The organism is Streptosporangium vulgare (genome assembly GCF_042428775.1).
GTDB classification, from domain to species: domain Bacteria; phylum Actinomycetota; class Actinomycetes; order Streptosporangiales; family Streptosporangiaceae; genus Streptosporangium; species Streptosporangium vulgare.
Window position 1 is genome coordinate 1 of the sequence record NZ_JBHMBS010000007.1, and the last position, 115,077, is coordinate 115,077.

Below are 115,077 nucleotides of genomic sequence, written 5' to 3' on the forward strand. Positions count from 1 at the left end.
TCCCGGTAGACGACCGGGTTGATAGGCTGGAAGTGGAAGCGCAGTAATGTGTGGAGCTGACCAGTACTAATAGGCCGAGGACTTGACCACAAAGCAATTTGCTCGCGTCCACTAGGCAATTCTGAGACAACAAACAATGGTTTGTGTGTTTCATAGGGTTACGGCGGTTATGGCGAAGGGGAAACACCCGGTTACATTCCGAACCCGGAAGTTAAGCTCTTCAGCGCCGATGGTACTGCACCGGGGACGGTGTGGGAGAGTAGGTCACCGCCGGACAATCTTTTGAGGGCCCCCACCTTTCGGTGGGGGCCTTCGTGTTTTCCGGGGAGTTTCCCCTCAAGGATTTCCCGGAGGGTTTCCCGGGGGCTTCGCGCGCTCTTTCCAGAGCTCTTCCCGGTCCTTCCTGGCTTGTTCTGGCTCGTTTTGGAGGCCGGCCTTTTCGGAGCATCCCCCGGAGGGGCATCTGAGGTTTCCCGGTTCCTGGGGTTTCTCGATCTCCTCAAGATCTCCCTGGATGTTTGGCCTTTCGAGGCTCCTCGCCTTCCGGAGGTTCCCGAGGTCCGGGCCTCTTGATTTCGGGGTCTCCGGTTTTCGGGGATTTCCAGGGAAGGGCCTCCACCGCAGGTGGAGGCCCTTCCCGCGTTGTGAGGATGTTCTCTGGGTGATCTTCGGCTCTGTCTGGGCTCTTGTGGCAACGCGGCGATCGCCGGGTCAGATGGCTTCATGTTTCTCTCGAGAACCGCCCACAAAGGATCCACCGCCATGGTCATGATCATTTGTTGGCGCCGAGGGAAGGGCGTGTGGACTTTCAGGGGCTTGCTAGGCTGGAGAGGCCGGGCCACCCCACCTGCGGGTGGCCTTCGTCGCGCCAGACCACGATAGGGCGGGGCAGCGATAGCGAACGGGGCGCACCCCGCGGCCGGAGACCGCCCGCACAGCGAATCGTCCCATCCGATCGAAGAGACGGGACGCGCTCGCAGAGTGAGCCAACGAATGGACCAGAAGTGAACAGTGACAACGGGCCTGAGGGCGCCGGTCGACGCGAAGAGGGCGAAAACCGCGGATCCGGTGGCCAGGGAGGCCACCGCAGCGATCGCGCAGGTGGTGACAGGGGACGTCCGGGCGACGGTCCCCGATATGGTGAGCGCCGAGAGGGGCGCCCAAGCGGTTCTTACGGCTCTCGTGATCGTGGCGACCGGCCGTCCTACAACCGTGACGACCGTGGTTCCGGCCGCCCCGCCTTCAACCGTGACGACCGCCCGGGGGGCGGGCAGAGGTCCTCAGGGCCGCGTGGCGAGGGTCAGCGCTCTTACGGTGACCGTGACCAGTCCCGCGGTGGTTCCTACGGAGCCCGTGACCGTGGGGACCGGCCGTCCTACAACCGTGACGACCGTGGTTCCGGCCGCCCCCCGTCCAATCGCGATGACCGTCCGGGCGGGGGGCGTCCGCCCTTCAACCGTGATGACCGTCCCGGTGGCGGGTATCGCGGTGATCGTCCTTCGTTCAACCGTGACAGTCGTGGTGGGGATCGTCCGCCGTTCAATCGTGATGATCGTGGTTCCGGCCGTCCTCCCTTCAACCGCGATGATCGCCCCTCGTCCAACCGCGATGACCGTGGTGGTGAGCGTCGTTCGTACGGGGATCGTGACCAGTCGCGTGGTCAGTATGGTTCGCGTCCCGACAGTGGCGAGCGCAGGCCGTTCAACCGTGACGACCGTCCCGGTGGGGGGCGTCCGCCCTTCAACCGTGATGACCGTCCCGGTGGCGGGTATCGCGGTGATCGTCCTTCGTTCAACCGTGACAGTCGTGGTGGGGATCGTCCGCCGTTCAATCGTGATGATCGTGGTTCCGGCCGTCCTCCCTTCAACCGCGATGATCGCCCCTCGTCCAACCGCGATGACCGTGGTGGTGAGCGTCGTTCGTACGGGGATCGTGACCAGTCGCGTGGTCAGTATGGTTCGCGTCCCGACAGTGGCGAGCGCAGGCCGTTCAACCGTGACGACCGTCCCGGCGGGGGGCGTCCGCCCTTCAACCGCGATGACCGTCCCGGTGGCGGCTACCGTGGTGATCGGCCCGGCTACAACCGTGACGATCGTGGTGGGGACCGTCCGCCGTTCAACCGCGATGACCGTCCCGGTGGGGGGCGTCCGCCCTTCAACCGTGATGACCGTCCGGGTGGCGGGTATCGCGGTGATCGTCCTTCGTTCAACCGTGACAGTCGTGGTGGGGATCGTCCGCCGTTCAATCGTGATGATCGTGGTTCCGGCCGTCCTCCCTTCAACCGCGATGATCGCCCCTCGTCCAACCGCGATGATCGTGGTGGTGAGCGTCGTTCGTACGGGGACCGCGACCAGACCCGTAGTCGTTATGGCTCACGCCCGGATGGTGAGCGCAGGCCGTTCAACCGTGACGACCGTCCGGGCGGTGGCTACCGTGGTGATCGTCCTTCGTTCAACCGTGACGATCGTGGTGGGGACCGTCCGTCGTTCAACCGCGATGACCGTGGTGAGCGCAGGCCGTTCAACCGCGATGACCGTCCGGGCGGGGGGCGTCCGCCCTTCAACCGCGACGACCGTCCCGGTGGAGGGCGTCCCTTCGAGAGCCGCGACCGCGACGGTGAGGGGTCCCGTACCCGCTATGGCCGGGATGACCGGTCCGGCGGCCGCGACGAGGCTCCCAGCAGCCAGCGTGAGGAGCTGCCGGAGCTCGCCCCGGACATCACCGCGGAGGAGCTCGACAAGGAGATCCGCGAGGAGCTGCGCTCCCTTCCGCTCGACCTCGCGGATCTGATCTCCCGCCACCTGGTGGCGGCCGAGAGGGCTCTCGGTGAGGACGACGCGGAGCGGGCGTACGAGCACACGAAGGTCGCTCGTCGCTTCGCGGCCAGGATCGGGGTGATCCGCGAGGCCGTCGGCATCGCGGCCTACCGGGCCGGCCACTTCTCAGAGGCGCTCAGTGATCTGCGCGCGGCTCGCCGGATGACGGGTTCCGACTCGTTCCTGCCGATCATGGCGGACTGCGAGCGTGGCCTTGGTCGTCCCGAGCGCGCCCTTGACCTGGTCCGCTCCAAGGAGGCCGAGCGGCTCGACCGCGTTGGCAAGATCGAACTCGCCATCGTGGAGTCCGGCGCCCGGAGGGATCTCGGCCAGAACGACGCCGCGGTCATCACCCTCCAGCGCCTTCCCGAGCTGCGTGACACCCGTCCCCAGCCCTGGTCGGCCCGTCTCGCCTTCGCCTACGCCGACGCGCTGTCGGTGGCGGGTCACGAGGGGCCGGCCACCGAGTGGTTCGGCCGGGCGATGGCCTTCGACGAGGATGGCGAGACCGACGCGGCCGAGCGTTACGCGGAGCTGACGGGCGCCCTCATCGAGGATCTCGAAGAGGACGACGACGAGGACGGGGAAGTCATCGATGACGACACCCGCTCTCAGGGCGGCGCCGATGACGAGATCGACACCGACGACGTCCTCCACATCGACGATGACGCCGACATCGACGACGTCGCGGATCTGGACGCCGAGATCGAGGCCGAAGACGATCTCTTCGACGAAGAGTTCAGCGGGAGCCGGGCCGCTGACGCTCCGGGCAACGGCTTCTCCGGCGAAGAGGAGTCTTCCGAGAGGGCCTCTTCCGAGAAGATCTCCGAGAACGAGACGGTCGACGCCGAGCGGAAGGCGGAGGAGAAGCCCGGCAAGGTGGAGCGCGCCGTCGGCCCGGCCTTCATCGAGCCTGACTTCGGCGACATCCTCAGCGACGCCCCTGATGCCGGCTCCGACGGAGACGACGACCTGGACGAGGATCCGGACGGGGACGACGAGCAGGGCCTTGGCCGGGGCAAGACCGAGAAGAAGTAGTTCCCGAGGACCTTCAGCACATTCCGGGTGTGCGGAGCCGTGCACCCGGAATGTGGAAGGCGTCTCCAGGGTGATCCTGGGCCTCGCGTCCTCACGGCTGGACCCGGTCCAGCCAGTGCAGGATGCCGGCCACATTGGACGGGGCGCCGCTCAGCAGTTCGAACTGCTCGGCGGTCGCCTCGTCCGCGTTCAGGGCCGCGTAGCGCTCGCGGGTGCGCTCCCTGACCATGGCGGCGGCGTGATCCAGGTCCATGCCCTCCGTGCGGGCCTGACGGGTCATATCGACCCAGACGCGAAGCTCCTCGGCGGAACGTCCCAGGATCTCCTCCACATCCGCGACCGGTCCGTAGTGACTGAAGAGCAGTCTTTGCGGACCCAGTGCCTTGAACAGGGCGATCGAGTCCAGCGCGGTTCGCAGGTCGAAGTCCGGCGGGGGCGTGGCGGGGCGCAGATCGCCCGTTTCGGGAAGGTAGACCCCGGCCGCGTCGCCGACGTAGAGGTCTCCGGTGCCGGAGTCGATCAGCCCCACATGGTGTCTGGCATGCCCTGGTGAGTAATGGCTGTTCAGGGTGCGTCCGTTGCCGAGGTCGATCGTGTCGGTGTCGCCGAGCGCGCGGATCCGCGAGGCTTCCGTGGGGGAGAGCTCGCCGAACAGGGTGTCCAGCTTGTCGCCCCAGACCATCCGCGCGCTGGCCATCAGCCTGGATGGGTCGGCGAGATGCCGGGCACCCTTCTCGTGAACCACGATCTCCGCATCCGGGTAGAAACCGGCGATGTCGCCGACCCCGCCCGCGTGATCCAGGTGGATGTGCGTGACGACGACCGTGGCGAGGTCTCCCGGGCCGACGCCCAGCGAGGTCAGGGCGTCGCGCACCACCGGAGCGGAGGTGGAGGTGCCGGTCTCGACCAGGCAGGGACGGTCTCCGAGGATCAGGTATCCGGCCGTGATGCTCGAATATCCGGCCATCCTCGTGTCGATCTCATAGACGTCCCCGCCGAGGGCGGTGATGTTTTCCACAGGCCACCTCATAACTGGAACCGGCGTCCACAGAACAGTATTCGGCCATTCCTGCGCGGCTCACATCGTAGAGAGTCGTCCTCGACCGGCAGGATCGAGGAGGATCGCATGGATCGTAACGAGGTCATTCTCGTGGGACGCCTACCTGAGGCGGCCCACATCAGGTCGTTGCCGAGCGGGAGCAGGCTCGGCACCTGGCGCCTGATCGTTCGGCGGCGGCACCGCGGGCGTGGCGCCCGGGTCGACACGATTCCGTGTGCCTCGTTCGAGCTTGAGGTGATCGAGGCCGTGGCCGGCTGGCTGCCCGACGACATCGTCGAGGTGACGGGTTCGCTGCGTCGTCGCTGGTGGGGGAGTGAGGGGGCGAAATCGTCCGGATACGAGGTCGAGGTGTGTTCGGCGAGACGTCTCGAGCGCAGGGTGACCACCATCCTGACCGGCGACGAGGGAGTTCCGGTGCCCGCCCCGCCCCGGCCGGTGCGCTCACTTCTGCACGCGGGGCAGGAGGACACCGAGCAGGGAGATACCGGGGAGGGGGATGTCGGGCAGGGAGATGCTGTGCAGGAGAGCCCCGGGCAGGGGAGCATTGAGCGGGGCGCGGAGCCGTGGCTCCCCCCGGGCAAGCCTGACCTCATCTCAGCCGGGCCGGCTCTCGCTCCGACCAGATCGGACGTCACTTCGGCCGGAGAAACGGATCCCGCCCCAGTCGGACCGGTTTCCGTCGCGTCCGGACCGGTTTCCGTCCCTGTCGGAGTGAGATCCGGTCTGGCCGGACCGGATCTCGTCGGGCTGGATTCCGCCCTGGTCACGCCGGGTCTCGTTCCGGCCGGGCTGGATTCGGGTCCGGTCGGGCAGGGGCTCACTCCGACCGGGCGGGGTGCTGCCCCGGCGGGGCCTGAGGCTCCCGCCCCGGCTCCATCGGACATCGCTCCGGAAGGTGTGCCGGTGTTGGTTCCGCGAGCCGCGGAGGCGTCGATTTCGGGCCGTTCGCGGGTGCCTCACCTCACGACGCGTGCGGACGCGGTCTCCGGGGCGGGCGCGTGACCGGTGTCCTTCTTCGTGTGCATCCGATGTCCCGGGATCCCGGAGTTTCGTGGGGATCCGGTGCCCTCTCAGGATTCGGGCTCTCCCAACTCTCAGGGGCCGGGCTTCTCGGAGGGCGGGTTGTCCGTGGGCGATGTCCGCCCCGGGGTGAGCAGGCGCAGGACCAGGCCGGTCCTGGGCTTGGGGCCGAAGGAGGTGGATTTGCGAGGAACCCGTTCTCCCTGGGCCGCGACCGCGAGCACATCGTCGACGGCGAGCGGGCGCAACAGCACCGCGGTTCCACCGGAGGCCCGTGCGAGCCGTACGGCGGCCTCCGGGTCGTGGTGGACGATGCGCACCGACAGCTCGTCGTCCCGCATCCCCCAGACCTTCGGCAGGAGAAACTCCGCGAGGATGGAGGTGTTCAGCGCTCGCCATCTGGCCGAGCGTTCGGACGGCATGGCGCGTTCGAGCTGATCGGGGTCAGGGTCGGTGAGAAGGTGGGTGAGCCCGCCGGAGGAGAGCAGGTAGGCCGGTCCGCTGGTCTCGTCCAGCGCGGCCAGGCCTTCGGTCAGGTCCGTGTGCTCCTGCACCCGCCACGAGCCCCTGGCCTTGGCCAGCGCCTCCTCGAGCGGCAACTCGGGAATGACCCGGTGGATGGCCTTCAGATCCGGTGGATAGGCGCTGGAGTCCACCAGGAGCGCGAGGCCGAAATCCCACGGCTCGGGTTCCGCGGAGCTCAGTGGCGTCACCGATTCCGTGGGTGCGGTGAGGGCCATGGGCGCGGTGGACACCGCTGGTGTCACCGGTTCCACCGCTGTCAGAGGGCTCTTCTGTGTCAGCGGTGCCACAGGTCTCATGGCACCCACGGGTTCCGCCGGTGTCACGGCACCTGGGGGCTCCGCCGATATCACGGGTGCGGTCTCCGCCGGTGTCACCCCGTCCGTGGTCTCCACCCGCCCCAGGAGAGTCCCTGTCACACCTGCTGCGTCTGCGGAGGCTGCCGCGTCGGTCGTGGCCGTCGCACCGCCTGTGGAGGCACGGTGTTGCCGCTGGAGCGCGAGGTAGGTGGCGTAACGATGGTGCCCGTCGGCGATGAGGGCCTGGCGGGGGCGGAGATCGGCGTCGATGGAGGCGAGCTCCCCGGCGTCGGTGACGGCCCACAGCCGGTGCCTGACCTCGTCTTCGGTCTTCGCCTCCGCCAAGGGGGGCCGGGACTCGGCGATGCGGTCGACGAGGCGGGTGGTGGCGCCGCCCGCGCCGTCGTAGAGCAGGAAGATGGGTTCGAGGTTGGCTTCTGTGGTGCTCATCAGCGCCAGCCGGTCGGCGACCGGTCCGGGCATCACGTTCTCGTGAGGCAGGACGATGTGCAGTTCCGGGCCGGCCAGGCCCACGTCGCCGATGATCCCGCGCTGCAGGACTCCAGGCCCCGACTGCTCGTAGACGTAGACGGCGGGCGTCTCGTCGGCGGCCAGCACCCCGGAGGAGAGCCATTGGTGAAGCGTTTCCCGCGCCTCGGCGTATCTGTGCTGGTCGGTGCCAGGAAGGATCAAGCGCACCACGTTGTTGGGGTGGGTGTCGAGCAGCCTTCGCACGCCGGCCTCGTCGATGAGGTCGTAAGGCGGTGAGGTGACCCCGGCCAGATCGTTGACCGTGAACCGTACGCCGCGAAACGGGCGTAGCACCAGCCCGCCGGGTATCGGCAGTTCAGGATTCGCCATAGAGGGCATGCTGCCATAAAGGCCTGAAACGGCCGGGGGTCGCTTCAAGTCTGTGGTGCCCGGTCCGTCAGGGAATCGGCCAGATCTGTCGTCTGTCGATGAAGGAGGCCTCACATAATGGTCCAAGGACGTGGCGGTCCGTCTGATTCCCCCAGCCCCGAGACGGGCGCTCCGGCCGGGGACGTCTACGAATGGTTCCAACGAGGGATGAGACTGCTGGGTGAGGGCAGTCCGGCGGCGGCGGCAGCGTTGCTGGAGCGGGCGGCCGACGCGGAGCCGGAGTCGCGGAGCATCCGGGAGGCTCTCGCCAGGGCGCAGTTCAACTCCCGGCAGTACGCCGACGCCGCCGACAGTTTCCGCTGGATCATCGATGCCAACCCCGCTGAGGACTACGCGTATTTCGGGCTCGGGCTCGCCCTCTGGCGTACCGGGGACATGGAGGGGGCTCAGGAGCCGCTGGCCATCGCCGTCGCGATGCGACCCGACCTGCGGCACTACGTTTCCGCGCTGAAGAGCGTTCGCGCCACGTTGCGCGCTCGCAGGATGTGATCCAGAGGGGTACGCCACCGTGACCCCGTGACCCCGTGACCCCGTGTTCGCGTGTTCGCGGGACGCGGTTCATGTGATCTGCGCGGGCTGTCAGCGCGGTCGTGGGCGTCTGTCGTATGTGAGGCGTATGTGATCTGTGTGATGAGGCCGCCGGTGTGGCCGTAGGCGCGCATGTCCGCCGTATGTGATCCGTGTGGGGCCGCCGGTGTGGTGGTCAGGTGTCTGTTGTGCGTGGTTCGTGTGGGGCTTCCGGCGTGGCCGGTAGGCGTCCGGCGTGGACGAACCCATGGCGGTCTTCCATGTCGGCCTGCCGCACATCGGCCTGCCGATAGGGCCGATAGATGCTTGTCGGATGTGATCTGGGCGGGTTCGCCGGGTGTGATCCAGGCCGCTCTGTCGCATGGACCCGTGCGGATGGTGGAACGCGGTGATGAAATGGGCCGGTGGACACGAATACGCTGATCGACCCGTACGACACTCTTCTCCTTGACCTCGACGGGGTGGTGTATCTCGGGCGCGACGCCGTACCGGCGGCTCCCGAGGCCCTGGGCCGGGCGGCGGAGCGTGGTGTGCGCCTCGCCTACGTCACCAACAACGCCTCGCGCACCCCCGCCGCCATCGCCCAGCACCTGCGTGCGCTGGGCGCTCCGGCGAACCCCGAGGATGTCGTGACCTCCGCCCAGGCCGCCGCGCGGCTCGTGGCCGAGCGGGTCGAACCGGGCGCCGCGGTGCTGGTGGTCGGCGGGATGGGGCTGCGCTCCGCGCTGCGCGCCCACGGGCTGCGTCCGGTCAGCACCGCCCTGGACGCCCCGGTCGCGGTCGTCCAGGGCATCGCTCCCGATCTCTCCTACGGGCTGCTGGCCGAGGGAACGCTCGCCGTGAGGGAGGGGGCGCTCTTCGTCGCCGCCAACGCCGACGCGACCATGCCGACCGGCAGGGGCGAGCTGCCCGGCAACGGCGCGATGATCAGGGTCATCGCCACGGCGACCGGTGTGGAGCCGATCGTCGCGGGAAAGCCCGAGCCGCCCCTGCACCGGGAGTCGATGCTCCGTACCGGGTCGCGGAGACCCCTGGTGGTCGGCGACCGGCTCGACACCGACATCGAGGGGGCGAACAACGCGGGGGTGGACAGCCTGCTGGTCCTGACCGGGGTGGCGAGCCCGCTCGACGTGCTGACCGCCGTTCCACGGCACCGGCCCACCTACGTCGCCGGTGATCTGTCCGACCTGCACCGGCCCTACCCCGAGGTGCGGCGGAGCGGGAACGGATGGACCTGTGAGGGATGGACGGCCCGCTGGGAGGATGGCGCGCTCACCCTCGAAGGCGAGGGCGAGCCGCTCGACGGGCTCCGCGCCGCGTCCGCCGCGACCTGGGAGGCTGTGGGCGAGGACGGGGCGGACGAGGACATGGTGAAGGCGGCACTCGACTTCGTGCTCCCGCCGCGTACCCCGCGCTCCGGCTGAAGGCTGGAACGGCCGCCCGGACCCTCGCTCCCGGGGCGCGTGGGTCCCGGGCGATGCCGCGCGATGACCGGGAGGCGGTGGCCGGACCGGCCGTCGGCGGCTTCGGGGACTCTCCTCCCGCGTGTCCCGACTTCCGCGTGATCCCGCCCGAGGGCGGGATCCTCAGAGAAGCTTGCGCAGGCGGAGAAGGTCACCGAAGCTGGCGTCGACCTTGACCCGCCCGCTGAAGACGGCCCGTCCCATGTCGAGCTCCCCGTTGACCAGGGAGACGAGATCGTCGCTGCCGATGGTCAGTTTCACCTCGGCCTGTCTGCCGTCGTTCGCGGGCAGATCCTCGAAGGGGCCGAGGCCGCCGTGGTGGATGTGGCCGTAGAAGGTGACGCCGAGATCCTTGACGTGGCAGCTGATGCTGCGCTCGACCACGTGCTTGGCGCGGCTTTCCTGGTCAACCTCGTCGAACTGCTCGCCGAGTTTGCGCAGTGCCACCCGGCACTCGTCGACGGTCGCCATCGCGTGGCGCTCCCTTCTCTCCCTGACCGATCCGGATCCCTTTCAGGTACGGACGGTAGCGTTCCACATGGGTACGGCATGCAATCCGGCGCGGGGGGTGCCGGAGAAAGAGGCGTCTGCCATGTCGTCAGAACATCACGTGGGTACGCGCCGGCGGTCGCCGACCTTAATGGGATGACAACGAGCGAGCCCCCCGTGATAGTTCACGGTTTACCCATTTTTAGAGAACCCCTTCCCTTCTGGCCCACGCCGGGCGGGCCCGTGTCGGATCGCTCTGTGCGGGACCGGCCGACGCCGGGAGGGGGCGGGTTCCCCGGGCGGGCGCCGGGAGGGGCATGGAGGCGGCGAGACCGCGGGCACGGTGCGGGCACGGTGCGGGCACGGTGCGGGCACGGTGCGGGCACGGTGCGGGCACGGTATGGGCGGAAAAGGCGGAAGGACCCGCCGGGACGACGAGGGGCGCGGGTTCCGATACGGTCGGGGAATCCACGGGCGCGGAGCCGGCGAGCGTCGTGCTCGTGCGGCGGCGGCCGTGTCCGTACGGAGGACGGGCCGCCGAGACGGTCACGAGGGCCGAGGCGGCCAGGAGCGGTTCCGGAGGGGGCGCATGACGGACCTGCTGGAGGAGACGGACGAGACGGGCGACGAGCGGGTGGACGCCGCGCTGGGCGGGCTGACCCGCCTAGGCACCCTGCCCGTCTCGGCGCACGCGGACGTCTTCGAGGAGGTGTTCGGCGGCCTGGACCAGGCGCTCGCCTCGGTGAACGACGTCTCGGGGCGGGAGCGGGAGCCGGAACCGGTGGACGGCACCCCGGAGCGGCGCCCGTGAGCCGGCGGACACGCCTCGACAGCGAGCTCGTCCGCCGGAAGCTGGCGCGGTCCCGGGAGCAGGCGGCCCAGCTCATCGAGGCCGGCCGGGTCAGCGTCGGCGGCCAGGTGGCCGCCAAGCCCGCGACCCAGGTCGACACGGCTTCGGCGATCGTGGTCGCGGAGGCGGCGGAGGGGCCCGACTACGTCTCCCGGGGCGCGCACAAGCTCCTCGGCGCGCTGGAGGCCTTCGGTCCCCTCGGCCTCACCGTGGAGGGGCGTCGCTGCCTCGACGCGGGTGCCTCGACCGGGGGCTTCACCGACGTGCTGCTGCGCGCCGGGGCGGCCCACGTGCTGGCCGTCGACGTCGGGTACGGCCAGCTCGCGTGGTCGCTGCGGACCGACGACAGGGTCACGGTCATGGAGCGGGTCAACGTCAGGGACCTGAAACCCGACATGGTCGGCGAGGCCCCCACGCTGATCGTCGGTGATCTCTCCTTCATCTCCCTGCGTCTGGTGCTGCCGGCCCTGGCCCTGTGCGCCGCCGGGCGGGCCGACTTCGCGATGCTGGTCAAACCCCAGTTCGAGGTCGGCAGGGAGCGGGTCGGCGCGGGCGGGGTCGTCCGTGACCCGGAGCTTCGCGCCGGAGCGGTGCGGGACGTGGCCGAAGCCGCCCGAACCCTCGGCCTGAGCGTGCGAGGGGTCACCGCGAGCCCGCTGCCGGGCCCGTCGGGAAACGTCGAGTACGTCATCTGGCTGGGCAAGGGAGAGGGCGCTCCACCGGTCCCCGACCTTGACGCGGAGATCGAGCGGGCGGTGGCGGAGGGCCCCCGGTAGGTCTCGTAGGCCCCTCACCCGCCGAGGCCCCGGGCACCCCGCTTCCCGGCCTCCCCGCCCTCCAATTCGCCACCGGTCGCCCGCCAGGAGAAATCCCTTGAGGTCCCACAGCAGCTCCACAGGCGTTTCATCGCTCCGCAGGTCCGGTGGGGGCACCGCCGGGCACACTCGTAGTGGCCCGGCCGCAGCCACCGCCGGGCACGGTACCGAAACGCGCGGCGCCGCGCCGCGTCTCCTTCCCCGCCCCGGGGCGGGGATCTCCACGCTCAAGGAGAGTCGATGACTGCCAAGCGCACCGTGCTGGTCACCGCGCACACCGGGCGGGAGGCGGCCGTCGACAGCGCCCGGATGGTGATCCAGCGGTTCGTGGACGCAGGGCTGACCGTACGCGTTCTGAGTGCCGAGGCCGACGAGATCGCCTGCGCGGGAGCCGACGTGGTACCCGCGGGTTCGGCGGCGGTCGACGCCGCCGAGATGATGATCGTGCTCGGCGGGGACGGCAGCCTCCTGAGGGCCGCCGAGCTCGCCCGCCCGGCCGGGGTGCCGCTGCTGGGGGTGAACCTCGGCCACGTGGGATTTTTGGCCGAGGCCGAGGTGGAGGACCTGGCGGACGCGGTCGACAGCGTGGTCGACGGCCGCTACGACGTCGAGGAGCGGATGACCATCGAGGTCACCGCCCGCCTCAACGGCAAGCTGCTGGCCGACAGCTGGGCGCTGAACGAGGCCACCGTCGAGAAGAGCGAGCGGATGCTGGAGGTGGTCGCCGAGATCGACGGGCGCCCGCTGTCGCGCTGGGGATGCGACGGGGTGATCTGCGCCACGCCGACCGGTTCGACCGCGTACGCCTTCTCCGCCGGGGGCCCGGTCGTGTGGCCCGAGGTGGAGGCCCTGCTGCTGGTGCCCATCAGCGCCCACGCCCTGTTCGCCCGGCCTCTGGTGGTCTCTCCCCGCTCCAAGCTGGCGCTGGAGATCCAGACGGAGACGGCGGGCGCGGTGCTGTGGTGCGACGGCCGCCGCAGGTTCGACCTGCCCGCCGGGGCGAGGGTGGAGCTCAGACGGGCCGAGCTGCCGGTGAGGCTCGCGCGGCTGCACGGCGTGGAGGACACCGGGGCGCCGTTCACCGACAGGCTGGTCGCCAAGTTCGATCTCCCTGTACAGGGGTGGCGTGGCCGTGTGAGGCCCTAGTTCGTCCGGGCGGGCGACGCCTCGAGCGCGTAGGATCGTGCCCGCGCACCGCACTGATGTTCGGTGAATTCGATGTGACGGGAGGGACCAGTGCGACCTAGAGTCGAGGAGGTCCGCATCCAGGGGCTCGGCGTGATCGACGAGGCCGTCCTGGAGCTGGCGCCGGGATTCACCGTGGTCACGGGCGAGACGGGCGCTGGTAAGACCATGGTGGTGACCGGTCTGGGGTTGCTGTTCGGCGGCCGCGCCGATCCCGCCCGGGTCCGCCCCGGCTCCGGCAAGACGACCATCGAGGGCACGCTGATCGTCGACCCCGCGGGACGGGTCGCCCAGCAGGTGCAGGACGTGGGCGGCGTGGTCGAGGACGGCGAGCTGATCATCTCGCGGACGGTCTCCGTCGAGGGGCGCAGCCGCGCCTGGCTGGGCGGGCGCACCGTTCCCGTCGGCACCCTCACCTACCTGGCCGAGGACCTGGTGGCCGTGCACGGCCAGATGGACCAGCAGCGGCTGCTGCAGCCGGGCCGCCAGCGGGCCGCCCTCGACCGCTACGCCGGCGAGGAGCTGGTCAAGCCGCTGCGCGCCTACGAGCAGGCCTACAAACGGCACAGGAAGGTCGCGGAGCAGCTGGCCGAGCTGACCACCAGGGCCAGGGAGCGGGCCCAGGAGGCCGACCAGCTCAGGTTCGGGCTCGGCGAGGTCGAGAAGGCCGACCCCAAGGCCGGCGAGGAGATCGAGCTGCGCGAGGAGGAGGAGCGGCTCTCCCACGCCGACTCCCTCAGGGGGGCCGCCGAGACGGCGCACCGGGCGCTGCTCGGCGACCCGCTGTCCGGCGAGCAGGCCATGCCGGACGCCATCGCGCTGATCGGCGAGGCCCGCGCGGCCGTCGAGGCGGTGCGCGACTTCGACCCCGCGCTCGCCGGGATCGCCGACCGGCTCGCGGAGGCGGGCTATCTGATCTCCGACGTCGCCACCGAGCTGGCCGCGTACTTCGAGTCGGTCGACGCCGACCCGGGCCGGCTCGCGGTCGTGCAGGAGCGGCGGGCCGTGCTCACCCACGTCATCCGCAGGTACGGCCAGGACACCGCGGAGGTGCTCGCCTGGGCCGCGCGGGCCGCGGCCCGGGTGGCGGAGCTCGACGGCGACGACGACCGCATCGGCGAGCTCACCCGCGAGCACGAGGAGATCACCGAGCGCCTCACCGAGCTGGCCGCCGAGCTGACCCGGGTCAGGACGGCGGCCGCGGAGCGGTTCGGGCGGGCCGTGACCGAGGAGCTCACCGCGCTGGCCATGCCGCACGCCAGGGTGGTGGTCACCATCGCCGCCGCCCCCGAGTTCGGCCCGCAGGGCGTCGACGAGGTCGAGCTGCGCATGGCGCCGCACCCGGCCTCACCGCTCCTGCCGCTGAACAAGGGCGCCTCCGGCGGTGAGCTGAGCCGGGTGATGCTCGCCATCGAGGTGGTGTTCGCCGGTGCCGACCCGGTCCCGACGTTCGTCTTCGACGAGGTCGACGCGGGCGTGGGCGGCAAGGCCGCGGTGGAGATCGGCCGCAGGCTGGCACGGCTGGCCCGCACCTCCCAGGTGATCGTCGTCACCCACCTTCCGCAGGTCGCGGCCTTCGCCGACCAGCATCTCGTCGTGGAGAAGGCCGACGACGGGAGCGTGGTGCGCAGCGGCGTGATCGCCCTCGACAAGGACGGCAGGGCGCGCGAGCTCTCCCGCATGCTCGCCGGGCTGGAGGACTCCGAGCTGGGCCGCGCGCACGCCGAGGAGCTGCTGTCGATCGCCGCCGCCGACAAGGCGTGACGGGACGGCGGAGACAGCCCGAATGGGCCGGATAAAGAAGTGACGGGGCCTGTGACGGGTTGAAAGAGTAATTCGCATGTTCCGGGGGAGTAGGGGCGGGGGTTTCGGGTGACGGATCTGACACGCTGCCGGCTGTTTGGCTCTCCTGGTCGTTCCCTCTGGCAGGATGGTCGTGATGAAGGTGCCGATTGACGGGCTGAAAGACAGGCTCACCGGGTACCTCCGCCGCAGGAAGGTCACCGACCTTCCCGGGGTGACGGCAGTGGCGAGAATCGATCGGCGGACCAAGAGGCTGACCAAGCGCCTCAGGGCCGGGGAAATCGCGATTATCGATCACGTTGACGTTGACCGGGTGAGCGCGGAGGCGCTTGTCGCGTGCGGCGCGGCGGGTGTCGTCAACGTCGCCGCCGGCATCAGCGGCCGCTATCCCAACCTGGGCCCGCAGATCATCGTCGACGCCGGGGTGCCGTTCGTCGACAACGCCACCCCCGAGCTGTTCGAGCGGATCAAGGACGGCGACCTGGTCAGGCTCCACGAGGGCGTCATCCACCTCGACGACGAGGTGGTCGGCAAGGGCGACGTGCAGACGGCCGAGTCCGTCGAGGCCGCGATGAGCGAGGCGCGGGCCGGGCTGACGGTGCAGATCGAGGCGTTCGCGGCCAACACCATGGAGTACGTCCGCCGCGAGCGCGACCTCCTCATCGACGGGATCGGCGTCCCCGACGTCCGGACCGTCATGGAGGGCAGGCACGTCCTCATCGTGGTGCGCGGTTACCACTACAAGGAGGACATCGCCGCCCTCCGCCCCTACATCCGCGAGTACCGCCCGGTCATGATCGGCGTGGACGGCGGCGCGGACGCGCTGCTGGAGGCCGGATACCTGCCCGACATCATCGTCGGGGACTTCGACTCGGTCTCCACCAAGGCGCTCACCACCGGCGCCGAGCTGGTCGTGCACGCCTACCGCGACGGCAGGGCGCCGGGTCTGGAGCGGGTCCAGCAGCTGGGCCGCACCGCGGTGCTCTTCCCCGCGATCGGCACCAGCGAGGACATCGCGATGCTGCTCGCCGACGACAAGGGCGCCGACCTCATCGTCGCCGTCGGCACCCACGCGACCCTGGTGGAGTTCCTCGACAAGGGCCGCTCCGGCATGGCCAGTACCTTCCTCACCCGCCTGCGGGTGGGCAGCAAGCTCATCGACGCGAAAGGCGTCAGCCGGCTCTACCGCAGCCGGATCTCCACACCGTCCCTGCTCCTGCTCGTCGCCACCACGCTGATCACCATGGGGGTGGCGATCGTCGTCTCCCCGGTGGGCAAGATCTGGCTGGACAGCATGCGCGACGTCTGGAGCGGCTTCATCTTCTGGCTGGTCGGACTCTTCTCGTGATCGATTTCCGCTATCACCTCGTCTCCATCGTCGCGATCTTCCTCGCGCTGTCGGTCGGCATCGTGCTGGGCACCACCCTGCTCGAAGACCCCGTCATCAAGGCGAGCGAGCTGGCCGTCAACCAGTTCCGCGAGGGCAACAACGAGCTCCGCGACCAGGTCGAGGCCCTGCAGAAGCGCGAGGCCGCCAACGACGCCTTCGTGACCTCCGACACCCCCCGGCTGGTCGGGGACGCGCTCGCCGGCGAGAGCATCGTGATCGTCGAGGCCCCGGGCAGCACGACGAGCGTGCGCGAGGCGGCGCAGCAGGTGATCGAGGAGGCCGGGGCGACCGTGACCGGCCGGATCACCCTCACCGAGCGATACACCGATCCCGCCCAGGCGGGCTTCGTCGACAAGCTGGCCGTCGGCGCCAAGGCCCCCGAGACCGTCTTCTCCGTCGAGGACACGGCGTACGACAAGGCGGCCGAGGTGCTCGCCGGCGCGATCCTGACCAGTGACTCCAGCCAGGTGGGCAAGGAGCACCCGGCCGGGGCCGGCATCCTCGACGCCTTCCAGCGCGGCGGCCTGCTCACCGTCACCGACGAACCCGCCAAGCGCGCGGAGGCGGCCCTGGTGATCGCCCCGGCGGAGGCGTACACCGGGGAGACCGCGGGCGAGCAGGCGGGCGCGCTCGTGACGCTGGCGGTCGGCCTGGACGACGCGGGCCAGGGCACCGTGCTGGTCGGCACGCAGACCTCGGCCGCGACCGGCGGGGTGATCGCCGCGCTCCGCGAGGACGCGGCCCTCACCGAGAAGGTCTCCAGCGTCGACACCGCCGATATGCCCGCGGGACGGGTCGTGGTGGTCTACGCTCTCCGAGAGCAACTCACCGGGCTGGCCGGCCAGTACGGCATCGGCCCCGGCGTCTCCGGCATCGAGCCCAGCGCGACGCCGACCCCCACGCCCACGGCCGCCCCCACGGCCGCCACGGCCACCTCCGGAGGATGACCCGATGGCTCGTCGCGCTTTTCCCCGCGCCCTCGCGGGTGCCCTCGCCGGCGCGTTCCTCGGCGCGGTCGCCGCGCGTGCCGCCTACGCCGCCTTCACCCGCAGGCCCCCGGTCGGCGACGCGGAGACCTGGGCCCGGACGAACCACCGGGGCGAGCCGATCACCCTGCTGGAGGGGCCGGCGTTCGTCGCCGGCGCCGGGGCCGCCGCGGCCGTGATCCCCGGGCTGCCCGGCCGGGTCCGGGCGGCGGCGCTGCTGGCGGTGGCTGGCGGCGGTGGCCTCGGAGCCTACGACGACCTGTACGGCGCGACCTCGTCCAAGGGGTTCAAGGGGCATCTGAGCGCGCTGGCCAAGGGCGAGGTCACCAGCGGGGCCGTGAAGATCCTCGGCATCGGCGTGACCGGTCTCGCCGCCGCCGTCACCTCCTCGAACTCCTTCGACGGCCCCCGCGCCTCTTTTGACGTCATCGTCAACGGCGGGCTGATCGCCGGGAGCGCGAACCTGGCCAACCTCTTCGACCTGCGGCCGGGGCGTGCCATCAAGGTGGGCCTGCTCGCCGGGGCGCCCCTGCTCGCCGCGGGACTGCTCAAGGGCGACCCGGTCCCGGCCGCCGTGGTCGCGCTCCCCATGGGGGCCGCCGCCGCGCTGCTGCCCGAGGACCTCGGCGAGCGGGCGATGCTCGGCGACGCGGGGGCCAACGCGCTGGGCGCGCTCCTCGGCCTCGCCGCCTCCGTCACCCTGGGCCGTCCCGGGCGGCTCGCCGTGCTCGGCACCGTGGTCGCGCTGACCGCGGCCTCGGAGAAGATCAGCTTCACCAAGGTGATCGCGGGCAATCCCCTCCTGCACCGCGTCGACATGCTCGGACGTCGCCCTGTGGAGCAGGCACCCACCCCCCGATGAGCACGAGGATCGCGCGGGGGGTCGCGGGAGCGGCACTCCTCATCGGAGTCGTGACCGTCCTGGCCAGGCTCGTCGGGTTCGGCCGCTATCTCGTCCAGTCGCAGAGCGTCGGCAACAGCTGCCTGGGCACCGCCTACAACACCGCCAACTACGTGCCCAACATCGTCTTCGAGCTGGTCGCGGGCGGGGTGCTGGCCGGGATGGTGGTGCCGGTGCTGGCCTCGGCGGCCTCCAGGTCCGGCGACGACCCCGAGGCCAGGGCGGAGGTGAGCAGGACCACCTCGGCACTGCTCACCTGGGCGATGATCGTCCTGGTGCCGCTGACGCTGCTCATCGTCGCGTTCGCCGGGCCGATCGTCGCGCTGCTCATGGGCGATCCGCACGGATGCGGTGTGGCCGGCGTCGTCGAGGCCGGCACCGGCATGCTCGTCGTCTTCGCCCCTCGGATGATCTTCTTCGGGCTCGCCGTGGTGCTGTACGGGGTGCTCCAGGCCCACCGGCGGTTCATGGGCCCGGCCCTGGCGCCGCTGGTCTCCAGCCTGCTCATCGTCGCCTCCAACCTGCTGTTCGAGGCGGTCAACGAGGACGCCGCCAGGGACCTGTCGAAGCTCAGCGGCGCCGGGCAGCTGTCGCTCTCCCTCGGCGCGACCGTCGCCGCCGCCGCGATGGTGCTCACCGTCGTCGGCCCGGTGTCCCGGCTCGGGCTCCGGCTGCGGCCCACGCTGACGTTCCCGCCGGGCGTCGCGGCCAAGGCGCGAAGGCTCGCCACCGCGGGGCTCGCCGTGCTGGTCGCGCAGCAGGTCGCGCTGATCGTCGTCATCCGCCTGGCCAACGGCCTGGGCGGCGAGGGCGCGATCGCCGCCTACACCTACGCCTGGGCGCTGTACCAGCTGCCGTACGCGGTGCTCGTGATGCCGATCGCCACCAGCTCGTTCCCGGTGCTGTCCACCCGGGCGGCCGAGGGGGACACCCCGGGTTTCGACGCCCTGACCGCCTCCACCACCCGGGCCGTGCTGCTGGTGACGGGGCTCGCGGCCGGGGTGATGGCGGCGGTCGCCGTACCGGTGTCCCGGGTGTTCCTCGCCGGGACCGCGGGTGGCGATCCCGCCGAGATGGCCGCGGGTGTCGCGCTGTTCGCGCCGGGTCTGGTCGGGTACGCGCTCATGCTGCACCTCGCCCGCATCCTGTACGCCTGCGGGCGGGGCCGGTCGGCGGCCGCCGCCTCGGTGGCCGGATGGGCCGTCGCGCTGCTGGCCCAGATCGTGCTCGCCCACACCGCGGGGAATCCGGCCGAGGTGGTCGGGCGGATCGCGCTGGGCAGCACCGTCGGCATGACCGTCGGCGGGCTGCTGCTGGCCGGCGCGGTGCTCCGGGCCAGGGGGGCGGCCGCGCTGGCGGGGACGCCGCGTACCCTCCTGGCGACCCTGACCGGAGGCGCCGCGGCCTGGGGCGCGGGGCTGGCCCTGGTCGGCGCCTTCGGTGCGGTGGCCACCTGGGCGTCCGTGGCGGTCGGGCTCGCCGCCGGGGCCGCCGGGGTGGCCGTGTTCGCGGCCGTGGCGGTGATGATCGACAGGGAGGACGCCCAGGCGCTGCTGGCAAGGCTTCGCCGGGGTCCCGCGAGGGAGGAGAGCCGTTCCGATGGCTGACCAGGGGACGCGCGTGGCGCTCGTGCTGGGGACGAGCGCGGGAGGGGTCGGCCGGCACGTGGCCATGCTGGCCGGGGGGCTGGTACGCGGCGGCCACCGGGTGGTCGTGGCGGGCCCGCCGAGCACGGAGCGCGCCTTCGGCTTCGCCGCCCTCGGCGCGCGCTTCGCGCCCGTGCCGATCTCCGACCGGCCCCGCCCGCTCGCCGACCTGCGGGCGGTCCTGGCGCTCCGGACGCTGCGGGGGGCGCACGTCGTGCACGCCCACGGGCTGCGGGCCGGCGCCCTGGCGGCGATCGCGCTGGCCGGGACCGGGACCGGCCTGGTGGTGACCCTGCACAACGCCGCCACCGCGGGCGGTGCCGTCGGTGCCGTCTACGCTCTCCTGGAACGGATCGTGGCCCGCCGCGCCGACCGGATCCTGGTCGTCTCCCCCGACCTGGGGGAGCGGATGACCCGCCTGGGGGCCGGGCAGGTCGAGGCCGCCGTCGTTCCCGCGCCCTCGCTGCCCCCGTCGGGGCGCGACCCCGGCGACGTGCGGCGAGAACTCGGCACGGGTGACCGGGTGATCTTCCTGACGGTCGCGAGACTCGCCCAGCAGAAGGGGCTGGAGACCCTGCTCGACGTCGCGAAGGAGCTGCGGGGGGCCCGCGGCGCGGAACCCGGGATGGGTCCCGCGCCGGGGGCGGCGGCGGGTTCGGTGGCGGCGGGGCCCGCGCCGGGCCCGGGTGAGCGGGCGCCCGAGGCGGTGTTCCTGGTGGCGGGGGAGGGACCGTTGCGGGGGGAGCTGCAGGAGCGGATCGACCGGGAGAACCTGCCGGTACGGCTGCTCGGGGACCGTTCCGATGTGGGGGACCTGCTCGGGGTGGCGAGGGCGCTGGTGGTGCCGAGCCGCTGGGAGGGGCAGCCGCTCACCGTGCAGGAGGCCCTGCGGGCGGGCACCGCGGTCGTCGCCACCGCCGTGGGGGGCATCCCGGCGATGGTGGGCGAGGCCGGGCTGCTGGTGCCGTACGGGGACATCGGCGCGATGCGTGACGCGGTCGCGAGGGTGCTCGCCGACGAGGGGCTCGCCGGGGAGCTGGCCGGGGCCGCGGCGCGGCGGGGGCGCGGGCTGCCGGGCGAACCGGAGGCGCTCGAAGCGGTGCTCGCGGTCTACGCCGGGCTTTCCTGAGCGGGTCGCGCGCCTTCCTGAGCGAGTCGCAGGCCTCCCCGAGCGAGCCGGGCGTTTTTCCGGGCGAGCCTGCCGGGCCTTCCCGGGGAGCCCCGGTGGTGCCGTGGCTTTCCACCGGGCCTCACGAGCCTGGAGAGGGTGAAGAGGCCGGTGACGGGCGGTTCCCGAGCCCGGTGCGGGCGCTTTCCGAGCGTGGTGGAACAAGCGGGGGCGTCGCGATGTTGGATTAGGCGCCGCCATGCCGGACGCCTATACTGGCGTGGTTAGGGGGGGAGTATCCCTTCGCGACAGTCTCGTCATCACGGTGTTGCCTCGCTCCACGAGGCCCCCGGGGCTGTCGGTCCGCGTTGTCGACCCGTTTCACGTCGACCTGGTTTCACGCGGGCGGGAGAGACCTCCGGCAGTCTGTCGTGCGCGCCGCCGGAGGTTTATCAGTTGTGAATGTTCCTGTCTGGGCATGGTTCGCCGTCATCGGCGGGCTCCTCGTCGTCCTCGCCTTCGACCTGTGGATAGTCGACAGGGGCGAGCCCCGGGAGTTCTCCCTGAAGCAGGCGGGGTTCTGGGTCGGCTTCTACGTCACCCTCGCGGTGCTCTTCGGCATCGGGCTGTGGGTCTTCGCGGGCCCCACCCCCGCGGGCCAGTTCATCGCCGGGTATCTCACCGAGTACAGCCTGAGTATCGACAACCTCTTCGTTTTCTACATCATCATGACCCGCTTCGCGGTGCCGAAGATGTACCAGCACAAGGTGCTGCTCATCGGCATCCTGATGGCACTGGTCATGCGCGGCATCTTCATCGCGATCGGCGCCGCGGCCCTGTCGAACTTCGGCTGGCTGTTCTACGTCTTCGGCCTCTTCCTGATCTACACGGCGGTCCAGCTCGTCCGCCAGTTCGGCCAGGAGGAGCACCTGGAGGAGAACGCGGTGCTGCGCTGGGCGCGGAGGGTGCTGCCGCACACCGACGACTACGTGGGTTCCAAGATCATGGTCAAGGTCGACGGCAGGCGCCTGGTCACCCCGCTGCTGATCGTCATGATCGCCATCGGCACCACCGACCTGCTGTTCGCGCTCGACTCGATTCCGGCGATCTTCGGTCTGACGACCGACGCCTTCATCGTCTTCACCGCGAACGCGTTCGCCCTGATGGGCCTGCGTCAGCTGTACTTCCTGCTGGGCGGCCTGCTCCAGAAGCTGGTCTACCTCAGCTTCGGTCTCGCGTTCATCCTCGGTTTCATCGGGGTTAAGCTGATCCTCGAGGCTCTGCACTCCAGCGGTGTCTCCTGGGCCCCCGCGGTGCCGATCTGGTTGTCGTTGTCGGTCATCGTCGTCACGATGATCGTCACTACCGTGGTCAGCTTGATCAAGGTCCGGCGTGACAACCGCGCGGGCAAGGAAAACACCACCCCGGCGAGTGTCGAGCAGGGCTAGCGAATCGGCGTGTGAGGCGCTTTGCTTGTCTCATTGCGCCTTATAAGGGCTAAGAGATGGGTAACATCCTGCCCCAGAGCGGGTAGACATACCGGTCTAATGCCGCAAGACATCACAAAGGTTCCCTGTGTCCCACGATTCAGCAAGCCACAGGCCAGGTCCGCTGGGCCTGGCACGTGGCGTCTCCCCGTGGTTGCTCCCGACCGTGGCCGCCGCCGCCGTGACCTCCCTGCTCAGCCGTCGTGACCGGCGCTGGGCGCTGGCGGCGGTCCCGCTGACCGCGCTCACCGGCGGGATGCTCTGGTTCTTCCGCGACCCGGATCGCACTCCGGGCACCGGGCGGATCCTGTCGCCCGCGGACGGCGTGGTGCAGAGCATCGACCCGTGGCCGGACGGCCGCACCCGGGTCGCGATCTTCATGAGCCCACTCGACGTGCACGTCAACCGGGCGCCGCTCGCCGGTACGGTCACCTCGATGGAGCACGTGTCCGGCGGTTACCTGCCCGCGTTCAACAAGGACAGCGACACCAACGAGCGGGTCGTCTGGCACCTGGACACCGCGCTCGGCGACATCGAGCTCGTCCAGATCGCCGGCGCGGTCGCGCGCCGCATCGTGCCCTACGTGGCCGAGGGGGCGAAGGTCGCCAGGGCCGAGCGGATCGGCCTGATCAGGCTCGGCTCGCGGGTCGACGTCTACCTTCCCGAGGGGATCGCCCCGGCCGTCTCCGTGGGCCAGAAGACGGTCGCGGGGGTGACGGGACTTGACCACGGCTGACGCGAGCTGGCCGATGGACGAGACGGACGACGAGCCACGAGGGCCCGTCGGCAAGGCGTTCCGCCTGTCGGCCGCGGACTCCCTCTCCCTCGGCAACGCCCTCTGCGGCTTCCTCGCGGTCTGCGTGCTCGCCTGGTCGGCCATCAGCGCGCTGCAGCAGGACAAGCCCTTCGCGGCCGACCCCCGGTTCTTCGGCACCGCCGTGGTGCTCCTGCTGATCGGCGCCACCTGCGACCTGTTCGACGGCCTGGTGGCCCGCAAGTTCCGTGCCTCGGCCATGGGCGCCGAGCTGGACAACCTCGCCGATGTGATCAGCTTCGGCTTCGCGCCCGCCTTCATGGTGGTCATCTGGGCGGGGTTCAACCAGCAGATCCCCTTTCTGCTGGTGATGGCCGCGGCGTCGTCGATGCTGCTGGCCGGGGTCGTCCGGCTCGCGCGCTTCGCCTGCGTGAAGACCAAGAGCGGCGACTTCATGGGGCTGCCGATCCCGATGGGCGCGATGACGGTGGTCTCGGTCGTGCTGCTGTTCCCCCCGTCGATCTGGACGATCCTGCCCGTCTTCGGGGTGGCGTACCTCATGGTGAGCCGGATCGAATACCCCAAGCCCAAGGGCAACCTGGCCGCCGCCGTGCTCGCCTGGATGATGATCAACGTCGCCTGCCTCACCATCTGGGTCGCGGGCCTGGCCGGTGGCGACACGCTGATCAAGGTCGGGGCGGTCATGCAGATGACGATCGTGGCGGCCATCCCGCTGCGGGTCCTGATGTTCAAGCGGGAGAAGCGCAAGGAGCAGCGCAGGGCGTCCGCCGGGGTCGGCTGACCGCTCACGGGCGCGCTCACGCCGGTCTCTTCCCGGGACACCTCTCCCAGGGCCCAGGGCATGGCGGATGGTCGCGGACACGCCATGCCCGGACCCGTTCTCGTTCCGGAATGCCCCGGCATGCTTCCCATGTCCGGCGCGGCTGCGTTCAATTGCCTCATGGCAGCTGAGCCGCACGAGCACACCCGCACCTATTTCCTCGGCATCCTCGCCCGCGAGCTGGAGCTGAGGGGCATGAGCGTGACGCTCAGGCGGAGCCCGCCGGCGCTGCGGGTCAGCGATCCCGAGGCGGCGATGTTCAACGAGACCCTCGACTGCGTCCCGCTGGCCGAGGGCTGGTTCTACCGCTGGTCCTGGGGCGACCTGGTCGAGCGGGTGGAGGATCCGGCCAAGGCCGCGGACCGGATCCTCCGGGTCTTCGGCGGCTGACGCCCGCCCCCTCCCGCCGGAGACCGTGCGCTCCGGGGTCTCTCCGAAGGCCGTCGCCCTCCGGGCGGCGGGCTCCCGCCGCCCGGAGGGGTGTCACCAGCCGCGCTCGCGCCACTCGGGCAGCGAGGGGCGCTCGGCGCCGAGCGTGGTGTCCTTGCCGTGGCCCGGGTAGACCCAGGTGTCGTCCGGCAGCCGGTCGAAGATCCGCTCCGACACGTCGGCGAAGAGCTGGGCGAACCGCTCGGGATCCTTGTTGGTGTTGCCGACGCCGCCGGGGAAGAGCGAGTCGCCGGTGAACAGGTGGCCCGGGTAGTACAGGGCGATCGAGCCGGGGGTGTGCCCGCGCAGGTGGATCACCTCTAGGCTGACCACGCCGACGGTGACCCCGTCGCCGTGCTCGACCTCCAGGTCCACCGGCACCGGCAGCGCCCCCGCGTCGAGCGGGTGGGCGACCACCGAGGCACCGGTCGCCCTGGCGACCTCCTCCAGGGCCTGCCAGTGGTCGCCGTGCTGGTGGGTGGTGACGATCTTGCTGATCGGCTGGTCGCCGATGAGTTCGAGCAGCCGGTCGGGCTCGGCGGCCGCGTCGATGAGCACGCCGTCACCGGTCTGGGTGCACCGGATCAGGTAGGCGTTGTTGTCGAACGGGCCGACGGCCAGCTTGGCGATCGTGAGGGCGGGCAGCTCGCGCAGGTCGGCGGGGCCGCCGACCTGAACATCACCGGTGTACGTCACGGATTCTCCTCGGACGGGGTCGCGGGAGGGTGAGGCGGTGCGCGCCCCGCCCTCGTCCTCTCATCATTCCGCCCGCCGGGCAGGGCGGGGCATAAGGGGGGTGTTCACATCGTTGAAACCGTGGGCCACCTGCCGGGTCTGGGTGAAGGCCGTAGTCTGGAGAGGGCGGGAAAACGACTCCGGACGCCGGTCCGGAAAATTGTCGGCCCCTCTCGCTAGTCTTCCCGCGACTGCTTCCAACCCTCTACCAACGACGTCGGGACTGCTGTGGCTGACCGCCTCATCGTGCGTGGTGCACGTGAACACAACCTCAAGGACGTCTCGCTGGAGTTGCCGCGAGACTCTCTGATCGTCTTCACCGGACTGTCCGGTTCGGGCAAGTCCAGTCTGGCCTTCGACACGATCTTCGCCGAAGGTCAGCGCCGGTATGTCGAATCGCTGTCGGCGTACGCGCGGCAGTTCCTCGGGCAGATGGACAAGCCCGATGTCGACTTCATCGAGGGGCTCTCGCCCGCGGTGTCGATCGACCAGAAGTCCACGAGCCGCAACCCCCGTTCCACCGTCGGCACGATCACCGAGGTGTACGACTACCTGCGGCTGCTCTGGGCGCGGATCGGCAAGCCGCACTGCCCGCAGTGCGGGCGGGCGATCGCCAGGCAGAGCCCCGAGCAGATCGTCGACCGGGTGATGGAGCTGGAGGAGGGCACCCGCTTCCAGGTGCTCGCCCCGGTGGTCCGCGGCCGCAAGGGCGAGTACGCCGAGCTGTTCACCCAGCTCCAGGCGAAGGGCTTCGCCCGCGCCCGCGTCGACGGCACCGTGGTCCGGCTGGACGAGCCGCCGACGTTGAAGAAGCAGGAGAAGCACGACATCGAGGTGATCGTCGACCGCCTGGCCGTGAAGGAGGGCGCGAGCAGCCGCCTGACCGGCTCGGTGGAGACCGCCCTGGGCCTGTCGGGCGGGACGATCACCCTGGAGTTCGTCGACCTGCCCGAGGACGACCCCAACCGCGAGCGCTTCTACTCCGAGCACCTCCACTGCCCCTACGACGACCTGTCGTTCGAGGAGCTGGAGCCCCGCTCGTTCTCGTTCAACTCGCCCTTCGGCGCCTGCCCGGAGTGCACGGGCCTGGGCGTCCGGATGGAGGTCGACCCCGACCTGGTCGTGCCCGACCCGGAGAGGCCGCTGGGCGAGGGCGCGCTCTCCCCGTGGGCCGGCGGCCACACCAGCGACTACTTCGTACGCCTGGTCGAGGCACTCGGCCTGACCATGGGGTTCGGTCTCGACACCCCGTGGGAGCGGCTCCCCAAGAAGGCGCAGAAGGCCCTGCTGTACGGCCACGACGAGCAGGTCCACGTCCGCTACAGCAACCGCTACGGCCGCCAGCGCTCCTACTACACCACCTTCGAGGGGGTCATCCCCTGGGTGCAGCGCCGCCACGGCGAGTCCGACAGCGACGGCATGCGCGAGAAGTACGAAGGCTACATGCGGGAGATCCCGTGCCCGGCCTGCAAGGGGGCCAGGCTCAAGCCGGTCTCGCTCGCCGTCACGGTCGACGACCGCTCGATCGCCGAGGTCTCGTCGATGTCGATCGGCGACTGCGCGGCGTTCCTGGCGGGCTTGAGGCTGTCCGACCGCGACATGCAGATCGCCGAGCGGGTGGTCAAGGAGATCAACGCCCGGATGGGCTTCCTGCTCGACGTGGGTCTCGACTACCTGACCATGGACCGGGCCTCCGGCACCCTCGCCGGTGGCGAGGCGCAGCGCATCCGGCTCGCCACCCAGATCGGCTCCGGCCTGGTCGGGGTGCTGTACGTGCTGGACGAGCCCTCCATCGGCCTGCACCAGCGCGACAACCAGCGGCTGCTGGAGACCCTGATCAGGTTGCGTGACATGGGCAACACGCTCATCGTGGTCGAGCACGACGAGGACACCATCGCCGCCGCCGACTGGGTGGTCGACATCGGCCCCGGGGCGGGCGAGCACGGCGGCCAGGTCGTCGTCTCCGGCACCGTGGCCGACCTGCTCGCCTCGGAAGACTCGATGACCGGCGCCTACCTGTCCGGCCGCAAGACGATCGCGATCCCCGCCGCCCGCCGCAAGCGCGACAAGAAGCGGCAGATCACCGTGAAGGGTGCCCGCGAGCACAACCTCAAGGGCGTCGACGTGGAGTTCCCGCTGGGGCTGCTGACCGCGGTCACCGGGGTCTCGGGGTCCGGCAAGTCCACCCTGGTCAACGACATCCTCTACAACGCGCTGGCCAAGGAGCTGAACGGCGCGCGCACCGTCCCCGGCCGCCACGCGCGGGTCAACGGGATGGACCTGGTCGACAAGGTCGTGCACGTCGACCAGTCGGCGATCGGCCGCACCCCCCGGTCCAACCCGGCGACCTACACCGGCGTCTTCGACAAGGTCCGCGACCTGTTCGCGCAGACCACCGAGGCCAAGGTCCGCGGTTACCAGAAGGGCCGGTTCAGCTTCAACGTCAAGGGCGGCCGGTGCGAGGCCTGCTCGGGAGACGGCACCCTCAAGATCGAGATGAACTTCCTGCCGGACGTCTACGTGCCCTGTGAGGTCTGTCACGGGGCGCGCTACAACCGGGAGACCCTGGAGGTCCACTACAAGGGCAAGACGATCTCCGAGGTGCTCGACATGCCGATCGAGGAGGCCCTGGGCTTCTTCGACTCCATCCCGGCCATCAAGCGCTACCTGAAGACGCTCAACGACGTCGGCCTGGGCTACGTCAGGCTCGGCCAGCCCGCCACGACCCTGTCCGGCGGCGAGGCCCAGCGCGTCAAGCTCGCCTCCGAGCTGCAGCGACGCTCCACCGGCCGGACGATCTACGTGCTCGACGAGCCCACCACCGGCCTGCACTTCGAGGACATCCGCAGGTTGCTCGGCGTCCTGGGCAAGCTCGTCGACGGCGGCAACACGGTCATCGTCATCGAGCACAACCTCGACGTGATCAAGACCGCCGACTGGCTGATCGACATGGGCCCCGAGGGTGGCTCCCGGGGCGGCAGCGTGCTCGCCGTCGGCACGCCCGAGGAGGTCGCCCTGGTCGACGAGAGCCACACCGGCCGCTTCCTGCGCAAGATCCTCGGCAGCTGAAGGCCGGTTGAAGGCCGGGTTCGGGACCGGGCTCCCGCGTCAATACCCTTGACGCGGGAGCCTGTCTCTGACGGGGATGACGTTGCGAGAAGGGCCGCGATGAGCATGGAGCACACTTCCGCCGCGCCCGCGCGCAGGCGGGTGATCGCCGCCGCGGGGGCCGTGGCGTGCGGGGCGGCGCTGGCCGGGTGCGGCGGGGAGTCCGCCGCCGCCATCGTGCCGCCGGGGATCAAGGGGAAGGTCATCGCGAGGACCGCCGACATCCCGGTGGGCGGCGGCAAGGTGATCACCAAGTGGAAGATCGTGATCACCCAGCCGTCCTCGGGGGTGTTCAGGGCGTTCGGTGCGAGCTGCCCGCACCGGGGGTGCGCGGTCGGCAGGGTCGGCGACGGCGTCATCCGCTGCCCCTGCCACGGCAGCGAGTTCGCCGCCGACTCCGGCAGGTGCCTCAAGGGGCCCGCGGAGGCGCCGCTGGTCCAGTACGCGCTGAAGGTCGAGGGCGACGGGATCATCATGCTCTGACGGTTCGCGCTCCTTCTCTTCGAAGGAGAGCCCCTTCTTTTCGAAGGGGATGCGGCCTCCTCCCCCGAGGGAGGTGCGGCCTCGCCGGGCTCGAAGCCCGCTGTGAGGGTTTCCAGGGGATTCTCCGGATGGCCCGGAAAGAGGGCCGAGGAGGTAATTCTTCACAGTCTCCTGACATGACGTACGGCATGCTGAACCGTCATCGGGGTGCCAGCCGTACCTGAAGATGATGATCCTGGAGGATATTCATGACTGAGACGACACGTCGTACGGTGATATTGAGCGCGGGCGGGGCCGGGATGGCCGCGGTGCTGACCGCGTGCGCGGGGTACGGGGAGCCCGCGGCGGAGGGCGGGGACACGTCCTCGACCGTCTCCTCGCAGGCGCCGGAGGCGGCCGAGACGACCGCGGGTGCCGAGGGGGGCGGCTCCGGGGCGAACGCCCTGGCCAAGACCGCGGACATCCCCGAGGGGGGCGGCAAGGTCTTCAAGGACGAGAAGATCGTGGTCGTCCAGCCGACCGCGGGCGAGTTCAAGGCGTTCAGCTCCGTCTGCACCCACCAGGGGTGCGACGTCGACAAGATCGCGGACGGCACCATCGACTGCCCGTGCCACGGCAGCAAGTTCAAGATCACTGATGGTTCCGTGGCGAACGGCCCGGCCACCGAGCCGCTGGAGGAGAAGTCGATCAAGGTGGACGGCGACTCCATCGTCCTCGCCTGAACCCGGCCGCGGGCCCGCCGCCGGGAGGAACGTCCCGGCGGGGGCCGGGTGCCGCGCGGCGGCCCCCGTACGGTCCGGGTCGCCTCGCGGGGCGACGGCCGTCACGTGAGGCCGTGGCCCGGTCCCGGGCGCAGGGCCGGGCCGCCGGGCCGGTTCCCCTCGCGGCCCGGGGGCGACGCCGCGAGGAGAACCGGGCGGGAAGGGTACGAGGCGGCCGGGCCGGAAGGGAGCCGGGCGAAGGCCGCGAGGGGGCCGGGCGAAGGCCGAGTGGGAAACCACGGGGGAAACCGGGCGGGAAGTGTGCGAGGGGCGCCGCGCCGGAAGGCCACGAGAAGAGCCGGGCGGGAAGGTCACCGGGAAATCTGTAAGGAAACCTGTCGGTCGGGGCCGATAGTCTTTCCTTGTGGCGAGATCTGTGGGTGGTCCGGTGAGTTTCCGGCCGAAGCCGGGGTCCATCCCCGAGTCCCCGGGCGTCTACCGGTTCAAGGACGCCGAGGGCCGGGTCATCTACGTCGGCAAGGCCAAGAGCCTGCGCCAGCGGCTCAACTCCTACTTCGCCGACTTCGCGGGCCTGCATCCGCGCACCCAGACCATGCTCACGACGGCCGTGGGCGTCGACTGGACGGTCGTCGGCACCGAGGTCGAGGCGCTCCAGCTCGAATACTCCTGGATCAAGGAGTACGACCCCCGGTTCAACGTCAAATACCGCGACGACAAGTCCTACCCCTACCTCGCGGTCACCATGGGGGAGGAGTTCCCCCGGGTCCAGGTGCTGCGCGGCGCCAAGCGCAGGGGCATCCGCTACTTCGGCCCCTACTCCCACGCCTGGGCGATCAGGGAGACGGTCGACCTGCTGCTGCGGGTCTTCCCGATCAGGAGCTGCTCGGGCGGGGTGTTCAAGCGGGCCGCGCAGATCGGCCGCCCCTGCCTGCTGGGCTACATCGACAAGTGCTCCGCCCCCTGCGTCGGCCGGGTCACCGCGGAGGAGCACCGGGAGCTGGCCGACGACTTCTGCGAGTTCATGGCGGGCAACACCGGCCGGTTCGTCAAGCGGCTGGAGCGCGAGATGCGCGAGGCCGCCGTCGCGCAGGAGTACGAACGGGCCGCCAGGCTGCGCGACGACGTCCAGGCGCTGCAGCGGGCGATGGAGAAGCAGGCCGTCGTCCTCGGCGACAACACCGACTGCGACGTGATCGCCCTGGCGGAGGACCCGCTGGAGGCCGCCGTCCAGGTGTTCTACGTCCGCGGCGGGCGGATCAGGGGCCAGCGCGGCTGGGTGGTCGACAAGGTCGACGAGGTCGAGCCGGGCGAGCTGGTCGAGCAGTTCCTGCTGCAGATGTACGGCGACGCGGCGGCCGAGGCGCTGCCCAGGGAGGTGCTGGTGCCCGTCCTGCCCCCCGACGCCGAGGCGGTCACCGAGCTGCTCGGCGAGCACCGCGGGGCACGGGTGGAGATCAGGGTCCCCCAGCGCGGCGACAAGAGGTCGCTGATGGAGACCGTCGAGCGCAACGCCGTCGAGTCCCTGAAGCAGCACAAGCTGAGGCGGGCCAGCGACCTGACCGCGCGCAGCAGGGCGCTGCAGGAGGTCGCCGACGCCCTCGACCTCGACCAGGTGCCGCTGCGCATCGAGTGCTACGACGTCTCCCACATCCAGGGCACCGACGTGGTGGCCTCCATGGTGGTGTTCGAGGACGGCCTGGCCCGCAAGAGCGAGTACCGCAGGTTCTCCGTGCGCTCCACCGAGGGCGACGTCGCCTCCATCCACGAGGTGATCTCCCGCCGGTTCAAGCGCTACCTGGAGGAGCGCTCCACCGTCGGGGAGCTCGACGCGGTCCCCGAGACCGATCCGGCCAGAGAAGCCGGAGAAGCCGGAGAAGCCGCCGGAGGGCCTGACGAGGATCTGCGGACGCCGGGCATCGACCCCGAGAGCGGCAGGCCGCGCAAGTTCGCCTACCCGCCCAACCTGGTCGTCGTCGACGGCGGTCCCGCGCAGGCCGCGGCGGCCCGCAGGGCGCTCGACGAGCTGGGCGTGGACGACGTGGCGGTGTGCGGCCTGGCCAAGCGGCTGGAGGAGGTCTGGCTGCCCGGCGAGGACCTGCCGGTGATCCTCGCCCGCTCCAGCGAGGCCCTTTACCTCCTCCAGCGGGTACGCGACGAGGCTCACCGCTTCGCCATCACCTACCATCGATCCAAACGGTCGAAGAGCGTCAAGGAAAGCGCTCTGGACGAGGTCCCCGGTCTCGGCCCGGCCCGCAGGCAGGCGTTGATCAAGCATTTCGGATCGGTGAAACGGCTGCGGGAGGCGACCGCGGCACAGATCTGCGAGGTTCCCGGGATCGGCCCCTCGACGGCCGAGACGATCGTGTCGGCCTTGAAGGGGCAGAACCCATGAGCGAAAGAGAGCCCGCGTTCGTCCTCGTCACCGGAATGTCGGGGGCGGGGCGGAGCACCGCCGCCAAGGCCCTGGAGGACCTGGGGTGGTTCGTCATCGACAACCTGCCGCCCGGGCTGCTGTTCGCCATGGCCGAGGAGGCGGGCCGGGTCAAGCTGGCCGCCGACAAGGTGGCCGCGGTGGTCGACGTGCGCAGCCTGGCCTTCACCAGCGACCTCAACAGCGCGATCGAGGAGCTGGAGGGGCGCGGCGTCGCCGTGCGCGTGGTCTTCCTGGAGGCGAGTGACGAGGAGCTGGTCCGCCGGTTCGAGAACGTCCGCCGCCCGCACCCGCTGCAGAGCGACGGCCGCCTGGTCGACGGGATCGCCCGCGAGCGCGGCATCCTGCGCGAGGTCCGGGCCAACGCCGATCTGGTGATCGACACCTCCAACCTCAACGTCCACGAGCTCCGAGGGAAGATCGTCGCCTTCTTCGGCGGCGAGGACCGCCCCGGCCTGCGGGTCAACGTCGTCTCCTTCGGCTACAAGTACGGCCTGCCCGTCGACGCCGACCTCGTCGTCGACTGCCGGTTCCTGCCCAATCCCCACTGGGTCCCCGAACTTCGCCCCATGAACGGACTGGACGCCCCCGTACGGGAGTACGTTCTCAACCAAGCGGGTGCGAAGGAACTCCTCGACGCCTACGAGGAGGTGTTCGCCATCATCGCCTCCGGCTACACCCGTGAGGGCAAGAGCTACGCCACGCTCGCCGTCGGCTGCACCGGCGGCAAGCATCGCAGCGTCGCCATGGCCGAGCAGATCGGTGGCCGGCTGCGCGATAGGGGTGGCATGGAGGTGCAGGTGAGCCATCGGGATGTGGGCCGGGAGTGAACGAAGGTCTCAAGATCGTCGCGCTGGGTGGAGGGCACGGGCTGTACGCCTCGCTGTCGGCGTTGCGGAGGGTCACCTCCGAGCTGACGGCGGTGGTCACCGTCGCCGACGACGGGGGGTCGAGCGGCCGTCTCCGTCGTGAGCTCGGCGTGCTTCCCCCGGGAGACCTGAGGATGGCCCTGGCCGCCCTGTGCGGTGACGACGAGTGGGGGCGCACCTGGAGCGAGGTCGTCCAGCACCGCTTCCGCAGTGACGGCGACCTGCACGGCCACACCATCGGCAACCTGCTGATCGTGGCGCTGTGGGAGCGGCTCGGCGACACGGTCTCCGGGCTCGACTGGCTCGGACGGCTGCTCGGCGCGCACGGGCGGGTGCTGCCGATGTCCTCGGTGCCGCTCGACATCGCCGCCGAGGTCGAGCTGGACGGCGAGGTGAGCACGGTACGCGGCCAGGTGGCCTGCGCCCTCACCCCCGGCAGGGTCCGGGCGATCTCGCTGCTCCCCGAGGACCCGCCGGCGTGCCCCGAGGCCGTCCAGGCGGTCCTCGACGCCGACTGGGTGGTGTTCGGCCCCGGTTCCTGGTTCACCAGCGTGCTGCCCCACCTGAAGGTGCCCGAGCTGGCCGAGGCGCTGCACACCACCCACGCGCGCCGCCTGGTCGCCCTGAACCTCGCCCCGCAGCCGGGGGAGACCGACGGCTTCTCCCCCCAGAAGCATCTGGAGGTGCTGCGCCAGCACGCGCCCTCCCTGGAGATCGACGTCGTCGTCGCCGACACCGGGGTGATCGAGGACCGCGACGAGCTGGAGAAGGCCGCGGCCGACCTCGGCGGCCGGCTCGTCCTCGCCTCCGTGGCGGACGCGGACGGCTCCCCGCGACACGATGCACAACGTCTTGCCTCCGTCCTGGACGAGATTTTCCGTGAGAAGCGTTGATCCTGGTCAGCGGTGCTCAGGAGTGCGAGAAACTTCTGTGAGCCCGATTTATCTCGGGCCGCATGGGGTCTGTATGGGGGAGGACGAACGCGCATGGCGATGACAGGTGTGGTCAAGGACGAGCTGAGCAGGCTTCCGGTCCTGAAGCCTTGCTGCCGTAAGGCCGAGGTGTCGACGCTGCTGCGGTTCGCGAGCGGGTTGCATCTGGTGAGCGGCCGGATCGTGATCGAGGCCGAGCTTGACACCAACGTCACCGCCCGGCGGCTGATCAAGGACATCGGTGAGGTTTTCGGGCACAAGGCGGAGGTGCTCGTCCTGGCCCCGGCCGGATTGCGCAAGGGTTCTCGTTACCTCGTGCGGGTCTACCGCGACGGGGAGGCGCTCGCCCGCCAGACCGGTCTGATCGACAACCACGGGCGCCCGGTCCGCGGCCTGCCCCGCCAGGTCGTCGCGGGGGCGACCTGCGACGCCGAGGCGGCCTGGCGAGGGGCGTTCCTGGCGCACGGCTCGCTCACCGAGCCGGGACGTTCGATGTCGCTGGAGGTCACCTGCCCCGGGCCGGAGGCGGCGCTCGCGCTGGTCGGGTCCGCCCGGCGGCTGAAGATCCACGCCAAGGCCCGCGAGGTGCGAGGCGTCGACCGGGTGGTGGTCCGCGACGGCGACGCCATCGGCGCGCTGCTCACCAGGCTGGGCGCCCACGACAGCGTGCTGGCCTGGGAGGAGCGGCGGATGCGCCGCGAGGTCCGCGCGACGGCCAACCGGCTGGCCAACTTCGACGACGCCAACCTGCGCCGTTCGGCCCGCGCCGCGGTCGCCGCGGGGGCCAGGGTCCAGCGGGCCCTGGAGATCCTCGGGGAGGAGGCCCCCGAGCATCTGGTGATCGCCGGCCGCCTGCGGGTGGAGCACAAGCAGGCGTCCCTGGAGGAGCTCGGCCAGCTCGCGGACCCGCCCCTGACCAAGGACGCCATCGCCGGCCGGATCCGCCGCCTGCTGGCCATGGCCGACAAGCGCGCCCAGGACATCGGCATCCCCAACACCGAGGCCAATCTCACCGTCGACATGCTGGCCCCGTAGGCCTTCTCCCCGACTGCGGCTTCCGGACCGCGCTCCCGGACCGCGGCTTCCGGACCGTGCGGGGGAGGCCCGTCGCTCGGAGCCGCCTCGCCCGGAGCTGTCCCGCTCGGACCCGCTTCGCTCGCAGCAGCCTTGCTCAGGGCTGCTTTCTGGGCTCGAAGTAGTTCACCCGGTCGGCCTCGTCCGGCTGCGGGACGGACGAGGCGGCGCGGGCGTCGTGGGCCGCGCGGGCGGCCTTGACGCGCCTGTTCACGAAGCCGAAGCCCGCGTAGGCGGCCACCACCCAGAACAGCAGCGACATGGGGTCGCTCCTGATCGCGTCGGGGAAGGCGTCGAGGACCTGGGCGGCAGCCGGGCCGTAGTCCTCACCGGACAATCGCACCCAGACGATGACGGCCCCGGCGATCTGGCCGAGCGCGGCTCCGGCGAGGGAGAGGAAGGCGGCCAGCGGTGGCAGCACCGGGCTGGTCGGCCGCACCGCGATCATGGCGAGACCGACCAGCAGGCCGACGCCGATGGCGGCGAATCCGATCTCGTACCCGCTGAAGGCGATGAGCGCGCCGTAGGCCGCGGCGCCGGCGACGGTGGCCAGCAGTCCGGTGACAATGCCTGGTAGGAGCCCGTTCCCCAGGTGTGGATCGTTCTCTGTCATGGCAGTTCCTCTTGGGGTTGGAGGTGGTTACGGTGACGAGTCGGGCACTTTACTTGAATGGTGCGATACCTGTTCGTGGGTTAGCGAATAACGGAGCACCCCCTCAAGTGGTCTAGGCCAATTTGGGTCCGATAAGGTTCGTGGTTGAGGTTTCAGCCCGCCCCAAGTCGCCGATCCCGAGAGACCGGCGCATCGACGTACGAGGAGATCGGCACCGTGACCATCCGCGTAGGCGTCAACGGATTCGGCCGCATCGGCCGCAACTTCTGGCGCGCGGTCGCTGCCAGCGGCAAGGACATCGAGATCGTCGCGGTCAACGACCTGACCGACAACGCCACGCTCGCCCACCTGCTGAAGTACGACAGCATCCTCGGCCGCCTGCCGTACGAGGTGAAGAGCACCGCCGACGAGATCATCGTGGACGGCAAGACGATCAAGGCGTTCGCCGAGCGCGACCCCGCCAAGCTGCCCTGGGGCGACCTGGGCGTGGACGTCGTCGTCGAGTCCACCGGCTTCTTCACCGACGCCAACAAGGCCCGTGTGCACGCCGAGAACGGCGCAAAGAAGGTCATCATCTCGGCCCCGGCCAAGAACGAGGACGTCACCGTCGTGATGGGCGTCAACCACGACAAGTACGACCCGGCCAGCCACACGGTCATCTCCAACGCCTCCTGCACCACCAACTGCCTGGCGCCGATGGCCAAGGTCCTCAACGACACCTTCGGTATCGAGAAGGGTCTGATGACCACGATCCACGCCTACACGCAGGACCAGAACCTGCAGGACGCCCCGCACAGCGACCTGCGCCGCGCCCGCGCCGCCGCGATCAACATCGTGCCGACCTCGACCGGCGCCGCCAAGGCCATCGGCCTGGTGCTGCCCGAGCTCAAGGGCAAGCTCGACGGCTTCGCGCTGCGCGTGCCGATCCCCACGGGCTCGGCCACCGACCTCACCGTCGAGGTCGGCCGCGAGACCACCGTCGAGGAGGTCAACGCCGCGCTCAAGGCCGCGGCCGAGGGCGAGCTCAAGGGCTACCTCACCTACAACGAGGACCCGATCGTCTCCTCCGACATCGTGACCGACCCGGCGTCCTGCATCTTCGACGCGCCCCTCACCAAGGTGATCGGCAACCAGGTCAAGGTCGTCGGCTGGTACGACAACGAGTGGGGTTACTCCAACCGTCTCGTCGACCTCATCGAGCTGGTCGGCGCCGACCTCTGATGAAGGACATCTCCGAGTTCGACGTGGAGGGTCGGCGCGTCCTGGTGCGCGCCGACCTCAACGTCCCCCTGGAGGGGGACGTCATCACCGACGACGGCCGCATCCGCGCCTCGGTGCCGACGATCAAGGAGCTCGCGGGCCGGGGTGCCCGCGTGGTCGTCGTCGCGCACCTGGGACGCCCCAAGGGCAAGCCGAACCCGGAATACTCCCTCGCCCCCGTCGCCAAGCGGCTGGGTGAGCTCCTGGGCGCCGACGTCGCCTTCGCGACCGACGTGGTCGGCACCTCCGCCGAGGAGGTCGTGGGGGCACTCCAGGACGGCCAGGTGGCCCTCCTGGAGAACCTGCGCTTCGAAGCGGGCGAGGAGTCCAAGGACGACGCGGAGCGGGCCGCCCTCGCCGCCAAGCTGGCCGCCTTCGCCGACGTCTACGTGGGCGACGGCTTCGGCGCGGTGCACCGCAAGCACGCCAGCGTCTACGACGTGCCCGGCCTGCTGCCGCACGCCGCCGGCCGGCTGGTCCTGGCCGAGGTCGAGGTGCTCAGGAAGCTGACCGACGAGACCGAGCGGCCGTACGTCGTGGTGCTCGGCGGCGCCAAGGTCTCCGACAAGCTCGGCGTCATCGGCAACCTGCTCACCAAGGTCGACCGGCTCCTCATCGGCGGCGGCATGGCCTACACCTTCCTGAAGGCTCAGGGCTACGAGGTCGGTAAGTCGCTGCTCCAGGAGGACCAGCTCGACAAGGTGCGCGGCTTCCTAGACGAGGCGGCCAAGCGCGACGTGGAGATCGTCCTCCCGGTCGACGTCCTGGCGGCCGTCGAGTTCGCCGAGGACGCCGAGTACGAGGTGGTCGACGCCACCGCGATCCCGGCCGACCGCGAGGGGCTCGACATCGGCCCGCGCACCCGCGAGCTGTTCGCGGGCAAGCTGGCCGACGCCAGGACGGTGTTCTGGAACGGCCCGATGGGCGTCTTCGAGTTCGAGGCCTTCTCCGGCGGAACTCGCGCGGTCGCCGAGGCGTTGATCGCCTCGCAGGCCTTCACGGTCGTCGGCGGGGGAGACTCGGCCGCCGCCGTGCGCAGGCTCGGCCTGGCCGAGGACGGCTTCTCGCACATCTCCACCGGTGGCGGGGCCAGCCTCGAATACCTGGAGGGCAAGACCCTCCCCGGACTCGTGGCGCTGGAGCGGTAGAAGTGAACCCACGCGGTGAGCGGAGTGGCCGGTCGACGACCGATGCCGTCCGCGTAGTCAACAGGGAGTGGTGAGCGAACGATGAGCACACCTCGTAAGCCGCTCATGGCCGGCAACTGGAAGATGAACCTCAACCACCTTGAGGCCATCGCGCACACCCAGAAGCTCGCCTTCGCGCTGAACGACAAGGACTTCGACCGGGTCGAGGTGGCCGTGCTGCCGCCGTTCACCGACCTGCGCAGCGTGCAGACCCTGGTCGACGGCGACAAGCTGCGGATCGTCTACGGCGCGCAGGACCTGTCGCAGTACGACGGCGGCGCCTACACCGGCGAGATCTCCGGGGCCATGCTCGCCAAGATCGGCTGCACCTTCGTGCTCGCCGGTCACTCCGAGCGCCGCCAGTACCACCGCGAGGACGACGACGTCGTCAACGCCAAGGTGCAGGCGGCCTACCGGCACTCGCTCACCCCCATCCTGTGCGTGGGGGAGGGCCTTGAGGTGCGCCGGGCCGGTGGCCAGGTGGCCCACAGCGTCGCCCAGCTCGACGGCGCGCTCCGCAAGGTCGGCGCCGAGCAGGCCGCGTCCATCGTGCTCGCCTACGAGCCGGTGTGGGCGATCGGCACCGGCGAGGTGGCCACCCCGGACGACGCGCAGGAGGTCTGCGGGGCACTCCGGTCACGACTCGCCGAGCTGTACGACGCCGAAGTGGCCGCCGGTGTCCGTATCCTTTACGGTGGGTCGGTCAAGTCTGACAACATCGCGGGCATCATGGCGCAGCCTGATGTCGACGGTGCCCTGATCGGTGGCGCGAGCCTCGACCCCGGGGAGTTCGTCAAGATCTGCCGTTTTGGCGAATTGTCGAGTTAACTGAGCCATTCGGTGGGTGCGACTTGACAGCACGTCATACCCTCTTAGAGCAAGTTTGAATCGTCACGCCTTCGGCGTACACACCGGTCGTGCCCGGACGCGGGTCACGCGCACATAGGGAACAGGTCAACGGTGACAATCGGAATCTCCATCGCCCTCATCCTGTCGAGCTTGCTGATGATGCTGCTCGTCCTGCTCCACAAGGGCAAGGGCGGTGGTCTCTCGGATCTGTTCGGTGGCGGTTTCTCGTCGTCGTTCGGAGGCTCCTCCGTGGTGGAGCGCAACCTTGACAGGCTCACCGTCATCACCGGTGTCGTCTGGTTCGTCTGCATCATCGCACTGGGCCTGCTTCTGCGGCCCTGACCCGGCTTCGACAGGCGTGACAGTGGTTCAGTCCCCGCATCCCCAAGCGGCGGGGCCATCGAGCAAGGAGTTCATCCGTGGGTAGTGGCAACGCGATCCGTGGCAGCCGTGTCGGTGCCGGCCCGATGGGGGAGGCGGAGCGCGGCGAGGCGGCCCCCCGTGTTCGGGTGCCTTTCTGGTGCGCGAACATGCATGAGACGCGCCCCAGTTTCGCCAGCGACGCGGCCGTTCCCGAGTTCTGGGACTGCCCCCGGTGTGGCCTCCCCGCCGGTCAGGACGAGGCGAACCCGCCCGCGCCGCCGCGCAACGAGCCTTACAAGACGCACCTCGCGTACGTGAAGGAACGCCGCAGCGACAAGGACGGCGCGCAGATCCTGGCCGAGGCCCTGGAGCGGCTGCGCTCCTCCTCGCGCCCGATCTACTAGCCGGGTCCACGCCGCACGGTCGGCGGGCCCGCACGCACGCCTGAAAGGCCCTCGTGGGAGATCCTCACGGGGGCCTTTCGCGTGCCGCGGCCCGCGACTCGCCGGGAGTCGCGGGGCGGCGCCGCGCGCCCGCGGGACGGACCTGACCAAGGCGCGTCGCTGTGCGCCCGCCTTGGCTAGGGCCTGTTGGGCATGTCAGGCCTGTGCGGCATGTCGGGCCTGTGCGGCATGTCCTGCCTGTTGGACGTGTCGCCCATGTGGGAGAGGTCTCTCCTCTGCGCCATGCCGGACATTTTCTTGGAGCCCATCGCCACGGCCCCCAGTCCGAGCAGGAGGATGATGATGCCGGTGACGACGTTGTTCCAGATGCTCCCCCTTGTCGCGGAGCCGGTGATCCAGGGAGCCACGATGGTCCAGATGCCGATGACCGGCGCGACCCAGCTGATCCCGTACGTCCGGCCGTAGGCGGACGCGAAGGCGAGGGCCAGGGCGGCGACCGCGATGCCGGTGACGAGGTTGCTCACGGCGAGCCTGGACAGGCCGTTGAAGCCGACCACCCAGGGTGAGATCGCCAGATACAGGCCCGCCAGGAGGCCGAGTCCCTCGATGGCCTGGGCTACCGAACTGGAGCCCGCTCGTTCGTACCTTTCCCGCATCTCTATGAGATCGGGGTGATGTTCCAGACTGGTGGGTCTCGTCATGCCCCATTCCCCCTTGCCGCTCTTCGGTAAATCTCGATTTCCCGCCAAAGCGGATTTGTGCTGATATACCCGACATAAGCTCCAACCAGCCCAAAAAGGGACAAGTTTGGCTAATGACATCGCCGGGACACGGGCTCCGATGGTCTACCCGAGCAGGTCCGCCCCGTCGTGACCTCCCGTGGAACAGGGGAAACGTCCGCCGCGAACGGCGTGATCACCGTGACGGCGCCCAGGGCGCCCGGGGTGGCGCCGGACGTCCTGGGTACGGCATGAGGCACACCCCTCGCGCCGACACGGGGAGCCGGGGGAGAGCGAGGTTGCCCGGAGGTGACCTTATGGACGAGAAGACGGGAACGCACGACCATCCGAGGAGCGCACTGAACCTGCGGCTCCTCCTGGCGACCTTCGGCCTAGTGGTGTGCACGGCTCTGGCCGTGCTGTCGGCGTGGGCCGGGATCACCGCGCTCGCCGTGAGCATGGCCGTGCTGGCGGCCGTCGCCGTGGTGGACCTCGTGGTGATCGGGATCAGGATCGCCCGCAGACGCCGGCGCGGCGAGCGGCACACCCTCTTCGAGTAGGGACCGCTTTCGAGCTGGAGGCCCTTTCGAGTGGAAGGCCGCGCGGACGGGCGTGTGGTCGTGGTCGGCGGCTCGTCTCGCCGGTCCGCGCGGCTGATCTGGACCACACCGCCGGCCATCTCCGGCCCGTGTCCGACCTCGACCGGTTCACGTGACGCGGAAGCTCGGTTCACGTGACGCGGAAGCCTGGTTCCGTGGCGCGGAGGTCCTGCCGTCCGCGGGGCCGACGGTTCCCGCCGCGGCCTGGACATCCGTTCGATCTCGCGGATCCGCACCGGTTCGCGGGCGGGGGCCCTGATCATCCGTACGGAATGTCAGGAAGATCCGTAATATATGGATCTTCCTGACACGTATGTGATGTGGGGGTCACCAGTGAAGACAAGCAAGAGCGGGGTCACGCGACGGAGACTTCTCCAGGCGGGCGTCGGAGCCGTGCCCGCGCTCGCCCTGGGGACGGGGCCCACGTGGGCGGCGACGAGGGAGCCGCTCGTCAGCGGGGTCGTCCCCGCGGCGCTGAAGAGCTTCGACGACATGATGAAGAAGTACATCGCGGAGCGCGAGATCGGCTGCGCGCAACTCGCGGTCGCGCGGAAGGGCAAGATCCTGCTGGCGCGCGGGTACGGGACGTACTCGGTGCGCAACGCCCAGAACGTCCCGATCCTCGCGCGCGTGCAGCCGACCTCGCTGTTCCGCGTCGCCAGCCTGAGCAAGCACATCACCTCCGCCGCGATCATGCGGCTGGTCCAGGACGGCAAGCTCAGCCTCTCGGCCCCGGTCACCACGCTGCTCGGGCTCTCGGCGGCGGCCGACCCCAGGCTGGCCCAAGTGACCGTGCTGAGGCTCATGCAGCACCTGGGCGGCTGGGACACCGCGGTCTCCAAGGACCGGCTCTGGATGGACCACACGATCTCCGCCGCGCTCGACGTGCCGCTGCCGATCGGCCACGCCGACATCATCCGCTACTCCACGGCCCGCCCCCTCGACTTCGATCCCGGCTCCAAGATGGTCTACTGCAACTACGGCTACGCGCTGCTCGGGCGGATCGTCGAGAAGGTCTCCGGCACGAGCTACGAGTCGTACGTCAAGCAGAAACTCCTCGCGCCCGCCGGGGTCACCAGGATGCGGCTCGGCCGCAGTTTGCGGGCGGAGTCGCCCACGGGTGAGGTGAACTACGTCTCGAAGTTCACCAGCAAATCCGTCGTGGACGCCTCCGGCACCGTCGTGCCGTACCCCTACGGCGGTTTCAACATGCCCAACCAGGACGCCAACGGCGGCTGGACCGCCTCGGCGGTCGACATGGTGAAGTTCGCGATGGTCTACGACGCCGCCGGTCCGGTCCTGAACGCCACCTCGATCGCGAAGCTGTTCGCGAAGCCGGAGACCGGCGTCACCTCCGGCGGGTCCTGGTACGGCGGCGGCTGGTGGGTCCGGACCTCGGGCAGTGGCATCAACACCTGGCACTCGGGCTCGATGCCCGGCACGTTCACCTACCTGGCCCGGCTGAGCGGCGGGATCTCCTACTGCGCCACGTTCAACCGCCGCGAGGAGGAAGGGTCGCCCGACTTCGACGTGATCGACCCGCTCCTCAGCCAGACGGCGCGCGCGGTGACCTCCTGGCCGACGGCCGACCTCACCTCGAAGTATTTCTGAGCCCGGGTTTCGGGGCCCTCCCGGAGGTTCCGGTCCGGTGTCCCGCCGGCGAGGAGCCCGTCTCACCTCGATCGGTCGTCCAGGGCGTAGGACAGGTAGCGGTCGGCGGAGCGGCGCACGGCCTCGGCGCCGTCGGTGCGCACGACCCGCTTCCACCAGCCGCCGTAGACGCGTTCGAAGGAGTACGGCTCCAGCAGCGACAGGGCGCGGCGGACCATGCCGGGACGCTCGGGGATGAGGTTGGGGTAGCTGTACATGAAGCTCACCCAGCGACGGTCCTGGACCACCTGGAGGATGTCGCCGGAGAACAGGGCGCCCCGGCCCTCCTCGGCGTCGCGCCAGTGCATGACCTGGCCGCCGTCGAAGTGGACGCCCGCGTTGATCAGCGTCAGCCCCTCGCGGATCTCGTGGGTGTCGCCCTCCCAGAACACGACGGAGTCGTCGGGGCGGGCCACCCAGGCGCGGTCGGCCGCGTGGAGGTGGATCGGTGCGTCGAAGGCGTGCGCCCACTCGACCATCGAGCCGTAGAAGTGCGGGTGGCTGATCGCGATGGCGTCGATCCCGCCGAGCTCGGTGACCTGCCTGACCAGCTCGTCGTCGAGGTGGGTGACCATGTCCCACAGCACGTTGCCGCCGGGGGTGCGGACCAGCAGCGCCCGCTGTCCGATGGCGGTGGCGGGGTCGGTGCCGACCCCGACCACCCCGGTGCCCTCCTCGGCGACCAGCGACCGGTGCCCGGTCGCGCGCAGCTCGTCCAGGGAGGTCCAGCGCTGCCCCTCCCAGCCGACGTACTGCCGCTCGTCCTCGCAGATCGGGCAGTCGTCGCGGGGGGCGGCGTACTGGACCCCGCAGGTGACGCAGATGGGGAGATCGTTCACGGAGGCTCCTCGGGTCGCGTTCGTCTCCCACCCTAAGATCGCCGTGCCCGCTGGGGGCGGCGAGGGGCGTGAGGACGCCGGGACCGCCAACCGCGCCCCTGCCGGGTTTCCCGGCCCGGAGCGGTTCCGGACGACGCGGGTAGATCCGGATGGTCACGGCTCCCGGAGGAGACGGGCCGAGCGGCGGCCCAGGTGCAGCAGCGGCGGGCAGGTCAGACGGGTGCCCCAGCGGGTGGGGAGGGCGAAGGCGACGGCCTTGGCCGGGGCGTCGGTGGTGAAGGTCGTCGTGGGGTAGGCGCGGCAGTGCCCCCGGGAGAGCTCCCGGACCAGCATCAGGCCACGGCCGCTCTCCGCGAGCGGGTCCGGCGCGGCCTGCGGCCGGGTCTGGTCGAGGACCGCGGGGATCCAGCCCAGGTCGGGATCCCCGTCGACGAGCTCGCACCACGCGGGGACACCCGCCAGGCTGAACACGCGGATCTCGTACGGCGGACGGGCGTGCCGCTCGCAGTTGGCGGCGAGCTCGGCCGCGACCGCCTCGGTGTCGGCGACATCGTCGCCGGGAAGACCCTCTGCCAGCAGCACCTCACGTACGACGGCACGGGCACGGCGGGAGGCCGAGCCCGGACACAGGACGGCCACCAGCATGCTGACCTCGCCGAGAGCCTCCTCCGGGGCTCCCACGCTGGTCACGGTGATCCCCTCACGGGGGACGCCCGGAGGGTCCGCCGGGTCATGGAAGGTTGGCCGCATGTGCGCGCTCCCTTGCTGTCGGTGACTGTTCCAGCAGGAAACGTGATGGGCCGGGCGGCGGCCAGGTTCGAGGGCGGGCGTTGCGTTGCCCCGCGCGGGGTGTGCGGGAGAGTCGTCGCTGCCGCACGTCATTCGGATCATCCTGTCGGCTGGTCGTTTCCTGGTCGTTTCCGTCGGCGGGTGAGCCGCGCGAGCCGCGTTCGTTGACAATGGGTTAATGATTCGTCGCTCCGGGTGATGGAGGTTGTCGTGGGTGGTCTCGTAGGTGGTGAGGGACGTCCGGAGCTGGTGCGGGCTCGCCGGCGGATGGGCATGAGCCAGGACGCGATCGCGGCGGCGCTGTGGGTGTCGGCGACGACGTGGAGCCGGTGGGAGCGGGGACGTCAGGAGATCCGGCCGGTCTACCGGGCGCGGATGGCCGAGGTGTTCGGGGTGGACCCGGCCGAGGTCGAACGGTGGATCGAGGGCACCGCCCCGGTCGATACGGAAGCCTGGCTGATCCCGGACTTCAGCGACCTGTCCCTCGGGGCTACCGTCGAGGCGGCCGGACGACTGTGGAGGTGCGACGTGGACCCGGAACGACGACACGTGCTGGCCGCGCTGCCGTTCGTCCCCGCGGCGCTGGGCGGATGGCTGTCGGAGTGGAGCTACGGCGCTCCGAACGCCTCGGCGGCCCACCAGGGGGCGGGGGCGGCGGTGGGGCTGTCGGACGTCCGGCGCATCGTCGAGGCGCGCCAGGCGTTCGGGGAGATGGATCACCGTTTCGGGGCGGGGATGATACGCCCGGCGGTCGTGGACTACCTGCACAGCACGGTGGCTCCGATGCTACGTGGCCGTTATGACGACAAGGTCGGGGCCGCGCTGATGACGGCGGCGGCGGGTATGACTCTCCAGGCGGGATGGACCGCCTTCGACATGGGGCGCCACGGACAGGCCCAGCACTATTTCGGTCAGGCGCTCACGCTGGCGAAGGCCGGTGACGACGCACTGACAGGAGCCTGGGTCTTGACGACCATGACGATCCAGGCGATCTACCTGGGGCAGCCCGCATGGGCGGTGCGGCTGGCGCGAGCCGCCGTGGAAGCGGCTCACCGGGGACAGGCCCCACCGCGTGTCATGGCCTGGTTGCTGAGCAGGGAGGCTTGGGCGACGGCCCTGCAGGCGAGCATGAGCGACAGTGGTGACAGCCACGCCACCAAACGGGTCGAGCAGTTGCTCGGAGAGGTCGAGCGGGTCTACGCCGGTGGCACCACCGACCGTGATCCGGCGTGGACCGCCTGGTTCGAACCGACCGAGCCCGTCGCGGAGGCGGGCATCTGCTGGTCCCTCATCGGCGAACACCGGCGAGGCGCTGACTGTGCTGAGGCGGTGCTGCGTGAGTACGATCAGCGTCGCACCCGTTCGGCCCAGCTCAGCAGGATGAGCGCTGCCGAGGCGTATCTCGGGATGGGTGAGCTGGAGCAGGCCGTCGACTCGGCGCGGGCGACGATCCCCACGGCCAGATCGCTGACCTCGTCCCGGCTGGTCGAGCGCATCAGGAAGTTCTCCGACCGTCTCGAACCGTACGGGACGACCGTTCAAGTCCGGGAGTTCCGCTCCTACCTGGACAGCGAACTCGCCTCCAGGGAATGAGCTTTGATCTCCGTGAGCATCGCTGCCTGGAGTTTCCAAGGCGTCCAGGAGACTCGGAACCTCCGCCAGCCCCGGACCGTTTCACGCACCCCATGGTCGCCGTGCGCCGTGTTCGGTGTGAATTCCGAAGGCGTCACGCACCCTCTCAACGGTCACGTCGAGGAGGGGCGGCCGTCCGAGTCCTGAGCGCCACCGAACGCCCGTCCGGCGGCATCGTCACAGTTGAACGACCGCCGGGCGGGCGTCGACCGGGCCATAGGCCATGATGCGACGCAGGGCGGCCCGGAGCCGGTCGATCGCCTCGTCGTCGACGTCGAGGACCGCTTCGATCTCGGGGTCGTCGAGACCCAGCTCTTCCAAAGCCCGCGGAGCGACAACGACGCGAAGCACCTTGTCGCGAAGGGTGATCTCACTGACGGCCCCGTACGCGGTCGCCTGGCCGGTGATGACCAGACAGTGGCTGTCCATCTCCGACTCCTCGACGTCTTCCTCTTCGTCCTCGAACAGGCCGCACTGGAAGATCAGCTCCGTGCCGTCGCCATCGTCGCTTTCGGCGACACCCGCGGCCAGGTACTCCAGATCGCGGTCTTCCGCCACTCCCGCCACCCGGGCCGTGAACCGAACAGTCATGCCGCGAACTGTAACCGGCCGGGGCGACAATCCCGGCGTATCACTCACTGCTGGGAGGGGTCAGCGGCGGTAGACCTCCTGGCCGTCGATGAAGGTCATCGCGACCTTGGTGCGCCAGATGTCGGCGGCGGGCTCGGTGAAGGGGTCGCGGTCCAGGACGACGAGGTCGGCGCGGTTGCCGGGGACGATGGTGCCCGCGTCGTCGTCGTGGTTGATCCGGGCCGAGCCCGCGGTGTAGGCGGTCAGGGCGGTGGCGAGGGTGAGGCTCTGGCCGGGCAGGAACGGGGTCTGCGCCGTCGGGTAGCCCGCGTGTATCGAGCCGCCGGGTTCGGTGCGGTTGACGGCCACGTGCATGCCCTGGATCGGGTCGGCGTCGGAGACCGGCCAGTCGCTGCCCGCGCAGAACAGGGTGCCGTTGCGCTGCAGGTCGGCGAAGGGGTACTGCCAGGCGGAGCGCTCCTCACCCAGGAAGGGGAGGGTGAGCTCGTCCATCTGGGCGTGGTGGGTGGCCCACAAAGGCTGCAGGTTGGCGGTCACGCCGAGTTTGGCGAAGCGCGGCAGGTCGGAGGGCTCGACGATCTGCAGGTGCGCGATGTGGTGCCGGTTGGCCGGGTCGGTCCCCTCGAAGCTGTCCAGCGCCTCGCGGACGGCCCGCTCGCCGATGGCGTGGAAGTGCACCTGGAAGCCGTGCCGGTCCAGCTCGGCGACGCACTCCCTCAGCAGCGCGGGGTCGACGTACGACAGGCCGGTGCCGCCGCAGCGGCAGTAGGGCTCGATCACCGCGGCGGTGAAGTTCTCGGTGATGCCGTCCTGCATGATCTTCACCGAGCCGGCCCGGAACCGCTCCAGGCCCTCGGCCGAGCGGCGCCGTTCCAGCAGCTCGGGGATCTGCTCGGCGCCGCGCGCCCGGTCCCACCACAGCGCGCCCACGACGCGGGCCCGCAGCGCGCCGGAGGCCGCCGCCGAGACGTACGTGGGCAACTGGTCGTCGTAGCCCGCGTAGGAGCCGACGATGGCGTCCTGCCAGCCGGTGACGCCGAGGGAGAACAGGTGGTTCTGGGCCTCCATCAGCGCGTCGTACAGGTCACTCGCCGTGGGACGGGGGGTGAGCAGGCCGACCAGGTCCATCGCGCCCTCGTGCAGCACGCCGCTCGGCGTGCCGTCGGCGTCGCGCTCGATCCTGCCGTCGGCGGGGTCGGGGGTGTCACGGGTGATCCCGGCCAGCTCCAGGGCCCGGCTGTTCACCCACGCGGCGTGGTGGTCGCGCTGGATCAGGTAGACCGGGCGGTCGACGACGTCGAGCTGGGAGCGGTGCGGCAGGCCGCCGGGGAAGGCCGACATGTCCCAGCCGCCGCCGTCGATCCACTCGTGGCCCGGGTGGGAGGCGGCGTAGGCGGTGATCCGCTCCAGATACCTCGGCAGGCCGTAGATCCCGGACAGGTCGCACCTGGCCCGCTCCAGGCCCGCCTGCACCGGGTGGAGGTGCGCGTCGGTGAACCCGGGGGTGAGCAGCCCGCCGTCCAGGTCGACGGTCTCGTGGCCGGGGGCGGCCAGGCCCGCGACGTCGGACTCCGCGCCCACGGCGGCGATACGGCCGTCCCTGACCAGTACCGCCTCGGCGAAGGCGTCGGCGGCGAGGAAGACCCTGCCGCCTCGGAAGAGCAGGTCGCTCACTGTTGCACCATCCTTCTGTCGGTGGCCCGGATGCCGCTGCCGCCCCGGGGTGCCGCTTGATCACTTACACTGCACGCTCGACCGGCCGAGGTCCAGCGCGAGTTTCTCCCGGGGTCCACCGGGGTCCACCGGCGTCCGGCGTCGGACACGCGGCTGCGGTGCCTCCGGGGTCGTCCGGGCCTGTTTCCCCGGCGCTCAGCGGCCGGTGATGGAGTCGGCGACGCGGGCCAGCACCGAGGTGCGGCCGAGCCCGGCCTTCTCCCTGGCGTCGGCCCGGCGGTAGAGGTCGTACATGGTGTGCACGCCGATCCACCGCAGCGGCTCCACCTCCCAGCCCCGCACCTTGCGGTCCACCCAGGGCAGGGAGGCGAGCTCGGTGTCCTCGCGCAGGATCAGGTCGCGCAGGGTACGGCCGGCGAGGTTGGTCGTGGTCACCCCGTGGCCGGTGTAGCCGCCCGCCCAGCCGATGCCGGTGGTGTGGTCGACGTGCACGGTGGCGCACCAGTCGCGGGGCACGCCGAGCACGCCCGACCAGGCGTGCGCCACGCGGGAGGCCCGCAGCGCGGGGAACATCCCGGTCAGCAGCTCCCAGAGCGCCTCGATCGTCCACTCGTGGGTGTGGCCCCGGTCGTCCACCCGGGAGCCGTACAGGTAGGGCTTGCCGCGCCCGCCGAACGCGATCCGGCCGTCGGCGGTGCGCTGGGCGTACATGTAGTAGTGCGCCATGTCGCCGAGCAGCTCGTGGCCCGCCCAGCCGATCTCGTCCCACAGCGCGCCCAGCGGCTCGGTGACGATCATCGAGCTGTTCATCGGCAGCCACGCCCGGTGGTACTGCTTCAGCTCGGCGGTGAAGCCCTCGGTGGCGCGGATGACGTACTCGGCGCGGACGGTCCCGTACGGCGTGCGGGCCTCGCGCGGGGCGATCTCGGTGACCGGGGTGCGCTCGAAGATCTCCACCCCGAGGTTCCGGACGGTCTCGGCCAGGCCCCTGGCGAGCTTGGCGGGCTGGATCCTGGCGCAGTGCGGGCTCCAGATCGCGCTGACCGCGCCGTCCACCCGCAGGCGCTCCTCCCGCTCGACCGGGTCGAGCAGCCGCACGTCCTCCTCGGTCCAGCCCCAGTGACGCTCGTGGGCGAGCAGCTCGTGCAGCCGCCGGTCCTGGGCGGTGTTGGTGGCGACCGTGGTGACGCCGCCCTTGACGATGTCGGCGTCGATCTTCTCTTCCTCGGCGACGGCGACGACCTCGTCGATCGTGTCGAACATCACCCGCTGCAGCCGCCTGGCCGCGTCCGCGCCGTGCGTCCTGGCGTAGCGCTCGGGGGTGCCGGCCAGCTCGCCGACCAGCCAGCCGCCGTTGCGCCCGGAGGCGCCGTACCCGGCGAACTCCTTCTCCAGCACGACGACCCGCAGGCCGGGGCTCGCCTTCTTGAGGTAGTAGGCGGTCCACAGCCCGGTGTACCCGGCGCCGACGATGGCCACGTCGACATCGAGGTCTCCGGCGAGGGGGGCGCCGGGGGAGGGGATGCCGAGGGAGCGGTACCAGAAGGAGACGTCTCCGTTGACGAAGTCCCCAGCCAGGGGAACGCGCGTGTTCATGGCCTCATATCCTGCTATATCCGTCTAACTTGATGTGCCTGTCAACGGAAACCGTTGCAGAAACGCCGTACTGCCGAGTAATGAGTGATCTTCCCAGACGTAACGATGGGCTCACTCATGTGTAGCAGTCCCGTAACAGTGTCAGGAAAGGCTATCCCGCAACAGAGGGAGCATTCTGATGGGGTTTCTGAGGATTCGTACGACCGTTGACGAGCGGCCGGGCCGGCTCGCCTCGCTGGCCGCCGCACTCGCCGCCAAGGGCGGCAACATCCTGGGTCTGAGCGTGCAGACCGACGTGGACGGCACGGTCGACGAGTTCGTCACGGACATCCCCGCCGGTGCCGAGGCGGTGCGCGAGGCGCTGGAGGCCGCGGGGGGTCGCAAGGTCCAGGTCGTCACCGCCACCGCCCACGAGCTGACCGACGAGCCCACCCGCGTCCTGCTGCTCGCCTCCCGGCTGCGTATGACGCCCTGGCGCCTGCCGGAGCTGCTGGGAGAGCTGCTGCGCGCCGACGACTCCCGCTGGGTCTACGGTGCGGAGATGAGCGACCTTCCGGACCCGACCCTGCTGACCGTGCCCGTGGCCGCGCGTCGCGCGATCAGGGTCCGCCGGGCCGAGCTGCCGTTCACCCTCACCGAGGCCGCCCGCGCGGCCTCCTTCGTCCGCCTGGCGCAGCCCCCCGTCGAGCAGTCCGGGGCCGACCGCGAGATCACCCTCTCCGACGGCGTCGAGGTCGAGGTCCGCCCGCTCACCCGGCTCTACCGCGAGGCCGTACGCGACCTGCACGACCGCTGCTCGCCGGAGGCCCGCAGGTTCCGCTACTTCACCTCGATGCCGGTGCTGCCGCCGAAGGTCTTCGACCGGCTCTGCGACCGCACCCACGGCCAGTCGATCGTCGCCGGGCACGACGGCCAGGTCGTCGGTCTCGCCAACCTGATGTTCACCCCGGATCCCGGCATCGCCGAGATGGCGTTCCTGGTCGAGGACCGCTGGCAGGGCAGGGGGCTGGGCACCGCCCTGGCCGGGATGCTCGTCCGCCAGGCCCGCGACCTGGGCTTCGCCGAGGTCAGGGCGACCCTGCTGTCCGACAACGTCCGCATGCGCAGGCTCCTGATCTCGCTCGGCGCGACCCTGAGCTACACCGAGGACCCCGGCGTGGTCGAGGCCAGGCTGGCCGTGGGCGTGATGGCGACGGCATCCCCGAGCTGACCCCATCGCGTGGCCTCCCCGTTTCGGGATCGCTCAGGGGTCCCGAAGCGGGGAGGCCGCATCTCTCCCGCGTCCCCGCCTCAGGAGGCCTGCCCCTCCTGGGGCGGGGACGTGTCGTCGTTTTTCCGGGGGGCGGCGCCGTCGTCGCCGTCCTGGCCGTCTCGGGCGACGGTGGTGTCGTCGCCGTCCTGGCTGTTCCGGGGGGCGGCGGTGTGGTCGCGTGAGGCGTCGGCGGCGTCGCGGGAGGTCTCGATGGCGTCCAGCCTGCGCTCGATCCGGTCCAGGCTCTCTTGGATGCGCTCCAGCCTGGCGGAGAAGGCCGCTCCCATGACGTGGAAGCCCTCCTCCGCCGCCACCGCGCGCTCGGGGCCGCGCCGCCCGAGCAGCGCGATCACCTGGGCGCGTACGGCCTCGAGGCGCGCTCCCCGCCTCGTCAGCACCTGGGCGGCCACGCCCTCGCCCTCGCGGAGCAGCCCGAGCAGGATGTGCTCGGTGCCGATGTAGGTGTGGTGCAGGCCGAGCGCCTCGCGCAGGGACAGTTCGAGCACCTTCTTGGCGCGCTGGGTGAACGGGATGTGGCCGCCGGGGCTCTCGTCGCCCCTGCCGATGATCTCCTCCACGTCGTTCCTGACGCGCTCGCCGCTGATGTCGAAGGCACGCAGGGCGCGGCCGGCGACGCCGTCCTCCTCGAGGATCAGCCCGAGGAGGATGTGCTCGGTGCCGATGTGATCGTGGCTGAGCCGCCTTGCCTCCTCCTGTGCCAGGACCACGACACGGCGGGCACGGTCGGTGAAGCGCTCGAACACGGGAAGCCTCCGTGAGGGGTGTCGAGGTGCCTGCCCCCACTATGCGTCAGGCGGCCGGTGAGCGGGAGGAGATCTCCCCGGGCAATTCCCACCCCCTTGCCGATGAAAGCTTACATTTTTGAGTTAGATTCGCGATAAATGCCTTTCGTGTTCCGGGGTGGCGTGCGTAGGGTCCCGGCATGACGACCGACGCCTTCATCGACGCCCTGCCCAAGGTCGAGCTCCACGTCCACCTGATCGGCTCCGCCTCGGTCCCCACCGTGCTGGAGCTCGCCCGCCGCCACCCCGACGGGGGCGTGCCCACGGACGAGGAGGAGCTGCGCGCCTTCTACCGGTTCACCGACTTCCCGCACTTCGCCCGGATCTACCAGGCGGTCAACGCCCTGGTCCGCGAGCCGGAGGACGTGGCGACCCTGGTGCTCGGCCTGGCGGCCGACCTAGCCGGGCAGAACGGCCGCTACGTCGAGCTGACCGTCACGCCGTACGCCCACCACGTCGTCGGCATGCCGATGCGCGAGGTCACCGAGGCGCTCGACCTGGCCTCCCGGCGCTCCCGTGAGGAGCACGGGGTGCGGATGGCGTACGTGTTCGACATCCCCGGCGAGTACGGGGTCGAGGCGGCCCGGGTCACCCTGGACCACGCGCTGCGGGAACCTCCCCAGGCGTTGGTAGGTTTCGGGCTGGCCGGAATCGAGCAGGAACGCCCAAGGTATCGCAACGTCTTCGCCGACGCCTTCCGCGCCGCCACCGCCGCCGGGCTGCGCAGCCTGCCGCACGCGGGGGAGATGACCGGCCCCGAGACCATCTGGGAGGCCCTCGACCTCCTGGGCGCCGAGCGGATCGGCCACGGCACCTCCTGCATGGACGACCCCCGTCTCGTCGCCCACCTGCGTGAGACCCAGATCCCGTTGGAGGTCTGCCCGACCTCCAACGTCTGCACCGGTCAGGTCGCCCGCGTCGAGGAGCACCCCCTGCCCCGCATGATCGAGGAGGGCCTGTTCGTCACCCTCAACAGCGACGACCCGCCCATGTTCGCCACCACCCTGAGCCGCGAGTATCACGTCGCCGCCGACCGGCTGGGCCTGGACCGTGAGACCCTCACCACCCTGGCCCGCAACGCCGTCGAGGCCTCGTCCATGGACCCGGCGGACAAGAAGGAGATCCGAGACGAGATCGACACCGTCGCCGCCCGGCACTCAGAGGCGACGCTCTGACAATCCACGGACGGCGATGGCGAGGGGCGGGCTCAGGGGGAGGAGATCCGGCTCAGGGACGAAGGGATCTTGGAGGCCGCCGCCCTGTCCAGCAGGAAGAGGGTGCGCTGACGGCCCCGGGCCCCGGCGGCGGGGACCTGCATCGTCCCCGAGTCAGACAACGCCAGCCGTACCGCTCCCGCCTTCTCCTCGCCGGCGGCGATCACCCACACCTCGCGGGAGCCCTGGACGACCGGAAGCGTGAGCGAGATACGGGTGGGCGGGGGCTTGGGCGAGCCGTGCACGGCCACCACCGGACGGGTGTCGTACAGGGCGGGCAGGCCGGGGAAGAGCGAGGCGATGTGGCCGTCGGGGCCCATGCCGAGCATCATGAGGTCGAACGACGGGGCCGGGCCGTGGTCCTCGGGGCGGGCGGCGCGGCGCAGCTCCTCGGCGTACGCCTCGGCCGACTCCTCGGCGGTCATGCCGGAGTCGGGGCCGCGCATCACGTGGACCCGCTCGGGGTCGAGGTCGAGGTGGTCGAGCAGGGCCTTGCGGGCGCCGGTCTCGTTGCGCTCGGCGTCACCGCTCGGCAGGAAACGCTCGTCGCCCCACCAGATGTCCACCTTGCGCCAGTCGACGGCGTCCCTGGCGGGGGAGGCGGCGATCTCGGCGAGGGTGGCGATGCCGACGGTCCCGCCGGTCAGGACCAGGTGGGCCGAGCCCTTGGCCGACTGGGCGTCGACGGCTCGGACGATCACCCGGGCGGCGACGGCCTTGGCGAGCACGTCGGCGTCGCGGTGGGTGATCACGGTGGGAACGCTCACGGGACTTCTCTTTCCGAAGGAGGTGCCCCGCGGCCGTGGCCGCGGGGCACGCGCGGCTCAGGACTTCTTGGTCTGGGCGAGTCGCTGGATCGCGGCCGCGTAGATCTCGTCGGGGTCCAGCCGCCGCAGCTCCTCGGCGAGCAGCTCCGACGTCGGGCGCCGGGTCAGGGCGACCCTGCGGTCCGGCTGGCCTGGACGCGACAGCGTGGCCATGCGGCCGTCGCTCCGGACGATGGTGATGTCACCCTCGGCCGAGACCAGCTTGACCGCGGTCAGGCCGGGCCCGGGGGAGTCGGCGACCTTCACGGAGGCGCCGAGGCGGTCACCGAGCCAGGCCGCCAGCAGCAGGGCGCTGGCATGGCCGGACACGGCCTCCACGGTGCCCCGCTTGACCTTGCCCACCGGCTGGTCGAACGCGGCGGCCAGCAGGCTCCGCCACGTCGTCAGCCGGGTCCAGGCCAGGTCGGTGTCGCCGGGCACGTAACCGCGGGCCCGGCCGGTGACCGCCTTGACCGAGTCGGACGCCGACCGCGCGTCGATGATGCGGCGCTGGGCCAGCATGCCGATCGGGTCCTTGGACGGGACCTCGGGACAGTCGCTGGGCCACCAGGCCACCACCGGGGTGTCGGTGAGCAGCAGCGGGCTGACCACCGAGTCGGCGTGCCTGGTCAGCTCCCCGTACAGGCGCAGCAGGATCACCTCGCCCGGGGTCGACTCGCCGAACCGGATCTCGGCGTCGAGCCGGTTCGGCTCCTCCGAGTCGCGGGGGATGACGACGAGGATCCGGGAGGGGTGCTCCCTGGCCGCCTCGGTCGCCGCCCGGACCGCGTCGTACTGGTCGCTCTCGCCGCAGACCACCACCAGGGTCAGCACCATGCCGACCGCCGGGGTGCCCATCTGGTGGCGCAGGTGGGTGAGCTGCGAGGAGATCTTCGAGGCGTTCGTGCCGCTGAGCATGAAACTGGTCATCTACAGCCGCCTCCACGCGCGCCCGTCGCGGGCCATCATCTCGTCGGCCGAGGCCGGTCCCCACGTGCCCGCGGGATACTCCTCCGGCGGGCCCTGGGTGCTCCAGAACTCCTCGATCGGGTCGAGGATCATCCATGACAGCTCGACCTCGCGCTGGTGCGGGAAGAGCGGCGGGTCGCCGATCAGCACGTCCAGCAGCAGCCGCTCGTAGGCCTCGGGAGAGGACTCCATGAACGACTCGCCGTAGGCGAAGTCCATCGAGACGTCCCGCACCTCCATCGCGGTGCCGGGCACCTTGGAGCCGAACCGCACCGTGATGCCCTCGTCCGGCTGAACCCGGATGACCAGGGCGTTCTGCCCCAGGATCTCGGTGTCGTCCTTGCTGAACGGCAGGTGCGGCGCCCGCTGGAACACCACGGCCACCTCGGTGACCCGGCGGCCGAGCCGCTTGCCGGTGCGCAGGTAGAACGGCACCCCGGCCCAGCGCCGGTTGGCGATCTCCACCTTGATGGCGGCGTACGTCTCGGTGATCGAGTCGGGCGGGATGCCCTCCTCCTGGGTGTAGCCGATGACCGGCTCGCCGCCCTGCCAGCCGGACCCGTAGCGGCCCCGCGCGGTGGCCAGCGACAGGTCCGACGGCAGCCGCAGCGCCTTGAGGACCTTCTCCTTCTCCCTGCGCAGCGAGTCGGCCCCGAACGACGTCGGATCCTCCATGCCGACGAGGGCGAGCAACTGCAGCAGGTGGTTCTGGATCACGTCGCGGGCCGCGCCGATGCCGTCGTAGTAACCCGCCCGGCCGCCGATGCCGATGTCCTCGGCCATCGTGATCTGCACGTGGTCGACGTAACTGCGGTTCCAGATCGGCTCGAACAGGTTGTTGGCGAAGCGCAGCGCCAGGATGTTCTGGACCGTCTCCTTGCCCAGGTAGTGGTCGATGCGGAACACCGAGCTCTCCGGGAAGACCGCGCTGGTGATCGCGTTGAGCTCCTGGGCGCTCCGCAGGTCGTGCCCGAAGGGCTTCTCGATCACCACCCGGCGCCAGGACCCGGGAGGACCGTCGGCCAGGCCGGTCCGCTTCAGCTGCTGGACCACGACCGGGAAGAACTTCGGCGGCACCGACAGGTAGAAGCCGTAGTTGCCGCCGGTGCCCCGGGTCTGGTCGATCTCCTTGAGCATCATCGCCAGCGCGTCGAACGCGCCGTCGTCGGTGAACTCGCCCCGGCAGAAGAAGATGCCCTCAGACAGCTGCTTCCAGACCTCCTCGCGGAACGGCGTCCGCGCGTGCTCCTTGACGGCGTCGTGGGCCAGCTGCGCGAAGTCCTGGTCCCTCCAGTCGCGGCGGGCGAAACCGACCAGGGAGAAGCCCGGGGGCAGCAGCCCGCGGTTCGCCAGGTCGTAGATCGCCGGCAGCAGCTTCTTGCGCGCCAGGTCGCCGGTGACGCCGAACAGCACCAGCACGCACGGCCCCGCCACGCGCGGCAGGCGCTTGTCGCGCGGGTCGCGCAGCGGGTTGGCGTCGATCAGCGCCTCGGTGATGCCGACGGTCGCGGCGGCGGTGGCCGTGGTGGCCGTGGGCCTGACGACCGTGGGCGTCGCCTTCCCGGGCGCGCCCGCCGCCGAGGGGGCCGTAGCCCCCTCGGCGGCGGGCGCCGAGACGCTCTCCTCGGCCGGCGCGGTCTTCCCCGCGCCCGCCGCGCTCGTCGGTGAGCTCTCCTTGCTCATATGAACCTCCAGCGGCCCATCAGACCTCCCGTGCGGCGGCGAGCAGGCGCGCGACCCCCGCCGCGCGGTCGGTCAGGTGCAGCCGTACGGTGGGACGCCCGCGGCTGGCCAGCGCGCCCTGGTCGCCCAGAGCCTGGGCGAGCTGGAGACGGCCCAGGGTGTAGGGCTTGCCGGGGACCTCGACGTCGTTCTCGACGGCGCCGGTGATCTGCAGGAAGACCCCGTTCTGCGGGCCGCCCTTGTGGTACTGGCCGGTGGAGTGCAGGAAGCGGGGGCCCCAGCCGAAGGTGACCGGGCGCTCGGTGCGGATCGCGAGCATCCCGCGCAGCGTGGCCGGGTCGGCCCCGCTCCACACGTCCGTCATCTCCTCGAACGAGGCGCCCTCGGGGTAAGGCGCGTCGAAGGCCGCCTCACGGTCGAGATAGGCCATCACCGCGAGGTAACCGCGCTCGGGGATCGACTCCAGCAGCCGGGTGAGCACGTCCGACAGGTCCTTGACGTCCTCGGAGCCGGGGAACTCGCCGTACACCTCCACCGGGCCGTCGACCAGGAGCGGCGTGCCGACCGGCAGCTCGGCCTGGTCGAGCAGCTTGGCGGTGTTCTCCTTGGACTCGGCCACGTTCGGCTGGTTGAACGGGTCGATGCCGAGGACGCGGCCGGCGACGGCCGTGGCGTACTCCCAGACGAGGAACTGCGCGCCCAGCGGGCCGACGACGGTGACGGTGGCGTCGGTGTCGATCCCGGCGAGCAGCTCGTCGTCGGCGTCACCGGGGTCGGCGCCCACGACGGGCAGGATGCCCTTGCCGGACTTGCCGGTGGACTCGGCGACCAGCTGCTCGATCCAGTCGGGCAGGCCGTTGATCTCCGACAGGCTGTCCTCGATCACGAGCTTGTCGCGCCCGGACGCCGCGGCGGCGCCCAGGGCGGCGCCGAGGTCGAGACCGGGGTTGCCCTCGGTCCGCGACAGCAGCGGCAGCACCTCGGCCGCGTCGTCGAGCAGCCGCTCGACGTCGGCGCCCGCCAGCGCGCTGGGCACCAGGCCGAACGCCGTCAGGGCGCTGTAGCGGCCGCCCACGTTCGGGTCGGCCAGGATCACCTGGTAGCCCGCCTCGCGGGCGCTCAGCTCCAGGGGCGAGCCGGGGTCGGTGACGACGACGATCCTGCTCGCCGGGTCGATCCCGGCGTCGCGGAAGGCCTTCTCGTAGATCCGCCGGTGGCTGTCGGTCTCGACCGTGCCGCCGCTCTTGCTGGCGACGACCAGGATCGTGCTCTCCAGCCGGTCCTCCAGCGCGCGGCGCACCTGGCCGGGGTCGGTGGTGTCGAGCACGGTCAGGGGCACGTCGGCGGAGGCGGTGATCACCTCGGGGGCGAGGGAGGAGCCGCCCATGCCCGCCAGGACCACGTGGTCCAGGCCCTCGGCGCGGGCCCGCTCCACCAGCGCGCCGATCTCGGGGAGCAGCTGCCTGCTCGTCAGCGGGAGGTTGAGCCAGCCGAGCCGGACGGCCGCCTCGGCCTGGGCCTCCGTGCCCCACAGCGTGGCGTCGCCGGAGGCCAGGGCCTGGGGGACCCCCTCCGAGGCGAGCTGCCCGGCGGTCTCCCCGGCCTGCTCGGTGAGGTCGTCGTCGCCGAACGTTACGGACACTGACATGTGTTCCTCACGCCTTCTTCAGCTCGGAGGAGACGGTCTCCAGCAGCTCTTTCCAGGAGGCCTCGAACTTGTCCAGGCCGTCCCTTTCGAGGAAGCTCACGACGTCGTCGTAGTCGATGTCGGCCTCCTTGAGCGCGGCCATGGTGTTCCAGGCCTCCTCGTAGGAGGAGCGGACCGTGTCACCGGTGATGTTCCCGTGGTCGGCCGTGGCCTGCAGGGTCTTCTCCGGCATCGTGTTGACCGTGCCGGAGGTGACCAGCTGGTCGACGTAGAGGGTGTCGGGGTAGTCGGGGTTCTTCGTGCCGGTGGAGGCCCACAGCGGGCGCTGCGGCCGGGCGCCGGCCGCGGCCAGCGCCTGCCAGCGCGAGGACTCGACGACCTCCTCGAAGGCGGCGAAGGCGAGGCGGGCGTTGGCGACCGCGGCCTTGCCCCTCAGCGCGAGGGCCTCGGGGGTGCCGATCTTGTCGAGGCGCTTGTCGATCTCGCCGTCCACGCGGCTGACGAAGAACGAGGCGACCGACTCGATGTTCGCCAGGTCCAGGCCGTTGGCCTTGGCCTTCTCCAGGCCGGTCAGCCAGGCGTCCATCACGGCGCGGTAGCGCTCCAGGGAGAAGATCAGCGTGACGTTGACGCTGATGCCCTCGGAGATCGCCTGGGTGATCGCGGGCAGGCCCTCGACGGTGGCGGGGATCTTGATGAACAGGTTGGGCCGGTCGACCAGCCACCACAGCGCGCGCGCCTCGGCGATGGTCTTGTCGGTGTCCTTGGACAGGCGGGGGTCGACCTCGATCGACACGCGGCCGTCCACCTGGCCGGTGGCGTCGTAGACCGGTCGCAGCACGTCGGCGGCCCAGCGGATGTCGTACGTGGTGATGGCCCGCACGGCCTCCTCGACGTCGACGCCGCGGATCTTCAGGTCGTGCAGCTGGCCCTCGTAGGCGTCGCCCTTGCTCAGCGCCGACGCGAAGATCGTCGGGTTGGAGGTGACGCCGACCACGTGGTTGTCGATCAGGGACTGCAGGTTGCCCGTGCGCAGGCGCTCGCGGCTGATGTCGTCCAGCCAGATGGAGACGCCCTGCTCGGAGAGCTTCTTCAGGATCTCACTCATGATCAGTTTCCCGTCGTCTCGCCCTTGTCGGCTCCGGTCTTGGCGAGGCTCGCCTTGGCGGCGGCGGCCACGCGCTCGGCGGTGAGGCCGAACTGCTCGTAGAGGGTCTTGTAGGGGGCCGAGGCACCGAAGTGCTCCAGGCCGACCACCACGCCCTCGTCTCCCACGAACTCCCGCCAGCCCAGCGAGATTCCCGCCTCCACCGCCACGCGGGCGCGCACCGAGGAGGGCACGACCGTCTGCCGGTAGGCGGCGTCCTGGGCCTGGAACCACTCCACGCACGGCATCGACACGACCCGGGTGGAGATGCCCTGCGCCTCCAGGAGGTCGCGGGCCCCGAGAGCGATCTCGACCTCGGATCCGGTACCGATCAGGATCACCGAGGGCTGGCCGTCGGAGGCGTCCCGCAGGACGTAGCCGCCGCGGGCGACCTTCTCCGCGTCGCCGGTGCCCTCGAAGACCGGCAGGTTCTGGCGGGTCAGCGCCAGCGCGGCCGGGCGGTCGTTGTGCTCCAGCACGACCTGCCAGGCGGCGGCCGTCTCGTTGGCGTCGGCCGGGCGGACCACGTCGAGACCGGGGATCGCGCGCAGCGACCACAGGTGCTCGATGGGCTGGTGCGTCGGGCCGTCCTCGCCCAGGCCGATGGAGTCGTGCGTCCACACGTAGGTGACCGGCAGCTTCATCAGCGCCGCGAGCCGCACGGCCGGGCGCATGTAGTCGCTGAACACCAGGAAGGTGCCACCGTAGGGGCGGGTGCCGCCGTGCAGCGCGATGCCGTTGAGGATCGCCCCCATGCCGTGCTCGCGGATGCCGAAGTGCAGCGTGCGGCCGTAGGGGCCGCCGGGGAACGCCTTGGTCTGGAACTCCTCGGGGATGAAGGACGGCTCGCCCTTCATCGTGGTGTTGTTGGACTCGGCCAGGTCGGCCGAGCCGCCCCACAGCTCGGGCAGCACCGGCGCGAGGGCGCTGAGCACGTCGCCGGAGGCCTTGCGGGTGGCGACGGAGGAGCCGATCTCGAAGGACGGCAGCGCCTCGGTCCAGTTCGCCGGGAGCTTTCGCGCGGAGATGCGGTCGAACTCGGCGGCGCGCTCGGGGTTGGCCTCGCGCCAGCTCTCGTAGAGCTTGTCCCACTCGGCGCGCACGGCCCGGCCGCGCTTGACGACCTCACGGGAGTGCTCCAGGACCTCGGCGGGGACGTCGAAGCTCTTCTGCGGGTCGAAGCCCATGACCTTCTTGGTCGCGGCGACCTCGTCGGCGCCCAGCGCCGAACCGTGGATCTTGCCGGTGTTCTTCTTGTTGGGGGCGGGCCAGCCGATGATCGTGCGCAGCCGGATGAACGAGGGCCTGCCGGTCTCGGCGCGGGCGGCCTCCAGGGCCTGGTGCAGCGCCTCGACGTCCTCGACGTAGTCGCCCGTCCGCGTCCAGTCGACGGTCTGGGTGTGCCAGCCGTACGCCTCGTAGCGCGCGACGACGTCCTCGCTCAGCGCGATCTGGGTGTCGTCCTCGATCGAGATGTGGTTGCTGTCGAAGACGACGGTCAGGTTGCCCAGCCTCTGGTGGGCCGCGAGGGCGCTCACCTCGTGGCTGATGCCCTCCTCGATGTCGCCCTCGGAGGCGACGCACCAGATGTTGTGGTCGAACGGGCTCGCGCCCGGCGCGGCGTCCGGGTCGAACAGGCCGCGCTCGCGGCGGGCGGCCATCGCCATGCCGACCGCGTTGCCGATCCCCTGGCCGAGCGGGCCGGTGGTGGTCTCGACGCCCACGGTGTGGCCGTGCTCGGGGTGGGCCGGGGTCAGGCTGTCCCACTGGCGCAGCCCCTTGAGGTCCTCCAGGCTGAGGCCGTACCCCGACAGGAAGAGCTGGATGTAGAGGGTCAGGCTGCTGTGACCCGCGGAAAGGACGAACCGGTCACGGCCGGCCCAGGAGGGATCTGACGGGTCATGCCGCATCACCTGCTGGAACAGCAGGTACGCGGCCGGCGCCAGGCTCATCGCGGTGCCGGGGTGGCCCGATCCCGCCTTCTCTACCGCGTCCATGGCCAGGGCCCGTACGACGTCGACCGCGCGGCGGTCCAGGTCGGTCCATTCGAGGGCTGGCACGATTTCACTGCTCAAGTGCTCGATCTCCGGATCTAATCGTGTGATGGTGGCGCCGGTCTGGCTGTTTCCCGCCCACACCGACCCTAACGGTTTCGACCTGGCTACCGTGGCGTAGGTCGGCCCGGGGCGGGTCCGCGGGATCCGCAGGCGGCGCGCGCCTCCCGGATGGGAGTTCCCTGCGCCGCTTCCGTACCCCGTGCCGGGACCGGCCCCCCCTGCAACTACAGTGAGTCCTCAAGGCTGGCTGGTGCCCGCATTCACGGATCCGCTCTAATCAGAGGTTACGCGTTGACCCCGCACGTGCTGGAAGCGCCTTAGATGGTGCTCACCGACAAGCAATCGACGGCCCTGACCGAGGGGGGCCCGGTCCCCGAGGCCGCGCCGCGCTCCTTCGGCGACGTCGTGAAGGCGTACGTCGCCCTCACGAAGCCGCGGATCATCGAGCTGCTGCTGATCACGACGCTGCCGGTGATGTTCCTGGCGGCCAAGGGCCTGCCGCCGCTGTGGATCGCCGTCAACACGCTGGTGTTCGGTACCCTGTCGGCCGGCAGCGCGAACGCGCTGAACTGCTACATCGACCGTGACATCGACGCGGCCATGCGCCGCACCCGCCGCCGCCCGCTCGCCCGCGACCTGGTGCCGCCGACGAACGCGCTGATCTTCGGGATCATCCTCGGCGTGCTTTCCACCCTTGGACTCGGTTTCACGGTGAATTGGCTCGCCGCGGGCCTGTCGCTGGGCGCGAACCTGTTCTACGTGCTCGTCTACTCGATGATCCTCAAGCGCCGGACCTCGCAGAACGTGGTGTGGGGCGGCATCGCCGGCTGCATGCCGGTGCTGATCGGCTGGGCGGGCGTCACCGGCAGCCTCGCCTGGGCCCCCGTGGTGCTCTTCGGCGTGGTGTTCTTCTGGACGCCCCCGCACACCTGGACCCTCGCGATGCGCTACAAGGAGGACTACGCGGCGGCGAAGGTCCCGATGCTCCCGGTGGTCGCCACCGAGCGCCGCGTGGTGCTGGAGAGCATCGTCTACACCTGGGCCACGGTGCTCTGCTCGCTGCTGCTGTGGCCGATCGCCGGGACCACGCTCCTGTACCCCGTCGTGGCCGCCGTCCTGGGCGCCGCCTGCCTGTGGGAGGTCCACCGCCTCCTCGGCCGGGTCAACGCGGGCAAGACCGGGGTCGACCTGCGGCCGATGCGCTTCTTCCACTGGTCGAACGCCTATCTGGCGCTGCTGTTCCTCGCCGTCGCGATCGACTCGATGTTCGTCTGATGTACGCCTGACGCCCATCCGAAACCCGTATGAGTCATCTCACACGTACGTTCTCCCGCGGTGCGCCCGTTTCCGCGCGCCCGGCCCGGGGGAGACGTCTCCCGGGGGAAGATGTTTTCTTGACCGGCCCGGGGCGGGCCTGGTCGTGGGGAGGGTGATTCGTGGTCTTCGGGAAACCCTGGGAGCCGGATTCCGGTTCCGGCCGCGGGGGCGGCTCATCGCTCGGCACGGCCCCGGGACACGCGCTCGGCACGGTCCCGGGACGCGCGGCGGCCGGACGCGCGGGCCGGATCCGCCGGGTGGTCCGCCTGGCCCGCCCGGTTCCTGGCGGGGCGCGGTCGGACGGCGGCGCGGGGTCCGTCAACCTTCGGGCGGTAATCTCCTGGTTCGAGCCGTGGGGCGGGTACCAGCGGTTACGGTGGCCACATGGCCGGCCGTGACCCCCGCTGGGTGCTCAGGGACCGTCCGTCGGTCACGCTGATCGCCGGGCTCGTCCTGGCGGGGCTGTGCGCCCTGGTGTCGTTCTCCTTCGACGTGCTGAACGGCGATCCTGTCTACTTCTTCATCGCCCTGGGCCTCGCGCTCGCGCCGGTCCCGGTGCTGCTCGCCGCGGTGCTGGCGCTCGACCGCATCGAGCCGGAGCCGCGCGGCAACCTGCTCTTCGCGTTCGCCTGGGGCGCGGGCGTGGCGGTCCTGGTCGCCGGGGTCGTCAACTCCTTCAACCTGGTCTACATCGAGAACACCGTCCAGCTGGGCTACGACTACGCGCGCAACCTCACCGCCACGTTCGGCGCCCCGGTGGTCGAGGAGACGATGAAGGGCCTGGTCCTGCTGGGCCTGCTCAGGTTCAAGCGCGCCGAGCTGGACGGGCCCACCGACGGCATCATCTACGCCAGCATGGTCGGCCTCGGCTTCGCCATGAGCGAGAACGTGAGCTACTACGTGGCCGCGCTCGACGAGATGGGGGCGCGGGGCCTGGCGGTGACCGTCGTGCTGCGCGGGATCCTCTCGCCGTTCGCGCACCCGCTGTTCACCTCCATGATCGGTGTCGCGGTGGCCTACGCGGCGCAGCGCCGTGGGCCGGGGCGGATCTTCGTCATCGCCGCGGGGTGGGTCGGCGCGATGCTGCTGCACGGCATCTGGAACGGCTTCGCCACCTACGTCGGCATCGGCGGCCTCGCCGTCGCCTACCTGCTGCTGATGACCGTGCTGTTCGTGCTGATCTGGATCATCTTCCGCGACCGCAAGCGCATCATCGCGCTCATCCAGACCTACCTGCCCGCCTACTGGGCGACGGGGCTGGTGTCCTCGGGCGACGTCGCGATGCTCTCCTCCCTGCCCGGCCGCCGCCAGGCCCGGCAGTGGGCGAGGAACCACGGGGGCAGGACGGCCCTGCGGGCGATGAGCGACTACCAGCTCGCGGCCACCGAGCTCGGCCTGCTCCACGAGCGGGCCAGGGGCCACGTGATCGACGAGCGCACGTTCAACGAGGAGCAGCGGGCGCTGCTGGAGTGCATGGCCGGTGCCCGCGCCCGCTTCCCCGCGCCGTCCGTGGCGGGAAACGCCCCCACGGGCCATGCTCCCGGCGCTCCCGGCGCTCCCGGCGCTCCCGGCGGCCCCTACCCGCAGGGTGGCCCCGGCCATCCGCCGCAGGGCGGGTCGTTCCGCCGGTGAGACGGCCCCGCCGTCGGCCGTGGCCGGCCGCGAGACGCGCCGGGGTCACCCCCGCCTGAGCGCGGTCTCCAGGGTGGTCTCGCGGGGTCCGGGGAAGACGGGCGAGGAGCCGAGGAGCACGGAGTCGACGAGCCCCTTCGCCGAGGCGAGGAACTCACGGGCGGCGAGGCCGTAGGTGGACACCCACCGCTTGGAGGAGTCGTCGCCCACGCCGAAGGTGTCGAGGCCCGCCTCGCGGCACAGGGTGACCGCCCTGGGCAGGTGGAACACCTGGGTGACCACGGTGACCTTGGTGGCGCCGAACACGTTACGGGCCCGCACGCACGAGTCCCAGGTGTCGAAGCCCGCGTAGTCCAGGACCAGCGCCCCGGCCGGCACGCCGCGCGCCAGCAGGTAGTCGCGCATCACGGTCGGCTCGTCGTACTCCCTGCGGCTGTTGTCGCCGGAGAGCAGGAGCGCCTCGACCCGGCCCGCCCGGTAGAGCTGCGCGGAGATGTCCAGCCGCCTGGCCAGCATGGGGGAGGGGACGCCCCCGACGACGCCCGCCCCCAGCACCAGCGCCACCGGGGCCTCGGGAACCCCGGCCACCCAGCCGGGGGAGGAGTCGGCGACCGCGCGGTGGCCGGAGCTGGACAGCCAGGCCCAGGTGATCGGGGCGAGGGCCAGGACGCTCAGCAGCACGACACCCTGGTAGCAGCGCCGCGTGATCGTGCGTGACAACGACATCCGATCATTGTCCCGGCGCACCGGGACCGCGTCGAGCGCGGACGGCGTGCGAACGGGCTTCCGGAGGCGGGGCGGGCGGCGTCCGGACCCGGGATGGACGGCGTGAAACGGCTTCCGGACGCGGGCGGCGTCCAGGTGGGGATGATCTAGACGCGGACGGCGTCGCGTTCGCCGGTGACCGTCTCCGGGACCTCCCGTGGCCCGTGCGGGCCGGTCGCGAACAGCACCCGCAGCGCGCAGAGCCAGACCAGGGTCGCGCCGAGCACGTGCAGGTTGACCAGGGCCGCGGGGACGCCCAGGAAGTACTGGACGTATCCGACGACCCCCTGCGCCGCCTCCACGGCCAGCAACGTCCACGCGGCCCGCCGGGCGTGTCCGGGCGCGTCGGTGATGTGCAGCGCGAACGCCAGCGCGAAGGTGAGGCCGACGACCACGTAGGCGACGTCGGCGTGGATCCTCGCCACGGTCTCGATGTCGAAGCCGAAGCGGGTGGCCATCTCGTCCCCGGAGTGCGGCCCGGTGCCGGTCACCACCACGCCCACGACGAGCAGGACGAACACGGCGGCGACGAGCGCGAAGGCGAGCGTGCGGACGTGGCGGTGACCCGGACGGACCGGGTGGACCGGCTGCCGTGGCACGCCCTCGCCCTCCCCCCGGGCGGCGCGGGCGTACAGGGCGTACGCCGCGGCGATCATGCCGACGGAGACCAGGAAGTGCACGCTCACGGTCACCGGGTTGAGCGCGCTGCGCACGACCAGGCCGCCCCAGAGTCCCTGGAAGGCCACGCCGATCGGCTGCAGCCAGGCCAGTTTGACCAGGTCGGGGCGGCGGGACGAGAGCCGCAGGGCGGCGACCAGGCAGGCCACGCCGACGGCCAGCACAAGGAAGGTGAGCATCCGGTTGCCGAACTCGATCGCCATGTTCAGCGGCGAGATCTCGGCGTGGGCCACCGGGGTGAAGCTCTCCGGCGTGCACCGGGGCCAGGTGGGGCAGCCCAGGCCCGAGCCGCTGACCCGTACCGCGGCGCCCGTGACCGTGATCCCGATGTTGACGACGACCGCCGCCAGCGCCCAGCGGCGCAGCGTGAGGAGGGTCGGCGGCCCCACGATCCGCGCCGACTTCACGGCATGCCGGCGGGTCCGGTCAAGGAGGTGGTTCACGGCTCACATGCTAGGCGGCGAGGTGCGCGGTCCCGCCTCGGACCCCGGGTACCGGCCCGCCGGTGCGGGCCGCCCTCCGGGGGACGGCGTGCCGTACGGGCCGGTGGGTAGGGGTGCGCGTGAGCCGACGGCACGTGTGAGATGTCCGTTTTGGTGCATTGATCCGCTCGAAGGTATGTGACATAGTACTGGCGAGCCTGAGGCGCGGGAGCGAGGTGGAACATGCCGGACGTCGTGGTCGTCGGCGCCGGGGTCGTCGGTGCCGCCTGCGCCTACTACGCCGCCCGCGCGGGGCTGGACGTGGTGGTCGTCGACCGGGGCGCGGTGGCGGGCGGTACGACGGGCGCGGGTGAGGGCAACATCCTGGTCTCCGACAAGGAGCCGGGCCCCGAACTCGACCTGGCGCTGCTCTCCAACCGGCTCTGGCGAGACCTGGCCGGGACAGGCGGTGCCGGTGGTGCCGGCGGGTTCGAGTTCGAGGCCAAGGGCGGCCTGGTGGTCGCCGAGACGGACGAGGTCCTGGCGGCGCTCACCGGCCTGGCGGCCAAGCAGGGCGTCGAGCATGTCGCCGTCGCCCCGGGGGAGCTCGGCGACTACGAGCCCCACCTGGCGAAAGGGCTCGCCGGAGGCGTGTTCTACCCGCAGGACGCCCAGGTCCAGCCCATGCTGGCGGCGGCCGGGCTCATCCGCGGGGGCGCCGAGCGGTTCGGCCACGGTGCCCTGATGCTGCGGACCGGCGTCACGGTGACCGGCTTCGTGCGTGACGGCGCCCGGGTCACCGGCGTCACCACCGACCACGGCGACATCCTCGCCGGAGCCGTCGTCAACGCCGCGGGCACCTGGGGCGGCGAGATCGCCGCGCTGGCCGGAGTGCGCGTCCCGATCCTGCCCAGGCGCGGCTTCATCCTGGTCACCGAGCCCCTCGCCGGGCCGCTCATCAGGCACAAGGTATACACCGCCGCCTACGTCACCGCGGTGGCCAGCGACTCGGAGGGACTGGAGACGTCCGCCGTCGTGGAGAGCACCCCGGCGGGGCCGGTGCTCATCGGCGCCAGCCGCGAGCGGGTCGGCTTCGACCGCACGGTCTCCGTCCCGGTGCTCGAACGTCTCGCCCGCCAGGCGGTGGAGCTGTTCCCCGCCCTGGCGGCGTACCGGGCGATCCGCGCCTACTGCGGTTTCCGTCCCTACTGCCCGGACCACCTCCCGGTGATCGGGGAGGACCCCCGGGCGCCCGGGCTCTACCACGCCTGCGGCCACGAGGGGGCGGGCATCGGCCTCGCCCCGGCCACCGGCCACCTGATCGCCCAGCTCCTGGCGGGTCTCCGTCCCGGCCTGGACCTCACCCCCTTCCGCCCGGACCGCTTCGCGGAGGAGGCGTCGTGACCTCCTCACGCGGCCGCGGTCGTGGTCTTTCCCGCGGAGGTGCCCGATTTTCCCGCGGAGGTGCCCGATGCGAGACCCGATGAGAGATCCGGCGAGAGATCCGTACCGCCTGGTGAGGGCGCGGCCCGAGCCGGGGTTCGAGATCAGCGTGGACGGCACGCCCGTCCCGGTGGTCCCCGGCCAGACCGTCGGCGCCGCCATGCACGGCGCGGGCGTCCGTTCCTGGCGCACCACCAGGTTCGGCGGGCGCCCTCGCGGGCTGTTCTGCGGCATCGGGGTCTGTTTCGACTGCCTGGTCACGGTGAACGGGACCCCGTCCCTGCGCGCCTGCCTGACCGAGGCCCTCCCGGGAGACCTGGTGACCACCGGTGACACTTCCGGCGACGAGGGGGACGAGGGGGAGAGGTGAGCGGCCGATGACGCGGATCCACGACCTCGCCGTCGTCGGCGCGGGCCCCGCGGGGGTCGCGGGCGCGCTCACCGCGGCCCTGTCCGGGCTGGACGTCGTGCTGATCGACGGGGCCGCCAGGCCGGGCGGCCAGTACTTCCGGCACCCCGCCGAGGGTTTCCGCGCCGCGCGGCCCGGCGCGCTCCACCACGGGCTGGACAGGTTCACCCGCCAGTGGGAGACGCTCCGCGAGCGCGCCGAGGTGCTCCTGCGCCACCGGGTCTGGGCGGTCGGGCGCGCGGACGGGGTGATCACCGTACGGTGCCTGGAGGGAGATCGCCTGGAGCGGCCCCGCACGGTGGCCGCGCGCGGGCTGCTGATCGCCACCGGCGCGCACGACCGGCCGCTGCCGTTCCCCGGCTGGGACCTGCCGGGGGTGCTCACCGCGGGCGGCGCGCAGGCGCTGCTCAAGGGCGACCTCGTCCTCGCGGGGAGCAGGATCGTGGTGGCCGGTACCGGCCCGTTCCTGCTCCCCGTCGCCGCGGGCCTGGCGGACGCGGGGGCCCGGGTGCTCGGGGTGCACGAGGCCGGTGGCGGGTTCGGGCTCGCCAGGCACCCGCTGCTCGCCATGGGACGGGCCGGGGAGGCCCTCGGGTACGGAGCGCGCCTGGCCCGCCACCGGATCCCGTACCGCCGCCGCGAGGCGGTGATCGCCGCGCACGGCGACACCGCGCTGACCCACGTCACCGTGGCGAGCCTGGACCGCGACTGGCGGCCGGTCTCGACGAGGACCGTCGAGTGCGACACCCTCGCCTTCGGCTACGGCTTCGTCCCCCAGCTCGACCTGCCGGTCCAGCTGGACTGTGACACCGGCCGCGACCCCGACGGCAGCCCGGTCGTCGCGGTGGACGCGGGCATGCGCACCAGCGTGCCCGGCGTCTACGCGGCGGGGGAGTCCACCGGCGTCGGCGGGGCGGCGCTCGCCGAGGTGGAGGGGCGCGTCGCGGGCCGGTCCGCCGCCGCCGACCTGGGCCGCCCCGTGCCGCCCGACCCGGCCCTGTCCCGCCGCAGGGACAGGCTCGCGGCCTTCGCCCGCGCCCTGCAGGAGGCCTACCCTGTACGGCCCGGCTGGCGGGAGTGGCTGCGCGACGACACGCTCGTCTGCCGCTGCGAGGAGGTGCCCCTGTCGGCCGTACGGGAGGCCCAGGCCATGGGGGCCGTCGACGCGCGTTCCGTCAAGCTGCTGGCCCGCCCGGGGATGGGGTGGTGCCAGGGCAGGATGTGCGGCTACGCGGTCGCGTGCCTCGCCGATGAGGACCCCGCGCCGCCCCGGCGCCCGATCGCCCAGCCCGTCAGGCTCGGGGACCTCGCCGCGGGAGCACGGTCCTCCACGGAACGGCCGGAGGCCCTCCCGGACCCGCTTCCGGACCCGGGCCCGGCCCCGGTTTCGGACTCGGACCGGGGCCCGGCCCCGGATCCGGAAGCGGATCGGCCGGGGACTTCGCGCCGGGACCGTGCGGGAGCTTCCCCGGACTCGAACCCGGACCCGGACTCGAACCCGGACCCGGACTTGAACCCGGGCCCGGACTTGGACCCGGCCCCATACCGGCTGGAAACCCCCTCGGAAGGATGAGAACCATGACGACCCCCGCGAAGCCCTGGCACGGTGTGACCGTGGCCACCGCGCTGCCCCTGGGCGCGGACCTCTCCGTCGACCTGGACGGCTACGCCGAGCACTGCCGGTGGCTGGTCGCCTCCGGGTGCGACGGCGTCGTGCCGAACGGGTCGCTGGGCGAGTACCAGACGCTGACCCCCGAGGAGCGGGCCTCGGTCGTGGAGACCGCGGTCGCGGCCGTCGGCGGTGACCGCGTCATGCCGGGGGTCGCCGCCTACGGCGCCCTGGAGGCCCGGCGCTGGGCCGAGCAGGCCGCCGAGGCCGGGTGCCGCGTGGTGATGCTGCTCCCGCCGAACGCCTACCGCGCCGACGACAGGACCGTGGTGGAGCACTACCGGGAGGTGGCCAGGGCCGGTCTGCCGGTGGTGGCCTACAACAACCCCTTCGACACCCGGGTGGACCTCACCCCCCGGCTGCTGGCCACCCTCCACGCCGAGGGGCTGATCGTCGGGGTCAAGGAGTTCAGCGGGGACGTCCGCCGCGTCTACGAGATCGCCGAGCTCGCCCCCGGGCTGGACGTGCTGGCCGGGGCCGACGACGTGCTGCTGGAGCTGGTCACCGCCGGGGCGGTCGGCTGGGTGGCCGGATTCCCCAACGCGCTGCCCGAGTCGACCGTGGCCCTGTACCGCGCGGCCGCCGCGGGGGACACGGCCACCGCGCTGCCGCTCTACCGCGCGCTGCACCCGCTGCTTCGCTGGGACTCCAGGCCGGTGTTCGTCCAGGCCATCAAGCTCTCCATGGACCTGGCCGGGCGAAACGGCGGCCCGTGCCGCCCGCCCAGACTCGGTCTCGGCCCCGAGCAGGAGGCCGCCGTACGTGCCGCGACGGAGAAGGCCCTGGCCGAGGGCCTGCGGTAGACCCACCCCGTACCTGTGAGGAGAGTCGGATGAGAACGAAGAGGGTCTTCCACGCGGTGGACTCCCACACCGAGGGCATGCCCACCCGGGTGATCACCGGGGGAGTGGGGGTCATCCCGGGCTCGACCATGGCCGAGCGGCGCGAGCACTTCCTGGCCGAGATGGACCACGTCCGCACCCTGCTCATGTACGAGCCGCGCGGCCACTCGGCGATGAGCGGGGCCATCCTGCAACCGCCCACCCGGCCCGACGCCGACTACGGCGTGCTCTACATCGAGGTCTCCGGCTGCCTGCCCATGTGCGGGCACGGCACCATCGGCGTCGCCACGGTCCTCGTCGAGACCGGGATGGTGGAGGTCGCCGAGCCGGTCACCACCATCCGGCTGGACACCCCCGCGGGCCTGGTCGTCGCCGAGGTCCGGGTCGAGGACGGCGCCGCCACGGAGGTGACCATCACCAACGTGCCCTCCTTCAGCGCGGGGCTGGACCGCGTCGTCAAGGTGCCCGGCGTCGGAGAGGTCGTCTACGACCTCGCCTACGGCGGCAACTACTACGCGATCCTGCCCGTCGAGTCGGTGGGCCTGCCGTTCGAGCGGTCGCACAAGCAGGCGATCCTCGACGCCGGCCTGGCGATCATGGGGGCGATCAACGAGCAGGCCGAGCCGGTCCATCCGCTGGACCCCGGCATCCGGGGCTGCCACCACGTGCAGTTCACCGCGCCCGGCTCCGACGCCCGGCACTCGCGGCACGCGATGGCGATCCATCCCGGCTGGTTCGACCGCTCGCCGTGCGGCACCGGTACCAGCGCCCGGATGGCCCAGCTGCACGCCAGGGGGGAGCTGCCGCTGGACACCGCCTTCGTGAACGAGTCGTTCATCGGTACCCGCTTCGTCGGGAGGCTCACGGAGGAGACGGAGGTGGCGGGCCTGCCCGCGGTGGTTCCGGCCATCACCGGGCGGGCGTGGGTCACCGGCACCGCCCAGTACTTCCTCGACCCCCGCGACCCGTTCCCCGGAGGGTTCCTCCTCTGATCCTCCGGTCATCTGGTCATTCGGGAAGGATCCTCCGGTCATCCGGGATCCCCTGATCATCCGGCTTGCGGCCGGACAGGACCGTTTCCCGTGAGGACCGCACGACCGTAACCCCCCACGGGCCCCATCCCGGCCTCCCCCCGGAGCCCCACTCCGGCATCCCCCCGGAGCTCCCACTCCGGACTTCCTCCGAGCCCTCACCCCGGCGAACCGTCGCGGGAGACCGCTCCCGGCGCCGCCCGTACCCTCCCGAGCTGGGAACACGCCGCCCTCCCCGGGAGGTTCACCGCGGATCGCGCCTTGGGGGAAATACGGCGTCTTAACGCTAACGGTCTTGTTTCGGCCCTTGACGCGCATGTGCATTGCACGTGCAATATCACACATCATCGGACGTGAGGAGCCGCACATGCGTGCCACCCCCCTGAAGTGCTTCACCTCGCTGGCCGTTCTCGGTCTCCTGGTCACCGGATGTGGCCAGGGACTGCTGGGTGACGGCGGCGGCGGAGGCCAGACGGCCGCGGCGAAGGACGAGCCGATCGTCCTCGGCATGCTGATCCCGCAATCGGGCAGCGAGGCCGCCATCGGTCCCTACATGAGCAACGCGGCGCAGCTCGCGATCGACGAGATCAACGCCAAGGGCGGTGTGCTCGGCCGCAAGCTGGAGCTGAGGACCGCCGACGACGCCTGCGACGCCCAGTCCGCGGCGGCGGGCGCCAACAAGCTGGTCACGGAGGGGGTCGACATCTCCGTGGGCGGCTACTGCTCCGGTGCGACGCTACCCACCCTGCCGATCTTCGGCAAGGCCGGAATCCCGATGATCATCCCGGCCGCCAACTCCCAGGAACTGGTCGACCAGAAGCTCAAGCACGTCTTCCTGATCAACGGCACGGGCTCCCAGCAGGCCGCGGCCGCGGAGAAGTGGATCGCCAAGCAGGAGTCCAAGAGCGTCGCGCTGATGCACGACAACACCAGCTACTCCAAGGACATCGCGCTGCGCACCCAGGCCCTCCTGGAGGCCCCCGACGGGGCCGAGGCCGTGATCACCGAGGCGGTCACCCCGAAGGAGAGCGACTACAGCGCCAACATCACCAACGTGCTGGCCAAGAAGCCCGACTTCGTCTACTGGACCGGCTACTTCCAGGAGGGCGGCCTGATCGCGCGCCAGCTCCGGCAGGCCGGATACAAGGGCTCCATCATGGTCGGCGACGGCTCGGTCTCCCCCAAGCTGATCGAGATCGCCGGGGACGAGGCCGCCGAGGGCCTCTACGCCACGATGACCCAGACGCCCGACACCCTTGAGGGCGCCGAGGGCTGGATCGAGGCGTACAAGAAGAAGTACGCCGCGGAGCCCGGCCCCTACTCCAACCAGGCCTACGACGCGGTGCGGCTCGCCGCCGAGGCGGTCACCAAGGCGGGCGCCACCGACGGTGACAAGGTCATCGCGGCACTTGAGGCGATCGACGGCTTCTCGATGTTCTCCGGGCCGCTGAAGTTCACCCCCGAGCACACCCTGGCCAACGGCGGCTTCCAGATCCTCGTCGTCAAGGGCGACAAGTTCGCCCTGCAGGACGCCCTCCGGTGACGCAGCTCGTCTGGAACGGATTGTTCGTCGGCTCGTTCTACGCTCTGGTGGCCCTGGGCTACAGCATGGTCTACGGGATCATCAAGCTGCTCAACTTCGCCCACGGTGACCTGTACATGCTGGGCGCGTTCGCCGGCTTCGCCATCCTCGGCGCGGTCGGCGGCGTGTCCTCCGCGATGGCCCTGCCGCTGCTGCTCGCGGTGCTCCTGGCGACGATGGCCGTCACCGGCCTGGCCGGGGTGGCGCTGGAGCGGATCGCCTACCGCCCGCTCCGCCGCGCCCCGAGGCTGTCCCTGCTGATCACCGCGGTCGGGGCCTCCTTCGCCCTGGAGTACGGGATGCGCGCGGTGGCCGGGGCCGACCCGCGGGTCTACCCGGTGCGGCTGGGCGGCACCTCGCTGGAGATCCTCGGGGCCCGGCTCACCGTGCAGCAGGTCGTCCTGGTCGGCGTGGCGGTGCTCCTCATGGCCGGGCTCAACCTGCTGGTCACCCGCACCCGCGAGGGCCGGGCGATGCGGGCCATCGCGCTGGACCCGCGCACCAGCGCGCTGATGGGCATCGACGTCAACGCGGTGATCTCCCGGACCTTCTTCATCGGCTCGGCGCTGGCGGGCGCCGCGGGCGTGATGGCCGGGGCCTACTACGGGAAGATCGACTTCATGATGGGCTTCCTGATCGGGCTCAAGGCCTTCACGGCGGCCGTCATCGGTGGCATCGGCAACATCCCCGGCACGATGCTCGGCGGCCTGCTGCTCGGGCTGCTGGAGTCGTTCGGCACGTTCTGGCTGGGCGGTGAGTGGCGCGACGTGTTCGCCTTCGGGGTGCTGATCCTGTTCCTGACGGTGCGGCCCACCGGCCTGCTCGGCGAGCGCGTCACGGAGCGGGTGTGAACGAGACCGCCGAGCCCTCCGGAGCCACCGGGTCTTCCGGAGTCACCGGCCCTTCCGAAGCCGCCGGGACCAAGGTCCGCCGCCGCGGCACCGACAGGCCCCCCAGCCGGGCGTCGAAGCTGCTGCAGAACCGGTGGGCCGGGATCGCCGGGCTGCTGATCGCGCTGCTCGCCCCCTTCGTCAACGCCACGCCGTACGCGCTGTCGGTCATGACCAGCGCGGCCATCGCCGTGATGCTCGCCGCCGGGCTGAACATCGTGGTCGGCTACTGCGGCCTGCTCGACCTGGGCTACGTCGCCTTCTTCGCGGTCGGCGCCTACACCAGCGGGGTGCTGGCCACCCGCTTCGACCTGCCGCTGCTCGCCACGGTGCCCGCCGTGCTCGTGGTCACGGTCGTCGCCGGGATCGTCATCGGCGCCCCCACCCTGCGCCTGCGCAGCGACTACCTCGCCATCGTGACCCTCGGCTTCGGGGAGATCATCCGGATCACCGCCAACAACCTGGACGTCACCGGCGGCCCCTCCGGCATCTACGGCATCCCGCACCTGGTCGAGCATCCCGCGGCCTTCTACTACGTCACCGTGGCCGTCGTCTCGCTGGCCGTCCTCGGCGCGGCGCGGCTGGGCCGCTCCCGCCTGGGCCGGGCCTGGCGCTTCGTCCGGGAGGACGAGGACGCCGCCGAGGCGATGGGCGTGCACACCTACCGGGTCAAGCTCGCCGCCTACATCGCCGGGGCGGTCTGGGGCGGCCTGGCCGGGGTGCTGTTCGCCGCGCAGCTGTCGGCCATCTCGCCGGGCAGCTTCACCTTCCTGTCGTCGGCGCTGGTGCTCATGGCCGTCGTCCTCGGCGGCATGGGCTCGGTGCCCGGCGTCGTCGTCGGCGCCGTCGTGATCAGCATCCTGCCGGAGATCCTGCGCGACCTCGCCGACTACCGGTTCTTCCTGTTCGGCGTGCTGCTCATCGTCTTCATGCTCCTGCGACCGCAGGGGATCTGGCCGGCTCGTTCCAGGGAGGTCCCGTGAGCCTGCTGAGCGTGGCCGACCTGCGCCTGACCTTCGGCGGGCTGGTGGCCATCGACGGCCTGTCGTTCTCGGTGGACGAGGCGGAGATCGTCTCCGTGATCGGGCCCAACGGGGCGGGCAAGACGTCGGCCTTCAACTGCGTCACCGGCTTCTACCGGCCGACCTCCGGCCGGATCACCCTGCGCGGCAGGGACCTGCCGGGGATGCGGCCCTCGGCCGTCGCGGGCCTGGGGGTCGCGCGGACCTTCCAGAACCTGCGCCTGTTCGGCGAGCTGTCGGTCCTGGACAACGTGCGCGCCGGATCGCACCTGTGGCTGCGCCAGAGCGTCCTGGACGCACTGCTGCACACCCCGCGCTACCGGCGCTCCGAACGCGAGTGCACCGAGCAGGCCCACCACTGGCTGGACTTCGTCGGCCTGCGCGGCGACCGGTACGGGCAGGCCCGCCACCTTCCGTACGGCGAGCAGCGCCGCACGGAGATCGCCCGTGCCCTGGCCCGCCGCCCCGACCTGCTGCTGCTGGACGAGCCCGCGGCCGGGCTCAACCACGGCGAGAAGGCCGAGATGCTCGACCTGATCCGGCGCATCCAGGCGCTGGGGGTGGCCATCGTGCTCATCGAGCACGACATGGGCCTGGTCATGGAGGTCTCCGACCGCGTGGTCGTGCTCAACTTCGGCAGGGAGATCGCCGACGGCCGCCCCGAGGACGTCCGGCGCGACCCGGCCGTCATCGAGGCCTACCTCGGCGGCGATCCCACCGCCATGAGGGACGAAACCGACGAAAGCGACGGGAAGGACGGGTCCGCGACGGCGAGGAAGGACGGTGCCGGAGAGGACGACGAGGGGGAGGACGAAGGCGCCGGAAGAGAGACCGCCGGAAGAGAGAACGAGCAAAGAGAGACCGCGGGGAAGGACAGCGCGGCCGGGGGAGACGCCGATGCTTGAGATCGACGGGCTGGACGTCCACTACGGCGGCGTACACGCCCTGCGCGGCCTGTCGCTCGGCGTCGCCGAAGGGGAGATCGTCGCCCTGCTCGGCAACAACGGCGCGGGCAAGACCACCACGCTGTCCGCGGTCTCGGGGCTGCTGCGGCCCTCGGGGGGCGAGGTGGTCTTCGACGGTAAGACGATCACCAGGGAGAAGCCGCACCGGATCACCGCGCGCGGCCTGGTGCACGTCCCGGAGGGCCGCAGGATCTTCAGCACGCTCAGCGTGCACGAGAACCTCCAGCTCGGCGGCTACCTCGTCCGCGACCAGGCGGAGATCCGCACGCGGATCGAGCGCGTCTACGAGCTGCTGCCCCGCCTGGCGGAGCGGCGCGCCCAGCAGGGCGGCACGCTGTCGGGCGGCGAGCAGCAGATGCTCGCCATCGGCAGGGCGCTGGTCACCGGGCCCCGGCTGCTGCTGCTCGACGAGCCGTCCATGGGTCTCGCGCCCCTCGTGGTCGCCTCGGTCATGGAGCTCATCGCGGGGATCAACGCCCAGGGCACCTCGGTCCTGCTCGTCGAGCAGAACGCCGTGGCCGCCCTGGCGATCGCGCACCGCGGCTACGTGATCGAGAACGGCGAGTGCGTCCTCGACGGGCCCGCGGCCGAGCTCCGCCGGGACTCCCGGGTGGTCGAGGCCTACCTCGGCGGGGTCCGGGAGGGCGAGCGGGGATGACCGGCGGACCCGCCACCGGTGCCGTACCCCCGGGATCGGCCCCCGGGTGTTCGGAGGCGAGCGCATGGCCTGGGAGGATGTGGGGGTGGCGGGTTCCGCCGATCAGGCGTGGACGCGAGCGACACGAGAGGCTCCGGTATGGCTCCTAGGGCGGACGGCCGGCTCGACCTGCCGGCCGTGAGCGAGCGGCAGAGCCTGCGCGAGCAGGTGGCCCACGCGCTCAGGGCGGCCCTCATCACCGGCGAGATGAGGCCCGGCATGGTCTACTCCGCCCCGGTCCTCGCCGCCCAGTTCGGGGTCTCGGCGACCCCGGTGCGCGAGGCCATGCTCGACCTGGCCAAGGAGGGCCTGGTCGAGGCGGTGCGCAACAAGGGCTTCCGGGTCACCGAGCTGTCCGACCGGGACCTGGACGAGCTGACCGAGATCCGCAGGCTCATCGAGGTGCCCACGGTGGCGCAGCTGGCCGACGCCGGTCGCGCGCCGAGCTTCGAGGTGCTGCGCCCGCTGGCCCAGGCGATCGTCGACGCCGCCGAGCGCGGCGACCTGATCGCGTACGTCGACGCCGACATCCGCTTCCACCTGGAGCTGCTCGCCCTGGCGGGCAACTCCCACCTCGTGGAGGTGGTCCGCGACCTGCGCAACCGGGCCCGCCTGTACGGCCTGTCCTCCCTGCACCGGCACGGCACCCTCGCCGACTCCGCCCGCGAGCACCTCACCCTGCTCGCGCTGCTCTCCGAGGGGGACGCGAGCGGTGCCGAACGGCTGATGCGCGCCCACATCCGGCACGTCCGCGGCATCTGGGCCAGCCGGTCCGAGTAGCGCGGCCCGGCGGCCGGGCCCGACCGGCGAAGGCGCGGCGACCCGGAACGTGGCCCGGTGGGTATCCCGGAAGCGAGAGCGGCCCGGCGGTGTCCCGGAAGCGAGAGCGGCCCGGCGGTGTCCCGGAAGCGCCGGGCCGGGGGCACCCCACCGCAGAAATGGGCGCCCGCCGCCGGAACGGGGCCGGCGCCCCGGTGCGGGCGGGTCAGCCGGTGCCGCGGGTGGCGCCCACGCTGGCGACGACCACGCAGCCGATGGCGGCCCACTCCCGCACCTGGAGCACCTCACCCAGCACCAGCAGCCCGACCAGCGCCGCCATCGCGGGCTCCAGGCTCATCAGGATGCCGAAGACCCGCTTGGGCATCCTGCGCAGCGCCTCCAGCTCGATCGAGTAGGGGATGACCGACGACAGCAGGCCCACCCCGAGCCCGATCAGCAGAAGCTCGGGCTGGAGCAGGTCGGTGCCGCCCGAGGTGATCCCGACGGGGGCGACCAGCACGCAGGAGACGATCATCGCCAGGGAGAGGCCGGTGCTTCCGGGGAAGCGCCGGCCGACCGAGGCGGACAGCAGGATGTAGCCGGCCCAGCAGGCCGCCGCCACCAGGGCGAAGGCGATCCCGGCCCAGCTGATCCTGGACACCGTCGTGCCCCACGGGGCGAGCAGCACCACGCCCGACCCGGCGAGCACGACCCAGAGCAGGTCGAGGCGGCGGCGCGAGGCCGCCACCGCGACGCCGAGCGGGCCGAGGAACTCGATCGCCACCGCGATGCCCATGGGCAGCCGGGCGAGCGCCTCGTAGAACGACAGGTTCATCACGCCCAGCGTCACGCCGAACGCCACCCCCGCCCCGATGTCCGCCCTGGACAGCCCGCGCAACCGGGGGCGGGCGATCGCGCCCATGATCAGCGCGCCTGTCGCGATCCGCAGGAACACCACGGCGCTCGGCGGCAGCTGGGAGAACAGATCCTTGGCGAAACCCGCGCCCACCTGCACCGACAGGATGGCCAGCATCACCAGCCCGGACGGCGGGACGGCGTCGGAGGCCGCCTTCAGCAGTGCCCCGGGCCCGAGCGGGCTCTGCTTGTACGGCTCGGCGGGCCCCCGCAGGGCTTCGGCGGTCACGACTCTCCTCATGCCAGGTGCATAGTGGGCAATGACACCTTACTGATCGTGACCCTCGTTTTCAGCGGCGTCCGCGATGCGAGACACCCCGCGACGGGGAGGCCCGGTGAGAGGTGACGGGTCGGGGAAAGGGACGCCCGGGCGGAGGCGACGGCCCGGTGGGGGAGCCGGCAGGGGAGAGGGGCCCGCCGGGCTATCCGGTTCCGGGCGCCGGGTCGCGGGTGTAGAGCGCCACGGTCATACCGGGCACGCGGCCCGTCCGCCACGCCTTGACCCGGACGAAGCCCTCCCTGGCCAGGGCGGCGACCCGGCCGACGCGCGAGGCCGCCTCCGATCCGCCGCGCCAGACCACCCAGACCCGCTCGCGCCCGGCCACGGCGGCGGCCACGTCGGGGCGCTCCGGGTAGCCGAAGGAGTCCGGCAGGGGGCGGGGCCCGGCGAGCAGCACGTCGTCGGGCAACCCCTTCCCGCCGTGCCGTGTCCCGTTGTAGTAGAGGAAGCCCTCACGCAGCGAGGAGCGCCCGTAGACGAGGGCGTCGCCCGGCCGGGACTCGCTCGCGAGGATCCGTACCGCCCGGGGGAAGTTCTCGTGGTGCCCGTCCTCCCCGCGGAAGTCCAGCTGGCCGGGGAGGCCGGCCACCAGGACGCCCGCCAGCGCGAGCCCGGAGGGCAGGCGGGGCAGCGCGGCGAGCGCGATCCCGGCCAGCAGCGCGTACGCGGGCACCGTCGCGAACAGGTAGCGGTCGACGTAGACCGGCGAGACCAGGTGGGACAGGGCGAACAGCAGCAGGGGCGGCAGGAGCGCCCAGGCGCCCAGCAGGACGACCCAGAGCCGGTCGGTGCCGTGTCGCCGGCGCAGGAACGGGACCGCCGCCGCGAGGGCCAGCACCGCGCACCCCGCCAGGGCGGTGCCCCCGGCCATCTTGGGCAGCGCCAGGAACACGTCGGGTCCCGGCAGGGTGATCCAGCTGATCGCGTGCCGCTCGGCGAAGCCGACCACCGCCCAGACGGCCCCCGGGACGCACCCCAGGGCCATGCAGGCCAGCGCCCTGGGCAGGACGCCCCGCCCGTACAGGGCGATCGCGAGCAGGTGCGCGGCCAGTGAGAGCAGCGCGAACACCTGCGTGCAGCCCAGCAGCGCGACGGCGGCCGCGTACCTCCACCAGCCGCCGCGCCGTCCGGGCTCCTCGATCGCCCGGTACAGCGCCCAGGTGGCCAGGACCGCGGCGGCGGCGGCGAACGCGTAGGAGCGGACGTTCTGCCCGTGGTAGGTGACCGAGGGCAGGAAGACGTAGACGGCGGCGGCGGCCAGTCCGGCGGGCTGCGAGCTCAGCCGGCGTCCCAGGTCGGCGACGAGCGCGGTGGCCGCGCCCGTCGCGAGCGCCGAGGGCAGCCGCATCCACCACTCGGCCTGCCCGAACTCCAGCCACAGGTGCATGAACCCGTAGTAGGGCAGGAAGTGCCCGTCGATGTGCTGGGCCAGCTCCCAGAGTCCTCCGGCGCCACGGCGGGCCGCGCTGAGGGTGGCGAGCTCGTCCGACGACTGGGAGACCGTGGACGAACCCGCGACGGCGACGAGCGTGGCGACGATCCCCATAGCCAAACTCGGCCAGATTTGCCCCGTATGTCGTGTCGCCGGAGCGGATGAAGATCGCGTTCCAGTAATGATCACTTGGAGGATGGTAGATCTTGGTGATCATCCTCGTAGATCTTTTAAGGTGGAAAGTGGGGATATTTCCGGTTAAATGGGTCCGGCGCGTGAATTCCGGTGCGCGGGCCCGGCCGGCTCACTCCCAGCGGAACGTCCGGGAGGTGAGGAGGAGCGACACCGCCGCCCACGCCGCGAGGGTCGCCACGGCGGCGAGCGGGAGCCCCGAACCGTCGCTCAGGACCGCGCGGAGCCCCCCGGTCAGCGCCGAGATCGGCAGCAGCTCCAGCACCGGCCGTACCGCCTCGGGGAACTTCGCCAGCGGGAAGGCGACCCCGCCGCAGGCGAGCAGGAGCAGGTAGACGAGGTTCGCCGCGGCGAGCGTGGCCTCGGCGCGCAGCGTTCCCGCCATCAGCAGGCCGAGCCCGCTGAACGCGGCGGTGCCCAGCACGACCAGCAGCAGCGCCGCGAGCGGCGAGCCCGTGGGCTGCCAGCCCAGGGCGAGCGCCACCGCGCAGATGACCGCCACCTGGACGACCTCCACGGCGACCACCGCGAGCGTCTTGGAGAGCATCAGCCCGGTCCGTGACAGCGGGGTCGCGCCCAGTCGCTTCAGCACGCCGTACCGGCGCTCGAAGCCCGTCGCGATGGCCTGCCCGGTGAAGGCCGTGGACATCACGGCCAGCGCGAGCACCCCGGGGGTCATGAAGCCGATCCGTGAGCCGCCGCCCACGTCGAGGATCGGGGCGGAGGAGAGGCCGACGAGCAGCAGCACCGGGATGATCATCGTGAGCAGCAGTTGCTCGCCGTTGCGCAGCATCGCCTGGATCTCCGCGCCCGTCTGGGCGGCCACCATCCGGCCCAGCGGCGCGGCTCCGGGAGCCGGCGTGAGGTCCAGGGTCGTCATGGGGCTCTCCTGCGGTCTGGCCCGCGCTCCGGCTCCGGCCCGGGCCGTGCCCGGACGCGCGCGGGGCGGGGGCGAAGGGGGTTCGGGGGCGTCACCGGAGCTCACGCCCGGTCAGTTCCAGGAAGACGTCCTCCAGGGTGCGCCGCTCGATGCTGAGGTCGTCGGCGGTCACCCCCTCGGCGGCGCACCAGGTCGTCACGGTGGCGAGGAGGCCGGGCGCGACCTGCCCCTCGATGATGTAGTGCCCCGCCGGCGACTCCTTGGCCGCGCTGCCGGCGGGCAGGGCGGCGAGCAGCTCGTCCAGGCAGAGGCCGGGCCGGGCGCGGAAGCGCAGCTGCCGCTCGGCGCCGGTGAGGGAGGAGGGCGTGCCCTCGGCGACCACCCTGCCGCGGTCGATGATCACGATCTGGTCGGAGAGCCTCTCCGCCTCGTCCATGTGATGGGTGGTGAGCACCACCGAGACCCCGCTCGCGCGCAGGTCCCGTACCAGTTCCCAGCAGGCGTGCCTGGCCTGCGGGTCCAGGCCCGCGGTCGGCTCGTCGAGGAAGACCAGCTCGGGACGGCCGATGACCGCCCCCGCCAGCGACACGCGCTGCTGCTGGCCGCCGGAGAGCCTGCGGTACGGGGTGCGGGCGTGCTCGCTCAGCCCCAGCCGCTCCAGCAGCGCCGCAGGGTCGAGCGGGTGGGCGTGGAAGCGGGCCATCAGCCGCAGCCACTGCCCGCAGCGGGACGCGGGGGGAACGCCGCCCGCCTGGAGCATCACCCCGACCCTGGCCCGCAGTTCCGGTCGCGACGGGTCGAGCCCGAGCACCCTCACGGTGCCGCCGTCGGCCCGGCGGAATCCCTCACAGATCTCCAGGGTGGAGGTCTTGCCGGCCCCGTTGGGGCCCAGCACCGCGGTGACCGCGCCTCGGGCGGCGTTGAAGGTCAGGCCGTCGATCGCGGTCGTCCCGCCGTATCTCTTGACCAGGTCGACGATCTCGACGGCTGGGGAGTCCATGACCACGAGTTTAGGGACCGCGCCCGCCGGTCCCGCTCCCGGACCACGCGTCCAGAGCCGTCCCCGTCCCGTTTTCCGCCCGGCACCGGACCTGCCCGGCTGTCCCTCGAAGGTTTTTCTGAGGAAATTTCCAAAATACAGGAATTTGGATGACCAGCTGTTGGTTGGGACGCTTCGGCCCCTTTGGGTCCGCCATCGCCCGTGACCGGAGGGGTGGCCCGCAACCGAGTGGCCCGCAACCGAAGTGGCTCGCGGCCAAAAGGGGATACAGGTATGACCGCGGCCGTCGTCGAGCCGGAAGTGGCGCCGACCGCACGGCGCAGGACACTGCTACTGCTCATCCTGGGCGCGCTGTCGGCGGTCGGTCCCCTCTCGATCGACATGTACCTGCCCGCCTTCCCCTCCATCGCCGCCGACCTGGGCACCGGGCAGGCACAGGTGCAGCTCACCCTCACCGCCTGCCTCATCGGGTTCTCCGTCGGGCAGGTCGTCGCGGGCCCGATCAGCGACACGCGCGGCCGGCGCGGCCCGCTGCTGATCGGCATCGCCGCCTACGCCGCCGCCTCCCTGCTGTGCGCCTTCGCCCCGTCGGCGTACGGGCTGGTGGGCTTCCGCCTGCTCCAGGGCGTCGCGGGCGGCGCCGCGCTGGTGATCGTCCGCGCGGTCGTCCGCGACCTGTACGAGGGGGCGGCCATCGCCCGGATCTTCGCCACCCTCATGCTCGTGACCGGCCTCGCGCCGATCCTGGCCCCGATCGCGGGCGCGCAGCTGCTCGAGCACACCTCCTGGAGGGGCGTGTTCGTCGCGCTGAGCGTCGCCGGGCTCCTGCTGCTGGTCTCCGCGCTGTCCGGGGTACGCGAGACGCTGCCCGCCGGGCGGCGCGAGAGCGGCGGGCTCCGGCACGCCCTCGCAACCTTCTGGCACCTGCTCCGCGACCGCTCCTTCATGGCCGCCACCCTGGCCGGGGGGCTGGGCTTCGCGGCCATGTTCGCCTACATCTCCGGGTCGCCGTTCGTGCTCCAGGACGTCTACGGCACCTCGGCGCAGACCTTCTCGCTGGTGTTCGGGCTGAACGCGCTCGGCCTGACCGTCACCGCGCAGATCGGCGGGCGCCTCGCCGGGCGCCTGGACCCGGCCAGGCTGATCCTCGCCGGGCTGTTCCTGAGCGTGGCGGGGGCCGCCGGGGCGCTCGTCACGGCCCTGTTCCACCTGCCCCTGCCGGTGCTGGTCGCCGGGCTGTTCGTGATGATGTGCGGGGCCGGTTTCGTCATGCCGGGCAGCGGCGCGCTCGCCCTGGCCGGCCAGCCCCAGCAGATCGCCGGGAGCGCGGCCGCGCTGACGGGCGTGCTGCAGTTCGCGCTCGGCGCGCTCGCCGCCCCGCTGGTGGGGCTGGGCGGTGAGGGATCGGCCCTGCCGATGGCCGTCGTCCTGGCCGGTTTCACCCTCGCCTCGCTCGCCGCCTTCGTCGGCCTGCGGGGGACCTCGCGGAGCGTTTCCCCAGGTTAGGTAAGGCTTACCTGCGTGACAAACCACATTCGATCGACCGTACATCGGGTTTGTAAGTGGGGAAGCAATTACGGCACACTGATGTTGTGAAATACGTGACCGGGATGCAGGGCACCGAGGGATCCGCCGCCGCGCGGCCCTCAGGCGTGTCCGCCGAGCGCAGCACGCGAGCGCGTGTCGCCCGGCTCATCCTGGAGCACGGGCCCGTCACCGCCGCCGCCCTCGGCGAGCGGCTCGGCCTCACCTCCGCCGCCGTCCGCAGGCATCTCGACGCCCTGCTGGCCGAGGGGATGGCCGAGGCCCGCACCGCCAGGCCGCGAGGCCAGCGGGGGCGCGGGCGACCGGCCAAGCTGTTCGCGATAACCGACGCGGGCCGCAGCGCCTTCGAGCACGCCTACGACGGCCTCGCCGGGAGCGCGCTGCGTTTCCTCGCCGAGCGCGTGGGCGAGGAGGCCGTGGCGGAGTTCGCCCGGTCGCAGGTGGCCGGCCTGGTCGACCGCCTGAGGCCGAGGATGAGCGAGGTCCCCGCCGACCAGCGGGTCCGCGTCCTGGCCGAGGCGTTGTCGGCCGACGGCTACGCCGCCTCGGCGAGCAAGGCCAGCCTCGGCGGCGAGCAGCTGTGCCAGCACCACTGCCCGGTGGCGCACGTGGCCGCGGAGTTCCCGCAGCTGTGCGAGGCCGAGACCGAGGCGTTCGCGCGCATCCTCGGCACCCCCGTGCAGCGGCTCGCGACCATCGCCCACGGCGACGGCGTGTGCACCACGCACGTGAGTCCCCACAGAACACCCGGGCCGGGCGCGAAAGAGCGCGAGCCCGGCCTCTCGATACCTGATCCGGCGCCACCGCCGGCAATCCACGAAACGATCGACACCTCGAGCAAGGAGACCGGAAGGTGACTGTCACCGACCGCCCGGAGCTGGAAGGCCTCGGGAATTACAAGTTCGGCTGGGCCGACTCGGACGCCGCGGGAGCGACGGCCCGGCGTGGCCTGTCCGAAGAGGTCGTCCGCAACATCTCCGCGCTGAAGAGCGAGCCGGAGTGGATGCTGGACCTTCGTCTGAAGGGGCTGCGCCTTTTCGGTAAGAAGCCCATGCCCAACTGGGGTTCCGACCTCAGCGGGATCGACTTCGACAACATCAAGTACTTCGTGCGCTCGACGGAGAAGCAGGCCGCCTCCTGGGAGGACCTGCCCGACGACATCAAGAACACCTACGACAAGCTCGGCATCCCCGAGGCGGAGAAGCAGCGCCTGGTCGCCGGCGTCGCCGCCCAGTACGAGTCCGAGGTGGTCTACCACAAGATCCGCGAGGACCTTGAGGAGAAGGGTGTCATCTTCGTCGACACCGACACCGCGCTCAAGGAGCACGAGGAGATCTTCAAGGAGTACTTCGGGACCGTGATCCCCGTCGGCGACAACAAGTTCGCCGCGCTGAACACGGCCACCTGGAGCGGCGGCAGCTTCATCTACGTGCCGCCGAACGTCAACGTGGAGATCCCGCTCCAGGCCTACTTCCGGATCAACACCGAGAACATGGGCCAGTTCGAGCGGACCCTGATCATCGTCGACGAGGGCTCCTACGTCCACTACGTCGAGGGCTGCACCGCGCCGATCTACTCCTCCGACTCGCTGCACAGCGCGGTCGTGGAGATCATCGTGAAGAAGAACGCGCGCTGCCGCTACACGACCATCCAGAACTGGTCGAACAACGTCTACAACCTGGTCACCAAGCGCGCCGTGGCGTACGAGGGCGCGACCATGGAGTGGGTCGACGGCAACATCGGCTCCAAGGTCACCATGAAGTACCCGGCCGTCTACCTCATGGGCGAGCACGCCAAGGGCGAGACCCTCAGCGTCGCCTTCGCCGGTGAGGGCCAGCACCAGGACGCCGGGGCCAAGATGGTGCACCTCGCGCCCAACACCAGCTCCTCGGTGATCTCCAAGTCCGTCGCCCGCGGCGGCGGCCGCACCTCCTACCGCGGCCTGGTCCAGATCGAGGAGGGCGCCCACGGCAGCGCCAGCACCGTCAAGTGCGACGCGCTCCTCGTCGACCAGATCAGCCGCTCCGACACCTACCCCTACGTGGACGTGCGCGAGGACGACGTCTCCATGGGGCACGAGGCCACCGTCTCCAAGGTCTCGGACGACCAGCTCTTCTACCTGATGAGCCGCGGCATGGGCGAGGACGAGGCGATGGCGATGATCGTCCGGGGCTTCGTCGAGCCGATCGCCCGCGAGCTCCCGATGGAGTACGCCCTGGAACTGAACCGCCTGATCGAGCTGCAGATGGAAGGAGCCGTCGGCTGATGGGTCTCGACACCGGAAAACCCCTGTCGACCCTCCACGAGAAGGCCTCGTACGACGTGGCCGACTTCGCGGTACCGACCGGCCGGGAGGAGGAGTGGCGCTTCACCCCGCTCTCCCGGCTCAAGGGCCTGCACGAGGGGGTCGCGGCCTCCGCGAACGTCGTCGTGCACGTCGACGCCGCCCCCGAGGTCACCGTGGAGACCGTCGGCCGCGACGACCAGCGGGTCGGCAGGGCGTACGTGCCCGCCGACCGGGTCAGCGCCCAGGCCTACGCCTCCTTCGAGAAGGCCACCGTGCTCACCGTCGGGCGAGAGGCCGTCGCCTCCAAGCCGACCGTGATCACCTTCACCGGGTCCGGCCAGGGCGCCGCGTACGGCCACACGGTCGTCAGGCTGGAGCCGATGGCCGAGGCCGTGGTCGTCCTCGACCACCAGGGCAGCGCCGTCTACGCCGACAACGTCGAGTTCGTCGTGGGCGAGGGTGCCACGCTCAAGGTCGTCAGCCTGCAGGACTGGGCCGACGACGCCGTGCACGTCTCCCACCACCACGCCCTGCTGGCCAAGGACGCGACCTTCCGCGGCTTCGTGGTCACCCTCGGCGGCGACCTGGTCAGGCTCTCCCCGTCGGTCTCCTACGACGGCCCCGGCGGCGACGCCGAGCTGAACGGCCTCTACTTCGTCGACGCCGGCCAGCACCTGGAGCACCGCCTGCTCGTCGACCACTCCAAGCCCGGCTGCCGCAGCAACGTCGACTACCGCGGCGCTCTGCAGGGTCAGGACGCCCACGCGGTCTGGATCGGCGACGTCATCATCCGGGTCGAGGCCGAGGGCACCGACACCTACGAGCTCAACCGCAACCTGCTGCTCACCGACGGCGCCCGCGCCGACTCGGTGCCCAACCTGGAGATCCTCACCGGCGAGGTCGCCGGGGCGGGTCACGCCAGCGCCTCGGGCCGTCTCGACGACGAGCACATCTTCTACCTCCAGGCCCGCGGGATCCCCTTCGAGGACGCACGCCGTCTCGTCATCAGGGGCTTCTTCGCGCAGCTGCTGGAGAAGATCGAGGTTCCCGAGCTTCGCGAGCGGGTGCTCGCCCGGGTCGAGGCGGAGCTCGAGAAGTGACGTTCGAGAAGGTCTGCAAGCTCGCCGACATCCCCGACGAGGGAGTGATCGGCCTTGAGGTCGGCGATACCCCCGTCGCCCTGGTCCGCCAGGGTGAGGAGGTCTTCGCGCTGCACGACGTCTGCTCCCACGCCGAGGTGAAGCTCAGCGAGGGAGAGGTCTACGACGGCACCCTGGAGTGCTGGCTGCACGGCTCGTGCTTCGATCTGCGCTCGGGCAAGCCCACCGGGCCGCCCGCCAACAAGCCCGTCCCCGTATACCGAGTAAAGATCGATGGCGACGACGTCCTCGTCTCGCTCTCGAAGGAGTCATAAAGTGTCTGACACGAGCCGAGTTCCCTCGGGTTCCACCCTGGAGATCCGCGACCTGCACGTCACCGTCGCCGACAAGGAGATCCTGCGCGGCGTCAACCTGACGGTGCGAGCCGGCGAGACCCACGCCATCATGGGCCCCAACGGCTCGGGCAAGTCCACGCTCGCGTACGCGATCGCGGGCCACCCCAAATACACCATCACCGGCGGCCAGGTCCTGCTCGACGGGGTCGACCTGCTGGAGCTCACGGTCGACGAGCGCGCCCGCGCCGGCCTGTTCCTCGCCATGCAGTACCCGGTCGAGGTCCCCGGCGTCAGCGTCTCCAACTTCCTGCGCACCGCCGTCACCTCCGTCCGCGGCGAGGCCCCCAAGCTCCGCGAGTTCGCCAAGGACCTCAAGTCCGGGATGGACGCCCTGTCCATCGACGCGACCTTCGCCCAGCGCAACGTGAACGAGGGCTTCTCCGGCGGCGAGAAGAAGCGCCACGAGATCCTCCAGCTGGAGCTCCTCAAGCCGAAGATCGCCGTCCTCGACGAGACCGACTCCGGCCTCGACGTCGACGCGCTGCGCGTGGTCTCCGAGGGCATCAACCGCTTCCGCTCCGACGAGACCGGCGTGCTGCTCATCACCCACTACACCCGCATCCTGCGCTACGTGAAGCCGGACTTCGTCCACGTCTTCTCCGCCGGGCGGATCGTGGAGCAGGGCGGCCCCGAGCTCGCCGAGAAGCTCGAGGCGGAGGGCTACGAGGCCTACACGAAGGCGTCGGCCTGATGGACACCGGCCTTGACGTGGAGAGGATCAGGAAGGACTTCCCGGTCCTGTCCCGCGAGCTTCCCGGCGGCAGGCCGCTCATCTACCTCGACTCGGGCAACTCCTCGCAGAAGCCGACCCAGGTGGTCGAGGTGATGCGCGAGCACATGGCGATGCACTACAGCAACGTCGGCCGCGCCATGCACGTGCTGGGCGCGGAGTCCACCGAGGCGTACGAGGACGCCCGCGACAAGGTCGCCGCCTTCGTCGGCGCGCCCGACCGCGACGAGGTCGTCTTCACCAAGAACGCCTCCGAGGCGCTCAACCTGGTGGCGTACGCCTTCGGCAACCCCATCGGCACCGACCCCCGCTTCCGGCTCGGCCCGGGCGACGAGATCGTCATCTCCGAGATGGAGCACCACTCCAACATCGTGCCGTGGCAGATGCTCGCGCAGCGTACCGGCGCGACGCTGCGGTGGTTCTCCGTCACCGACTCCGGCCGCCTGGACCTGTCGAACCTCGGCGAGCTCGTCAACGAGCGCACGAGGATCGTCTCGATCGCGCACCAGTCGAACGTGCTGGGCACGGTCAACCCGGTCGCCCCGGTGCTCGCCAGGGTCCGCGAGGTCGGCGCGCTGATGATGCTCGACGCCTCCCAGTCGGTGCCCCACCGGAAGGTGGACGTGGCCGCGCTGGGCGTCGACTTCCTCGCCTTCACCGGCCACAAGGTCCTCGGCCCGTCGGGGATCGGCGTGCTGTGGGCCCGCGGCGAGCTGCTCGAGGCGATGCCCCCGTTCATGGGCGGCGGCGAGATGATCGAGGCGGTCTGGATGGACCACTCGACCTACGCGCCCGCGCCGCACAAGTTCGAGGCGGGCACCCCGCCCATCGTCGAGGCCATCGGCCTCGGTGCCGCGATCGACTACCTGTCCGAGGTCGGGATGGACGCCGTCGTGCGCCACGAGCGCGAGCTCACCGCGTACGCGCTCGACGCCCTGGGGGAGATCCCGGGGCTGCGGGTGATCGGCCCGCTCGACCTCACCGACCGGGGCGGCACGGTCTCGTTCACGCTCGAGGGGATTCACCCGCACGACGTCGGGCAGATTCTGGATGACAACTTCGGGGTGGCCGTGCGCGTGGGGCACCACTGCGCCCGCCCGCTCCACCTGAGGTTCGGGATTCCCGCGACCACGCGGGCGTCCTTCTATCTCTACAACACACCGGCCGAGATCGACGCACTGGTCCGCGGCCTCCATCACGTGCGGAAGGTGTTCGCCTAGCCATGCCCGGGCAGTCGAGCCGGCGGACGGGTGAACGGCGGGCGCGAGACGCCGGCCGCACGGCGCGCGGCGACGCACGAACGCACGGCGCAGCGAACGAGAAGGTGAGCACGGCCCTATGATCGCCGAGTCCATGTACCAGGAGCTGATCCTGGAGCACTACAAGCACCCGCAGGGGAGGGGGCTCCGCGATCCGTACGACGCCGAGGTCCATCACGTGAACCCCACGTGTGGTGACGAGATCACCATGCGCGTGAAGCTGGGCGACGGAGGCAAGGTCGAGGACGTCTCCTACGACGGGCAGGGCTGTTCCATCAGCCAGGCCGCGGCCTCGGTGCTGCACGAGCTGGCCACCGGCTCGACCGTCGACGACAGCCTCGGCGTCGTGGACGAGTTCACCCGGCTCATGCAGGGCAGGGGAAAGATCGAGGCGGACGAGGACGTGCTGGGTGACGCCGTGGCCTTCGCCGGGGTCGCCAAGTTCCCCGCCCGGGTGAAGTGCGCGCTGCTGGCGTGGATGGCCTACAAGGACGCGGTCGTGAGGAGCACCGAATGAGCAAGGCAGTAGAGACCCCCACCACGGCGTACGACGGGGACACCACCCATGACGAGGTCATGGAGGCCCTCAAGGACGTCGTGGACCCCGAGCTCGGCATCAACGTCGTCGACCTGGGCCTGATCTACGGGCTCCACCTGGACGCCGCGGAGCAGGGCGGCGAAGGGGCCGAGGGCGGCGAGGGTGCCGTCCTGCCGGTCGCCACCATCGACATGACGCTGACCAGCGCGGCCTGCCCGCTGACCGACGTCATCGAGGACCAGGCGCACTCGGCCCTGGAGGGCATGGTCTCCGACGTGAAGATCAACTGGGTGTGGCTCCCGCCGTGGGGCCCGGACAAGATCACTGACGAGGGGCGTGAGCAGCTCCGGATGCTCGGTTTCAACGTCTGAGAAGTGGTCTTGGGTACGGCTCGCACCCCCCGGGGTTCGGGCCGTACCCAATTGTGTGAGAGGATTCCCGAGGCCGGGAAGAAAAGCCCGGCCAGGAGTGTTGACTCCAACCGACGGACAAGCGACCGGCTGATGCCGGACGCCCCGACCGAACCCGGCACTGCGAACGCCGGGTATGCTTGATCGTGGTTTGACTGCGTGCGGGTAAGCTAGACCCGCCCCGTGCGGTGCGCCTCGACTTGCACCGCACTACCGCCCCCATGTGGGCGTTGATCCAGCGCGGCCTCAGGCCGTGCGTTCCAGGCTCGTCCTTTCGCAGAAGTGACGTGCCCCGTTCTTCTATCGAAAGGCACGAGTCTTCGTGACCATGCTTGACGCTGTTCTGCCCGAAATCACTGACATCACCGAGATCTCCCAGGCCCCCGCAGGCGTGTCCGAGTTCACTCTCCTCGGCCTGCCGAAGCCGCTGGTGACCGGTCTCTCCCGTGCGGGCATCGACAGTCCCTTCCCCATCCAGCGGGCCACGATCCCCGACATTCTCGCCGGTCACGACGTCCTCGGCCGCGGCCAGACCGGCTCCGGCAAGACGCTCGCCTTCGGCCTGCCGATGATGACCCGCATCGCCGGCGCCAAGGCCCGTCCCGGCCACCCGCTGGCCGTCGTCCTGGTCCCGACCCGCGAGCTCGCCATGCAGGTGACCGACGCGCTCGAGCCGCTCGGCCGCGGCCTGTCGCTGCGGATGAAGACCGTCGTCGGCGGCATGTCCATGGGCCGCCAGATCGAGGCGCTGCGCCGCGGTGTCGAGGTCGTCGTGGCCACCCCCGGCCGCCTGACCGACCTCATGCAGCAGGGTGAGTGCATGCTGGACGAGGTCCAGGTGACGATCCTCGACGAGGCCGACCACATGTGCGACCTCGGCTTCTTCCCGGTCGTCAGCGCGATCCTGCAGCAGACCCCGGCCGACAGCCAGCGCCTGCTGTTCTCCGCCACCCTCGACGGCGACGTCGACAAGCTCGTCCGCCGCTTCCTCACCAACCCGGTGACCCACTCGATGGCCCCGGCCGCCTCCTCGGTCGACACCATGGAGCACCACGTGCTGGAGGTGCACCGCGACGACAAGTTCCCGGTGACCGCCGAGATCGCCAACCGCGAGGGCCGGACCATCATCTTCGTGCGCACCCAGCACGGGGTCGACCGGCTGTGCAAGCAGCTCGCCCAGGTCGGCATCCGGGCCGGCGGCCTGCACGGCGGCAAGCGCCAGAACCAGCGCACCCGCATCCTGGCCGAGTTCAAGGAAGGCACGATCAACGTCCTGGTCTGCACGGACGTCGCGGCCCGCGGCATCCACGTCGACAACATCAGCCTCGTGCTGCACGTCGACCCGCCCCAGGACCACAAGAGCTACCTGCACCGCGGTGGCCGTACCGCCCGCGCCGGGGAGAAGGGCACCGTCATGACGCTGGTGCTCCCCAACGAGCGTCGCTCCACCGACTCGATGACCCGCCGCGCGGGCATCAAGCCGTTCCGCATCAAGGCCACCCCGGGCCACCCGCGCCTGGAGGAGGTCGCCGGCGCGCGTACGCCCACCGGCGAGCCGATCCCGGTCTGGGAGCCCTCGGCACCGGCCGCCAAGCAGCGTCAGGGCCGCGGCGGCTTCGGCGGCAACGGTGGCGGCGGGCGTGGCCCGCGCCGCTTCCGCTCCGACCGTCCCGCCCACGGCGAGGGCCAGCAGCCCCGCGAGCGTTCCTTCGGTGACGACAACCGCGGCACCGGTGCCGCCGGTGGCGGTCAGTACCGCTCCGAGCGCCCGGCCGGCGGCGGTTACCGTTCCGAGCGCCCGGCGGGCGGTGGCTTCCGCTCCGAGCGTCCCGCCGGTGGCTACCGCGGTGGCGAGCGGCGCGAGCCGTTCCGCGCCGACCGTCCGGCTCCGGCCGGTGGCGGTCACCGTTCCGAGCGTCCCGCGGGCGAGCGCGAGCCGTTCCGCGGCGACCGCCAGGGCGGCGGCTTCCGCGGCGGCGAGTTCCGCGCCGACGGCCGCGGCTCCGCCCCGCGCAGTGGTGGCAGCCGCTACGGCCGCTGATCATCTCGTAGGGCCTGAGGGTCCTGCCGCTTGACACCCGAAGGGCCGGTACGGCATATGCCGTACCGGCCCTTCGGCGTTGTCCGGGGCTTCGCGCGACCGCGCTCGCTCGTCGACGGGGTGCCGCCCTCGCCGGGTCCTCCGGTGATCGAGGCCCGAGGTCCGGGGGCGGCGGATCATGCGGTTGACGATCTAGATCTGATCGTCATTATGGCTTTATATCCCGCTATTTCTGTTCCGCTTCGAATGCCCTGGGGGCCGGGCACTCTCCGCCGGGCTGCCCGTGTGATCTGTTGATGCGTGCCGGATCTCCGAGATAAGAGGATAAATGCGCCTTTCATGGTCCAGCCTCCGTGTTCTCGCCCGCCTCCTCCTCGTCGTCCCGCTGGCCACGGCCGGAGTCGCCACCCTCGTTCCCGCCGCATCCGCCGTGTCCGCGTCCGTCGTCTCCGCGTCCGCCGCGCAGAGTTACCGCGTCCTGCAGCTCAACCTCTGTCACAGCGGCGTCAACACCTCCTGCTTCAACGGGGCCAACGTCATCCAGGAGGCGCGCGACATCATCGGCGCCAGGCAGCCGCAGGTCGTCACGCTCAACGAGATCTGCCGCGACGACCTGGCCCAGCTCGCCCCCTCGATGGGGGACGGCTACCGGGTGTTCGCCCCCGCGCTGCGGCCCGACGGCACGCCGGTGCGCTGTGTCAACGGGGACGAGTACGGCAACGGGCTCATCTTCCGCGCCACGGGGGCGACGAGCTTCTCGGGCGTCTACGCCACCCAGGACGGCGGGAGCGAGAGGCGCGTCTACGTGTGCGCCGAGTTCTCCGACCTGACCGGTTGCACCACCCACCTGTCGACCACGGGGAACGTCGCCATGGCGCAGTGCAAGGCCGCCATCGCCATGCTGCGCGACCGGGGCGCGGCCACCAGGCCGACCTTCCTGGCGGGTGACTTCAACATGAAGTACGCGCCGCTGTTCGGGCAGAACGTCCAGAACTGCAACTCCGCTCCCTTCTTCAGGAAAGGGGACGGGGACGTGCAGCACGTCTTCGCGGCGAGCATGGGCTTCGAGCGCACCGACGTCATCTCCATGAGGTACACCGACCACCCCGCGCTGCTCGTCACGCTGACCAGGCCCTGACGGGGACCTCGCGCGGCGCCCCGGGGGCTCACCCCCGGGGGAGCGGTGAGCCCCCGGGGGTGAGCCGGGCCGGACGTCGAGGGCGTGCCAGGGGACGGCGCCCTTCGTGACCCCGGCTCGACCGGCGACGTCCCCGGGGGCGCCGGTCAGAGGTGCCGTCCAGGGGCGTCGGCCAGGGGCGCCGGCCTTCCCGTGATCCCTCTCTGGCCCGGCTCCGGGGGATTGTAACTGAACCGGTCTATCCGCCTATTGACAGTGCAGACACATTGACTTTACGGTCACGTTACTTATCCGGTTCAGCAAGCGCATGCGGTCGCGTTTAAATCGGTTGGGAGCGCTCCCATGCTGGAGAGGAGACAGTCGATGCGGATTCGACGAAGGTTCGCGATCCTCGGGGCGGCGGCATGCGTGGCCTGCACGGCCGTGGCCGGGTGCAGCGGAGGGTCCACCACGCCGTCAGCTCCGAGCGCGGCCCCGCAGGGTTCCGGCGGAGCGGCTCCATCGGCCGGGGCGGGTGGGGCGGGCGCTGCGGACGCCGCGTTCCCCCGCAACGAGACCCTGTACACCAGCGGCACCCAGTGGGGTCCCCCGGTCAACTGGAACCCGCTGCGGACCTGGGACTCGGCCACCGGCACCAAGGGGCTCGTCTACGAGACCCTGTTCCTGTACGACCCCCAGACGGACAAGTTCACCCCCTGGCTCGCCGAGAGCGGCACCTGGACGGACGACAAGACCTACGAGCTCAAGCTCAGGCAGGGCGTCACCTGGGCCGACGGCAAGCCCTTCACCGCCGACGACGTGGTCTTCACGGTCGAGCTCGGCAAGATGAAGACCATCCCCTACGCCAACCTGTGGGACTGGCTGGAGAAGGTCGAGGCGGCCGACCCGAACACCGTCAAGTTCACCTTCTCCGAGGCCAACTACCAGCAGTGGGCCAACTGGGTCTACGGCAACGCGATCGTCCCCAAGCACATCTGGGAGGGTCTCTCCGAGGAGGATGTGCTGAACGGCGTCAACGAGAAGCCGGTCGGCACCGGGCCGTACGCCTACCACAGCCACGACCAGGACCGGATGGCCTGGGTCAAGCGCGACGGCTGGTGGGCCACGGCGGCGCTGGGCAAGGAGGTCAAGCCCAAGTACGTCGTCGACATCGTCAACTCCAGCAACGAGGTCGCGATGGGCCTGCTGCTGCAGAAGGGCCTGGACCTCAGCAACAACTTCCTGCCCGGGGTGGCCAACCTGGTCAAGGGCAACTTCGGCGTCCAGACCTACTATCCCGAACCGCCCTACATGCTCTCGGCCAACACCGCCTTCCTGGTGCCCAACACCACGAAGAAGCCGATGGACGACCCCGCCTTCCGCAAGGCGCTCGCCAACTCCATCGACACCAAGAAGATCGTCGAGGGCGTCTACGGCAACCTGGTCAAGGCGTCCAGCCCGACCGGCCTGCTGCCGCAGTGGGACAAGTACGTCGACCAGGCCGTGGTGAGCGAGAAGGGCTTCGCGTTCGACACCGCGAAGGCGAAGAAGCTCCTCGCCGACGCCGGGTACAAGGACGGCGACGGCGACGGGTTCGTGGAGAACAAGGACGGCTCCAAGGCCTCGCTGAAGGTCATCGTCCCGGCCGGGTGGACCGACTGGATGGAGGCGAGCCGGGTCATCGCCGAGGGCGCCAAGGCCGCCGGGATCGACCTCACCCCCGAGTTCCCCGACTACAACGCGCTGGTCGACCAGCGCACGTCCGGCAAGTTCGACCTGCTGCTCAACAACGAGCGGCAGCTGTCCAACACCCCCTGGATGTACTACGACTACATGTTCCGGCTGCCGATCAACAAGCAGCAGAACACCGTCAACTTCGGCCGCTACGAGAACAAGAAGGTCTGGGACCTGGTCCAGGATCTCGACGGCAAGAAGGCCGACGACGTCGAGGGCATGAAGCAGGTCGCCTCGGAGATCCAGAAGATCCAGCTGGACGAGCTGCCGGTGATCCCCCTCTGGTACAACGGCCTGTGGGCGCAGACCAGCAACGCGGTCTGGACCAACTGGCCCTCCTCGGCCCCGGGCACCCCCAAGACCCCGCCGACCATGTGGCGCAACTGGCTGGAGCTGGGCGGGGTGCTGACCCTGACCGAGCTGAAGCCCGCCGGAGGCTGACCCCGCGATCCTCACCCCCTCCCCGCGCCGCCCGGAAGCCACCCGCCCGAGCTCCGGGAGGGACCCGCCGGGACCCGTTCACGGGCCGCGCGGGGAGGGGCCCATCTCGCCGATTCTGGAGGATCGCGTGCGACGCTATTTCGGCCGGAAGCTGCTCGTGTACGGGCTCACCTTCCTCGTGGCCGTCACGATCAACTGGATGATCCCGCGCTTCATGCCGGGCGACCCGGTGCAGAGCATGCTGGCCAGGGCCAACGTGTCACAGCCGGCCGCCGTGGAGGCGATGCGCGTCCACTACACGAACCTGTTCGGGCTCGACCTGCCGCTCTGGCGGCAGTACGTCAACTTCTGGGCCGCGCTGTTCCGGGGCGACCTGGGGACCAGCATCTGGCTGTTCCCCACCCCGGTGACCGACGTCATCGTGAGGGCGGTTCCGTACACGCTGGCGCTGCTCGTCCCGTCCATCCTGCTCAGCTGGTGGGCGGGCAACAGGTTCGGCGCGTTCGCGGCCAGGCGGAGGTGGCTGGACAACACGGCCCTGCCGATCGGGTACGTGCTCACCGCCACGCCCTACATGTGGCTCGCCATCCTGCTGGCCTGGGGGCTGGGCGTGGTGGCGGGGGTCTTCCCCGTCTCCGGCGGCTACAGCTTCTCCATGCGGCCCAACTGGTCGTGGGAGTTCCTCGGGGACCTGGCACTGCACTGGTTCCTGCCGTTCGTCTCGCTCTTCCTCGTCGCGTTCGGCGGCTGGGCGATCGGCATGCGCAACATGATCATCTATGAGCTGGAGGCCGACTACTCCACCTACCTGTCCTCGCTCGGGGCGTCGCGGCGGCTCATCCGGCGCTACGCGTTCAGGAACGCGATCCTGCCGCAGATCACCGGCCTCGCCCTGCAACTGGGCGTGCTCGTGGCCGGAGCCCTGGTCACCGAGATCGTCTTCTCCTATCCGGGACTCGGCCACCTCATCCTCAAGGCGATCCAGAACCAGGACTTCTTCCTGCTGCAGGGGGCCTTCCTGTTCATCGTCGTGGGCGTGCTGATCGCCAACTTCATCATCGACATCGTCTACGTCCTGGTCGACCCGCGTACCAGGACCGGGATGGGAGGGGAGACGGCATGACGGCCGTTCCCGGAGACCCGGGCGTCGCGAAGGTCGTGCCGGTGCGGCGCCGCGAGGGCCTGTACTTCGCGCTGCGCAACGGAAAGCTGCTGGCGGGGCTGGTCGTGCTGGTCCCGCTGATCGTCCTCGCCGTCGCCGCCCCCGTGATCGCCGGGGGCGACCCGAACGCCTACGTCGCGACCCCCGCCTCGCCGCCCTCGGCCGAGCGCTGGTTCGGCACCACCATGTTCGGCCAGGACGTCTTCGCCCAGTTCGTCTACGGCCTGCGCGTCACCTTCCAGGTGGGGGTGCTCGGCGGCGGGCTCGCCGCGGTGATCGGCATGGCGGTCGGCTTCACCGCCGGGTACCGGGGCGGGCTGGTCGACGAGGTGCTGAACATGCTCACCAACATCGTCCTGGTCCTGCCCGCGCTCGCGGTGCTGCTGATCGTCAACGCCTACCTCGGCATCCGCAGCGTCGGCGTGCAGGCGCTCTTCATCGGGCTCACCTCCTGGCCCTGGGCGGCGAGGGCCATCAGGGCCCAGACGTTCTCGCTGCGCTCGCGCGACTTCGTGGACCTGGCCCGGCTCAGCGGCGTGCGCACCTGGAAGATCATCGCCAGGGAGATCGCGCCCAACATGAGCTCGTACCTCTTCATGACCTTCATCCTGCTGTTCGGCGGGTCGGTCCTGATCGCCGCCTCGCTCGACTTCATCGGGCTCGGTCCCAGCGAGGGCGTCTCGCTGGGCCTGATGCTCAACAACGCGGCCCGCTGGAGCGCCCTGCACCTGGGCATGTGGTGGTGGTTCGTCCCGCCGGGGGCCGGGATCACCGCCGTCGTCGGCGCCCTCTACGTGATGAACGTCGGCCTGGACGAGGTGTTCAACCCGAAACTGCGGGAGCTGTAGATGACTCTGCGTGTGAAGGACCTGCGGGTCCACTACAGGACCCTGCGCGGCGAGGTGCGGGCGCTGGACGGCGTCGGCTTCGACGTCGGCGACGGCGAGATCCTCGGCCTGGCGGGCGAGTCCGGCTGCGGCAAGACGACCCTCGGCAAGAGCCTCATCAGGATGGACGGCCGGATGCGGCTGGCCGGGGGCGGCGCCGAGCTGGACGGCGAGGAACTGCCGATCGGCGACGACCGCCGGATGAACCCCTTCCGCTTCAAGCGGGTCTCCCTCATCCCGCAGTACTCCATGAGCGCGCTGAACCCCACCCGCAGGATCGGCCGGATGGTCGCCGAGCTGCTCGCCTCCCGGGGCGAGCGCCTCGACGTCGCCGAGCTGGAACGCCGCCTCGACCTGGTCGAGCTGCCGCGCGACGTGCTGGGGCGCTACCCGATCGAGCTGTCGGGCGGGATGAAGCAGCGGATGGTGATGGTCGTCTCCACCCTGCTCGACCCGTCCCTGCTCATCGCCGACGAGATCACCTCCGCGCTCGACGTGTCGACCCAGAAGGCCGTGGCCAGGACCCTGCTGGAGTTCAGGGACCGGGGCTTCGTGCGCAGCATGATCTTCATCACCCACGACATCTCGCTCACCTACCAGATCGCCGACACGATCATGATCATGTACGCGGGGAGGCTGGCCGAGAAGGCCCCGGCCGACGTGATCGTCGGCGAGCCGCGCCACCCGTACACGCGGATGCTGATCTCCTCGCTGCCCGAGGTCGGCGTCCGCCACGCCGAGCGCAGGCTCTCGGGCATCCCCGGCAGGCCGCCCTCGCTGCTCGACCCGCCCTCCGGCTGCCGGTTCAGGGACCGCTGCCCGATCGCCTTCGGCAGGTGCGTGGAGGATCCGCCGCCGGTCGAGGTCGCCCCCGGCCACCACGTCGCCTGCTGGAAGGCCTGAGCCGAAGGATTTTCTGACGATGCTGAGACTCGAAGGGGTTCGACGGTGCTGAGACTCGAAGGGGTCACCAAGACCTACAGGGTGGGGGCCTTCGGCACCGCGACCCTCACCGCCGTCGACGACGTGAGCCTCGACCTGGCGCCGGGGGAGGTGGTCTCCCTCATCGGCGAGAGCGGCAGCGGCAAGACGACCCTCGGCAAGACCGTCCTGGGGCTGCTCCGCCCGACGAAGGGCACGATCACCCTCGACGGCGCCCCCGCCAGGCCGGGCAAGGCGTACTACCGGCACGTGCAGGGTGTGTTCCAGGACCCGTTCAGCTGCTACAACCCGATCTTCAAGGCCGACCGGGTGCTTCGGATGATCAAGGACGAGTACTTTCCCGGCGTCGCCGAGTCCGAGTGGGACGGCAGGATCGACACCTCGCTCAAGGACGTCGGCCTCGATCCAGGGCAGGTCCTGGGCCGCTACCCGCACCAGCTCAGCGGCGGACAGCTGCAGCGCCTGCTCATCGCCAGGGCGCTCCTGCTCGACCTCAGGTACCTCGTCGCCGACGAGATCACCAGCATGCTCGACGCGTCCACCAGGATCGACGTCCTCAACCTGCTCGCCGACCTGAAGTCGCGCGGCCTCGGCGTGCTGTTCGTCACCCACGACCTGTCGCTGGGCAACTACATCAGCGAGCGGGCCGTGGTCCTGTACCGGGGGCGGGTGGTCGAGTCCGGTCCCACCGGCACGGTGTTCGGCAACCCCCTCCACCCGTACACGGCCAGGCTGCTGTCGTCGGTGCCGAGGCTCACCGCCCGGTGGGACGGCGAGCCGGCCACTCCCGCCGGGGAGGTACGAGAAGGGCCTTCCACCCTGGTGGAGGTCGAACCGGGTCATCTCGTCCGGCGGGACGACACCACATCCACGGGGAGTGCGAATTGAGGGCGCTACACGACGGCTGGACCCTTCGCCAGGTGGGCGGGGGCGTCTCGCGCGTCCCGGCCACGGTGCCGGGGTGCGTGCACACCGACCTGCTGGCCGCCGGGCTCATCGAGGACCCCTACCTCGACGACAACGAGAGCCGGCTGACCTGGATCGGGCGCTCCGGCTGGGAGTACGAGACGGGCTTCACCTGGGAGGCCGACGGGCACGACCGCACCGACCTGGTCTGCGAGGGCCTGGACACCGTCGCCACCGTCGAGCTCAACGGCGTCGAGGTCGCGACCACGGCCAACCAGCACCGCTCCTACCGCTTCCCCGTACGGGAGCTGCTGCGCGAGGGCGAGAACACGCTGCGGGTGCGCTTCGCCTCCCCGGTGGCCTACGCCGAGGCCCAGCGGGCCGCGCTGGGCGACCGGCCGGGCAGCTACGAGGCGCCGTACCAGTTCATCCGCAAGACGGCCTGCAACTTCGGCTGGGACTGGGGCCCGTCCGTGGTCACCTCCGGCATCTGGCGGCCCATCGGGCTGCACTCGTGGAGCGGGGCCAGGATCGCGTCCGTACGGCCGCTGGTGAGCACCGACGGGCCCGACGGGCACGTCGAGGCGCACGTCACCGTCGAGCGCGCCGGCGACATGCCGGACGCGCCCCTCACCGTGACCGCGGAGGTGGCCGGGGTCGTGGCGGAGACGGTGCTCGCCCCCGGCGAGCGCGAGGCCGTCCTGGCGGTACGGGTGCCCGAGCCCCGGCGGTGGTGGCCGCGCGGTTACGGCGCCCAGGACCGCTACGAGCTGACCGTGCGCCTGTCCGGACCGGGCGGCGAGGACACCTGGAGGCGGCGGATCGGCTTCCGCGACGTGCGCGTGGACCGGACGGGCGAGGGGTTCACCGTGGTCGTCAACGACGTGCCGGTGTTCGTGCGCGGCGTCAACTGGATCCCCGACGACTGCTTCCCGGCCCGCGTCACCCGCGAGCGGCTGGCCGGGCGCTTCGGCCAGGCCGTCGAGGCGAACGTCAACCTGCTGCGCGTCTGGGGCGGCGGCCTGTACGAGAGCGAGGACTTCTACGACCTGGCCGACGAGCTCGGCCTGCTCGTCTGGCAGGACCTCCCGTTCGCCTGCGCGGCCTACCCCGAGGAGGAGCCGTTCGCCACCGAGGTGGAGGCCGAGGTCCGCGAGAACGTCACCCGGTTGTCGTGGCGTCCCTCCCTGGTGCTGTGGTGCGGCAACAACGAGAACCTCGAAGGCCACGCCGACTGGGGCTGGCAGGACGGACTGGAGGGCCGGACCTGGGGCGCGGGCTTCTACCACGGGCTGTTCCCGGCCCTGATGGCCGAACTCGACCCCGCCCGCCCCTACTGGCCGGGCAGCCCCTACTCCGGCCACCCCGGCCTGCCGCCCAACGACCCCGCCCGCGGCACCGTCCACATCTGGGACGTGTGGAACCGCGAGGACTACACCCACTACGCCACCTACACCCCCCGCTTCGTCGCCGAGTTCGGCTTCCAGGGCCCACCCGCCCACACCACCCTGCGCGAGGCCGTCAGCGGCGAGCTGGCCCCCGACGCGCCCCTGGTGCTGCACCACCAGAAGGCCCACGAGGGCAACGCCAAGCTCCTGCGCGGCCTGGGCGGGCACCTGCCCGCGCCGGAGACCTACGACGACTGGCACTACCTCACCCAGCTCAACCAGGCCAGGGCGGTCGCCTTCGGCGTCGAGCGCTTCCGCTCCCTGGCGCCCTACTGCGCGGGCACGATCGTCTGGCAGCTCAACGACTGCTGGCCGGTCACCTCCTGGTCGGCCGTCGACGGGCGGGGACGGCGCAAGCCGCTGTGGTACGCGCTGCGCCGCGTCTACGCCGACCGCCTGCTCAGCGTCCAGGACGACACCGTCGCCGTGGTCAACGACGGCCCGGAGCCCTGGACCGGCGAGCTGGAACTCCTGCGGCTCGCCCTGGACGGGGAACCGCTGGCCAAGGAGACGATCACCGTCGAGGTGGCGCCCCGCTCGGTGGCGAGGTTCCCGCTCCCGGACCCGGTGGCCGTCCCGGCGGACCCCTCGGCCGAGCTGCTGTCGGTACGGCTCGACGGGCACCGCGCGCTCCGCTTCTTCGCCGAGGACACCCGGGTCGCCTTCCCCGCCGCCGCCTACGACACCGAGGTCACCCCGGCCGAGGGCGGCGGCCTGGACCTCACCGTCACCGCCCGCACCCTCCTGCGCGACCTCGCCCTGTTCCCCGACCGCCTCGACCCGGCCTCCTCCGTCGACGACATGCTCCTCACCCTGCTCCCCGGCGAGAGCGTCACCCTCCACGTCACCGGCTCGCCCGATCCCGCCGCCCTCGTCGGCCGTCCCGTGCTGCGCTGCGTCAACGACTGAACGCCCCCGGAAGACCGCGGGCCGTCCGGGGGAGAAGGGGCCGAGGACCGGGCGGCTCGCGTCCCAGAGCGTGGACCTGCACACGCCGGGGTCGGATGGCCCGTTAGGCTTGACGGGCACATCCGACGACGCCGAGAGAGATCATGAAGACCTTCGAAGAGCTGTACGCCGAGCTGTCCGACAAGGCGCGCACCCGGCCCGAGGGCTCGGGCACCGTGGCCGCGCTGGACGCCGGGGTCCATGCCATCGGCAAGAAGGTCGTGGAGGAGGCCGCCGAGAGCTGGATGGCGGCCGAGCACGAGTCGAACGAGCGGGCGGCCGAGGAGATCTCCCAGCTCCTCTACCACGTGCAGGTCCTCATGATCGCCAAGGGGATCGGGCTGGACGAGGTCTACAAGCATCTGTGAGCCGGTGCGCCCGGCTCCCGATCCTGCAGGCCATCCCGTCCACACGTAAGGAATCTCGCCATGCTGCGTCTCGCCGTACCCAACAAGGGGGCCCTCACCGAGGGGGCCCAGACGATCCTCAAGGAAGCCGGATACCGCGTCCGCAAGGACAGCAAGGAGCTCGTGGTCGCCGACCCGGAGAACTCCTGCGAGCTGTTCTTCCTGCGCCCCAAGGACATCGCCGTCTACGTCGGCGAGGGCACCCTGGACGCCGGGATCACCGGCCGCGACATGCTCCACGACTCCGGCGCGCGGGTCGAGGAGATCATCCCGCTCGGCTTCGGCCGCTCCACCTTCCGCTTCGCCGCCAACCCCGGCGACTTCGACTCCGTCGCCGACCTCAAGGGCAGGCGCGTCGCCACCGCCTACGCGGGGCTGCTGGAGTCCTACCTCGCCGAGCAGGGCGTCGAGGCCCGGGTGATCAAGCTGGACGGCGCGGTCGAGACCGCGATCCGGCTGGGCGTGGCCGACGCCGTGGCCGACGTCGTGGAGACCGGTACCACGCTGCGCAACATCGGCCTGGAGGTGTTCGGCGAGCCGATCACCCGCTCCGAGGGCGTGCTGATCAAGGGGATCGGCGCCGAGGAGACCCCGGGCCTGCGGCAGCTCATCCGCCGCCTGCAGGGCGTGCTGGTGGCGCGCGACTACGTGATGATGGACTACGACATCCGCGCCGAGCGGATCGAGGAGGCCATCGCCCTCACCCCCGGCATGGAGGGGCCGACGGTCTCCCCGCTGCACCGGGAGGGCTGGGTCGCGGTCCGGGCCATGGTCCCGCGCAAGGGGCACCAGCAGATCATGGACCAGCTCTGGGAGATGGGGGCGAAGGCCATCCTGGTCACCGCCATCTTCGCCTGCCGCCTCTAGTCCAGGGCACCCGCCGCGTTTTCGTCGGCCGCCTCCGATCCAAGGCGTCCGCCGCTTCTGACTCCAGGGCGCCCGCCGCCTCCGGGGGCGCCCGCCGTCGTCTTCGCCCGCCGTCTCCGGGAGCCTCCCGAGGCTGTCCTCCGGTCTCCGGGAGCGTCCCGAGCCTGTCCGCCGTCTCCGGAAGCCTCCCGGGTCCGCCCGCCGTCTCCGGGCCCGCCCGTGGCCCCGGTCTCCCCGGTCTCCGGGGCCCGGTGGCTCCGGCGTATCTGACAAATGTCACCGCCAGATCCGGAGGAGCGGCACTGGGGGCGCGCGCCGGGCGCTCCTAGCGTTGGGGCATGGACGCCATCGCTCTCACCGACGTGAGCAAGAGCTACGGAGACACGCTCGCCGTCGACGGCCTGGACCTCACCGTCGAGGTGGGCCGGACCGTCGCCCTGCTCGGCCCCAACGGGGCCGGGAAGTCGACTTCGATCAACATGCTGCTCGGCCTGACCCGCCCGACCCGCGGGCGGGTCGAGGTCTTCGGAGGCTCCCCCGGCGAGGCCGTCGCCCGCGGTGACGTCGGGGCCATGCTGCAGACCGGCGACCTCATCCCCGAGCTCACGGTCCGCGAGCTGGTCGACTTCGTCCGGCGGCTCTACCCCGAGCCGCTCGGCCTGGACGAGCTCCTGCGGATGGCCGACCTCACCGACCTGGCACGGCGTCCCGCCGGCAAGCTGTCCGGGGGGCAGGCGCAGCGGGTCAGGTTCGCCCTGGCGGTCGCGGGCGCGCCCAGGCTGCTGATGCTGGACGAGCCCACCGCGGCGATGGACGTGGAGTCGCGGCTGCGGTTCTGGAAGAGCATGCGCGAATACGCCGCCGGGGGCCGTACGGTCCTGTTCGCCACCCACTACCTGGAGGAGGCCGACGAGAACTCCGACCGGGTCGTCGTGATCGCCAGGGGCCGGATCGTGGCCGACGGCACCGCCGCCCAGATCAAGGCGGGCAGCGGCGACCGCGTCGTTCGCTTCGTCCTCGGCGGGCAGGCCGTCGCGGGCCTCGACGCCCTGCCGGGGGTCTCGGCGGTGGAGGTCGCCGACGACGTCGCCACCCTGCGCACCGCCGACCCCGACGCCACCGTGGCGGCCCTGTACCGGGGCACCTCGCTGGAGATCCGCGACCTCAGGATCGCCGGCGCCGACCTCGAAGACGCCTTCCTCGCCCTCACCCGGGAGCCCTGATGCCGAACTACATCAAGATCGAGGCGCTGCGGATGCTGCGCAACAGGCGCTACATCATCTTCGTGGTCGGCTTCCCCGTGGTGTTCTACCTGATCTTCTCCAGCATCTGGGGCGACGGGGCCGGCGTCGGCGGGGGGCGGGCCGCCGCCGCCCTCATGGTCTCCATGGGCGCGTACGGCGCGATCGCCGCCGCCATGATGAGCACCGCCGTGCCGTGGGCGCAGGAACGGCAGTCCGGCTGGCTCCGTCAGCTGCGGACCACCCCGCTGCCCGGCTGGTGGACCATCGTCGTCAAGCTGATCTCCTCGCTGCTGCTGGTGCTGCCGTCGTTGCTGCTGGTCTGCCTGGCCGCGGTCCTCACCCAGGGCGTCAGGCTGCCGGCGGGGGAGTGGCTGTCGGTGGTCCTCCTCCTGTGGCTCGGCGTCGTGCCGTTCGCCGCGCTCGGCCTGATCATCGGCTCGCTGCTGGCCGGCGACACCGCCCAGTCGGTCGCGATGATCAGCATGTTCGGGCTGGCGATCCTGGGAGGTCTGTGGTTCCCTGTGGAGATCATGCCCGAGGCCATGAGGAACGTCGCCCAGGTGCTGCCCTCCTTCTCCTACGCCGACATCGGCTGGCACATCGTGGCGGGCGCCGCGCCGCCGCTGTCCGACGTGGTGACGATCATCGCCTGGGGCGTCGCGCTCTGCGTCACCGCGGTGTTCGCCTACCGCCGGGCCCTCGCGCGCGCATGACGATCGGCTCCGCTTTCACCTTCGGCGGGACGGACGCGCGTCCGTCCCGCCTCCGGCGGCTGGCGGGGATCTCCATCGGTCTCGTCTACCTGTGCTTCCCGGTGCTGGAGATCGTCACCGGTGAGGTGACCGGCGCCGCCGCGTTCTGGGGCGGCGCCGGGCTGCTCGCCTTCGTCGCCTGTTACGTCGCGACGGTGCTGAGCCCGAGGGGTTTCGGCGACCCGACCCTCCTGACGTACTGGCTGCTGGGGGTGACCACGCTCCTGGGGGTCGGCCTGGCCGCGGTCTTCGGCGGCGGCTGGACGACTCTGCCGATCTATCTGACCGTGGTCTACAGCATGGCGCTGCGGCCCCGGCTGTCGGTGGCGGGCATCGTCGCGATGGCCCTCGCCGTCCTGGTGATCGGCCTGCTGAGGGAGGACGACCCCGGCACCACCCTGGTGCTCGTCTTCCAGGTCGTCACGCTCGGCGTCCTGTTCATGGGCGTGCGCAACACCCGGCTGCTGGTGACGCGGCTCCGCCGGGCCCAGGAGGAGGTGGCGCGGCTGGCCGCGAGCGAGGAGCGGCTGCGCATCGCCAGGGACCTGCACGACCTGCTCGGCCACAGCCTGTCCCTCATCGTGCTGAAGAGCGAGCTGGCCGGGCGGCTGGCGGAGAACGGCTCGGAACGAGCCGTGGCGGAGATCCGCGACATCGAGTCGGTGGCCAGGCAGGCGCTGGTCGAGGTGCGCGACGCCGTCACCGGCTACCGGCAGCGTGGCCTCTCCGGCGAGCTGGACGGTGCCCGCGCCGCGCTGGAGGCGGCGGGGACGCGGGTGACGATCCGGCTGGCGGGCACCCCGCTGCCCGGCCCGCTGGACGAGTTGCTCGGCTGGGCGGTGCGGGAGGGCGTCACCAACGTCATCCGGCACGCGCGGGCGACCCGGTGCGAGATCGGGGTGACCGTCGACGGGGAGACCGCGGTCCTGGAGGTCGTGGACGACGGGCGCGGCGCCCTCCCCTGCGAACCGGGCAGCGGGCTGACCGGGCTCGCCGAGCGGGTGCGGGCCGCGGGCGGCACGGTCTCCGCCGGGCCGTGCGCGACCGGCTTCGCCCTCAGGGTCTCGGTCCCGTTGCCCGCGGTGTCCCATGCCTGACCTCCCCATGCCTGACCTCCTCCGCCCGGCCTCCTCCCGAGGGCCGGGACCGGCGGGATCCGAGACGGGGGCGGTGCGGGGATTCTCCACGTGAGGGGTGTTCGATGATCCGGGTGCTGCTGGTGGAGGACCAGGCGATGGTGCGGGGCGCGCTGGCCTCGCTGCTCGCCCTGGAGCCCGACATCGAGGTGGTGGGGGAGGCCGCCTCCGCGGAGGAGGCGCTCGACGTGGCACTCAGGGCCCGGCCGGACATCGCGCTGCTCGACGTCGAGATGCCCGGCGGGGACGGCATCACCGCGGCGGCGCGGATCCGGGAGGCGCTGCCCGGCTGCCGCGTCATGATCCTGACCACCTTCGGCCGTCCGGGCTATCTGCGCAGGGCGATGGAGGCGGGCGCGATGGCCTTCCTGGTCAAGGACAGCCCGGCCCGCGAGCTGGCCGCCGCCGTGCGGCGGGTCCGCGACGGCGAGCGCGTCATCGACCCCGGCCTGGCGGCCGCCGCGCTCAGCGCGGGCCCCAACCCGCTGTCGGCCCGCGAGCGCGACGTCCTGGTCGCCGCCTCGGGCGGGTCCAGCGTCGCCGACATCGCCGGGAGCCTGCACCTGTCGGAGGGCACGGTGCGCAACTATCTCTCCTCGGCCATCCAGAAGACGCACGCCCGCAACCGCACCGAGGCCGCCGAGCGCGCCCGCACCCAGGGCTGGCTCTGATCGTGCCGGTCGCGGCCCGGCCGGACGGGAACCCGTCCCCCGGTCGTGGGGTTCCCCGTGTCCGGGCACCACGACGTGCCCGCCCGTCGTTCCCGTGGCGCCGGTCCGGCTCGCCGCCGGATGCCACGGGGCCGCCACGGGGCCGCCACGGGGCCGGCGTGCCCGGCGGACGCCGCCCCGGACCCGCCGTCCAGGGGTCAGGACGAGAGCGTCGCGGCCTCCTCTGCCTCGATCTGCTCGTTCCACTCGCGCTTGGAGGAGCGCCACGCCTCGTCGTCGCGGCCCAGGCGCCAGTAGCCGGAGATGGAGAGTCTCGCCAGCGGGATGCCGCGCTCGGCGCGCAGGTGGCGCCTGAGGTCGCGGACGAAGCCCGCCTCGCCGTGGACGAAGGCGTGCACGTCGCCGTCGGGGAAGTCGAACTCGCGGACCGCCCTGACCAGCATCTCGCCGTACGGGGCGCTCCCGCGGTGCAGCCAGACGATCCGCGCGTCGCCGGGGGAGTCGATCTTCTGCTCCTCCTCGGGGCCCTCGACCTCGATGAAGGCCCAGGCCGGCGCCCCGGCGGGGAGGTTCTCCAGGGAGACGGCGATGGCGGGCAGCGCGCTCTCGTCCCCGGCGAACAGGTGCCAGCCGGCCTCGGGGTCGGGTGCGTAGGCGCCGCCGGGGCCGAAGAAGTGGAGCTCCTCGCCCGGCTGGACCCGGTCGGCCCACGGCCCCGCGAGGCCGCTGTCGCCGTGGTGGACGAAGTCGATCGTGAGCTCGCCGGCGTCGGCGTCCCAGCGGCGGACGGTGTAGGTGCGGGTGGTGGGCCACTGCTCGCGGGGCAGGTCGCGGCGGATCGCCTCCACGTCGAACGGCCGCGGGTAGCTCACCCCGGCCGGGGCGAACAGCAGCTTGACGTAGTGGTCGGTGTACTCGTCCGCGCGGAAACCGGCGAGACCCTCGCCGCCGAGCACCACCCGGATCATGTGGGGGGTGAGCCGCTCGACCCGCCGGACCAGGCCGCTCGTCACCTTCGGTGCGCGGCGCTCGGCTTTCTCGTCTGCCATCGGTCGCTCCGTGTGGTCGAAGTTAGGTAATCCTAACTAGTACCATATGTCACCTGAGGGTGGCGACGGCCCTCACCGCCTGGTCCACCTGCTCGGGGGTGGTGACGATGCTGGTGCCGAAGCGCAGGTAGACGTCCTGGTAGGGGGTCGCGCTGGTGACGATCCGGTGGTCCCGGCGGAGCCTGCCCACCGCGGCGGGGGCGTCCAGGCCGTCGACCGCGCAGCAGACCAGCCCGGCCGACAGCTCGGCGGAGACCGGGGTGATCAGCCGCACGTTGGGCAGGGCCGCGAGCCCCGCCTTGAGCCGGGTGGCCTGCTCGGTGATCCTGGCCGCCACCCGCTCCTTGCCGATCGCCCGGTGGAAGGCGAACGCCTCGCTCAGCGCCCAGCGGTGCTCGAAGCTGTGGTAGCCGCCGGGGGTGTGCAGGAGCCCGCCGGGGCCGTACGGCTCGTCGCCGGTGCCCGGGTCGACGGTCACGTTGGAGAAGCTCGCGACCACCGGCAGCAGCGCGCCCCAGGCCCGCCCCCTGCCCCACAGGATGCCGGTGCCCCGGGGGCCGAACAGCCACTTGTGGGTGCCGCTGGCCAGGAAGTCGCAGCCCAGGTCCTCCACCCCGTCGGCCATCGCGCCGAAGCCGTGCACGCCGTCCACGCACAGCAGCGCCCGGTCCTCGGCGTCCCTGGAGCGGTTGGCCTCGGCGACCATGTCGGCGATCGCCCTGACCGGCATCCGCACCCCGGTGCCCGAGTGCACCCAGGTGATCGCGACCACCCGGGTCCTCGGCGTGAGCGCGGCCTTCAGCCGGGAGACGATCTCGTCGGCGGAGGCTTTGGCCGGGTCGTCGTACAGGCGGGCCCTGCGGACCTTGGCGCCGGTCCTGGCGGCGAGCAGCCGCAGGCTCTCGTGGGTGGCGAAGAAGTCGTGCTCGGTGGTGAGCACGTCCTGGCCGGGGAGCAGCCGCATGCCGCTGTAGAGCAGGCCCAGGCCCATCGTGGTGCTGTCGGTGAGGGCGACGTCGGGGGCGTCGGCGCCCAGGTAGGCGGCGGCGGCCTCGCGCACCGCCTCCTCCCTGTCCTCGCCGTGCAGGTAGGCGTCGGTGTCGGTGTCGAGGCCGCGCCGGTGCTCCTCGATCGCCCGCCGTACCTGGGCCGGGTGGGAGGCGAGGACGTAGGCGGCGAACTGCGCGTAGGAGGGGTCGAGCGGGAACTGGGCCCGCACCGACTCCCAGCTCGCGGGGTCGAACGGAGGGGGGCGCGAGGTGGACGGCGCGGCGGGCGTGTCGCCGGAGGTGCATCCGGACAGCGCGGCTCCGGCCCCGGCCAGGAGTCCCGCGCCGAGCAGCCCTCGCCGCCCGACCCGAGGTCCGCGCTCGCCCATTCCGTACCCCTCGCCGTCGTCTCGCCCCTGTGCCCTTTCCTACCGTGATCATGCGCGCCTGCCAAGGGGGGCGGCGACGGCCCGGCGAATATTCGAATCTACAACGTAAAGGCGTCGGGCCGCGGGCACGACGGAACGGGCCGTCCCGCCGGCGGGCGGAGAGGTCCTCAGCGCTGCATGGCCGCCACCTGGCGGATCAGGTCGGCGACCCGGACGACGCCCATGCAGCGGCCGACCTCGTCGGTGACGACCAGGTCGTCGTAGACGCGCTCGGCGTCGCGGCCCGCGACCTGCATGGCCGCTATGGCGGGGGTGGTCTTGGGAACCGTGCGCGCGGGGTCGGCCAGCCGCCCGGCGGCCTTCCTGCCGTGCAGGGCGTGACCGAAGCGCCCGGCGATCGAGAGCAGGAAGCGGCTGCGGTCGAGGCTGCCCCTGGGGCGCTGGTACTCGTCGACGAGGATCACGCTGGTGATGGACGGTTCGCTGCCGAAGGCGTCGATCACGGCCTCGGCGGTGGCCTCGTAGGGGAGGGTCACCGCGGGCAGCAGGAACTCGTGGACGCGGGGGCCGAGCAGGAGCCGCGAGGGTTCCTGCTCCACGACCGGGAGCGGCACGTGCACCCGTCCCGACGGGCCGGGGACCAGCAGCGGGCCCTGGGCCAGCCGGACCCCCCAGGCGCGGATCGCGGCGAGCTGCGACTCGTCCCGCACCCCCGGGGCCAGCACGTGCGCCCCCGTTCCCCTTGCGAGCCGCGCCAGGCCCTCGCCGATCGCGGCGCGGCGCGGGTCGCCGGGCACCTGGGCGATCAGGTCCCGCGAGATCACCGCCAGGTACGGCGCCGCGTCGGCGAGCAGGTCCAGCGGGAAGTGCCCGGTGCCCAGGTCGCCGACCGCGACGAGGTAGCCGATGGCGCGCAGGCCGTCCAGCCCGGTGAGCAGGGAGCGGCGCTCGAACTGGGCGAAGTCGCCTCGTACGGTGAGGATCACCTCGCGGGGCCGTCGGCCCGAGGCGCGCAGGGCCTCGTGCAGCGGGGCGAGCGCGGCCGAGCCGCCGATCACCGCGGCCGTCGGCAGGGTGAGCACCAGGGGGAGCAGGGCCTCGCTCGCGGCGACGTCGCGCACCGTCTGGACGGTGGAGGAGATGTTCCCGCGGCCCTCGTCGTTCGCCTGGAAGGCGATGACGCCCCCGGTGTCGAGATCGACGACAGGCGTGACACCCGTGCCCGCCGCGGAGCCCTGCGGAATGGCTTGCGCTCTGGTCGTCACATCCCGAGCATGGGGCATTCCCTACCGTCACAGAAGTAACGCAGTGTGATGTTCACCGATATTTCGCTATTCGTTGGACTTGACCGGCGAGATCGTGTGTCCGGCGAGGTCAGCCGGTAGTGTCGCGTTCCATGACGTCGCGACCTGCCAAGGGGGGAGGCCGCTGGGTCTCCGTGGCGCCCGAGCGCCTGAACCGCTGGATCGACGGCTTCGTCGACCGGCACGGCCCGCCGAGCGTGACGGCCTCGGACTCCGTCGTCCGCCTTCAGGGCGCGGACGGCGCGGTCGCCGAGTGCCAGGTGCCGTTCCCGCCGCTCACCTCCTCGGGGGGCGGACCGATGGCGCGCCTGGTCACCCACGTGCGCACCGAGCGCAGGATCGGCGTGCTGCTGGTCCGGCTGGGCGGCCACGCGGCGGGGATCTTCCAGGGCGAGGAGCTGCTCTCCTCCAAGGTGGGCTCGCGGCAGGTCCACGGGCGCAGCGCGGCGGGCGGCTGGTCGCAGCGGCGCTTCGCCCGGCGCAGGGAGAAGCAGGTGGACCAGGCGCACGAGGCGGCGGCCGAGGTGGCGCTGCGCGTCCTCGGCCCGCACGTGGGCGAGCTGGAGGCGGTCGTGCTGGGCGGCGACCGGCGCGCGGTCGACGCGCTGCGGCCCGACCGCAGGCTCGCGCCGGTCTTCGCGCTGGAGGCCGAGCCCTTCCTGACGGTCCCCGATCCGCGGCTGGTGGTCCTCAAGGACACCCCCGCCCAGTTCCGCGCGGTCCGCATCAGGTTGAGCGACCCCGGGTGAGCGGGTTTCGCGCGGAAGGACCCGGGGCGGGGGCCCTGTGAGGGGGTTTCGTGCGGAAGGACCCGGGGGCGGGGGCCCGTGTGAGGGGGGTTCGTACGGAGAAGGTCCGGGGCGGGGCTCGGGTGAGCGGGGCCCAGGTGAGCGGGGCTCGACAAAACGTGGAGAAGCCGCCCGGTGTCGCGCCGTACACTGATCGGTATGCGCACTCCCGATTGACCGTCGTCCCGATGAAGGCGAGACGGCCGAGCCGAGAGCCGGGAGACACAGGGCGCGGCGGGTTCGGCCTCAGTGAAGTGAGCCTGTGTATTTCCTGCTGGGAGTGTTCTCCAACCATGATCGTAGCTTCTGACATCGAACTGCGGGCCGGGGCCCGGTTGCTCATCGAGGGCGCGTCCTTCCGGGTGAACCCCGGCGACAAGATCGGGCTCGTCGGCCGGAACGGGGCCGGGAAGACCACGCTGACCCGCGTGCTCGCGGGAGAGGGGTCGGCCGCCTCCGGCACGGTCTCCATCAGCGGCGAGGTCGGCTACCTGCCGCAGGACCCGCGCACCGGCGACCTGCACGTGCTCGCCCGCGACCGCATCCTGTCGGCCAGGGGGCTCGACCAGGTGCTGCGCGAGCTGCGTGAGGCCGAGGCCGGCATGTCCTCTGCCGACGACCGCACCAGAGACCGCGCGGTCCGCGCCTACGGGCGCCTGGAGGACCGGCTGCACGTCCTGGGCGGGTACGCCGCCGAGTCGGAGGCCGCCTCCATCGCCTCCAGCCTGGGTCTGCCCGACCGGGTGCTCGGCCAGCCGCTGGAGACCCTCTCCGGAGGGCAGCGCAGGCGGGTGGAGCTGGCGAGGATCCTCTTCAGCGGGGCGGAGACTCTCCTCCTTGACGAGCCGACAAACCACCTAGATGCGGACTCAATCGGGTGGCTTCGTGATTTTTTACGATCTCACCAGGGCGGCTTGATCATTATTAGCCACGACGTCTCGCTTCTTGAAGCGACGGTAAACCGGGTCCTGCACCTCGACGCCAACCGCGCGGTGATCGACACCTACAACGTCGGGTGGAAGGCCTACCTGGCCCAGCGGGAGACCGACGAGAAGCGCAGGAGGCGCGAGCGCGCCAACGCCGAGAAGCAGGCCTCGGCCCTGATGTCGCAGGCCGACAAGATGCGCGCCAAGGCCACCAAGGCCAAGGCGGCCCAGGACATGCAGCGCCGCGCCGAGCGCCTGCTGTCGGGCCTGGAGGTGGAGCGGCGCAGCGACAAGGTCGCCAAGCTGCGCTTCCCCCAGCCCGCCCCGTGCGGGCGCACCCCGATCATGGCGGAGGGGCTGTCGAAGTCGTACGGCTCCCTGGAGGTCTTCACCGACGTCGACGCCGCCGTCGACAGGGGGAGCAGGGTCGTCATCCTGGGCCTGAACGGCGCGGGGAAGACCACCCTCCTGCGGATTCTCGGCGGCATCGAGGAGCCCGACACCGGCGCGGTCAAGCCGGGGCACGGGCTCAAGCTCGGCTACTACGCGCAGGAGCACGAGACGATCGACCCCGAGCGCACCGTGCTGGAGAACATGCGCTCGGCCGGCGGAGAGCTGCCCGACGTGGAGCTGCGCAAGGTCCTGGGCTCGTTCCTGTTCACCGGCGACGACGTGGACAAGCCCGCGGGCGTGCTGTCGGGCGGGGAGAAGACGCGGCTGGCGCTGGCCACGCTGGTGCTGTCGGCGGCCAACGTCCTCCTCCTGGACGAGCCCACGAACAACCTCGATCCGGCCAGCAGGGAGCAAGTTCTTTCGGCGCTAACGTCCTATTCTGGGGCGATTGTGCTCGTCACGCATGATGAGGGGGCTGTAGAGGCGCTACGACCCGATAGGGTGATCTTGCTGCCTGACGGAGTTGAAGACGCGTGGAGCGACGAATTTTCCGATCTTGTGGCACTTGCCTGATCTTAATTTGAGCGGGTACGGATCTTTTCCCGTGGAGTAGGTAGCCGATCTCGCTGAAATGACTGATCATGGCGTGTGTAACGCTGCGGAAGTCTGGCACTACAGGAGGTACTCGTGGCCGAGACTCTGAAGAAGGGCACCCGGGTTACCGGGGCCGATCGTGAAAAACTGGCCTCCGATCTCAAGAAGCGCTACAGCGCGGGTGAAAGCATCCGTGCCCTGGCCGCTTCGACCGGCAGGTCGTACGGGTTCATCCACCGCATCCTGAGCGAGTCCGGCGTGACTCTGCGCGGGCGCGGCGGCGCCACCCGAGGCAAGTCCAAGCGCTGACCCCGCCTCGGAACGCGCGACCGCAGCCGCTCGTCCCCCACTCTGAAGCCGTTCCCGCCCGGACCTGTAGAACCTCATTCTGGAGAGTCGATAGGCTCGGGCGAGGCGGACATCGAGGGTGGGAGAACAGCGATGGCGGAAGTGGCGTTCGGGGGGAGTGTGGAGGAGATCTCTCTCAAGGAGGTCGGTCTGCGCTATGAGGTGGACGGCGAGATCGCGACGATCACGCTGGACCGTCCGGAGAAGCGGAACGCTCAGACGTTCGCCACCTGGCTGGCTCTGGCTCATATCGGTGACGGCCTGCCGCAGCAGGTGAGGGTCGTCGTGATCAGAGGTGAGGGGCCGTCCTTCTCGGCGGGGATCGACCGGAGGATGTTCACCCCGGAGGGGGTTCCAGGGCAGGGGTCGTTCGCGTCCTCCGCGACACTTGGCGAAGTGGATTTCGCCGAGCGTGTGGCGCGGGCCCAGCGGGGCTTTCTCTGGCTGAGGCGTCCCGACATCGTCTCCGTGGCCGCCGTCCAGGGCCACGCGATCGGTGCGGGATTCCAACTGGCGCTCGCCTGTGACCTGCGGGTCCTGGCGGACGACGCCAAACTGTGCATGAAGGAGCCGGCCCTCGGGCTGGTTCCCGACCTGACCGGCACCAAGCCGCTGGTCGACCTGGTGGGCTTGTCCAGGGCCGTCGAGATCTGCCTGACCGCCCGCGTCGTGGGGGCGCAGGAGGCGGCGAGGATCGGCCTGGCCGAGCTGGTCGTCGCGCCGGAGGAGCTGACGCAGGCCGTACGCGACCTGACCGACGCGCTGCTGGCGACCGACCGTGACGCCGCGACGGCGACCAAGCGGCTGCTTCAGGGTGCTTCGGGGCGCACGCTGGAGGAGCAGAGCGCGGCCGAGGCGCGCGAGCAGGCGGGGCGCGTCAAGGCGCTCTTCGGGTAGGCCGTCCCGCTCGTGCTCCGTGATTCGTGGAGGGCCGTCACACGGCCCGTCCGGGTGGCGCCGCGGTGCTGTTCGCCCGGAGCTGACAGGGGAATGATCGTGCCTCTCCCGGTGCTCGCATCGGGAGAGGAGGCCGTATGGCGATGATGGGCGGTGGGCTCGGCCCCCAGGCGATGATGTCGTTCCGGCGGGACAGGTCGGTGACCAAGCAGCGTCTCGCGCCGGGCACGGTCAGACGCATCGCCGGTTACGCGCGGCCCTTCTCGCGGCACATCGCCGCCTTCCTCGCGCTGGTCGTGGTCGGCTCGGTCGTCGTGATCGCCAACCCGCTGCTGATGAAGGCGATCATCGACGACGGCGTCATCGCCAAGCGGCAGGGGGTGGTGATCGCCCTCGCGCTGGTCATCGCGGGGCTCGCGGTCCTCGACGGGGCGCTCACCCTGGCCCAGCGCTGGTTCTCCTCGCGGATCGGCGAGGGACTCATCTACAACCTGCGCACCGAGGTCTTCGACCACGTCCAGCGCATGCCGGTGGCCTTCTTCACCCGCACCCAGACCGGCGC

At 71.1% G+C, this 115,077-nt stretch carries 101 protein-coding genes, 2 rRNA genes and 1 pseudogene (1 of these 104 only partly in view); 76 read left to right on the top strand and 28 right to left on the bottom strand.

The features are described 5' to 3' along the window. A 23S ribosomal RNA gene (locus tag ACFFRH_RS16360) occupies positions 1-90 on the top strand; the annotation flags it as partial. Positions 91-159: 69 nt separating this feature from the next. Next, a 5S ribosomal RNA gene (gene rrf / locus ACFFRH_RS16365) occupies positions 160-276 on the top strand. Positions 277-2,372: 2,096 nt separating this feature from the next. Here the strand turns inward: rrf and ACFFRH_RS16370 are convergent. Continuing rightward, positions 2,373-2,801, bottom strand: coding sequence for a hypothetical protein (locus ACFFRH_RS16370; RefSeq protein ID WP_386157360.1), 429 nt, complete (start codon positions 2,799-2,801; stop codon positions 2,373-2,375). Positions 2,802-2,804: 3 nt separating this feature from the next. Here ACFFRH_RS16370 and ACFFRH_RS16375 point away from each other — a divergent pair, with 3 nt between their 5' ends. Next, positions 2,805-3,854: a hypothetical protein gene (locus ACFFRH_RS16375; protein WP_386157362.1), complete on the top strand. Its 1,050-nt coding sequence runs from the start codon at positions 2,805-2,807 to the stop codon at positions 3,852-3,854. 91 nt (positions 3,855-3,945) lie between these two features. Here ACFFRH_RS16375 and ACFFRH_RS16380 read toward each other — a convergent pair whose 3' ends face one another. Next, the gene (locus tag ACFFRH_RS16380; protein WP_386157365.1) at positions 3,946-4,884 is read right to left on the bottom strand and encodes an MBL fold metallo-hydrolase; all 939 of its coding nucleotides are present in this window, start codon (positions 4,882-4,884) and stop codon (positions 3,946-3,948) included. A 1,124-nt stretch (positions 4,885-6,008) separates the two neighbouring features. Next, positions 6,009-7,616 carry a DUF1015 family protein gene (locus ACFFRH_RS16385; protein WP_386157368.1) on the bottom strand — a complete coding sequence of 536 codons (1,608 nt, stop codon included), beginning with the start codon at positions 7,614-7,616 and terminating at the stop codon, positions 6,009-6,011. A gap of 117 nt (positions 7,617-7,733) precedes the next feature. On the opposite strand from ACFFRH_RS16385, the gene ACFFRH_RS16390 reads away from it, so the two are divergent. Both ACFFRH_RS16390 and ACFFRH_RS16395 read left to right on the top strand, forming a co-directional pair. Then, entirely contained in the window at positions 7,734-8,165 is a 432-nt protein-coding gene (locus tag ACFFRH_RS16390; RefSeq protein WP_386157370.1) for a tetratricopeptide repeat protein, read from the top strand. A gap of 443 nt (positions 8,166-8,608) precedes the next feature. Next, positions 8,609-9,628, top strand: coding sequence for an HAD-IIA family hydrolase (locus ACFFRH_RS16395; RefSeq protein WP_386157373.1), 1,020 nt, complete (start codon positions 8,609-8,611; stop codon positions 9,626-9,628). Positions 9,629-9,790: 162 nt separating this feature from the next. Here the strand turns inward: ACFFRH_RS16395 and ACFFRH_RS16400 are convergent, their stop codons facing one another. Continuing rightward, positions 9,791-10,138 carry an SCP2 sterol-binding domain-containing protein gene (locus ACFFRH_RS16400; protein ID WP_386157375.1) on the bottom strand — a complete coding sequence of 116 codons (348 nt, stop codon included), beginning with the start codon at positions 10,136-10,138 and terminating at the stop codon, positions 9,791-9,793. Positions 10,139-10,745: 607 nt separating this feature from the next. Here ACFFRH_RS16400 and ACFFRH_RS16405 point away from each other — a divergent pair. From ACFFRH_RS16405 to ACFFRH_RS16465, 13 genes are all read left to right on the top strand, one after another. Further along, entirely contained in the window at positions 10,746-10,967 is a 222-nt protein-coding gene (locus ACFFRH_RS16405) for a hypothetical protein (protein ID WP_386157378.1), read from the top strand. Continuing rightward, positions 10,964-11,782, top strand: a complete 819-nt coding sequence (locus ACFFRH_RS16410) for a TlyA family RNA methyltransferase (protein WP_362698629.1) — start codon at positions 10,964-10,966, stop codon at positions 11,780-11,782. The genes ACFFRH_RS16405 and ACFFRH_RS16410 overlap by 4 nt, the downstream gene beginning before the upstream one ends. Before the next feature lie 279 nt (positions 11,783-12,061). Then, a complete protein-coding gene (locus ACFFRH_RS16415; protein ID WP_386157382.1) occupies positions 12,062-12,967 on the top strand; it encodes an NAD kinase in 906 nt (301 codons plus the stop codon). A 90-nt stretch (positions 12,968-13,057) separates the two neighbouring features. After that, complete coding sequence (recN, locus tag ACFFRH_RS16420; RefSeq protein WP_386157384.1) at positions 13,058-14,770, top strand: DNA repair protein RecN; 1,713 nt, start codon at positions 13,058-13,060, stop codon at positions 14,768-14,770. Between the two features lie 175 nt (positions 14,771-14,945). Beyond that, the gene (gene steA, locus ACFFRH_RS16425) at positions 14,946-16,157 is read left to right on the top strand and encodes a putative cytokinetic ring protein SteA (protein WP_386157387.1); all 1,212 of its coding nucleotides are present in this window, start codon (positions 14,946-14,948) and stop codon (positions 16,155-16,157) included. After that, positions 16,154-17,146, top strand: a complete 993-nt coding sequence (locus ACFFRH_RS16430) for a copper transporter (RefSeq protein ID WP_386157390.1) — start codon at positions 16,154-16,156, stop codon at positions 17,144-17,146. Before steA ends, ACFFRH_RS16430 begins: the two co-directional genes overlap by 4 nt. Before the next feature lie 4 nt (positions 17,147-17,150). Next, the gene (locus tag ACFFRH_RS16435; RefSeq protein WP_386157392.1) at positions 17,151-18,047 is read left to right on the top strand and encodes a hypothetical protein; all 897 of its coding nucleotides are present in this window, start codon (positions 17,151-17,153) and stop codon (positions 18,045-18,047) included. Beyond that, a complete protein-coding gene (gene murJ / locus ACFFRH_RS16440; protein WP_386157395.1) occupies positions 18,044-19,693 on the top strand; it encodes a murein biosynthesis integral membrane protein MurJ in 1,650 nt (549 codons plus the stop codon). The genes ACFFRH_RS16435 and murJ overlap by 4 nt, the downstream gene beginning before the upstream one ends. Beyond that, positions 19,686-20,861, top strand: coding sequence for a glycosyltransferase family 4 protein (locus ACFFRH_RS16445; protein ID WP_386157397.1), 1,176 nt, complete (start codon positions 19,686-19,688; stop codon positions 20,859-20,861). The genes murJ and ACFFRH_RS16445 overlap by 8 nt, the downstream gene beginning before the upstream one ends. A 437-nt stretch (positions 20,862-21,298) precedes the next feature. Then, positions 21,299-22,288: a TerC family protein gene (locus ACFFRH_RS16450; RefSeq protein ID WP_344749580.1), complete on the top strand. Its 990-nt coding sequence runs from the start codon at positions 21,299-21,301 to the stop codon at positions 22,286-22,288. 127 nt (positions 22,289-22,415) lie between these two features. After that, entirely contained in the window at positions 22,416-23,063 is a 648-nt protein-coding gene (locus ACFFRH_RS16455; protein ID WP_344749579.1) for a phosphatidylserine decarboxylase, read from the top strand. Then, positions 23,050-23,883 carry a CDP-diacylglycerol--serine O-phosphatidyltransferase gene (gene pssA, locus ACFFRH_RS16460; protein WP_344749578.1) on the top strand — a complete coding sequence of 278 codons (834 nt, stop codon included), beginning with the start codon at positions 23,050-23,052 and terminating at the stop codon, positions 23,881-23,883. Before ACFFRH_RS16455 ends, pssA begins: the two co-directional genes overlap by 14 nt. Before the next feature lie 159 nt (positions 23,884-24,042). After that, a complete protein-coding gene (locus ACFFRH_RS16465) occupies positions 24,043-24,312 on the top strand; it encodes a hypothetical protein (RefSeq protein ID WP_344749577.1) in 270 nt (89 codons plus the stop codon). A gap of 93 nt (positions 24,313-24,405) precedes the next feature. Here the strand turns inward: ACFFRH_RS16465 and ACFFRH_RS16470 are convergent, their stop codons facing one another. Beyond that, the gene (locus ACFFRH_RS16470) at positions 24,406-25,047 is read right to left on the bottom strand and encodes an MBL fold metallo-hydrolase (RefSeq protein WP_344749576.1); all 642 of its coding nucleotides are present in this window, start codon (positions 25,045-25,047) and stop codon (positions 24,406-24,408) included. A gap of 267 nt (positions 25,048-25,314) precedes the next feature. Here ACFFRH_RS16470 and uvrA point away from each other — a divergent pair, with 267 nt between their 5' ends. From uvrA to whiA, 7 genes are all read left to right on the top strand, one after another. Next, a complete protein-coding gene (uvrA, locus tag ACFFRH_RS16475) occupies positions 25,315-28,155 on the top strand; it encodes an excinuclease ABC subunit UvrA (RefSeq protein WP_386157402.1) in 2,841 nt (946 codons plus the stop codon). A 99-nt stretch (positions 28,156-28,254) separates the two neighbouring features. Further along, complete coding sequence (locus ACFFRH_RS16480) at positions 28,255-28,677, top strand: Rieske (2Fe-2S) protein (protein ID WP_386157405.1); 423 nt, start codon at positions 28,255-28,257, stop codon at positions 28,675-28,677. Positions 28,678-28,925: 248 nt separating this feature from the next. Beyond that, positions 28,926-29,399, top strand: coding sequence for a Rieske (2Fe-2S) protein (locus ACFFRH_RS16485; RefSeq protein ID WP_344749573.1), 474 nt, complete (start codon positions 28,926-28,928; stop codon positions 29,397-29,399). Between the two features lie 415 nt (positions 29,400-29,814). After that, complete coding sequence (gene uvrC, locus ACFFRH_RS16490) at positions 29,815-31,791, top strand: excinuclease ABC subunit UvrC (RefSeq protein WP_344749581.1); 1,977 nt, start codon at positions 29,815-29,817, stop codon at positions 31,789-31,791. Then, positions 31,788-32,660, top strand: a complete 873-nt coding sequence (rapZ, locus tag ACFFRH_RS16495) for an RNase adapter RapZ (RefSeq protein ID WP_329079022.1) — start codon at positions 31,788-31,790, stop codon at positions 32,658-32,660. The genes uvrC and rapZ overlap by 4 nt, the downstream gene beginning before the upstream one ends. Further along, a complete protein-coding gene (locus tag ACFFRH_RS16500) occupies positions 32,657-33,592 on the top strand; it encodes a gluconeogenesis factor YvcK family protein (RefSeq protein ID WP_344749572.1) in 936 nt (311 codons plus the stop codon). The genes rapZ and ACFFRH_RS16500 overlap by 4 nt, the downstream gene beginning before the upstream one ends. 93 nt (positions 33,593-33,685) lie before the next feature. Beyond that, on the top strand, positions 33,686-34,666 hold the full coding sequence (gene whiA / locus ACFFRH_RS16505; RefSeq protein ID WP_329079024.1) for a DNA-binding protein WhiA: 981 nt from the start codon (positions 33,686-33,688) through the stop codon (positions 34,664-34,666). Between the two features lie 136 nt (positions 34,667-34,802). Here whiA and ACFFRH_RS16510 read toward each other — a convergent pair whose 3' ends face one another. After that, complete coding sequence (locus ACFFRH_RS16510; protein ID WP_344749571.1) at positions 34,803-35,318, bottom strand: hypothetical protein; 516 nt, start codon at positions 35,316-35,318, stop codon at positions 34,803-34,805. Between the two features lie 216 nt (positions 35,319-35,534). On the opposite strand from ACFFRH_RS16510, the gene gap reads away from it, so the two are divergent. From gap to ACFFRH_RS16535, 5 genes are all read left to right on the top strand, one after another. After that, positions 35,535-36,539, top strand: a complete 1,005-nt coding sequence (gap, locus tag ACFFRH_RS16515) for a type I glyceraldehyde-3-phosphate dehydrogenase (RefSeq protein ID WP_344749569.1) — start codon at positions 35,535-35,537, stop codon at positions 36,537-36,539. Beyond that, positions 36,539-37,726: a phosphoglycerate kinase gene (locus ACFFRH_RS16520; RefSeq protein WP_344749568.1), complete on the top strand. Its 1,188-nt coding sequence runs from the start codon at positions 36,539-36,541 to the stop codon at positions 37,724-37,726. The genes gap and ACFFRH_RS16520 overlap by 1 nt, the downstream gene beginning before the upstream one ends. A gap of 81 nt (positions 37,727-37,807) precedes the next feature. Further along, the gene (gene tpiA / locus ACFFRH_RS16525; RefSeq protein WP_344749566.1) at positions 37,808-38,593 is read left to right on the top strand and encodes a triose-phosphate isomerase; all 786 of its coding nucleotides are present in this window, start codon (positions 37,808-37,810) and stop codon (positions 38,591-38,593) included. Positions 38,594-38,725: 132 nt separating this feature from the next. Next, the gene (secG, locus tag ACFFRH_RS16530; RefSeq protein ID WP_030905020.1) at positions 38,726-38,956 is read left to right on the top strand and encodes a preprotein translocase subunit SecG; all 231 of its coding nucleotides are present in this window, start codon (positions 38,726-38,728) and stop codon (positions 38,954-38,956) included. Positions 38,957-39,033: 77 nt separating this feature from the next. Then, complete coding sequence (locus ACFFRH_RS16535; RefSeq protein ID WP_012892502.1) at positions 39,034-39,381, top strand: RNA polymerase-binding protein RbpA; 348 nt, start codon at positions 39,034-39,036, stop codon at positions 39,379-39,381. A 176-nt stretch (positions 39,382-39,557) separates the two neighbouring features. Here ACFFRH_RS16535 and ACFFRH_RS16540 read toward each other — a convergent pair whose 3' ends face one another. Beyond that, entirely contained in the window at positions 39,558-40,082 is a 525-nt protein-coding gene (locus tag ACFFRH_RS16540; RefSeq protein WP_344749565.1) for an SPW repeat protein, read from the bottom strand. Positions 40,083-40,417: 335 nt separating this feature from the next. Between ACFFRH_RS16540 and ACFFRH_RS16545 the strand changes: the two genes are divergently transcribed. Both ACFFRH_RS16545 and ACFFRH_RS16550 read left to right on the top strand, forming a co-directional pair. Continuing rightward, positions 40,418-40,660, top strand: coding sequence for a DUF6343 family protein (locus ACFFRH_RS16545; RefSeq protein WP_344749564.1), 243 nt, complete (start codon positions 40,418-40,420; stop codon positions 40,658-40,660). Between the two features lie 372 nt (positions 40,661-41,032). Next, positions 41,033-42,310 (top strand): serine hydrolase domain-containing protein, encoded by a 1,278-nt coding sequence (locus tag ACFFRH_RS16550; RefSeq protein ID WP_344749563.1) that lies wholly within the window; start codon positions 41,033-41,035, stop codon positions 42,308-42,310. A 62-nt stretch (positions 42,311-42,372) separates the two neighbouring features. Here the strand turns inward: ACFFRH_RS16550 and ACFFRH_RS16555 are convergent, their stop codons facing one another. Both ACFFRH_RS16555 and ACFFRH_RS16560 read right to left on the bottom strand, forming a co-directional pair. Continuing rightward, positions 42,373-43,188, bottom strand: a complete 816-nt coding sequence (locus ACFFRH_RS16555; protein ID WP_344749562.1) for an MBL fold metallo-hydrolase — start codon at positions 43,186-43,188, stop codon at positions 42,373-42,375. Positions 43,189-43,341: 153 nt separating this feature from the next. Beyond that, positions 43,342-43,878, bottom strand: a complete 537-nt coding sequence (locus ACFFRH_RS16560) for an ATP-binding protein (protein ID WP_344749561.1) — start codon at positions 43,876-43,878, stop codon at positions 43,342-43,344. Positions 43,879-44,187: 309 nt separating this feature from the next. Between ACFFRH_RS16560 and ACFFRH_RS16565 the strand changes: the two genes are divergently transcribed. After that, positions 44,188-45,570, top strand: coding sequence for a helix-turn-helix domain-containing protein (locus ACFFRH_RS16565; protein ID WP_344749560.1), 1,383 nt, complete (start codon positions 44,188-44,190; stop codon positions 45,568-45,570). 216 nt (positions 45,571-45,786) lie between these two features. Here ACFFRH_RS16565 and ACFFRH_RS16570 read toward each other — a convergent pair whose 3' ends face one another. From ACFFRH_RS16570 to ACFFRH_RS16580, 3 genes are all read right to left on the bottom strand, one after another. Then, on the bottom strand, positions 45,787-46,200 hold the full coding sequence (locus ACFFRH_RS16570) for an Imm10 family immunity protein (protein WP_344749558.1): 414 nt from the start codon (positions 46,198-46,200) through the stop codon (positions 45,787-45,789). Between the two features lie 60 nt (positions 46,201-46,260). Further along, positions 46,261-47,874, bottom strand: coding sequence for an amidohydrolase (locus tag ACFFRH_RS16575; RefSeq protein WP_386157421.1), 1,614 nt, complete (start codon positions 47,872-47,874; stop codon positions 46,261-46,263). 195 nt (positions 47,875-48,069) lie between these two features. After that, a complete protein-coding gene (locus ACFFRH_RS16580; RefSeq protein ID WP_344749556.1) occupies positions 48,070-49,470 on the bottom strand; it encodes an NAD(P)/FAD-dependent oxidoreductase in 1,401 nt (466 codons plus the stop codon). A 178-nt stretch (positions 49,471-49,648) separates the two neighbouring features. Between ACFFRH_RS16580 and ACFFRH_RS16585 the strand changes: the two genes are divergently transcribed. Then, entirely contained in the window at positions 49,649-50,680 is a 1,032-nt protein-coding gene (locus ACFFRH_RS16585) for a GNAT family N-acetyltransferase (protein WP_344749555.1), read from the top strand. A gap of 362 nt (positions 50,681-51,042) precedes the next feature. Here the strand turns inward: ACFFRH_RS16585 and ACFFRH_RS16590 are convergent. Continuing rightward, positions 51,043-51,486 (bottom strand): annotated as a pseudogene (locus ACFFRH_RS16590) (Clp protease N-terminal domain-containing protein); the annotation flags it as partial. A gap of 179 nt (positions 51,487-51,665) precedes the next feature. Between ACFFRH_RS16590 and add the strand changes: the two are divergent. Beyond that, positions 51,666-52,700, top strand: a complete 1,035-nt coding sequence (gene add, locus ACFFRH_RS16595) for an adenosine deaminase (RefSeq protein ID WP_344749554.1) — start codon at positions 51,666-51,668, stop codon at positions 52,698-52,700. 32 nt (positions 52,701-52,732) lie between these two features. Here add and pgl read toward each other — a convergent pair whose 3' ends face one another. From pgl to tkt, 6 genes are read right to left on the bottom strand one after another with little or no spacing between them, the layout of a single operon-like run. Further along, positions 52,733-53,506: a 6-phosphogluconolactonase gene (pgl, locus tag ACFFRH_RS16600; protein ID WP_344749553.1), complete on the bottom strand. Its 774-nt coding sequence runs from the start codon at positions 53,504-53,506 to the stop codon at positions 52,733-52,735. A gap of 57 nt (positions 53,507-53,563) precedes the next feature. Then, positions 53,564-54,475 (bottom strand): glucose-6-phosphate dehydrogenase assembly protein OpcA, encoded by a 912-nt coding sequence (locus ACFFRH_RS16605; RefSeq protein WP_344749552.1) that lies wholly within the window; start codon positions 54,473-54,475, stop codon positions 53,564-53,566. After that, on the bottom strand, positions 54,476-56,197 hold the full coding sequence (zwf, locus tag ACFFRH_RS16610) for a glucose-6-phosphate dehydrogenase (RefSeq protein ID WP_386157426.1): 1,722 nt from the start codon (positions 56,195-56,197) through the stop codon (positions 54,476-54,478). A 19-nt stretch (positions 56,198-56,216) separates the two neighbouring features. Next, entirely contained in the window at positions 56,217-57,845 is a 1,629-nt protein-coding gene (locus ACFFRH_RS16615) for a phosphoglucose isomerase-related protein (protein WP_344749550.1), read from the bottom strand. 7 nt (positions 57,846-57,852) lie between these two features. Further along, positions 57,853-58,953, bottom strand: coding sequence for a transaldolase (gene tal, locus ACFFRH_RS16620; RefSeq protein WP_344749549.1), 1,101 nt, complete (start codon positions 58,951-58,953; stop codon positions 57,853-57,855). A 2-nt stretch (positions 58,954-58,955) separates the two neighbouring features. Continuing rightward, a complete protein-coding gene (tkt, locus tag ACFFRH_RS16625) occupies positions 58,956-61,052 on the bottom strand; it encodes a transketolase (RefSeq protein WP_344749547.1) in 2,097 nt (698 codons plus the stop codon). Between the two features lie 318 nt (positions 61,053-61,370). On the opposite strand from tkt, the gene ACFFRH_RS16630 reads away from it, so the two are divergent. Beyond that, the gene (locus tag ACFFRH_RS16630) at positions 61,371-62,324 is read left to right on the top strand and encodes a heme o synthase (protein WP_344749545.1); all 954 of its coding nucleotides are present in this window, start codon (positions 61,371-61,373) and stop codon (positions 62,322-62,324) included. Positions 62,325-62,750: 426 nt separating this feature from the next. Then, complete coding sequence (locus tag ACFFRH_RS16635; protein WP_386157429.1) at positions 62,751-63,998, top strand: PrsW family intramembrane metalloprotease; 1,248 nt, start codon at positions 62,751-62,753, stop codon at positions 63,996-63,998. A gap of 45 nt (positions 63,999-64,043) precedes the next feature. Here ACFFRH_RS16635 and ACFFRH_RS16640 read toward each other — a convergent pair whose 3' ends face one another. Next, positions 64,044-64,724, bottom strand: coding sequence for a SanA/YdcF family protein (locus tag ACFFRH_RS16640; protein ID WP_386157432.1), 681 nt, complete (start codon positions 64,722-64,724; stop codon positions 64,044-64,046). 146 nt (positions 64,725-64,870) lie between these two features. Continuing rightward, on the bottom strand, positions 64,871-65,884 hold the full coding sequence (locus tag ACFFRH_RS16645; protein ID WP_386157434.1) for a COX15/CtaA family protein: 1,014 nt from the start codon (positions 65,882-65,884) through the stop codon (positions 64,871-64,873). Positions 65,885-66,106: 222 nt separating this feature from the next. Between ACFFRH_RS16645 and ACFFRH_RS16650 the strand changes: the two genes are divergently transcribed. The 11 genes from ACFFRH_RS16650 to ACFFRH_RS16700 all read left to right on the top strand — a co-directional run bounded on the left by ACFFRH_RS16650 (position 66,107) and on the right by ACFFRH_RS16700 (position 77,193). After that, positions 66,107-67,267: an NAD(P)/FAD-dependent oxidoreductase gene (locus ACFFRH_RS16650; protein WP_386157437.1), complete on the top strand. Its 1,161-nt coding sequence runs from the start codon at positions 66,107-66,109 to the stop codon at positions 67,265-67,267. Positions 67,268-67,334: 67 nt separating this feature from the next. Beyond that, positions 67,335-67,676 (top strand): (2Fe-2S)-binding protein, encoded by a 342-nt coding sequence (locus tag ACFFRH_RS16655; protein ID WP_386157440.1) that lies wholly within the window; start codon positions 67,335-67,337, stop codon positions 67,674-67,676. A 7-nt stretch (positions 67,677-67,683) separates the two neighbouring features. Beyond that, on the top strand, positions 67,684-69,288 hold the full coding sequence (locus ACFFRH_RS16660) for an FAD-dependent oxidoreductase (RefSeq protein WP_386157443.1): 1,605 nt from the start codon (positions 67,684-67,686) through the stop codon (positions 69,286-69,288). A gap of 5 nt (positions 69,289-69,293) precedes the next feature. Further along, entirely contained in the window at positions 69,294-70,187 is an 894-nt protein-coding gene (locus tag ACFFRH_RS16665) for a dihydrodipicolinate synthase family protein (protein WP_386157446.1), read from the top strand. A 29-nt stretch (positions 70,188-70,216) separates the two neighbouring features. Further along, a complete protein-coding gene (locus tag ACFFRH_RS16670) occupies positions 70,217-71,218 on the top strand; it encodes a proline racemase family protein (RefSeq protein ID WP_386157448.1) in 1,002 nt (333 codons plus the stop codon). Positions 71,219-71,624: 406 nt separating this feature from the next. Then, positions 71,625-72,800 carry a branched-chain amino acid ABC transporter substrate-binding protein gene (locus ACFFRH_RS16675; protein WP_386157451.1) on the top strand — a complete coding sequence of 392 codons (1,176 nt, stop codon included), beginning with the start codon at positions 71,625-71,627 and terminating at the stop codon, positions 72,798-72,800. After that, positions 72,797-73,690, top strand: a complete 894-nt coding sequence (locus ACFFRH_RS16680; RefSeq protein ID WP_386157454.1) for a branched-chain amino acid ABC transporter permease — start codon at positions 72,797-72,799, stop codon at positions 73,688-73,690. The genes ACFFRH_RS16675 and ACFFRH_RS16680 overlap by 4 nt, the downstream gene beginning before the upstream one ends. Further along, positions 73,687-74,712 (top strand): branched-chain amino acid ABC transporter permease, encoded by a 1,026-nt coding sequence (locus ACFFRH_RS16685; RefSeq protein ID WP_386157456.1) that lies wholly within the window; start codon positions 73,687-73,689, stop codon positions 74,710-74,712. Before ACFFRH_RS16680 ends, ACFFRH_RS16685 begins: the two co-directional genes overlap by 4 nt. Next, positions 74,709-75,656 carry an ABC transporter ATP-binding protein gene (locus ACFFRH_RS16690; RefSeq protein WP_344747073.1) on the top strand — a complete coding sequence of 316 codons (948 nt, stop codon included), beginning with the start codon at positions 74,709-74,711 and terminating at the stop codon, positions 75,654-75,656. The genes ACFFRH_RS16685 and ACFFRH_RS16690 overlap by 4 nt, the downstream gene beginning before the upstream one ends. Further along, positions 75,649-76,374 carry an ABC transporter ATP-binding protein gene (locus ACFFRH_RS16695; RefSeq protein WP_344747072.1) on the top strand — a complete coding sequence of 242 codons (726 nt, stop codon included), beginning with the start codon at positions 75,649-75,651 and terminating at the stop codon, positions 76,372-76,374. Before ACFFRH_RS16690 ends, ACFFRH_RS16695 begins: the two co-directional genes overlap by 8 nt. A gap of 138 nt (positions 76,375-76,512) precedes the next feature. Further along, a complete protein-coding gene (locus tag ACFFRH_RS16700; protein WP_344747071.1) occupies positions 76,513-77,193 on the top strand; it encodes a GntR family transcriptional regulator in 681 nt (226 codons plus the stop codon). Positions 77,194-77,398: 205 nt separating this feature from the next. Here the strand turns inward: ACFFRH_RS16700 and ACFFRH_RS16705 are convergent, their stop codons facing one another. The 4 genes from ACFFRH_RS16705 to ACFFRH_RS16720 all read right to left on the bottom strand — a co-directional run bounded on the left by ACFFRH_RS16705 (position 77,399) and on the right by ACFFRH_RS16720 (position 81,871). Then, complete coding sequence (locus tag ACFFRH_RS16705; protein WP_344747070.1) at positions 77,399-78,316, bottom strand: EamA family transporter; 918 nt, start codon at positions 78,314-78,316, stop codon at positions 77,399-77,401. A 193-nt stretch (positions 78,317-78,509) separates the two neighbouring features. Continuing rightward, positions 78,510-79,913, bottom strand: a complete 1,404-nt coding sequence (locus tag ACFFRH_RS16710) for a glycosyltransferase family 39 protein (RefSeq protein ID WP_344747069.1) — start codon at positions 79,911-79,913, stop codon at positions 78,510-78,512. A gap of 190 nt (positions 79,914-80,103) precedes the next feature. Then, positions 80,104-80,871: an ABC transporter permease gene (locus tag ACFFRH_RS16715; protein WP_344747068.1), complete on the bottom strand. Its 768-nt coding sequence runs from the start codon at positions 80,869-80,871 to the stop codon at positions 80,104-80,106. A 91-nt stretch (positions 80,872-80,962) separates the two neighbouring features. Continuing rightward, on the bottom strand, positions 80,963-81,871 hold the full coding sequence (locus tag ACFFRH_RS16720; protein ID WP_344747067.1) for an ABC transporter ATP-binding protein: 909 nt from the start codon (positions 81,869-81,871) through the stop codon (positions 80,963-80,965). 273 nt (positions 81,872-82,144) lie between these two features. Here ACFFRH_RS16720 and ACFFRH_RS16725 point away from each other — a divergent pair, with 273 nt between their 5' ends. The 23 genes from ACFFRH_RS16725 (at position 82,145) to ACFFRH_RS16835 (ending at position 106,838) form a co-directional block, all read left to right on the top strand. Further along, positions 82,145-83,377 carry a multidrug effflux MFS transporter gene (locus tag ACFFRH_RS16725; RefSeq protein ID WP_344747066.1) on the top strand — a complete coding sequence of 411 codons (1,233 nt, stop codon included), beginning with the start codon at positions 82,145-82,147 and terminating at the stop codon, positions 83,375-83,377. 104 nt (positions 83,378-83,481) lie between these two features. After that, positions 83,482-84,273, top strand: coding sequence for a helix-turn-helix transcriptional regulator (locus ACFFRH_RS16730; protein WP_386157927.1), 792 nt, complete (start codon positions 83,482-83,484; stop codon positions 84,271-84,273). After that, a complete protein-coding gene (gene sufB, locus ACFFRH_RS16735; RefSeq protein ID WP_350967904.1) occupies positions 84,270-85,682 on the top strand; it encodes a Fe-S cluster assembly protein SufB in 1,413 nt (470 codons plus the stop codon). Before ACFFRH_RS16730 ends, sufB begins: the two co-directional genes overlap by 4 nt. Then, complete coding sequence (sufD, locus tag ACFFRH_RS16740; RefSeq protein ID WP_386157465.1) at positions 85,682-86,803, top strand: Fe-S cluster assembly protein SufD; 1,122 nt, start codon at positions 85,682-85,684, stop codon at positions 86,801-86,803. Before sufB ends, sufD begins: the two co-directional genes overlap by 1 nt. Further along, the gene (locus ACFFRH_RS16745; protein WP_344747065.1) at positions 86,800-87,117 is read left to right on the top strand and encodes a Rieske (2Fe-2S) protein; all 318 of its coding nucleotides are present in this window, start codon (positions 86,800-86,802) and stop codon (positions 87,115-87,117) included. The genes sufD and ACFFRH_RS16745 overlap by 4 nt, the downstream gene beginning before the upstream one ends. A 1-nt stretch (position 87,118) precedes the next feature. Next, the gene (gene sufC, locus ACFFRH_RS16750) at positions 87,119-87,889 is read left to right on the top strand and encodes a Fe-S cluster assembly ATPase SufC (RefSeq protein WP_386157468.1); all 771 of its coding nucleotides are present in this window, start codon (positions 87,119-87,121) and stop codon (positions 87,887-87,889) included. Continuing rightward, positions 87,889-89,148, top strand: a complete 1,260-nt coding sequence (locus ACFFRH_RS16755; protein ID WP_386157471.1) for a cysteine desulfurase — start codon at positions 87,889-87,891, stop codon at positions 89,146-89,148. The genes sufC and ACFFRH_RS16755 overlap by 1 nt, the downstream gene beginning before the upstream one ends. Before the next feature lie 118 nt (positions 89,149-89,266). Further along, a complete protein-coding gene (sufU, locus tag ACFFRH_RS16760; protein WP_386157474.1) occupies positions 89,267-89,704 on the top strand; it encodes a Fe-S cluster assembly sulfur transfer protein SufU in 438 nt (145 codons plus the stop codon). Further along, positions 89,701-90,096, top strand: a complete 396-nt coding sequence (locus ACFFRH_RS16765; protein WP_386157477.1) for a metal-sulfur cluster assembly factor — start codon at positions 89,701-89,703, stop codon at positions 90,094-90,096. Before sufU ends, ACFFRH_RS16765 begins: the two co-directional genes overlap by 4 nt. Before the next feature lie 367 nt (positions 90,097-90,463). Further along, complete coding sequence (locus ACFFRH_RS16770; protein ID WP_386157480.1) at positions 90,464-92,176, top strand: DEAD/DEAH box helicase; 1,713 nt, start codon at positions 90,464-90,466, stop codon at positions 92,174-92,176. Between the two features lie 328 nt (positions 92,177-92,504). Further along, positions 92,505-93,314: an endonuclease/exonuclease/phosphatase family protein gene (locus tag ACFFRH_RS16775; RefSeq protein WP_386157483.1), complete on the top strand. Its 810-nt coding sequence runs from the start codon at positions 92,505-92,507 to the stop codon at positions 93,312-93,314. A gap of 363 nt (positions 93,315-93,677) precedes the next feature. Further along, a complete protein-coding gene (locus ACFFRH_RS16780; protein ID WP_344746273.1) occupies positions 93,678-95,468 on the top strand; it encodes an ABC transporter substrate-binding protein in 1,791 nt (596 codons plus the stop codon). 127 nt (positions 95,469-95,595) lie between these two features. Next, positions 95,596-96,591 carry an ABC transporter permease gene (locus tag ACFFRH_RS16785; protein ID WP_344746274.1) on the top strand — a complete coding sequence of 332 codons (996 nt, stop codon included), beginning with the start codon at positions 95,596-95,598 and terminating at the stop codon, positions 96,589-96,591. Then, complete coding sequence (locus tag ACFFRH_RS16790) at positions 96,588-97,478, top strand: ABC transporter permease (protein WP_344746275.1); 891 nt, start codon at positions 96,588-96,590, stop codon at positions 97,476-97,478. The genes ACFFRH_RS16785 and ACFFRH_RS16790 overlap by 4 nt, the downstream gene beginning before the upstream one ends. Beyond that, positions 97,479-98,420: an ABC transporter ATP-binding protein gene (locus ACFFRH_RS16795; protein WP_344746276.1), complete on the top strand. Its 942-nt coding sequence runs from the start codon at positions 97,479-97,481 to the stop codon at positions 98,418-98,420. A 45-nt stretch (positions 98,421-98,465) separates the two neighbouring features. Beyond that, on the top strand, positions 98,466-99,347 hold the full coding sequence (locus ACFFRH_RS16800; RefSeq protein WP_344746277.1) for an ATP-binding cassette domain-containing protein: 882 nt from the start codon (positions 98,466-98,468) through the stop codon (positions 99,345-99,347). After that, positions 99,344-101,722 (top strand): glycoside hydrolase family 2 protein, encoded by a 2,379-nt coding sequence (locus ACFFRH_RS16805; RefSeq protein WP_386157490.1) that lies wholly within the window; start codon positions 99,344-99,346, stop codon positions 101,720-101,722. The genes ACFFRH_RS16800 and ACFFRH_RS16805 overlap by 4 nt, the downstream gene beginning before the upstream one ends. A 143-nt stretch (positions 101,723-101,865) precedes the next feature. Continuing rightward, the gene (locus tag ACFFRH_RS16810) at positions 101,866-102,129 is read left to right on the top strand and encodes a phosphoribosyl-ATP diphosphatase (protein WP_012892448.1); all 264 of its coding nucleotides are present in this window, start codon (positions 101,866-101,868) and stop codon (positions 102,127-102,129) included. A gap of 60 nt (positions 102,130-102,189) precedes the next feature. Continuing rightward, the gene (gene hisG / locus ACFFRH_RS16815; protein WP_344746278.1) at positions 102,190-103,035 is read left to right on the top strand and encodes an ATP phosphoribosyltransferase; all 846 of its coding nucleotides are present in this window, start codon (positions 102,190-102,192) and stop codon (positions 103,033-103,035) included. Positions 103,036-103,373: 338 nt separating this feature from the next. Then, on the top strand, positions 103,374-104,258 hold the full coding sequence (locus ACFFRH_RS16820) for an ABC transporter ATP-binding protein (protein ID WP_344746279.1): 885 nt from the start codon (positions 103,374-103,376) through the stop codon (positions 104,256-104,258). Next, positions 104,258-104,992: an ABC transporter permease gene (locus ACFFRH_RS16825; RefSeq protein ID WP_386157495.1), complete on the top strand. Its 735-nt coding sequence runs from the start codon at positions 104,258-104,260 to the stop codon at positions 104,990-104,992. Before ACFFRH_RS16820 ends, ACFFRH_RS16825 begins: the two co-directional genes overlap by 1 nt. Then, the gene (locus tag ACFFRH_RS16830; RefSeq protein WP_344746281.1) at positions 104,989-106,128 is read left to right on the top strand and encodes a sensor histidine kinase; all 1,140 of its coding nucleotides are present in this window, start codon (positions 104,989-104,991) and stop codon (positions 106,126-106,128) included. Before ACFFRH_RS16825 ends, ACFFRH_RS16830 begins: the two co-directional genes overlap by 4 nt. Before the next feature lie 104 nt (positions 106,129-106,232). Beyond that, complete coding sequence (locus tag ACFFRH_RS16835) at positions 106,233-106,838, top strand: response regulator transcription factor (RefSeq protein WP_344746282.1); 606 nt, start codon at positions 106,233-106,235, stop codon at positions 106,836-106,838. Between the two features lie 197 nt (positions 106,839-107,035). On the opposite strand, the gene ACFFRH_RS16840 is transcribed toward ACFFRH_RS16835, so the two are convergent. The 3 genes from ACFFRH_RS16840 to ACFFRH_RS16850 form a co-directional block, all read right to left on the bottom strand. Then, positions 107,036-107,887, bottom strand: coding sequence for a siderophore-interacting protein (locus ACFFRH_RS16840; protein WP_344746283.1), 852 nt, complete (start codon positions 107,885-107,887; stop codon positions 107,036-107,038). 49 nt (positions 107,888-107,936) lie between these two features. Next, on the bottom strand, positions 107,937-109,265 hold the full coding sequence (locus tag ACFFRH_RS16845; protein ID WP_344746284.1) for an aminotransferase class V-fold PLP-dependent enzyme: 1,329 nt from the start codon (positions 109,263-109,265) through the stop codon (positions 107,937-107,939). Between the two features lie 167 nt (positions 109,266-109,432). Further along, positions 109,433-110,530 carry an EAL domain-containing protein gene (locus ACFFRH_RS16850; RefSeq protein ID WP_344746285.1) on the bottom strand — a complete coding sequence of 366 codons (1,098 nt, stop codon included), beginning with the start codon at positions 110,528-110,530 and terminating at the stop codon, positions 109,433-109,435. A gap of 131 nt (positions 110,531-110,661) precedes the next feature. On the opposite strand from ACFFRH_RS16850, the gene ACFFRH_RS16855 reads away from it, so the two are divergent. From ACFFRH_RS16855 to ACFFRH_RS16875, 5 genes are all read left to right on the top strand, one after another. Continuing rightward, on the top strand, positions 110,662-111,318 hold the full coding sequence (locus tag ACFFRH_RS16855; protein WP_386157499.1) for an acVLRF1 family peptidyl-tRNA hydrolase: 657 nt from the start codon (positions 110,662-110,664) through the stop codon (positions 111,316-111,318). Between the two features lie 332 nt (positions 111,319-111,650). Then, complete coding sequence (locus ACFFRH_RS16860; RefSeq protein ID WP_344746287.1) at positions 111,651-113,249, top strand: ABC-F family ATP-binding cassette domain-containing protein; 1,599 nt, start codon at positions 111,651-111,653, stop codon at positions 113,247-113,249. 114 nt (positions 113,250-113,363) lie between these two features. Then, positions 113,364-113,579, top strand: coding sequence for a helix-turn-helix domain-containing protein (locus ACFFRH_RS16865; RefSeq protein WP_030904785.1), 216 nt, complete (start codon positions 113,364-113,366; stop codon positions 113,577-113,579). 132 nt (positions 113,580-113,711) lie between these two features. Next, complete coding sequence (locus ACFFRH_RS16870) at positions 113,712-114,515, top strand: enoyl-CoA hydratase/isomerase family protein (protein ID WP_344746288.1); 804 nt, start codon at positions 113,712-113,714, stop codon at positions 114,513-114,515. 137 nt (positions 114,516-114,652) lie between these two features. After that, positions 114,653-115,077 carry the beginning of an ABC transporter ATP-binding protein gene (locus ACFFRH_RS16875; RefSeq protein WP_344746289.1) on the top strand. 1,450 nt of this gene lie beyond the right edge of the window, so 425 of the gene's 1,875 nt are visible here — the first part of the coding sequence; the start codon lies at positions 114,653-114,655; its stop codon lies beyond the right edge, outside the window.

Coding starts and splice junctions, on each gene's coding strand:
- ACFFRH_RS16835 (WP_344746282.1), top strand. CDS start 106,233: ATGATCCGGGTGCTGCTGGTGGAGGACCAGGCGATGGTGCGGGGCGCG.
- ACFFRH_RS16710 (WP_344747069.1), bottom strand. CDS start 79,913: ATGGGGATCGTCGCCACGCTCGTCGCCGTCGCGGGTTCGTCCACGGTC.
- ACFFRH_RS16480 (WP_386157405.1), top strand. CDS start 28,255: ATGAGCATGGAGCACACTTCCGCCGCGCCCGCGCGCAGGCGGGTGATC.
- ACFFRH_RS16770 (WP_386157480.1), top strand. CDS start 90,464: ATGCTTGACGCTGTTCTGCCCGAAATCACTGACATCACCGAGATCTCC.
- ACFFRH_RS16570 (WP_344749558.1), bottom strand. CDS start 46,200: ATGACTGTTCGGTTCACGGCCCGGGTGGCGGGAGTGGCGGAAGACCGC.
- ACFFRH_RS16545 (WP_344749564.1), top strand. CDS start 40,418: ATGGACGAGAAGACGGGAACGCACGACCATCCGAGGAGCGCACTGAAC.
- ACFFRH_RS16635 (WP_386157429.1), top strand. CDS start 62,751: ATGGCCGGCCGTGACCCCCGCTGGGTGCTCAGGGACCGTCCGTCGGTC.
- ACFFRH_RS16485 (WP_344749573.1), top strand. CDS start 28,926: ATGACTGAGACGACACGTCGTACGGTGATATTGAGCGCGGGCGGGGCC.
- add (WP_344749554.1), top strand. CDS start 51,666: ATGACGACCGACGCCTTCATCGACGCCCTGCCCAAGGTCGAGCTCCAC.
- ACFFRH_RS16640 (WP_386157432.1), bottom strand. CDS start 64,724: ATGTCGTTGTCACGCACGATCACGCGGCGCTGCTACCAGGGTGTCGTG.
- ACFFRH_RS16860 (WP_344746287.1), top strand. CDS start 111,651: ATGATCGTAGCTTCTGACATCGAACTGCGGGCCGGGGCCCGGTTGCTC.
- ACFFRH_RS16435 (WP_386157392.1), top strand. CDS start 17,151: ATGGCTCGTCGCGCTTTTCCCCGCGCCCTCGCGGGTGCCCTCGCCGGC.
- ACFFRH_RS16445 (WP_386157397.1), top strand. CDS start 19,686: ATGGCTGACCAGGGGACGCGCGTGGCGCTCGTGCTGGGGACGAGCGCG.
- sufD (WP_386157465.1), top strand. CDS start 85,682: ATGGGTCTCGACACCGGAAAACCCCTGTCGACCCTCCACGAGAAGGCC.
- ACFFRH_RS16655 (WP_386157440.1), top strand. CDS start 67,335: ATGCGAGACCCGATGAGAGATCCGGCGAGAGATCCGTACCGCCTGGTG.
- murJ (WP_386157395.1), top strand. CDS start 18,044: ATGAGCACGAGGATCGCGCGGGGGGTCGCGGGAGCGGCACTCCTCATC.
- tpiA (WP_344749566.1), top strand. CDS start 37,808: ATGAGCACACCTCGTAAGCCGCTCATGGCCGGCAACTGGAAGATGAAC.
- ACFFRH_RS16385 (WP_386157368.1), bottom strand. CDS start 7,616: ATGGCGAATCCTGAACTGCCGATACCCGGCGGGCTGGTGCTACGCCCG.
- ACFFRH_RS16630 (WP_344749545.1), top strand. CDS start 61,371: ATGGTGCTCACCGACAAGCAATCGACGGCCCTGACCGAGGGGGGCCCG.
- zwf (WP_386157426.1), bottom strand. CDS start 56,197: ATGAGCAAGGAGAGCTCACCGACGAGCGCGGCGGGCGCGGGGAAGACC.
- ACFFRH_RS16775 (WP_386157483.1), top strand. CDS start 92,505: ATGCGCCTTTCATGGTCCAGCCTCCGTGTTCTCGCCCGCCTCCTCCTC.
- ACFFRH_RS16730 (WP_386157927.1), top strand. CDS start 83,482: ATGCAGGGCACCGAGGGATCCGCCGCCGCGCGGCCCTCAGGCGTGTCC.
- steA (WP_386157387.1), top strand. CDS start 14,946: ATGAAGGTGCCGATTGACGGGCTGAAAGACAGGCTCACCGGGTACCTC.
- ACFFRH_RS16585 (WP_344749555.1), top strand. CDS start 49,649: ATGGGGTTTCTGAGGATTCGTACGACCGTTGACGAGCGGCCGGGCCGG.
- ACFFRH_RS16520 (WP_344749568.1), top strand. CDS start 36,539: ATGAAGGACATCTCCGAGTTCGACGTGGAGGGTCGGCGCGTCCTGGTG.
- ACFFRH_RS16765 (WP_386157477.1), top strand. CDS start 89,701: ATGAGCAAGGCAGTAGAGACCCCCACCACGGCGTACGACGGGGACACC.
- ACFFRH_RS16720 (WP_344747067.1), bottom strand. CDS start 81,871: ATGGACTCCCCAGCCGTCGAGATCGTCGACCTGGTCAAGAGATACGGC.
- ACFFRH_RS16870 (WP_344746288.1), top strand. CDS start 113,712: ATGGCGGAAGTGGCGTTCGGGGGGAGTGTGGAGGAGATCTCTCTCAAG.
- whiA (WP_329079024.1), top strand. CDS start 33,686: ATGGCGATGACAGGTGTGGTCAAGGACGAGCTGAGCAGGCTTCCGGTC.
- ACFFRH_RS16605 (WP_344749552.1), bottom strand. CDS start 54,475: ATGACCAGTTTCATGCTCAGCGGCACGAACGCCTCGAAGATCTCCTCG.
- ACFFRH_RS16790 (WP_344746275.1), top strand. CDS start 96,588: ATGACGGCCGTTCCCGGAGACCCGGGCGTCGCGAAGGTCGTGCCGGTG.
- ACFFRH_RS16540 (WP_344749565.1), bottom strand. CDS start 40,082: ATGACGAGACCCACCAGTCTGGAACATCACCCCGATCTCATAGAGATG.
- ACFFRH_RS16650 (WP_386157437.1), top strand. CDS start 66,107: ATGCCGGACGTCGTGGTCGTCGGCGCCGGGGTCGTCGGTGCCGCCTGC.
- ACFFRH_RS16700 (WP_344747071.1), top strand. CDS start 76,513: ATGGCTCCTAGGGCGGACGGCCGGCTCGACCTGCCGGCCGTGAGCGAG.
- ACFFRH_RS16855 (WP_386157499.1), top strand. CDS start 110,662: ATGACGTCGCGACCTGCCAAGGGGGGAGGCCGCTGGGTCTCCGTGGCG.
- ACFFRH_RS16810 (WP_012892448.1), top strand. CDS start 101,866: ATGAAGACCTTCGAAGAGCTGTACGCCGAGCTGTCCGACAAGGCGCGC.
- ACFFRH_RS16380 (WP_386157365.1), bottom strand. CDS start 4,884: ATGAGGTGGCCTGTGGAAAACATCACCGCCCTCGGCGGGGACGTCTAT.
- ACFFRH_RS16780 (WP_344746273.1), top strand. CDS start 93,678: ATGCGGATTCGACGAAGGTTCGCGATCCTCGGGGCGGCGGCATGCGTG.
- ACFFRH_RS16825 (WP_386157495.1), top strand. CDS start 104,258: ATGCCGAACTACATCAAGATCGAGGCGCTGCGGATGCTGCGCAACAGG.
- ACFFRH_RS16580 (WP_344749556.1), bottom strand. CDS start 49,470: ATGAACACGCGCGTTCCCCTGGCTGGGGACTTCGTCAACGGAGACGTC.
- sufU (WP_386157474.1), top strand. CDS start 89,267: ATGATCGCCGAGTCCATGTACCAGGAGCTGATCCTGGAGCACTACAAG.
- ACFFRH_RS16665 (WP_386157446.1), top strand. CDS start 69,294: ATGACGACCCCCGCGAAGCCCTGGCACGGTGTGACCGTGGCCACCGCG.
- ACFFRH_RS16615 (WP_344749550.1), bottom strand. CDS start 57,845: ATGTCAGTGTCCGTAACGTTCGGCGACGACGACCTCACCGAGCAGGCC.
- ACFFRH_RS16405 (WP_386157378.1), top strand. CDS start 10,746: ATGACGGACCTGCTGGAGGAGACGGACGAGACGGGCGACGAGCGGGTG.
- hisG (WP_344746278.1), top strand. CDS start 102,190: ATGCTGCGTCTCGCCGTACCCAACAAGGGGGCCCTCACCGAGGGGGCC.
- ACFFRH_RS16415 (WP_386157382.1), top strand. CDS start 12,062: ATGACTGCCAAGCGCACCGTGCTGGTCACCGCGCACACCGGGCGGGAG.
- ACFFRH_RS16795 (WP_344746276.1), top strand. CDS start 97,479: ATGACTCTGCGTGTGAAGGACCTGCGGGTCCACTACAGGACCCTGCGC.
- ACFFRH_RS16820 (WP_344746279.1), top strand. CDS start 103,374: ATGGACGCCATCGCTCTCACCGACGTGAGCAAGAGCTACGGAGACACG.
- ACFFRH_RS16695 (WP_344747072.1), top strand. CDS start 75,649: ATGCTTGAGATCGACGGGCTGGACGTCCACTACGGCGGCGTACACGCC.
- ACFFRH_RS16400 (WP_386157375.1), bottom strand. CDS start 10,138: ATGGCGACCGTCGACGAGTGCCGGGTGGCACTGCGCAAACTCGGCGAG.
- ACFFRH_RS16840 (WP_344746283.1), bottom strand. CDS start 107,887: ATGGCAGACGAGAAAGCCGAGCGCCGCGCACCGAAGGTGACGAGCGGC.
- tal (WP_344749549.1), bottom strand. CDS start 58,953: ATGAGTGAGATCCTGAAGAAGCTCTCCGAGCAGGGCGTCTCCATCTGG.
- ACFFRH_RS16845 (WP_344746284.1), bottom strand. CDS start 109,265: ATGGGCGAGCGCGGACCTCGGGTCGGGCGGCGAGGGCTGCTCGGCGCG.
- ACFFRH_RS16465 (WP_344749577.1), top strand. CDS start 24,043: ATGGCAGCTGAGCCGCACGAGCACACCCGCACCTATTTCCTCGGCATC.
- ACFFRH_RS16390 (WP_386157370.1), top strand. CDS start 7,734: ATGGTCCAAGGACGTGGCGGTCCGTCTGATTCCCCCAGCCCCGAGACG.
- ACFFRH_RS16715 (WP_344747068.1), bottom strand. CDS start 80,871: ATGACGACCCTGGACCTCACGCCGGCTCCCGGAGCCGCGCCGCTGGGC.
- ACFFRH_RS16830 (WP_344746281.1), top strand. CDS start 104,989: ATGACGATCGGCTCCGCTTTCACCTTCGGCGGGACGGACGCGCGTCCG.
- ACFFRH_RS16755 (WP_386157471.1), top strand. CDS start 87,889: ATGGACACCGGCCTTGACGTGGAGAGGATCAGGAAGGACTTCCCGGTC.
- ACFFRH_RS16510 (WP_344749571.1), bottom strand. CDS start 35,318: ATGACAGAGAACGATCCACACCTGGGGAACGGGCTCCTACCAGGCATT.
- rapZ (WP_329079022.1), top strand. CDS start 31,788: ATGAGCGAAAGAGAGCCCGCGTTCGTCCTCGTCACCGGAATGTCGGGG.
- ACFFRH_RS16675 (WP_386157451.1), top strand. CDS start 71,625: ATGCGTGCCACCCCCCTGAAGTGCTTCACCTCGCTGGCCGTTCTCGGT.
- ACFFRH_RS16670 (WP_386157448.1), top strand. CDS start 70,217: ATGAGAACGAAGAGGGTCTTCCACGCGGTGGACTCCCACACCGAGGGC.
- ACFFRH_RS16725 (WP_344747066.1), top strand. CDS start 82,145: ATGACCGCGGCCGTCGTCGAGCCGGAAGTGGCGCCGACCGCACGGCGC.
- ACFFRH_RS16660 (WP_386157443.1), top strand. CDS start 67,684: ATGACGCGGATCCACGACCTCGCCGTCGTCGGCGCGGGCCCCGCGGGG.